This window comes from Candidatus Solirubrobacter pratensis (genome assembly GCF_000425945.1).
Lineage (GTDB): Bacteria > Actinomycetota > Thermoleophilia > Solirubrobacterales > Solirubrobacteraceae > Solirubrobacter > Solirubrobacter pratensis.
Genome location: NZ_AUEK01000006.1, coordinates 283,624 through 398,966 on the forward strand (window position 1 = coordinate 283,624; position 115,343 = coordinate 398,966).

A 115,343-nucleotide genomic window follows, 5' to 3' on the forward strand; every position below is an offset into this window, starting at 1 on the left:
CCACCAGCACGGGACTCTTCGGCGTGGTCCTGGCGATCGTGTTCGCGATCTGGTGGGGCGTCGAGCGCACGCTGTCGATCCACACGATCTTCACGACCCGCCGCGAGGCGTTCTATTGGCTCACGATCCTCTTCACGTTCGCGCTCGGCACCGCCGCCGGCGACCTCGTCGCCGAGAAGCTGAGCCTCGGCTACGGCGTCTCGATCGCCATCTTCGGTGGCATCATCGCCCTCATCACCGTCGCCCACTTCATGCTCGAGCTCAACGCCGTGCTGTCGTTCTGGCTCGTCTACATCCTGACGCGGCCGCTCGGGGCCTCGATCGGCGACTTCATGTCCCAGCACAGCAAGAAGTACGGCGGCCTGGGCCTCGGTACGACCGGCACGAGCTACATCTTCCTCGGCTGCATCCTCGCGCTCGTGGTGTACCTCACGGTGACCCGCCGCGACGCGACCGAGCTGCAACCTGAGCCGACCTGAGCGATGCCGCGGGCGCTGATCCTGTCGGCCGACATCGGCGCCGGGCACGACCTGCCGGCGGAGCTGCTCGCGCACGCCTTGCGCGAGCGCTCCGCCGAGGCGGTGATCGCGGACGGGCTGTCGGAGATGGGCCGCCTCACGCACGTGCTCGGGCGCCGGGGGGTCGAGACGATCCTGCGCGGCGCGCCGTGGGTGTTCGACGCCCAGTACTGGCTGATCCAGCGCTTCGCGCCGACACGGCGGCTTGCGGCCGCGGCGCTCGAGCGGATCGGCCGCGACGGCCTGCTGCGCCTGATCGCGCGCGAGCGGCCGGACGTGATCGTGTCGACCTACCCGGGCACGACCGAGGTGCTCGGCCGCCTGCGCGGGGCCGGGCGGGTGACGGTGCCGTGCGTCGCGGCGATCACCGACCTGGCGGCGCTGCGCTACTGGGCGCACCCGGGCATCGACATGCACCTGACGATCCACGCCGAGTCGCGCGCCGAGGTCCAGGCGATCGCCGGGCCGCACGCTGAGATCCGCCACGTGCGCGGGTTCTCGCGGCCCGAGTTCGACGACCCCCCGGCGCGGGCGCAGGCGCGGGCGGCGCTCGGCCTGGCGCCTGGCCCGCTGGCGCTGATCTCGGGCGGCGGCTGGGGCGTGGGCGACCTCCGCCGCGCGGCGCGGGCGGCGCTCGCGGCCGGCGCGACGCCGGTCTGCCTGTGCGGCACCAACGACGCGCTGCGCGCTCGGCTGCAGCGCGACGGCATCCGCACCGAGGGCTTCACCACGAGGATCTGCGAGTGGATCGCCGCCGCCGACGTGCTCGTGCACTCGACCGCCGGACTGACGGTCCTGGAGGCCGAGCTGTGCGGAACCTGGGCGATCTCCTACGGCTGGGGCTTCGGCCACATCCGCATCAACAACGAGGCCTACCGCCGCTTCGCGCTCGCCGCCGTCGCGACGACCCCGGAGCTGCTCGAGACCGAGCTGCGCCGCGCGCTCGCCTTCCCGCGCCGGCGACCGCAGAACGGCACGGCGCTGCCCACGGCCGCCGACGCGGTGCTCGAGCTGGTCAATGGGCGATGAGCCGGCGCACCGGCGCGGCGGCGCCGAGCTGCAGCGAGGCGCCCACCACGAGCGCGAGGCCGGCGATGATCGCCACCGGGTGGCTCCAGCGCTCGCCGGTGACCGTGGGGGCGAGCAGCACCGGCACGGCGGTCTGCAGCGCGAACGCGCCGGCGGCGACGCGCGCCGCGCCGCTGCGCTGGAGCGCCGCCATCTCGTCGGCGAGCGCGAGGCCCGCCACCGCGGCCGTCGGCAACGCCCAGACCAGGCCGCTCTCGGTCAGCAGCTTGCTCCCGAGCCCCGACGCCGCGTAGCCGCAGCCGGCGGCGGCGACAAGCGCCCAGCCCGGCAGCCGGCCGCCCCTCAGCCACGGCACGGCGGCGATCGCCGCCAGCCCGCCGACCGCGAGCGCCGCCGCGCCGGCGTCGGCGGAGCGCTCCGCGGGCGCCGTCCAAGCCAGCAGCGCCAGCCCGGCGACGATCGTCCCAACCGCCGCGAAGTCGCGCGCGCGGACCGGCTCATGGAGCAGCCGCGCGCCCAGCACGAGCAGGAGCACGAGCCCGATCGCCAGCGCGGGCTGCACGACGGTCAACGGGGCGATCGCCAGCGCGGCGATCTGCAGCGGCCAGCCGGCGATCGCGAGCCCGGTGGCCGCAAGCCAGCGCGGCCGCCGGAGCAGCTGCGTGAGCCGCGCCGGCGAGCTGTCCGGCAGCGCCCGCGCCTCCAGCGCCTGCAGCGCGACCGCGCCGTCGAAGCAGCACGCCGCCGCGGCGCCCAGTGCGATCCCACCCGCGACGGCGCCCGCGCTCATGGCGTCATGATCCCCGGATGCGGGCGATCCTGACGGCCGCCGCCGCGGGCTGGGCGCTCCCCGCGCTCGCGCCGGTGTCGCCGCGCCTCGCCGCGGCGCTCGCCATCCCGCGCCGGCTCGACGTCCCCGGCGTGGCGCTGACCTTCGACGACGGCCCGCATCCCGAGGGCACGCCGGCGATCCTGGACGTGCTCGACGCCGCCGGGGCGAAGGCGACCTTCTTCATGGTCGGCGAGCGTGTGCTCGCGGCGCCGGACGTCGCGGCGGAGGTCGCCGCGCGCGGCCACGCGATCGCGCTCCACGGCCACCGGCATCGCAACCTCCTGCGCCTCGCGCCCGCGGCGATCGCGCGCGACCTCGAAACCGGGCGGCAGGCGGTCGCGACCGCCACCGGCGTCGACCCGGTGCTGCACCGTCCGCCGTACGGCATCTACTCCTGGCCGGCGCTGCGGCTCGTCCGCGCGCGCGGCTGGACGCCGCTGCTGTGGTCGCGCTGGGGCCACGACTGGCGCCGCCGGACGACGGCGGCGAAGATCGCGGCCGAGGTCACCGAGGACCTGCGCGCGGGCGACGTGCTGCTGCTGCACGACGCCGACGACTACAGCGCCGCCGGGAGCTGGCGCCGCACGGCGGCCGCCCTGCCGCGCGTGCTGGAGGCGATCGCGGCAGCCGGCCTGGAGGTTCAGGGGCGGTAGTAGAGCGGCACGCACCAGTGGTTCTCGGCGACCCAGTCGGCGTTCGGCAGCACCGCGTGGGAGCCCATGATGCGATGGCACGGCACGTCGTAGACCTTGCCCGTGGAGCGCTCGACCGGGTCGAAGACGATGTACTTGTAGAGCCCGGAGACCATTCCTTCCGGCAGCTCGAGCCGTCCCGGGTGCGCCGGATCGAGATGGCGCCGTGCGGCGGCGTTCTTCCACGCGACGATCTCCTCCATCCGCTCGGTCTGGACGACGCCGAGCGCCGCCGTGAACTCGCTCAGGCGGAAGTTCAGGCCGGCGACCTCGTGCTCGGGCTTGCCGTAGTTGCGGAAGGCGCGCGCGAACGCGAGCAGCTCGGGGTCGCGCGCCACGAGCATCCCGCCCTCGCCCGTCGAGACCGTCTTGGTCGCGTAGAACGACCACGCGCCGGCGTCGCCATAGGTCCCCGGCCGGCGCCCGTTCCACGAGGCGCCGTGCGCATGCGCGCAGTCCTCGAGCAGGAAGATGCCCTCGGCGCGGCAGAGCTCGGCGATCCGCTCGGCGTCGAACGCGATGTGGCCGCCGATGTGCACGAGGATCACGGCGCGCGGGCGATGCTCGGCCACCGCCGCCTCCAGCGAGGCGAACGACATGCACAGGTCCTCGCGGTTGCAGTCGACGAACTCGACGCGCGCGCCCGCGTGCACCGCCGCCAGCGGCGTCGCCATGAAGGTGTTGGACGGCACGAGCACCGTTTCCCCCCGGACGCCCGCGAACTCCAGCGCCGCCAGCGCCGCGCCGGTCCAGCCCCCGAACGCGACCGATCCGATCCCGTTCCAGGCCGACCACGCCTCCTCGAAGCGCGCCGTCAGCGTCCCTTCCGACCAGCGCTGCGACGCGATCGCCTCGTCCCAGAGCGCGTGCAGGCGCTGGCGGTCGCGCTCGTCGAACCCGATCGCGAAGCGATCGAGCTCCGGCATCACTCGTTCAGCCATGCCGGCAGCGCGCGCGGGAGCGTCGTGAGGCGGGCGGCGACGCCCGCGGAGAGGGCGAGCAGCACCAGCAGCGTCGCGTGCCCGTGGCGCAGGTGGTGGAGCTCATCCGGCCATGGGAGGAGCGCGATCGCGAGGCACGCGCCCGCGGCCGTGGTCAACCCGGCGCTGATCTGCCGGCCCGCGGGTCCGTCCCACTCGAACCCGCCGGCCAGCACGAGCGGCAGCATCAGCAGCAGCGCGCCGACGAAGGTGCCGTAGATGTTCATGTCGGAGTCGATCGGCGCAAGCGTCGCGAGGCCGACGATCACGACCGCCGTCAGCAGCGCGCCGGCCAGCGACAGCGCCGCGCGGCGGGCGAGCGCGCCGATCACGCGCGGCGGCTCGGAGCGGACCGGCACGGCGGCGCGATGCCAGTCGACGTAGCGGCGCACGCCTTCGGCGAACGTCGTCGTCGCGGTCCATCCGAGCTCCTGCGCGGCGCGCGCGCCGCTCACCGGCGCGCCCGCGAAGTCGCCCGTCCGGCCGGGTCCGTGGACGATCTCGACCTCGCCGACGGCGTCGCGGACCGCCAGGGCGATCTCCTTGACCGTGGTGTCCTCGCTCCCCACGAGGTTGTACGTCCGGTTCGCCGCCACCGGCGCCAGCGCGCGCACGACGCCGTCGGCCAGGTCCTCGACATAGACGAATCGGCGCGACTGCAGGCCGTCGCCCGCGATCGTGAGCGGCTCACCGGCGAGCGCCCGCGCGGTGAACGCCGGGACGACGGCCGCCGGCCGCGCGCGCGGACCGTAGGGGATGCCGAAGCGCAGGATCGTGTGCTCGAGGCCATACAGCTGGCCGTACGAATGGCAGTAGAGCTCGCCTGCCAGCTTGGTCGCCGTGTAGAGGTGCGCCGGCGGGTGCAGCGGCAGCGACTCCTCGTGACACTCGGCGGGCGTGTCTGAGTAGGTCCAGATCGTCGAGGCGTAGACGACGCGCGAGACGCCCGTGCGCCGCGCCGCCTCCAGCACCTGCAGCGTGCCGCGCGCGTTGCGCCGCTCGGCCTCGACCGGATCGGCCAGCACCTCGTTGACGTCCGCCGCGGCGGCGAGGTGGATCACCGCCTCGCAGCCGGCCATCGCCTCGCTCAGGCGTTCGAGCTCGCTCAGGTCGCCGAGCACCGCATCCACGTCGGGATGCCATGGTGACGGCCGCAGGTCGTAGATCCGGGGCTGGTCTCGCGCGGCGAGCAGGCGGTCCACGACGTGCGACCCGATGAACCCCGAGCCGCCGGTGACGAGGACCCTCGTCACGTGCGACCCCGCGGCCGGCGAGGCCGGCCGCGCTCGACTACGCCCACGTCGGTCGTCATAGAGCCGTTGTACGCGCCGCTGCCTGACTGCTTCCTGAACGCCCGTCCGGAGCGCATGAAGCCGATCCTCCGTTTCGCGAGCATGCCGTGGCTTGAGGCTGCATCGTAGGGCGCGGCCAGCGTCTCGGCGGCGCGAGTGCGTCAGCGCGGCACTTCGGCGCGGTCACGCGTCAGCGCGGCGGGGTCGCCTGCACGGCAAGGCGCCGGGGCTCGGCATGGGCGGGCGCCGAAACGTGCGCGGTGGCGGCCGCCCGGGGCGCGACCGGACCGTGGTCGGCGAGCGCGACGGCGGCCGCGACGGCGACGGCGATCAGCAGCCCGGCCGCGGCGTCGCGCCCGGATCGTCGTGGCGACCGGGCGGCGGCGAGCTGGCGGGCGAACGCCTCGAAGAGTTCATCCAAGCGGGTCACGTACCGCCCCATCGGTTCCCTCTGCGCGTCGTCCGTGACACGGCCCGGGCGGCAGGCGCCGCCCGGGCCCGGCCGCGGGTCACTTCAGCGGGATGCCCAGCGACTCGCTGTAGACGTTCTGGTCATTGGCCTGCGCCGCGTTGGGCGCCCCGGCCGTGCAGGCGCTCGGGGGCTGCGTCACGTTGCCGGCCGAGTCGCGGCACACGAGCAGGTCCGGGTCGCGCGTGTCCATCCATGCGGGATGCGCGACGTCGCCGGCGCTCAGGCCGCTGTAGTCGCCGAAGAACGCGCCCTCGAACTGCGTCGCGGGCGGCATCGAGGACGTGGTGACGCGCGTCGTCCCGAAGCTCGAGCCGTCCTGCGTCCCGGACAGGCTGACGTCCGAGAAGCCGGTCTGCTCGTCGCTGCCGTAGGCGCGGTCGTAGAACGAGACCGCGAGCCTGCCGCGCGGGTCGAACGCGGCCCACTGCCAGAACTGGTCGGCCTGGCTGTCGCCGTCGCGCGCCGCCGGCAGTTCGCGGACGTCGCTCGAGCCGCCGCTGAACGTCCTGCCGCCGTCGGTGGAGCGGCTGATCAGGATGTCGTTGTTGCAGGCGCCCGCGGTCTTGACCCCGGTGTAGAGCGGCTGGAACGTGTCGGGGTTGTAGCCCTGCGGCACGCAGGGGTTGCGCAGGCGCTCGTTGGAGTGGCGGTTGATGTAGGAGCCGAACGTCACGTCGATCTCGCGCGGGTCGCGCGGGTTGGCGGCGGCCGACGGATAGTTCGTCGCGCGGAAGTACGAGTTGGCGGTCTCGCCCTTCTCCGGCACGCACGCGACGCCGGGATCCTGGCCCTGGTAGGTCTCGCAGTCGGGCAGGTCGTAGTAGTCGGCGACCTTCACCGGCGCCGAGAACGTGTTGCCGCCGTCGGTCGACTTCGCGAGCAGCACCTGCGCGCGGTTGTCGATGCCGGTGGGCGGTGCCGCGGACCGGTCGGCGCCGCCCTCGTCGTCGCCCTCGCCCGGACGCACGCCGGTCACGTTGTAGTTGTCCCACACGACGTAGAGCGCGCCGTCCGGACCGGTGAACGGCTGCGAGAACTGGTTCGCGTTGCACGTGCCCTGCGGCGTCGGGCCGCCGAGCGGGTTCGAGCACAGCGCGCTCGTGGTGCTGACCAGCTTCGGCGCGCTGAAGCTCTCGCCGTAGTCGCGCGAGTAGGCCTCGTAGATGTAGGCGGTGCCGTCGGGGGCGAACAACGTCCAGGTGACGTAGATGCGGTCCTGGAACGGGCTCCCGCGCTGGGCGTCGATCGTCATGTACTGCTTGTCCAGCAGCGCGTTCCCGGCTCCTACGACGTCGTTGAGCTCGACCACCGGCCGGGCCGGGAAGTTCCACGACGCGCCGCCGCTGCCGGTCGAGCGGAAGACGTAGAACGCGCTCGACTGATCGGGGTTGTTGGAGACCGCGGCGCCGCGCATGAACATCTGGCACGACAGGTACGCGTTGCCCTTGGTGTCCCACGCCACCGACGTATCCCCGCCGGCCTGCCAGTACTGGCGCGCGGCGCCGCCGAAGCTCGTCCCGCGCGTGAAGCCCATCGGCGGCGTCGAGTCCTGCCAGCTGCGGCCGCCGTCGCCGGAGTAGTACGAGTAGCAGTTGCCGTCGCCGCGGCGATAGTCGTTCGAGGACGCGACCACGCGGCGCGGCGCGTTCGGATCCTGCGCGATCGCGGTCTCGTTCTGCGCCTGGCCGCGTCCCTGCAGATCAGGGTCGGTCAGGTTCAGGCAGTTCTGGTTGACGCGCACGTTCGCGCCCCGGTCGACGGGACACCCCGTCTGGGCGCTCTTCTGCAGCGCCTGCGCCGGCTGCTTGCCGAGGGCGTTCGGCGCGAGGCCCGCGCGCCGCTCGATCGCCCCGCGCGCGAACCCCGAGACGAGACGCTGCTGGACCGGCGTCAGCGCGCTCAGCGGCGCGGCCTGCGCGGACGGTGCCGAGCCGCCGGACACCAGCCCGGCCTGAGCCGCCGCACCTCCGGCGATCGCCACGGCCAAGGCCGGGAACAGGAAACGCCGCATGCAGTCCTCCTCCGTAGAAACCGCGCCCACCGCCGGACCCCGGAGGCGGGCTACGACATGGCGAGCACAAGCTACGCCCCGCGCAGCCGGCGCGCGCCATTTCGAGAGGTCCGAGCACTGACCCTACGGTGAATGCACCACGTGTCCGGACCGGCGAACGCGTCATGGCCTGCCGGCCTGGCTGATCGCCGCGTCGTTCGCGGCGGCCACGCGATCATCGACCTGGGCGGTGCACGCGCGGATGTTGATGACGCCCTGGTTGGCGTCGCTCGTGCGGTCGCGCACCTTCAGCGCGAGATCGAACTCCGCCTGGATGTCGGCCGCGGTCACATACGTCCAGGCGCGCGTCCTTGAGGATGTCGAAGGACTGCTGGAGCGCCTGGCCGTCCACGTTGAGCCGGACCGCGTACGTGCCGAGCGGAGCCTTCGGCCCCGTGTTGCTGCCGGCCCAGTAGATCAGGCCGGGGAAGCTGACCGCGTTGTCGTCCGCGGAGGCGTAGCGCTGCGCGGCGACGTAAGCCGTCTGCGTGTCCTTGCCGTCACGGCCGTCACCGCCAGCGCGAGCAGCAGCACTCTCCGCCGTCGCTCGGACAACCAGCTCATTGCTTCCGTCCGTTCTCCCTCCGCCGGCGCGCCTGCGTGCCGGCGCTGCCTTGACCGCCTCAGCCGCCGAACCGCAGCGTCCTCATGACCGCGCTCGCGAGCCGGCGACGAATCGCGCCTCCACTTCCGCGACGGGCGCGGTCGTGACACGCGCGCCGTATCCCGCCGGATCGGTCAGCGCGCGGACGCCGGTGCCTGAGCCGCGTGCCGGTCAGGTTCTGACCCCCTGGCACGCTCATCCGGGCTCGATGGGTTAGCGTGACCGGACGAGGTCGGGGACAAGGATGAGGGACGGCGAGCAGGCATGGATCGAGCGTCCGGGGGAGCGCCCCGGATGATCTTCAAGCCGCCGCCGGACCCGGAGGAGCTCGGCGTCTCGCTCGAGCCGATCCCCGCGGAGCTCTCACCGGGGACCGTGATGGGTCCGGTGCATCTGACGGTGTCGAACCTGGAGCGGGCGCTGGTGTACTACGGCGGCTCCGTCGGCCTCACGGTCCTCGCCCAGGTCGACGGCGGCGCGACGCTGGGCACGCCCGAGCGCGAGCTCGTGGTCCTCGTCGAGGAGCGAGGCGCCCGGCCGGCGATCGGCTACACGGGCCTGTATCACTTCGCGCTGCTGGTCCCGGAGCGGCCGGACCTCGCGCGCTGGCTGGCGCACGCCGCCCGCGATCACGTGCGGCTGGTGGGGCTCTCCGACCACGTCGTCAGCGAGGCGCTGTACCTGAGCGACCCCGACGGGCACGGCATCGAGATCTATTGGGACCGGCCGCGGGAGACGTGGGACGGCCAGGTCGCCGCGAAGCTGACGACGCTGCCGCTCGATGCCGCCGACCTGCTCACCGAGCTCGAGGATCCGCGAACGGCGCCGTTCGACGGCCTGCCGGAGGGTACGCGCATGGGCCACGTGCACTTCAAGGTCGCCGCCATCCCCGAGACCGTCGAGTTCTATCGCGACGTGCTCGGCTTCGGCCTGATGGCCCGGCTCGGGTCCGACGCCGCGTTCCTGGCCGCCGGCGGCTACCACCACCACGTGGGCGCCAACGTGTGGGAGAGCGCGGGCGCGCCGCCGCCGCCGCCGGGATGCGCGGCGTTGCGACACGCCACGATCGTCCTCGAGGACGATGGCGAGCGCGACCGGCTGCTCGCGCGCGTCGAGCATGGGGGCGGCAGGGTGGACGACAGCCCGTTCGGCCCGCTGATCCGCGATCCCTCGGGCAACGCGCTGTCGCTCGCCTGACCGCTCCGGCGCCGGGCCGACGGGTCGTCACGCGGGGGCCGCGAGGCGCCCGAAAGCGCCTCGCAGCCCGCCCGGCGTGTCAGGACACCGCGCCGTCGTGGGCGAAGTGCGCACGTGACCGCGATCCGAGCGGGGAACGGGCGCTTTGCGGACCGGGACCGTACGCGCTCACGACGACCGCGCTTGGTCAGGGCGCGATACGCGGCGTTGATACGCGAACATCTAGTGCGACTCCGAGGCCGGGCGAACCGCGGCGGTCGGGATCAGGACCGCGGCGCGGCGGTGCTCGTCAGGGGCACGACACCGCGCCGTCCACAGCGACAACCGAGAAGAGAGCCCGATGACCGAGACCCAGCATGAGGACCCCCGCCAGACCGACCGCGACCACGTCGCCGGCCGGTCGCTGCCGGTTGTCACGGACGACGCGATGCGCGAGCGACTCGGCAAGTCCCGGCCGTACACGCTGGTGATGCTGCGCAGGACCGCCAGGTTCATCCGGCCCGATGTCGACGCCACGATCTGGGAGCACGGACGCCGCAACATGGCGCTCGCCGAGGACGGCGTCCTCGCGGTCGTGTGTCCGATCACCGATGAGAGCGAATGGTCCGGAGTCGGCATCTTCGCCGCCTCCGAGCAGGAGGCCGACGAGATCATGGCCCACGATCCGGGCGTGCTGGCCGGCATCTTCACGTACGAGATCCACCCGGTCCGCGGCTTCCCCGGCGCGAGCCTGCCCGCCTAGCGAGCGACGGCGCTACGCGGACGGCGGCAATGAGCGGCCGTCGCGTGCGGGCGGCTCCGGCGAGCGCGAGAGACCGTCGCGCGCGGGCACGGGCGGAGGCGCGGGCTCCGGCTGTGGCGAGACGCGTTCGGGCGCGGGCTCGGGCGGCGCGCACCACGGCGCCGTTCCCGCGCCGGAGCCGTTGCCGCCGCTGCGCCGACCAGCGGCCAGGAGGTTCGAACCGGCGGCCGATCGCCGCCGCAGCGCCGCGCGGGGGGCGAGGAGGCCGCCGTAGGGCACAGCGGCCGTCGCCAGGCGCGGCGGCCGCCCGCCCCAGATCAACATGGCGATCGCTCCCGCTGCGAACACGGCTCCCGCGAGCAGCAGCGCGATCGCGATGAGATCGCCGTCCGTCCCGCCGGCCTGCGCCGACGCGGCGATCGCTCCCGGCATCGCGAACCAGTACATCGGCGCGCGATGCGCCGCCGGGTCGTGACGAGCCACGGCGGACGAGGCGTCGCTCCGATCAGGCGCCGCCGTGGATGCCGGGACGGGGGTGAACGCGGCGGTCGCGAAGGGGCGTACCGCCTCGACCGCCGGAGCGCTGCGAGGCGCGAAGGTGCGCGTCGCCACGGTCCTCTCCTTCACCGGGGAGATGGGCGCAACCGGCGTGCCGGCCGGCGCCGGCCTGGCGGCCGCCGGGGGACTCTCGGCGCCTCCCGTGCCGTGGCGCCTTGCCGTCGCGCGCCGGTCACGATGGCCGCTGCCGCCCGGCTGAGTTGCGGGTTGGGGCCTGCCGCCGGAGCCGGTTGCCGGCGCGGCTCCGTCACGATGGCCGCCGCGCGCAGCGTGCCGGTCCGGCCAGGCGCGCCGGCTCGGCGCGGGCTGCTGAACCGGCTGCTGGGACCCGGCACCGCCATGCTTGTCAGGCTTCCCGCGCCCGCCCCCGTGCTGCCGGCCTCCACCACCCTGCCCGCCACCGGCACCATGCTTGTCAGGCGTTCCGCCCCCAGCACCCTGGCCGGCGCTCCCACCGTCGTTGCCGGCCGGCGCGGACCCGTCACCCTGACCGCCCGCCCCATCATGCTTGTTCCCTTGCGCCGACCCGTCGCCCGGGCCGCCCTGCTGCTGCCCCTGCCCTGATCCGTCGCCAGGGCCACCCGTCGACCCTTGTTGGTCCGGCGGCGGGGACCCGTCACCACCGTTGCCCGCGGACCCGTGACCGCGGCCGCCTCCCTGACCGCCCTGGTCCGGCGGCGGCGATCCGTCACCGCCCTTGCCCTTGCCGCCACCCTGCTGCGCCGCGCCCCACCCGTTGCCGTTCCCGCCGCCACCCTTGTGGTCCGCAGGCGCTGACCCGTCGGCCGCGGCAAGCATCGCGATCCGGTCGCCTCGGGTCGGCGTGCCGGTGGTCGATGCGGCGTCGGCGCGCGCCCATGCGACGGACACGAGCCCGAGGGCCGCGCAGATCGCTGCGACGCCGCCACTTCTCGTTGACGAGAACCTTCCCACGCGGAGCTGTGGCCCCGCTCCGCGCCCCGGTGGAGACGGGGTCCGACTCGACTTCCTGTCTGAGGCGCACGCCGACCATACGCCCGGATCTCGATCATCGAGATCGCCCGACGCGCGCAGAATGCGCCCACTGTCCCCACTTCTCGCAGCAGTCCGCGACACACCGGAATCCAGGTGCCCGCTGGCGGGGGCACTTTCGGGCTAGTCGCACGCCGTGAGGTCTCAAAACTGACCCGCCCGCGGTCACGGACCGGGCCGTCGGCCAGTGACGACCGACCGGCGGACCATCGCATTGCGCTCCGGGATCGCCGACCGTACCGGCCATGCTCCTGCGCACTCTGCTCGCCCCGACGACCGCCTTCCTCGGGGCGCTCGCCATCGCGGCGCCGGTCGCCGGCGCGACCGGCACCCCTGTCGCCGCCACCACCGCCGCTCCGCCGGCCGACGCGTGCGCCGCCGTGCGCAGCGCGGGTCCGATGGCCGTCCTCGGCCCGTACGGGCCGCTCGGCGACTACGGCCCGAACGGCGCGCTCGCCGGGCAGCCCAACCCCGGCGCGGGCTGCGGCGGGGCGATCAGCTTCGCGCTGCCCGGCTTCACGGTCGGTTCGTTCGTCAACGCGAACCTCTCGCTCGCCGGACAGGCTCCGATCGGGCAGTAGCACCACCGGCGGGGGGCGGGTCGCGGTGACCAGCCCCTCGATCGCGCGGCTCAGCTCGGGGAGGGTTGCCGACGCTCGTCAGAAGCCGGCCTGGGCCAACCGCTCGAACCGACGCGCGGTGAGGCGCACGTGGTCGAGGTAGTCCACGAGCACCGTGCGCCCGGGCCCCGCGCCGATCAGCACCGGGTAGCCGCCCTCGCCGGCACCGAGCCGACGCCGTCGGGCCGACGATCATCTGCGACACCGACAGGGCGGGCGCGAACACCAGCCCCTGCCGCCACTCCGCGTCGTCGCCCGGCCAGTATGGGCGGACGCCCGGGCGCGCGACGGCCGCCGTCGGCAGTGGGATCCGGGCCGCCGCCGCGACCTGCGGGCACATGGGTGCCCGCACTCCGTCGTGGAAGCCCGCGACGGCGACCGTGCCGCGCTCGTCGGTCAGCGACGCGATCGCGCGCATCAGCTCCAGCGGCGCCGCGCGCACGATCGGCGCGAACGCTGTGTGCTGGTCGGCCTGAAGCGGCTCCAGCGACAGCGTGAGCTCGAGCGAGCCGCGGCACCCGAATCCTGGCCGCTTCGCCGACGGCACGCTGACGCCGGAGCTGCAGGTCGTCTAGCTTGCCCCCGATGAACGACTTGAGGCCGTCCTCGCCGCCACCCGCCCTCGGCAGCGGGCTGCGGACGCTGCGGCGGGCACGCCGCCTGTCGCTCAGCGACGTCGCCGATGCCACGGGCATCTCGGCGTCGTTCCTGTCACTCGTCGAGACCGGCCGCAGCGACATCACGATCGGCCGGCTCACGCGGCTGGTCGACTTCTACGGCGTGACGATCAACGACCTGCTCCCGGCCGTCGGAGACGACGCGGACGTCGTGCGCCGGGCCGACGCTCGCCAGCTGCACTCGCCGGACGAAGGCATCGACGTGTACCTGCTCACCTCCGGCACCGACCGGACGATGATGCCGATGCTGCTCGTGTTCGAGCCCGGCGCCGGGCTCGCCGAGCTCGGGCGCCACCGCGGCGAGGAGTTCGTGCACGTGCTCGCAGGCGTCCTGCGGCTCGAGGTCGAGGGGAGCGACCCGCGGGTGCTGCAGTCCGGCGACAGCGCGTACTACCCCGGCGACCGGCCGCATCTCTTCCGCAACGGCAGCGATGAGCAGCGCCTGCGCCTCATCTGCGTCGACTCGCCGCCGCCGCTGTAGCCATCAGGCGGCGATCCGGTCCAGGGCGCCCGCGCGCGAATAGGACGCCAGCTTCTCGAACTTGCTGCTACTCCGTGCCCGCTTCGCCGCCATCCGTCCAGCATATTGAAGTCGCGTGCAAGATACTGCGCGACCACGAACGCGCGACCGGCGCTTCGCCTGCGGCAGCCGAGGTAGACGAGTAGCCTCGAGGTCCCGGCCGACGTGGAGAAGCGCACGATGCAAGGACGAACGAACCGGCAGCGTGCGGTCGTGCGGGCCGCGTGTGCGACCGCTGCCGCCCTGGCGTTGTCGGCGCCGATCGCGTCGGCGCAGCAGCCCGGTGGCGAGACGCAGCTCCGCTCGACGCTCGCGGCGCAGATGGCGCAGGGTCCGGCGGCCGCCGGGGCGTACGTCGTCGATCTCACGGACGGGCACGTGGTCTTCGACGATCGCAGCGGGGACAAGCGCCTCTCGGCGTCGGTCACGAAGCTCTACACGACGTCGACGGCGCTGATGGAGCTCGGCCCGCGCGCGCGCTTGGCGACGCGCGTCCTCGGCGCAGGCCGCCGCGCCGGAACCACCTGGGTCGGGGACCTCTACCTGCGGGGCGGCGGGGACTTCACCTTCGGCACCGCGGCGTTCGCCCGCAAGGCATACGGATCGAGCGCGAGCGTCGAGCGGCTCGCCACCGCGTTGCGCCGTTCCGGCCTGCGGCGGATCCACGGCTCCGTGTTCGGCGACACGTCGCTCTTCCGCGACAACGGCGGCACGCCGTTCGGCCTCGTCCTCTGCAGCGATCCGCTGTTCGGGCGGCGCTGTCCATACGGCCCGGCCGGAAAGCTGGAGCGGCCGATGCCGAACGGTCCGCGGACCCCGATCGGCTTCGACCGCGGGCTCAGGAACGCGACGGGCGCCGAGCCGCAGCGCCGACCGGCCAGGTTCGCGGCACGCGGGCTCGTGCGCGCGCTGCGTGAGGCGCGCATCACGGTGGACGGGCGCGCGGGCGCGGCTCGGACGCCGGCGAGCGCACGCACGCTCGCGGCGACGCGATCTCCCACGGTCGCTCGGCTCGTTCAGCTGATCAACCGGCCGTCGGACAACTACGCGGCCGACACCATGCTCCGGGTACTCGGTGCGCGGGTCGCCCGGGACGGGTCGCGCGCGGGCGGAGCGCGCGTCGTCTCGCGCACGATCGCGCGCCGCTTCGGGCTCGCGCCGGAGATTCGGACGGGCTCGGGCGAGACCATCCTCGACCGCACGTCGCCTCGCGAGCTCGTCCAGCTGCTGATCCGCATGCGGGCGCGCCCCGAGGGCCGCGCCTTCGCGCGGTCGCTCTCGCTCGCAGGGGAGAGCGGCACGCTCCTGCGCCTCCACGGAACCGTCGCGGACGGCCGCTGCCAGCTCAAGGACGGGACGCGCGTCGACCCCGATCAGCCGAACACGACGCTCAACATCACCGGCTACTGCCACAGCCTGGGCGGGAGGACGTTCGCCTTCGCCGTGATGATGAACGGGATGCCGCTGGAGTTCGTCCCGCCGGACCGGATCGTCTCGCCGGCGTACGCGCTCCAAGACGCGATCGTCGAGGCGCTCGCCGGCTATCCGGGCTGACGGACGATCCGCGGCGCCGTTCGACTCACGTCACGATCGCATCGCCGGGTGCGCGCAGCAACGTCGCACGCGTGGGCGCACCATTGCGCCGCGCGCCCGGCGGGAGCGATGCTGTAGTCGCGATCCGAAGAGGGAAGGCGGCGCCATGAGCGAGATGATGTACGTGTTGGCCGCGTCCTATGACGACGTCGACCGCGCGCTGGCGGACTACCAGGCGATCGATGCGGCATACCGCCACGTCGGCTCGACGCACGACTTCGACGCGACCGTGGTGGCGAGGGACTCGACCGGCGAGGTCCAGATCGTGCGAAGGCACGACGAGCCGACGCGTCACGCCACCGGCGCGGGCCTCGGATGGGGCCTTGCGGCCGGAGCGGTGGCGGCGCTGTTTCCCGCCGTGGGCATCCTCGGCGCGCTTGCCGCCGGCGGGGGCACGGGCGCTGCGCTCGGCGCCATGGCCGGGCATGCGGCGCGCGCGATGAGCCGCGACGATCTCAAGACGCTCGGCGAGGTCTTGGATCGCGGCGACGCGGGCCTTGTCGTCGTCTACGGTCCGGACATGGCGGACCGGATCGCGACGAGCCTGTCCGGTGCGAAGCACAAGGTGCAGACGACCACCAGCGTCTCGCCAGAGGCGTTCGCGGCGAGGATCCGGTCGGCACAAGCGGAGGAGAGCGCCTCGCCGGACCGCGCGTGATGCCGATCGGCATGCGCTCGGCGCTCTGCGTCGTGGCAGCCGGCGCGCTCGCCGCAGGCTGCGGCGGCGGCGACCGGCTCTCCAGCTCCGACCTGCCGCGAGCGCCCGCCGCGCTGCACGTGTCGAGCCCGGCGTTCATCGACGGCTCGCGCCTGCCACAGCAGTACACGTGCGACGGCGCCGGCGACGAGCCGCCCGTCCAGGCTGGGACGGGCCCGCCGAGCACGCGTGAGCTCGTGCTCGTCGTCTCTGACCCCGATGCGCCCGGCGGGACCTACGTGCACGTGACCCGCTACGGCCTCGATCCGCGCGGCGACGGCTCCGTCGACCACGGCGGCCGTGAGGGCCGCAACAGCGCCGGCAAGACCGGCTGGAGCGCGCCGTGCCCGCCGAAGGGCGACGACGCGCACCGGTACGTGTGGTCGGTCTATGCGCTGCGCGATCCGACGGGACTCCACGCCGGCGCCAAGCCCGGCGAGGTCGGCGACGCGGTGCATCAAGGCCTGCTCGCGAGCGGCACGATCACCGCGCGCTACGCGCGCTGACGCGGCGATGCCGCCCCTGGCGATGCCTCGACATCGCCGTCATCTATGGGTATCGCGGCGGCCAAGGATGCGGGCATCCTCGACGGGCTCACGCGCACACCATTGTGAGACCGGCGCGCTTGACGAATGCTGCGGTCGTGGCGAAGACGACTCCCGCCCGCGAGTCGGCGCGGATCGCCCTCGAGCCCGCCGTCCACACGGGCTGAGAAAGGACTGACATGGCCACCACCGCACCGCCTCCGACGACGACCGAGGCTCCGACCTGGCATGTGCTGTCCGCCGAGGGCGCCGTCGAGGAGTTGCACGTCAAGCCCGACCGGGGCCTGACGAGCCAGGAGGCGGCCGAGCGGCTCGCTCGCTACGGGCCCAACCGCTTCGCCGAGGCGAAGGCCGAGCCGCGCTGGCACGCGTTCCTGCGCCAGTACCAGGATCCGATGCAGATCGTGCTGGTGGTGGCGGGCGTGATCTCGATCTACCCCGTCAAGCAACCCGGCACGGGGATCGTGATCCTGCTGCTGACCCTGCTCAACGCGGTGCTCGGCCTCAACCAGGAGGGCAAGGCCGCGGCGGCGGTGGCGGCGCTCGCGAAGATGATGATCGTCAAGGCACGGGTGCGCCGCGACGGGGCGCTGGCGCAACTGCCCGCGGAGCAGCTCGTGCCCGGTGACGTCGTCGAGATCGAAGCCGGCGACGTGGTGCCGGCCGATGGGCGCGTCCTCGCAACGGCGACGCTGGAGGTCGCCGAGGCGGCGCTGACCGGGGAGAGCCTGCCGGTCGGCAAGGGCATCGACGCCGTCGCGGCGGCCGATGCCGCGCTCGGCGACCGGACCGACATGGTCTACATGAACACCAACGTGACACGCGGCACCGGCAGGTTCGTCGTCACCGCGACCGGGATGGCCACCGAGGTCGGCCACATCTCGGGGATGCTCCAGCGTCAGGCCGAGTCGAAGTCCCCGCTGACGGGGCAGCTCGAGAGGCTGACCAAGCAGCTCGTCACGATCGCCGGGCTGGCGCTGGTCGCCTCGGTCGTCCTGAACATGGCGCGCGGACAGAGCTTCACCGAGGTCTTCACCGTGGCCGTCGCGTTCTCGATCGCGGCGATTCCGACGGGGCTCCCTGCGGTCGTCACGACGATCCTGTCGCGCGGCACGCGCCTGCTGGCCGACGCCGACGCGATCGTCAAGCGCCTGCGCTCGACCGAGACGCTCGGCGCCACGTCCGCGATCTGCTCGGACAAGACGGGCACGCTGACGCTCAACCAGATGACGGCGGTCGAGCTGACCCTCCCCGGCCGCCGCTACAAGGTCTCGGGCAGCGGCTATTCGACGGACGGGCAGATCAAGCGCGCCGGCGGCGAGCCCGACATCCCGCTCGAGCAGTTCATGTTCCCGCTCGCGCTCGCGTGCGATGCCGTCCTCACCGACGCCGGCGAGATGATCGGCGATCCGACCGAGGGCGCGCTCGTCGTGCTGGCGGAGAAGGGCGGCCTGGACCTCGAGCTGACCCGCGAGCGCTATCCCCGCGTAGCCGAGCTTCCCTTCGACACCGCCTACAAGCTGATGGCCACGTTCCACCGCATGACCGACGACTCGGGCCGGGACGTCATCCGCTGCTTCGTCAAGGGCGCGCCCGACCAGCTGCTCGCGCGCGCGTCGTCGCATCTCGACCCGAGCCTGGCGACGGTCGCCGTGGACGAGGACTTCAAGGCGCGCTACCTGGCGGAGAACGAGCGGCTCGCCGAGCAGGGCCTGCGGGTCATGGCGACCGCGCGCAGGGACTTCGACCCGGCCGGCTTCGACCCCGGCGCAGACCTGCTGGAGCTGATGCGCGATCTCACGCTGCTGGCGCTCGTCGGCATCGTCGACCCGCCCCGGCCGGCGGCGAAGGCGGCGATCGCCACCGCGCACGCCGCAGGCATCCAGGTCCGCATGATCACCGGCGACCACGCGATCACGGCGGAGGCGATCGCGCGCGAGCTCGGGATCGAGGGCCAAGCGATCACCGGCGCGCAGTTCGCGGAGCTGAGCGACGAGCAGGCCGATGCCGAGATCGACGGGATCGGGGTGATCGCACGTGTGACTCCCGAGCAGAAGGTCCGCCTCGTCGACATCCTCAAGCGCAAGGGGCACGTCGTCGGCATGACGGGCGACGGCGTGAACGACGCCCCCGCGCTCAAGCGGTCCGACATCGGGATCGCGATGGGGATCACGGGGACCGAGGTCTCCAAGGAGGCCGCGGCGATGATCCTCACCGACGACAACTTCGCGACGATCGTGAAAGCCGTAGAGCTCGGGCGCGGGCTCTACGACAACCTCGTCAAGTACATCCGCTTCCAGATGGGCGCGCTGGCCGGCCTGATCATGACGTTCCTCGGCGCCAGTCTCCTCAACATCGTCTCCGGCATCCCGTTCCTGCCGCTGCAGACGCTGTGGCTCAACTTCACCACGCAGGTGTTCCAGTCGGTCGGACTGGGCTACGGACAGCCGAGCCATGGGCTGATGGAGCGCCGTCCGCGCAAGCCCGAGCAGCCGATCCTCAAGCGCGCAGACACGCGCTGGTTCGTCGTCGCCGGGCTCGTCATGGCGGTGGCCACGCTCGGCGTCGCGGCCGGGGCCGAGCACGCCGAAGGAGAAGCCCTCGCGCGCACGATGGCGCTGACGACGTTCGCGATCGCCAACCTGCTCTTCTCGTTCACGGCCCGCGACGAGCTCCGCTCCGTGTTCAGCCTCGACACGTTCAACGACCGGACGTTCCTCGTCGCGTCGCTGATGTCCGTCGGCGCGATCGTGTTCGCGACCGAGCTGCGGTTCTTCCAGCGGATCCTCCACACCGTGGAGCTCACCGGCAACCAGTGGCTGATCTGCATCGGCGCGGGCCTGACGATCATCGCCGCCTCGGAGATCCGCAAGCTCCTGCTGCGTCGCGGGCGCCGCCGGTGAATCCGTCCGGCGCCGGCGTCTCACCGCCTCCGGCGCTCGATCGCGCGCGTCGCCGTGGCCGAGCACACGGTCCCCATCAGCGATCCCACCACCACGTCGGCCGGGAAGTGAACGCCGGTGTGCACGCGGGAGTAGGCGACGAGCGCGGCGAGCACCCGCAGTGCCGCGCTTTCGCGATGGAGCGCGTGGCCCGCGCCGGTCGCAAACGCGAATGCGCTCGCGGCGTGGCCGGAGGGGAGCGACCGCGACGCCGGCATCGGCACGTGCCGCGCGACGGGGACCTGGAGCGCGATCCGATCGGGGCGGCGCCGGCGCGCCAATGGCTTCGCCACGAGGTTCACCGCCGCGCTGGTGACGGCGATCGAGGCGAGTCCGGCGCCGGCGGCGCGCCGGCCGCGCGGGCCCCTGGCCACGGCCAGCGCGGAGGCGGTCGCGATCCACAGGACGGACCCGTCCGCGGCATGCGAGAGCGCGATCATGAAGCGGTCCAGCGAGGGCGTCGGAGTCGCCGCGACGGCGGCGTAGATCGCGTGGTCGACGCGCTCGGCGTCGAGCAGCCACCGCGGCCGCCGGCGGGAAGTCATGAGCTCGGATCCTCTGTGGCCGTCACGTCGTCCCCGGGCCCGCGCCGGTGGCGCGGAGCGGGCGTCTCGGAGCCATGCTAATCGCGCCCGTCCCCGTCGAGGAGCTTGCGAGCCTGATCGAAAGGCGCTCACCGTGACGATCATCCCGCGCTGGGAGTGGCGGGCCTTCGGTGACAGCTTCGGGCCGGCGGAGCGCCGCTTCGAGTCGCTCTCACCGGAGCGGGTGGAGGAGAGCGACGAGGTCTACCTGCTCTCGCTCGAGAGCGACGCCTCCGTCAAGGTCCGCGCCGGGCTGATGGACGTCAAGCATCGGCTGGACACGAACGACGACGGGCTCGAGCAGTGGCGGCCGGTGCTGAAGGCGTCGTTCCCCCTCGCGGCTGCGGACGCCGGCTTCGTCCTCGAGACCCTACGCGCGGCCGCCCCGCGGCCCGATCGTCCCGCCGGCACGCTCGACGACCTGACGCGGGGGCGCGAGGACGTGCTGGCGCTCGAGGTCCACAAGCGCCGCGAGCGCTACACGATCGGCGGCTGCATGGCCGAGCGCACCGAGCTTCGGACCGCCAAGGGCGCGACACGCACGATCGCCGTCGAGGCGGAGGATCAGGATCGCGTCAGCGCGGTCGTGCGCGAGCTCGGCTTGAGCTCTCGCCGCGTCGTCTGCGTCGCGCGCGGGCTCAAGGCGCTCGTCGGCTTCGGCTCCCGGCGCTACGCGGTCATCGACGTCGGGACCAACTCGGTCAAGTATCACCTGGGCGAGCGCCGTGCCGACGGCGAGTGGCGCAAGATCGCCGACCGCGCCGAGGTGACCCGGCTCGGCGAAGGCCTCGACGAGACCGGGCGGCTGGGCGCGGCGCCGATCGAGCGGACGGTCGAGGCGATCGCCGGGATGGCCGGCGACGCGAGCCGGGACGGGGCCGAGGCGATCGCGGCGGTCGGGACCGCCGGGCTGCGCATCGCGCCCAACGCCGCGGAGCTCGTCGATGCCGTGCTCGCTCGCTGCGGCGTCCGGGTCGAGATCATCCCCGGCGAGGAGGAGGCACGCCTCGCGTACCTCGCGGCGACCGCGGGGCTGGGTCTCGCCGGCGGCTCGCTCGTGGTGTTCGACACCGGCGGCGGCAGCTCGCAGTTCACGTTCGGCGACGGCGAGCGCGTCGACGAGCGCTTCAGCGTGAACGTCGGCGCCGCGCGCTTCACCGAGCGCTACGGCCTCGACGGACTGGTCTCCGAGGACTCGCTGACGGCGGCGCTCGACGCGATCTCCGGCGAGCTTGCGCGGCTCGACGGCCGGTCGACGCCCGACGCCGTCGTCGCGATGGGCGGCGCCGTCACCAACCTCGCGGCGGTGAAGCACAGACTCGCGGCGTACGACCCGGACGTCGTGCAGGGCACCGTGCTCGACCGCGGCGAGATCGACCGGCAGATCGAGCTCTACCGCGCCCGCACGGCCGAGCAGCGCCGCGCGATCGTCGGCCTGCAACCCAACCGGGCCGAGGTCATCCTGGCCGGCGCCTGCATCGTCCGGACGGTGCTCACACAGCTCGGCCGGGAGTCGCTCACCGTGAGCGATCGCGGCCTGCGGCACGGCCTGCTCGCAGAGCGGTTCACGCCGTCGCGGCGCAATACCGGGTGACTGCTCGCCGGTGGGAGCGCGCCGGTGACCAACGACCTCTACCGGCACGACGACGCACCACCTTCGGGTGTGTTCTAGCCGTCGGCCAGTCGCCGTGCGGTGCGCAGCCGGTCGTCGGCCGCTGTCGCGGCGTGCTCGAGCTCATGGAGGCGGACGAGGCTGGTCGGATGCGATCCCTGCATGCGAGCGCGGTACAGCGCGAGCCGATCGCGGTGGTAGCGCGCCTGCGCTTCCAGAGCACTCAGGTCCGCGGCCGCAGCCGCTCGGGCCGGGGGATCGTGGCGCACCGTCCTCGCCGGTAGCTGAGGCGCCCTACGACGCCGGGGGATTCGCATCACATCCGAATCTAGTCCGTCTGGCCCGAACCCTTAGACGGTGATGACGAGCTTGCCGCGAGCGTGGCCTTGTTCCATGTATCGGATCGCCGCGGGAGCCTCGCCCAGCGGGTACGTCCGATCGATCGCCGGCGCGACCTTCCCGGCTTCGATGAGGTCCCGGAGGACGGTCAGGTCCTCGGCGTTCTCTCTCGCGACGAACGTCCCCAGCTTCTGGGTCACCAGCGGGGACAGCAGTTGCGCCCGCAACTGGCGGTCGACGCCTCCGAGCCAGCGTCCGCCGGTCTCGCCGCCGACGATGACGAGCCTTCCCCGAGGCGTGAGCGCCCGACGGAGATGTGACAGCCGGCGGTTGCCTCCGATGTCGAGGATCACGTCGTAGGGGTGGTTCCCCTCTGCGAAGTCCTCGTGCGTGTAGTCGACGACGTGGTCTGCGCCGAGGGCTCGCACCATGTCCGCCTTGCCCGCGCTGCACACGCCGGTGACTTCGGCTTCGAAGGCCTTGGCGATCTGCACCGCGAACGTCCCGACGCCCCCGGACGCACCCACCACCAGCAAGTTCTGACCCGCCTGGACCTGCCCGTGGTCGCGCACGGCCTGGAGCGCTGCCTGGGCGGAGACGGGGACGGCTGCCGCATGCTCGAAGGAGAGGTTCGCCGGCTTGATCGCGAGCCTGCCGGGTTCGGCGCGTGCGTACTCGGCGAAGGAGCCGGCGCAGGTGCCGAATACCTCATCGCCGACTCGGAACTCGGTCACGTCATCACCGATGGACTCGATCGTTCCTGCAACGCTCCTGCCCGGGTTGAGGGCCTTCGGCGCGCGGAGCCCGAAGCCTGCGAAGCGGATGGGGTACGGCAGACCGGTCATCAGATGCCACGTGCCGCGGTCCACGCTGGCCGCGGTCACGCGCACGAGGACGTCGCCGTCTCGGATCGTCGGCCTGCCGACCTCCTCGACCCGGAGCACACGTCCAGCGTCGGTGCCGTATTCGTCTTGGACGATCGCCTTCATCGAACTCACGCCCCGGGTCCCGCGCGCGGCGATCGATGCCGCATCGCGGGGCGCCATCGGAGAGGAGCTGGTCATCGTGGACCTCCGTGCTTTCGGCCAGGGCGTGCGCGCGATCTCCGCGCGTCAGGAGCACTGGCGCATGGCGGGCCGAGCGACAGGACGCGAGCGACCGCGCTCCGTCGGGCCCGAGAGATATGGACCGGCCCCGCAGGCGCAGCCAATGGGCCCTCGCTCCCGGCCTCGCGGCGCTGTGCGCCGTCGGCGGCATTCGGGCTTGGGCTGAGGATGCCGGCTGCAGGGCCGGCTCAACGTCCACACTACTCCGATCGCGACGCCGCGAGCGCGATCTGCGGCAAGGGTGCTACGCGCTCTCGCGCAGCGCCCGCGCCCACGTGCGGCGCCGCGCTCGGGCGTCCCGGCAAGGGGGCGATCCCGGCAGTCGGATAGGATCAGGGTTCCAGGCGTCTACGGAAGGGGTCGGGATGACCCACGTTTGCTGCCCAAGCTGCCGGCTGCGCTTCACGCGCGCCGCCGCGGCATACCTCGTGGCCTGCCCGACCTGCGGCGAGCCACCTCGACCAGTCGACACGGCAGACCGTGTCCTCGGATACCGCCTGCTCTCGGACGACGACCGCTCCGACACGCTGCCGCACGCGGTCGCCGTCGCGATGCCGATCGACCGGCCCGGCCCGAAGCCGTCCTAGGCATCAGTCCGGCGGGTCAGGATCGGCGCCCGACCGCGATCCGTTCCGCCGGCTGGATCTCGAAGCGGAAGTCGCATTCGCGCTCCCAGGCCTCCAGGACCCGTAGCTCGCCGCGACGGTCGATGTCGTCGAGCACCACGACGGCGTCAAGAGCGAGGCGCTCGGCGAGCGCCGGCAGCGCTGGATAGCGGCTGAGCTCGGTCTCGGGCTCGAACGCCGGCGGCCCGTCGACCAGAAGCAGGTCGATTCGCCGGGGAAGGAAACGCAGCGGGTGCTCGGCGTACCACGGCAGTCCGTCGCGGGCGAGCGGGTGCGGCTCCAAGGGTGCGAGCATGATCTGCGCGGTCTCGGCGAGTCCGGCGGCGGCGAGATTGCTGCGCACGCGCGTGGCCCACGTCTCGTCGTGCTCGAGCGAGACCAATCGTCCTCCACGCTGCTGTACGAGCTCGGCCAGCTTCAGCGTGCTGAAGCCCGATCCGCACTCGACGACCGACGGACGCTCACGCGAGGTCACCTCGGCGCAGACGACGGCAAACCCCGCTGCCGTCATCGCGCCTGTGGACCATGTCAGCGGCGCGTCGGGGTCGACCGTCGGCTCGGAGGTGATCTCGCCGGGGCTCACGCGACGATCTCCACAGCCGCCGGCTCGGGAGCGAGCAGGTCGCGGTAGGTGCTCTCGTAGACGTCGGCAACGCGAGTGGGCTCGTAGTGGTCGGTGAAGTCGCGCAGCCGCAGCGGCCGTGGCAGCTCGTCGTTCAGCACGAGGTCGAGCGCAGCGGCCAGGGCCTGCGGATCCTCGGGCGGTACGAGGATTCCGCGGCCGTCGCCGAGGGTGGCCGGGAAGCCGTCGACGTCCGTCCCGATCACGGGAACCCCGTGGGCCAGCCCGATGATCGCGGTCTGCGAGAACGACTCGTCGCGCGACGGGATCGCGAGCACGGTGGCGCCGGCGATGTATGAGCCGGGATCGGGGACCCAGCCGAGGAAGCTCACGCGCCCCCCGAGGCCGTACTCGCGGACCTGGTCCTCCAGGATCGGGCGCAGGTGGCCCTCGCCGAGGATGAGCGTCGGGGGCGGATCGTGCAGCAGCCGGAGGGCTTCGATCAGGATGTCGGGGCCCTTATCGGCATGCAGGCGGCCGGCGAACACGATGCGCGGGCTGGGCAGTCCGGCGAGCGGATGGGCGTGGGTCCCCACGACGGGAGAGATGCCCTCGCGCATCCGCTCGAGCGGAAGGCCGTGCGCGAGCACCGTGTCGCGGGCACTCGGCCCGTGCGCGAAGAACACGTCGACGCGCTCGAGCGCTTCGCGCATCTCGGCGGTGTAGGGCCGATCGGGCCAGAGGTACTGGTTATGCTCGCTGGCGACCAACGGAGTGCCCGCCGACGTCGCGAGCGCGGCCGCCCACCATGCGCCGAACATGTGCGCGTGGACCAGGTCCGCCGCAGCCAGCCTGGGTGCGAGCCAGGCGGCAAAGCCCAGCGCCGGCGTCCACTGCAGGTTCCCGTCGTGCCCCCAGATCGCAGGCTCCGCGCCATGCCGGCGCGCGAGCTCGATCCCCTCCGGGCTCGCCCAGCCACACAGCAGCTCAGACGTGATACCGCGACCGCGCAACTCGGCCATCACCCGCAGCATCGACAGCTGCGCCCCACCCGGTTCCAGCTTGGCCATGACTCGCGCGACGTTCACAATGTCGTAACCCATAGCACTCAGCCCACGAACATTTGTGAACGAGCAAGGACCACCGTCGTCGCGACTGCGCGGTGCGAGCCGTCCTGACCTGAGCAGTAGGCTCGCTCGCATGGATTCCAGATCCGTAGGGGACCTCGTGAGCGTCGCGACCGGTGGTCCGGACGTCGACGGCATCGTCTTTGACGCGCCGAGCGCCACGAAGGTCGTGGTCGCCGTCGTCGACCGCGCTCGCGGGCCGGTGTTCCGCACGGTGCACCCGGACACGCTCAGCGATCGCACCGAGGTGGGCGCCGACGACAAGGCGCTGCGTCTGCTGCTCCGGCGGACCCCACCACCGGTCCACGGCGCGGCTCGCGATGGGTCGAGCGCCGGACGCCGGCGCGCCGGCCACACGCGCGCCGCGACGCACCGGACGACCGGCCGCTAGTGATCGCCGGCGGCAGGCGGCCTTCACGCGGCTAAACTGTCGGTGAGACGCGCTGACACCCGACGCGCCCCAAATGAGAGCTTCCAGCGAAGGGCGAGCAAGGTGATCCGCATGAGTGTGACCTCTAGTGCACCGGAGTGCTCTTGACGTCTGCCGGCGTCCAGCGGCGCCCGCGGCGTGGAGCGCGAGAACTGGCGCGGGCAGTCGATGGTGGCCGCCACGTGGGCGAGGCGCTGCGGCACCTCGACACGTACGGCTCAGAACCCGATGCGGTCGTTCTCGCGGAGGCGCTCGCGCGCTTCCTCGTCGCGCGCTGCGAGTCCCACCACGCGGGCTGGCGCGTCGTTCGCCAGGTCGTCGTGGACTCCGCCGCCGACGCCCCGTGGGAGAAGTGTGCACGACGCGCGGTCCCGCAGGTGGCGGCGGACTTGCTGGACCTTTCCGCCCAGGAAGGGCGCACCCCGCTGCATCGCGCCCAGCACCTCGCGGCTCGCCGCCGCGCCGAGAAGATCGCCGGCCACCTCGACCACGCCGCGGTCCTCACCGACCTCGGGCTCGAGCCCGCCGTCGTGGACGAGGACCGCTGGCGCGAGGCCATCGGCGGTGCTGTCGTGGCGCGCTCGCGCGAGCAGGTCTCGCAAGCGATCGCGCGGTCCCTGGGCGCATGCTGACCCGCCGAGATGCCGGTACGCCGATGCCTCAGCCGATGATCACCGCACTCCTCGACGACGGTCCGCTCAAAGGAGATCGCGTCGAGGTCGAGATGCTCGAGGGGCGTCCGCCAAGGACCCTCGACCTCCCCGCCCGCGACGACCACGGCGCATGCCGCTACTGCCTCGACGGCTTGGTCCAGAGCGGAGCGTCAGCGGTCTACACCTTCCTCTACCGCGTCTGACGCCGAAGCGCTCGCCGGGCCGACCGACGGCCGTCCGCCGCGCGATCTTCAGCTCATGCGTCGCGTCGGCCCAGCGCTTGTCGCCACCGTCGCCAGACGTCCACGAGACGGTCCGCGAGGTCGTCGAGATCGGCTGCCGCCGGCGACCACGAGGCGTCTTCGACATCCGCCATGATCGTCTGCACGACGGCGCCGACGCGTGCGCTCGCCTCCAAGCTCGCCACCGCCTGAGCCACCTCATGCGGATCCACGCCCCCAGGCGTCAGCCGCTCCACCACACTCGCATCGGCTCCCCTGTCGAGCGCATCGTCGACGAGCGAAGCGTCGCCCCCGGTGAGCTCGACGAGCCGCTCGCGCGGCACGCCCGCCGCCGCCGCGCGAGTCAGCGTGAAGGCCAGCAGCTGCACGCCGCGAGCGAGCGCCGTCGCGGCGGCATGCCGGCCCTGATCGGGGCGGCCGGCGACGGCGACCGCAGCCACGAGCTCGCGGTGGCGCTCGGCCGCGGCGGCCAGCTGCCGCTCGGCCTCCCGCGCTGCTGCCTCGGGCTCGGCCATCCCGACATGCTGGCACCTCGGACGTCCAGCCGCTGCGATCGCGACCATCGTCGTGCCTTCGGGGACCATGCGGGCGTCAAGGGCTCAGAGCGATGCAGTAGGGTGGAGGTTGCCGTGGAACTCCCGCGGTGCTCCGCAGACGACCTCGCCCCGCCATAGCGATGCACGGCGCTGGCCGCTGCCCGACCAGGAGGGCACATGCCCACCAGCAGCTCGTGCGACACACGTCACTCCGAAGACGCCGTTCGCGCTGCGGTGATCCGCCTCTCGCGACCCGATGGTGACGGTGGCGCCGTCATCGAGCGAGCCGCGATCCTCGCCGAGGGCGCGCCGGCCGCCGCGATCGAGGCGTGGGTCGTCGGCCACGGCGGCCAGCCCGAGGCCCCGACGGTCGGCGCTCCCGCGCCCGGCCTGTACGCGCTCCGGCCGGACCGGGCGGCGACCGGCGGCGGACGCGCGCCACGGCGCTACGTGCTCCCTGTGACCGCCCTGGGGTCGAGCCGATGAAGGAAAAGGCGACAGAGCCACTGCGCGGCGACGCCGCCTGGCGCGCCGAAGTGCAGGAGATCGCGAAGCGCAACGACGCGGCGCGCGCCGCGGGCGCGCGCCGGCGCGCCGCAAAGGACGCGACGGTGGCCGACGAGGCCGCCCAGTCGGCCCGGCGCGAGATGCGAAGCCTGCGCGACCTACCCGGCGCCTGAGCGGTCCATAACCACCAACCTGCGCCCCTGGGCGTCCCCGCCGACGTCGCCTCGTCCACTCGGCTGGGTGCGCGGCCACGCCTCCACGCACAGCCGGCGCCATTTGCGACGACCCTGATTCCGGTCGCCCAGCGTATTCTGTCAAGAGGAATCGTCGATGCTCCGTACCCCATCACAGCCCCGGCCCGGGCGCTCCGGGGCCGATGGGGCGAGCGCCTCCGGCACGGTCCACGGCCGCCGGCTATCGCCCCTCGACGGCTCGTTTCTGCGCCTGGAGTCGCCGCACTCGCATATGCACGTCGGCTTCAGCGCGGTGTTCGCTGCGCCCTCCGGACGTGCCCGCCCGTCGGTGGAGGCGCTGCGCGAGCGGGCGGCGGGACGGCTGCACGAGGTGCCGTGGTGTCGCTGGCGGCTTGACCCGGCGCCCTTGGGGCTGTCCGAGCCGCGGTGGGTCGACGATGTCCGGTTCGACCTCACCGCACACATCGTGGCGCTCACGCCGCCGGACGACCGCGTCAGCTACGCCAGCTTCGAGGCGTTGCGCTCGACGGTCCTGTCCGCTCCGCTGGACCGAGCGCGGCCGTTGTGGCAGATCTTCCTCGTCCCCCAGCTCGAGGACGGGCGGGTCGGGATGATCGGCAAGATCCATCACGCGCTGGTCGACGGACTCGCCGCCCTACAGATCGTCAGCCTGATCCTCGACGCGGAGTCCGACGCGGCGTCGCAGCCCCCGCTCGCCTGGCAGCCACACGAGCGCCTCGGCTGGCCGCTGGACACCGTCTCGCGGACGTTCGCCGACGCCATCGGCGCGCTGCAGGCCGCGGCGACCGCGGCCGCGCACCCGCCGATGAGCGTCGCGAATGCCGCGCGTGCTGCCAAGCAGCTTCTCGGCGCGGCCGCCGAGGAAGTCCTGTCACCGGCACCGCCGAGTGCGCTCAACCGGCCGATCGGCGCGCGTCGCACGCTCGTCGGCTACCACGCCGGCCGCGACGAGCTGCGCGCGGCACGCCGCGCCGGCGGCACGCTCAACGATGTCGGCCTCGCCGCCGTCGCAGGAGCGGTACGGGCGCTCCTGCAGCACGACGGCGAGCGGCCGACGCAGCCGCTGAAGGCGATGGTTCCCGTGAGCATGCGCCGCCTCGGCGACACCGCCGCCGGCAACCAGATCTCCATGATCACCATCGCGCTGCCCGTCCATCTGGGTTCCGCGAGCGAGCGCCTGCGCTGGGTGCGCGAGCAGACCGGGCGCCTCAAGCAACAGGACCGGCCCGACGGCACGCACAAGCTCTACCAGGCCGCGGGTCTGCTGCCTGCGCCGCTTCGATCACCGGCGGCCAAGGCGATGGCCACAGCGCGACAGTTCAACCTCACCGTCTCCCAATCGCCCGCCCCGCGAGGGTCGCTCTTCCTCCTCGGATGCGAGCTCGAAGAGGTCTACTCCGTCGTCCCCATTACCGCGGGCCATCCGCTCGCGATCGGAATGGTCCGTTATCGCCAAGAGCTCTTCTTCGGCTGCTACGCCGATCCCGATGCGTTGCCGCAGGTCCATCGGCTCCCCGCGCTGATCGAGGCGGAGTTGCGGGAACTCGGCCGTGCGGCGACACGCGCTTGACACCATCCACCTGGATGGTGATAGGCTGGTGTGGAGATGGCGAAGGGAGCGACGGATGGCTAGGCCGAAGAAGGCGGCCGAGGTCGAGAAGAGCGAGAAGATCACCATCAACGTAGGGCTGGTCGACCTCGGCCAGATCGACCTGCTCGTCAACGAAGGCTTCTTCGCAAACCGCACCGACTTCATTCGTACGGCCATCCGGCGCCAGCTCGAAAGCCGGTCGGGCGCTGTGGACAGCACTGTGGCCCGCCGCGCGCTGACCCTCGGCAGCGAGCACTACAGCCGCCACGACCTCGAGGTGCTCCGGGACGCCGGTCGCATGATCGAGGTGCGCGTCCTCGGGCTGGCGAGCATCGCCGACGACGTCTCCCCCGAACTCGCCCTCGCGACCATCGCCGCGGTCGAGGTCCTGGGTGCCTTCCGGGCGCCTCGGGCGGTCAAGGCGGCGCTCGCACCACGCACGACCTGAGCGGTCCCGCGCGCTCGGCGTAGCCGAACGCGCGGTCTTGGCATCACCACGGCACGGAACGCCGGCGCTGGTCGCCGGCGCCCACACCCGACCCCTGAGAGGGACACGATGAACACCGACACGAACGCCACGATGATCGAGGCGCTGCGGCTCACCCGCGCCGGGCAGTTGACGGAGGCCGTTGCGCTCCTACAGGCCGGGCTTGCCGGCACCGGCAGCGCCTCGCCGGACGCGTCGACCTTCGCGCAGCCGGCCAACCGCCTGGGCCGCTTCGGCCGGCCGCTGCCGATCGGCAGCCACGGCGTGCTCCCCGAAGCGCCGCCCGCCTACGCCGGCCCAGCGCTCGACGGTCTCCTCGATCGCCTCAAGGGCACGCTGCCCGGCCTGGCCCACATTCCCTCGACCGGGCTGCCCGGACCTCTGCGGGCGCCCGGGTCTGACGCGGCGGCGGCCGCCGCCGCCGCCGCTCCCGGTGGGGAGATCCGCCACCTCGTCCACACCGAGGCCGGCGGGACGCGCAACTACGACGTCTACGTCCCCACCGGCTACACCGGCGACCCCGTCCCACTCGTCGTCATGCTCCACGCGGGCAAGCAGGACGCCACCGACTTCGCGGCCGGCACGCGCATGAACGATCTCGCCGAGCAGCACACCTTCCTCGTCGCCTACCCCGAGCAGTCGAGCGCGGCCAACCCAGGGGGCTACTGGAACTGGTTCTCCCCCGCCGACCAGCGCCCCGGCGCGGGGGAGCCGGCCATCATCGCCGGCATCACCCGCCAGGTCATGCGCGACCTCGCCGTCGACCCGACCCGCGTCTACATCGCCGGACTCTCCGCCGGCGGCGCGATGGCCGCGGTGATGGCCGCGACCTACCCCGACCTGTACGCCGCGGTCGGCGTGCACTCCGGGCTCGCCTACGGCGCCGCGCACGACCTCGGGTCCGCCTTCGCGGCCATGCAGACGGGGGGCACACCGACCTCCGCCAGCGCGACCCCGCTCATCGTCTTCCACGGCGACCGCGACGCGATCGTGGCCCCGATCAACGCGGACAAGCTCATCGCCTCGCGGCTCGCGGCGGGCGACATCACCGGCCAGGATCAGTCGCCGACGACAATCGGCAACGGAGGCCGCCCCTACACCCGCACCGTGCACAACAATCTCGACGGCACGCCCGTCGCCGAGTCCTGGACCGTCCACGGCGGCGGCCACGCCTGGTACGGCGGCAGCCCCGTCGGGTCTTACACCGACTCCCAAGGCCCCGACGCCTCCGCTGAGATGGTCCGGTTCTTCCTCCTGCATCAGTCGCCCGCGCGCTGAGACGGAGGCTCCGTGACATCGGCGCCCCGGCGCGGCGACTCGTCGCCGCGCCGGCTCGGCGGTTCGCCGGCTCTACCTCCGTCTCGCCCGCGCCGAGTTCGACCGGCTCACGGGCTGAGCTCGCCCAGGGACGTAGGCGAGCGAGGAACAGTCGATCGCGTGGATCGCGTGGATCGCTGGGCTTGTCCGGGCGATGCAGCCGGAGTACGGTTGGCGCGACCCGCAAGGGAAGACGACGGATGAGGTTCGACCCTCAGCAGGACGACCGAAGCGGTACGGGCTGCGTCACCCGACGCGGGTTCCTCCACAGCGGCGCGGTCGGAGTGGGCGGATTGGCGGGCATCGGGCTTCTCGGCCCGGGAGTGGTGTTCGCGAAGCGGCGCCACGGTCCGCGGCCCATCCCCGGCGGCTTCGACGAGAACTTCCAGCCGGTGCCCAAGCACCCGGTCATCCACCTGCTCGCGCCGGGCATCGGATCGGAGATGTCGACGATCACCGATCTCAACGGAATCGTCGGCGGCTCCGAGATCCGCGGCATCGCCCACGGCAGCGATGGCTCGACGTACGACTTCGACGCCGACATGCGCTTCATGCGCGGCACCTATGTCGGCCTCGACCGCCGCGTGCACCACGGCACGTTCGGCTTCATCTGAATAGATCTGTTCGACACGGGCGCCGTGGGCGACCCGACGCATCAGCAGCACGACTGGGAACCGGGCATCGCGCCTTCTGGCCTGGCCTGGACGATCGCGGTATCCCCCTCGGCGATCCGCTTCGACCTCAAGACGGGCGCGGCGCGCTTTCACGCACGCGACCTCGCGATCACGGACTTCCACGACTTCATCAGTGCGGTCAAGGGCGGCGGTCCTGCGCCGGTCCCCGGGCACGTGACCTTCGACGTGCGCTGGGCCGGCCACGGCAAGAAGCGCAAGATCCGCGACAAGACCTTCGGCTTCTCGGGCACGTACGTCACCGGGCCGGCGACGATCACCTTCAGTGCGTCGAACGACGGCACGGGCGTGACGTACACCTCGGATCCCAACGGGCAGTCCAACCCGGCGGTCGCCCAAGGCGGCGCCGGTCTCCCGGCAATCGGCCGCGAGCGCAACGGCGTCTTCTTCCACTGACCGGCGGCGACGAGCCACAGGACGCACCCTGGATGCGTGAGAAGCTCCGTCTCATCCCTCCGTCGCGGGGGCGGGGGAGGCAGCTTGCAGGCGAGTCATCGTGACGTACGCGACGGCGGACAGCCCGAAGGCCACGAACACGCCGTAGCGGTAGAGCTGATCGAGGAAGTTCGGATCGGCCACCACACCGCCTTCGGTCGTCGCGGCGTTGATGAACCCGGGCAGCACTGGGATCACGCCCACCGCGACGGCCCCCAGAGCAGGCCAGTTGAAGCCGTTCGAGAACCAGTACTCGCCGCCCTCGCCGTAGCGGTAGAGCTCCGCGACGTTCAGGCGCGTCCGCCGCCGCAGCCAGTAGTCGACGACCATCACCGCGAGGAAGCTGGCGAGCAGGCTCCCGTAGCCGACCAGCCAGGTGAAGATGTAGGCGCCGACGTTTTCGTAGAGCTGCCACGGGAACGAGATCACGCCGATCACCGCGGTGATCAGACCGCCGGTACGGAACGAGATCTGACGCGGCGACAGGTTCGAGAAGTCATTCGAGGGTGAGACGACGTTGGCGGCCATGTTCGTCGAGATCTGCGCGATCACGACGATCACCATTGCGAACACAAGCAGAACCGGCAGATCGTCGAGCAGCCGGGCGACCAGCACGACGGGGTCCCAGATCGGCTTGCCGTACTCGACGATCGTCGCCGAAGTGACGGCGATGCCGATGAACGAGAAGCCGGTCATCGTCAGTGGCATGGCGATGCTCTGGCCGACCACCTGCGAACGCTGGTCCTTCGCGTAGCGAGTGAAGTCGGGGATGTTCATCGAAAGCGTGATCCAGTAGCCGACGTTCGCCGCGAGGCCAGGCCCGAAGAGCGCCCAGAAGCTTTGATCGTCGGTGATCAGCCGAGACGATGCCGAGAAGACGTTGCCGCCGACGCCGAATGCCCAGATCAGCAGCGCGATGCTCGAGCCCAGCAGCAGCGGAGCGGTGGTGCTCTCGAGGAACTTGATGCCCTCGATGCCCCGCAGGATGATCGCGACCTGGATCAGCCAGAACACGGCGAACGCGATCGCCTTGTGGCCGTTCACGTCGGCCCAGCCCGAGGTGAGCGTCGTCATCAGCGTGTCGAGCGCGAGGGCCCCGATCCAGGTCTGGATGCCGAACCAACCGCAGGCCACGAGTGCCCGCGCCATCGCGGCGACGTTCGCGCCGCGGATCCCGAAGCTCGAGCGCACGAGCACCGGGAACGGGATGCCGTACTTGGTGCCGGGATGCGAGTTCAGCAGGATCGGGATCAGCACGATGGTGTTGCCGAGCGACACGGTCAACAGCCCCTGCCACCACGTCATGCCGGCGGCGATCAGCCCGGACGCCAACGTGTAGGTCGTGATGACGATCGAGAGCCCCACCCACAGCGCGGCGAGGTGATACGTCCCCCAGGTCCGCCGCTCCGCGCCGGTGGGCGCGAGGTCCTTGTTCGATAGGTGCGACTCGGCGAATGTGCTCATCCCTCGTCCTCCTCCCATGCGAGCATGGATTCGTGCGCCGCGGAGACCGAACGCGGCGCGTGTTCCTGTCTAGCCCGTCCCGCCACTCCGGAAGCTTCTCCCCACGATCAGCGATCAGCAACTTAAACCATCCTGCTCGCCCCAAGCCCGTTTCTCGTGGCGGTTAGCGTCCGTCACGGCTCCAGCGCGCGAGTCTCCGAGGCCTCACTGACCCTCCACGACCTCGCCGCGTCGTCCCGTGCTGCCGGCGGCGACGACGTTCGCTGGCGACGCCGTATGAGAGAGGAGTCGCACGGCCTCGTGAGGGTCTCCGGACGGATATTCGCGATCCCGCACGTTGTGCCCAGGCATCGGCATATGGGACGTGCAGACCGCTCAAAGCACGGAGGCTTCGTTTCGGTGGGGAGGCCTCTGGCGTTGACGTGTGCCTTCGCGGTGCTGGCACTCGCCGGCACGGCGACGGCGCGGTCGCTGATCGGGTCGGGCGACATCCGCGACAACAGCGTGCAGGGGCGCGACATCCGCAACGGCACCATCACCGCGGCCGACTTCAGCGCATCGCTACGCTCCTCGATCGCGCGGCCCGGCGCGCCGGGCACGCCCGGGCCTCCGGGCGTCGCCGGACCGGCCGGACCGAGCGGGGCGCCAGGGCCCGCCGGTGCTGCAGGCCCGGCCGGACCGAGCGGCTCTCAGGGTCCGCCAGGCCCTGCCGGTGAGACCGGCCCACGCGGTCCCGCGGGCGCGTCGCCGGCGGGACAGTGGATCGGCGGACGGCTGCTCGACAAGCTCGCCGGCGACGTCACAGACGCCTCGATCCTCGTACTCGGCGACTCGACCGGCAACGAGCCCGGCAAGTGGCCGGAGCTCGTGCTGCGCGGGCTCGCTGAGCGCTACCCGCGTTACACGGTCACCTACCTCCAGTTCAACCTCAACGGCTTCCAGGACGTCTACACGCTCCCCGGTACCGGAGCGCACACGTTGACTCTCTACAACGCGTCGTGGGGCGGCACGAGCCCGCGCTGGGACCTCGCCCCCTATGCCGACGAGTTCGCCGCGCTGCAGCCCGACCTGATCGTCATCAGCCACGGCCACAACGACGGCTACACGGTTTCCGCCGAGCCCTACTGGCGCGACGACCTCCTCGCGCTCAGCGAGACCGTCTCACAGCTTTCGCCCGCCTCGGAGATCGCTCTCATCGCCCAGAATCCCCGCACCGCGGACGACTCGATGGACGCGCGCCAGTACGCCACCGCGTCGGTCGCCGCGATGCGCGGCTACGGCTACGTCAACGTCTGGCGCGCCTTCGAGGACGCCAGCCATGGCGACCCCGCGACGCTGCTCGTCGCCGACGGCATCCACCCCAACGCGGCAGGCCAGCGGGTCTGGGCCGACGCCGTGCTCGCCCAACTGCGCAACGTCCCCGGCGCCATCGGCTCACAACAGCCCTCATCTCTCTCGGTTCCCGTCACCAACCTGCTCATCGACGGCGACTTCGCCCAGCTCGCGCCGCCCGACCTCCCCGGCTGGACCCGCGACGGCGCGACGCTCGACAAGGACACCGTCCACTACGAGAACCCCGCCGGCTACGCGCTGCGCATCCGTGCCGCCGGCAACACCGCCGCCAGCATCACGCAGGACGTCGACGGCATCGTCGCCCTGCGAGGTCGCTGGCTCACCGCCGGCATCCGCGTCCGCATCCCCGATGGTGCCCCCGACACGGCCGGCCGTCGCCGACCCGGACCGCGCGCTCAGCGACATGGTGGAGCAGTACACCGCCGCCGGCCAGGCGCGCGGCGCCGCCGAGGTGGCCTCCTCCGGCAACAACCGGGTGACCGCGCGACCTGGCGAGGATCCGTCGCGAGCGCAGGCCGAGCAGCGCACCGCGCTCACCCCTTCGAGTGAGCACGTGCAGCCCGCGGGCTCGCGCGGCGCGCCGGTGATCCTGCCGCTCGTCGCCGTCTTCGGGTCGCTCATCGTCGGGCTCGCGGTTGCGGTCGCGGAGGGCGGCATCGCCTGGCTCGGCGCGCTGCTGCTCGCCGGCGCCGCGGCCGGGTGGCTGCTGCTCGAGCGGCGCATGGTCCGCGGCGCGACAGGCCCGGACCGCCCGCCGGGTGACGCGAGCGCGGGACGCCGTAGCCGGTTCCTGCCGACGGCCGCGATCCTCGTCATCACGGTCGCGGCCGGCGTGATCATCGTCGGCGCGCTGGGCGGGTTCCTCTAGATCGCGGCTCTTGGCACCGGGGACGAGGGACCACGGCGCTCGCGGTGCGCACGAGAGCCGCCGGCTCCTCCAGTCAGAGCGAGCCCGTCGCCGTCGTGGTCATCCGGCGCGGATGCCCCGCGCCCGGGCTCGTCGCCGTCAGCCGCCGGACGCGCGAACGCCGGTTGTCATGTCACCGGATGCGTCGGCGCGGGGCCGGGTAGCGCTCGCGAGGAGCCCCCGCGCCGAACAGGAGGAGTCCACGATGCCGCCCTCGTCAAAGACAACGTTCTCCGCGATCGCCGCCGTGGCCTCAGCCGCCGACGCGTCGCTGACGCGCCACGCTCACGGCCGTGACCGCTGAGCGCCCATCCGCGAGCAGGGCCGAGACGATCGCGTCGTGGCGCGAGCTCGACGACGCCGTCGCGGAGGCCGGCGCGCAGCGCTCGCGCGCACACGTGTCGCTCGTGTTCCGCGGGCTTGCCCGGTGGTCGTATTCGAACCGGTCGAGCCTCGCCCGGCTCGGCGACGGCTTCCCCCGCGTGGAGCGTCACTTGATCCGCAACTTCCGCAAGTACGCGCATCGCGAGCGTCCCGGGCCCACCCTGTGGGATTGGCTCTCGCTCGCGCAGCACCATGGGCTGCCCACGCGGTTGCTGGACTGGACCTTCTCCCCCTTCGTCGCCGCGCACTTCGCGACGGCCAGTTCGCCCGGCAGCGACGCGATCATCTGGGCCGTCGACTGCGCGGCCGCCCACGAGCTGCTGCCGCCGGAGCTGCACCACGCACTCGCTGAAGAGGGCGCCACCGTGTTCACCACCGAACTGCTCGGCGAGTGCGCACCGACGCTCGAGCGCCTTGACCGGCTCGCCGCCGACGCGCCGTTCGCGGTGTTCTTCGAGCCGCCCTCGCTCGACGATCGAATCGTCAACCAGTCCGCCGTGCTCTCGGCGATGTCGAGTCCCGAGGCGAGCATGGACCAGTGGCTGGACGCCCACGGGGAGCTCTGGCACGCATGGCGCATCACCGCGGGCGCGAAGGAGGAGATCCGCGCCCGGCTCGACCAGGCCAACATCACCGAACGCGTCCTGCTGCCCGGCCTCGACGGCCTGGCGGCATGGTTGCGGCGCTACTACTCGCCGACTGCGGCAGCCGACGAAGGCGGCGCAGCCATGGCCCTGCCGGTGACCGTCGGTACCGACCAGGGTGAGCAGGCATGACCGCGGCCGAGCGTCTGCGGCCGGACCGCCGCGCGCCGCCGCGCCGCGATCGGGGAAGCGCCCAGGCATGGCGAATCCGAAGATCAGCGATCGACCCAGCCCGACCCGGCCCGCGGGCGAGGGGCGCTCCGCTTGGCGCAGGGTGCTGGGATGCCCACCACTATTGCCGCCAGGTCAACGAGGACCTGTTCCGGCGTCGCAGATGCGTCGCCGGAGATGAGCCCATGACGACGATCCCCCGCGTCGGGGGCACGGCAGCAGACGCCTACAGGACCTGGCCGTCGCCCTGCGCGCGGGCGCCGTCCCCGCTCGCGCCATCGCGTTCGAACAGGAAGTTCTCGAACACGATGTCCGTGACGACGTCGGTGCTACTGCTGAAGGCGCGCACCTTGCGGTTCACGATCTGCTCGATCGCACCGACGAACTCGGCGGCCGTCGCGACCTGGAATGCCATCCGCGTCTCGCGCACGCGCTGATGCTCGCCCATCTCGACCAGCTTGCGCTCCGCGGGAAGCAGCACGTCCTCGAGCACGCAGACGAGCGTGTCGGGACCGGCGAAGTGCGAGCGCGCGTTCGTCGGCCCGCGCCCGAACTGCTCCTTGTGCAACCGCACCATCGCGTTAGAGATCGCCGTCAACGGCGACGTGGCCTGCTCTGAGGCTCCGGACACCATCTCACCTCCAATCTCCCTCGCCGCTGCACACTCACGGGCGGAGGAAGCAAGGCCCGAAGATGCGATCCTGGTGCGACCACCCGGCTCCAGCGCCAGTCGAGTCTCTCTGCCCCTCCTCGCCCCTGATCGGCGCGGACGTCGAGGAGATGAAAGAAGGCTCAGGGCAACCCTGCGGCCGACGATGGACCGGGCGGACCTGAAAAGCCTACCGCGCCGCGCCTGCGCGGTGTCAGCGGATGCGACGTCTCCGGCACCTACAACTGCACCGACAGCGGGTCGGCTCGAGCGCCAACCTGCCACTGTGCAGTGGCACTGGCGCGGTCGGGGAAGATCGGCGGCCGCGGCCACCTGCCGCCTAGAGTCGCTGCTCGGTCGTGAGCACGTCCGTGAACAGGTCCCCGCGCTCGCCGACGCGCCGCAGGACGTCGTCCATCTCGAAGCTGAGCCGCGCGGGGTCGCCCGTCGCCACAGCCGCCTCGAGCTCCTCCCACAGCACCGGGGTGGAGACCGTCGGACGCGCCTTGGCGCGCACCGAGTACGCGCACACCATCGACTTGTGCTGGGTGTTCTGGCTCCAGTCGATCAGCACCTTGCCGGGCCGCAGCGCCTTGGCCATCCGCGAGACGATCCGCTCCGGCCAGCGGCGTTCCATCGCTTCCGCGATCGCTCGCGCGGCGGGCTTGGCGCGGGCGTACGTCACGTCGGCGTTGAGCGGCACGTAGACCTGCAGGCCCTTCGAGCCCGACGTCTTCACCCAACCGCGGAGGCCGATCCCGTCCAGCACCTCGCGCAGTCGCAGCGCGACCTGCGCGCAACCGGCGACGTCGACGCCCTCGCCGGGATCGAGGTCGAACGCGAGCGCCGTCGGGCGCTCCAGGTCCGCGTGCGTGTGCAGCGACGTGTGCAGCTCGAGCGAGCCGATGTTCACCGCCCACAGCAGTCCGGCCACGTCGTCGACGACACAGAACTCGATCGGCGCGCCCTTCGCCGCGCTCCACACCGGTACCGTCCGCAGCCACTGCGGGCGGTGCTCCGGACAGCCCTTCTGCCAGAACCGCGGCCCCTCGACACCCTCCGGGTAGCGGTGCATGTGCAGCAACCGGTCGCGCAGTGCGGCAGCATGACGTCGGCGATCCGGACGTAGTAATCGAGCAACTCCGCCTTGGTCGTGCCGGCGCGCGGGAACACGACCCGGTCGAGGTTGCGGATCGCCAGCCGCCGGCCACCCACCTCGACGTTGCCCGCGCTCGTGACGGCGTCCATGAGCCAGCTCTACCCGTCCGGCTAGCGAGACGCGGGTCCCTTGACCTCGGTGTCGCGATTCTCGGCTGGACGTACCTCGATCACAGTCATGCGAGAGGTGCTACCCCGACGCGCCCGCCGGACGACCCGGAGACGGGTTGCCGGCTGACCAGCCGTCGCCCGTCGCGGCCGGTGGGGCGCCTGGCGACGCAGCGTCGAGCCCGGGGTTAGGCTCGAGCGAGGCGGGGATATGCGCGGTGACGGCGGGAGACGTCGAAGGAGGTGCAGATGAAGGTGATCGGGGCGGGGCTCGGCCGGACCGGCACGATGTCGCTCAAGGCGGCGCTCGAGCGGCTCGGCGCCGGGCCGTGCTTTCACATGATCGACCTGATCCGCGAGCAGACGCGGGTCGCCATGTGGGAGGCGGCCGTGGAGGGCCGCGCGGTCGACTGGCATGAGGTCTTCGACGGCTACGAGGCGACCGTCGACTGGCCCGGCTGCAGCTTCTATCGGAGCCTGATGGAGGCGTTCCCGGACGCGAAGGTGCTGCTGACCGTCCGCGATCCGGAGGCCTGGTACGAGAGCACGCTGCGCACGATCCACGCGGCGCAGGGCGCGGCGCGCAGCGGCGAGCTCGAGGGCGGCACGCAGGCGCCGCCGTCGCCCGCGGTGATGCGAGTGATCGCGCCGCTGATCTGGGACGGCGAGTTCGAGGGCCGCTTCGAGGACCGCGACTTCGCGATCGGCGTCTTCAACCGCCACAACGAGGACGTCCGGCGGACCGTTCCCGCGGAGCGGCTGCTCGTGCACGAGATCTCCGACGGCTGGGAGCCGCTGGCGCAGCTCCTCGGCGTCGAGGCTCCCGACGAGGCGTTCCCGCGTCTGAACGACACGGCGTCCTTCCGCGCGATGGTCGGGATGCCCGCCCTGCCGGGCTAGCGATCGCCGCGGGGCGCGCCCGACGGCCTTGGTCGATGACGTCGGGCAGGCCATACGCGGCGCGCTCGAGTGCGCCGTGTTCCAGCGTCGTCAATCGGGCCGTCCGAAAGCACACCTGCGCAGCCCGCCATCATTGCGTGATGACCGGCAGCCGGCGACCCGCGATGGCGGCGATCCTCGTCGCCGTCTTGGCGGCATTGGCGGCGCTGGCGGCCCGGTCCATGACGCCGGCAACGGCCGATCCCGGCGGCGGCTGGCAGCGCGTGTTCGTGGACGACTTCGGGCACGGCCTGAGCAGTGCGCGCTGGGGACGGTACTCGGGACAGCCGCAGGGGGACCCCGGCGGCTGGTGGGATCCGTCGCATGTCGTCGTACGACGCGGCGTGCTGCGTCTCGAGACGTATCGCGACCCCCGCTTCGGAAACCGGTGGGTGTCGGGCGGCGTGTCGAGCGGACCCGCGCTGCAGCAGCGCTACGGCAAGTACGAAGTGCGCTTCCGCGTGGACGCGGGTAAGGGCGTAGCCGCGGTCCTGCTGCTCTTCCCAAGCGCCAACCACTGGCCGCCGGAGATCGACTTCGCGGAGCACGGCGGCGAGAATCGGCAGCGGAATCACATGGCCGCGACGCTGCACTACGGCGTCAGGCCGGACGACCGCCAGACGCAACGGATCGTGAAGGCGGACTTCACTCGCTGGCACACGATGGGCGTGGAATGGACTCCCGGGGAGCTCGCCTACACCCTCGACGGGCGGCGATGGGCAGTCGTGAGCAGTCCAGATGTTCCCAGCGAACCGATGGAGCTCGACATGCAGACCCAGGCGGGAACCTGCGGCGACCGCTACGCCCCCTGCCCCGACGCGAGCACGCCCGCGCGCGTGACGATGCAGATCGACCGCGTGGTCGCCTATGCCTGGCGCCCCGGCCAGGCAGCTCGCGATCACCCGCGATAGCGCTCGGGACCGACACCCGCGCGGGCGACCGACGCGTCCGCGCCAGCGTGTTGTTGCGATGCCGTGATTACGCGCAGCTTTCGCACGGCGTCACCGTTGATCTCGCGATGCGCACGCCGATGACCGTTCTCGCCGCCGGCGCGGCCCTCATGTTGCTGTTGGCACCGGCCGCGTACGCGACCGCAGCCCATCCGAGGTCCGGCCTGACGCGCGCCGCGCGCGACTGCGCTGCGCACGGCTTTCTCACGCACCGCTATTCCCGCACAACCCTGCGCGCGGCGATCCGCACGCCGCCGGCGGACGTCGTCGCGTACACGCCATGTCTGACGCGGCTCGAGTACGCGCTTCGGCACGGCGGCGACGGACGGGCTCCCGGTCGCGGCGGGACACGCGCGCTGCTGCGCGACTGCGCCGCCAACCGGCGGCTGGACCGCCGCTGGACGCTCAACACCGTGCGCCGCGCGTCGGCCGGGGGCCGAAGCTGCCGATATTGATCGTCGTCTGCGGCGGCGCGGCCGCGGGCCGAGGTTCGAGGACTCGCAGCCGGTCGGGACGTCGTCGGCGTCGCGGTACGCCACGTCGGCGCCGCTGCCGCATTGCGGCCCGATCAGGCCACGACGCGCAGTTCGGACAGCGACTGGTCGGCGCAGCCCTCGGCGTAGATGCCGTCGGCGGCACCGGTCTTGAGATAGTCGACGATCGCCTCGTTGATCCGCTCGCCGGGCACGACGAGCGGGATCCCGGGTGGGTACGGCGTGACGAACTCCGCGGCGATGCGGCCCCCGGCCCTGTCGATGGGGACCATCTCGACGTCGGCGTAGAAGGCGCGCTGCGGCGTCATGACCTGCTTCGTGCGCAGCTCGGTGGGGCTCGGGACGCTCGGGCTCGCGCGCGTGAACCGCGGCCCGCCGTGGGCGAGGGCCTCGAACGCGCTCAGTGCGCGGTCGATGCTGTCGTCGCTGTCGGCGTGCGTGACGCATGCCATCACGCGGCGGTGGTCGGCCAGCTCGACCGCCACCGCCTCGTGGCCGCGCAGCCAGTCGGCGGCCTTGTAGCCGGTGAGGCCGAGGTGCCGGACGTCGAGCGTCACGTGCAGCTCGTTGAAGGCCCACGCGCTCGCGCGGCGCAGGATGTCGTCCGGCTCGATCGTGGGATAGCCGAGCGCTTGCGCGCCGGCGCGCAGTCGCCGCGCGAGGCGCAGCGCCTCGCCGAGCAGCCGCTCGCCGTCCTGGACCATCTGCCGGCGCGCGGCGTCGATCGACGCGAGCAGCAGCGATGACCCGCTCGTCGTCTCGTAGGTCTCGAGCGCGAGGCTGAGCCGGACCGTGTCGATCCGGTCGCCCTTGACCGAGATGATCGACGTCTGCGAGAGGCCGCTGAGCGTCTTATGGACGCTGCCGATGGCGAGGTCGGCGCCGGCGTCGAGCGCGAATTCGGGCAGCTCGGGGTGGAACTTGTAGGCGAGCGCCCAGGCGTCGTCGGAGACCAGCGGGATGCCGTGGCCGTGCGCGATCTCGGCGATGTCGGGCACGCGTGAACAGACGCCGTAGTAGCTCGGCGAGACGATCATCACGGCCTTGCAGTCGGGGTGCTCGGCCAGCGCGCGGCGCACGGTGTCCGGCGTGACGCCGTGCGCGACGTCGAGATCCTCGTCGTACTCGGCCTCCAGCCACACCGGCACGGCGCCCGCGTGGATGAGTCCGGTGATCACCGACTTGTGCGCGTTGCGCGAGACGGCGAGCTTCTCCCCGGGGCCGACGACGGCGCTGATCGCGGAGTGCACGCTGGCGGTGCTGCCGTTGGTGGAGAATAGGCACTGATCGGCGCCCAGCGCCTCGGCCGCGAGCTCCTGTGCGGCGGTCTGGACCTGCCACGACTCGTGGCGGTTGTCGACGCCGTTGAGCATCGTCTGATCGGCACGGAACGCGGCTTCCCCGAGCAGCTCGAGCACGTCGTCCGGCGCGCCCGCGCCGCTCTTGTGCGCCGGGATCGCGAGGCTGAGCGTGTCCTCGGCGTGGAAGCGCCGCAGCGCGTCCAGCAGCGGCGCATCCTCCTGCGAATGGCCCGCCGGACCGCGGTGCTCCTCCGCCTTGGCCTTCACCTCGTTCACCTTGCGTCGCAGCGTCCGCGTGTCCATCGAGCTCTCCTGGTCGTCGTTGCCGCGGCCCTTCCCGTCGCCGCGGCCCGCGATGCGTGGCGCGTCGCCTTCGGGACCGCACGGCGGCGGCGCCTTCATGCGGGTGTCACTCCTGCGAGCCGATGGTGCGCGCGATCGCGAGGGCGGCGCGCGTCTGGAACTCGAGGTCGTCGACGAGCACGCGCTCGTCGGCGCCGTGCTTGGTCTCGAGGTTGACGACGGCGTCCCCGTAGCGAAACGGGATGAAGCCGTAGGCGATGCAGCCGTATGCCTCGCGCAGCACGTGGCAGTCGCTGTAGCCGTAGCCGAGCGTGGGGATCAGGCGCGCCTGGGGGTCCTCGGCGCCGAGGAACTCCTCGATCGCGTCGCGCAGCGGGCTGTCCTCGTCGGAGATCGAGCCGCCCTTGGGCGGCGTGGTGAGCTCGATCTCGTACTCGCCGTCGCCGAGCGCCTCGCGCAACTCGGCCTCGAGCTGCTCGCCGGTCGTGCCGGGCAGCGGGCCGCAGGCGATCGTCAGCGTGGCGGTGGCGGGGACGACGTTCTGCGGCGCCGGCGCCTCGAGGACGCTCGGCTGGAACGTCGTGCCGACCAGCGCGCCGAAGACCCGGTCGATCGCCGGGTGCGTCACGCGCGCGGCGGCGAGCCGCTCGTGCGGCGGGGCGTCTCCGGGCGCGAGCGCGTCGATCAGCGGCTCGACCTGCGCCGGGATGCGCACCGGCGATCGGTAGGCCTCCAGCCGGGCGAGCAGCCGCCCGACCTCGTAGAGCGCGTTCGGACCGGCGTCCGACAGCGAGGCGTCGCCGGGCCGCCCGCGCACCGTCACCGTGGCGGTCGCGGTCGCCTTGACGCCGTGATCGAGCAGGTAGACCGGACCGGCCGTGGTGTCGTAGCGCTCGCCGGCGCCTTCGCCGACGACGAAGTCCGGGCACAGGTCCGGCCGCTGCTCGACGAAGTACGGCGCGCCGACCTCGGCTTCGCCGACCTCCTCGTCGGCCATCACCAGCAGCATCAGATCGCCCGCCGGCCGGAAGCCCTCGCGCGCGAGCGCCGCCAGCGCAACGGCGGACGCCGCGACCTGGCCCTTCATGTCGACCGTTCCCCGGCCCCAGATCGCGCCGTCGCGCTCGACGGCTGCGAACGGCTCCACCGACCACTCCTCGCGCCGCGCGACGACCACGTCGAAGTGTCCGAGGAACGCGAGCGACGGTCCGCTGCCGCGACCGGGCAGGCGGGCGATCAGATTCGCGCGCTCGGGGTCCTTCGCCACGCGCTCGCACTCGAGGCCCGCGGCCGCCAGGTAGTCCTCGAGGATCGCGACCGCCTGTGTCTCGCGGCCGGGTGGATTGGATGTGTCGCAGGCCACGAGGCGGCGCAGCAGCGCGCTCGCCTCCTCGCGCAGGTCCGTGTCGATGGCGACTGGATCGAGCATGGTGTCCTTTCGTTTCAGGCTCGGGCGGTGCGCCCGAGCTCGAGTGCTTCCTCGTTCACCGGCTCCGGCACCGTCTCGCCGGCCAGGCGCCGCAGGACGAGGCGCATGCCGCCCTGCGCGTGATCGCGGCGCTGGCGCTGGGCGCCGTTCCCGCGCTCGAGGATCCGGTGCACGAGCATCAGCTCGTCCCAGCACCCGAGGTCGGCGGCGTACGCGCCGGCCAACGCGATCGCGTGGCACGCGACTTCGCGCGCGGGGCGCAGCTGCCCGTCGAGGCGCAGGCGCGCGTCGAGGCCGTCGCGGGCGGCGCGAAAGGCCAGCTCGCGCAGCGCCTCGGGCGACGAGCCGCCGCGCGCCGGCGCGGCCGCCTCGTGCACCGCCAGGCACTGGACCAGCGCGATCAGCCCGGTGAGATCCTCGATGGACGCCTGCGCGTCGAGCGCGCGGACCTCGAGCGTGCCGAGCCGCGGGTGCGGGCGCACGTCCCACCACAGGAACGTGTAGTCCGGGCACTCCCCCAGCGCGCACAGCTCCGCGGCCGTCGCGGCGAAGTCGTCGTAGTCGGCGAAGGCGCGCGGGATGCCGGAGCGCGGGAACGAGTGGCAGATGATCGAGCGCGTGCTGTCCAGGCCTGAGTCGCGGCCGTACCAGAACGGCGAGTTCGCGCCCAGCGCCTGCAGGACGGGAATCCACTCGCGCATGCGGTTGCACGCGCGGATCGCCGTCTCGGCGTCGGGCATTCCGACGTGGACGTGAACGCCGCAGTGCGGCGTCTGGCGCATGAGCGACCGCATCGTCTCGTCGATCAGCGCATATCGCTCGCCGTCGTTAAGCCGCACGTCGCCGAAGCGCGCCAGCGGGTGCACGCCCGCGCCGAGCAGCGGAGCATGGGCGCCCGCGGCGGCCCGCAGGCTCCGCAGCGCCCCGGCGGACTCGGAGACCGTGCGGCACACCGGCGTGCGCAGCTCGATCACGGCGTCGTTGATCTCGCCGGCGACGGACCCGTCGTAGGCCTCCAGCGCGGCAAGCAGCGCCTCCGCGCCGGACGACGGCCACAAGGAGCCGGGGGTGGCGAGCAGCAGCTCCTCTTCGGCGCCGACGCTGAAGACAGGCGATCGATTGAAGGCAATCTGAGAGCAGGTGATGGACATAGGCAACCGGGACGGGATCGGCAGAAGTTGTGGCGTCCGCCGATCGCGCACCGAGGGCCCGGTGCCGTATCGCCTCACGCTCAGGCATCGAGATGCGCGCCTCCAACACGGCCACGCCCATCCCGGTTAGCGTGTACCCATCGACCGGGCGCCGGCCACCGTCGCATGTCGCCGAGCTGACGCAACGGTCCACTTCACCGCCGGGAGCGCAGCAGGGACGCGCCGCCACGTGGGACCGCGCGGCGGAACGGAAACGCTTCGGGCGCGCCGTGCCCCGCTCGATGCCGCCGGATCATCGCCCCCGAGGCCGACGTCTGCGATCGCGGCGCCGGTCAAGGCAGCGATTGACGCCGGCGTGGCCGAGCCCTGCCGTCAACCCGCTCCGCCGCACGGTTGGGCGGCCGACAGAGCGCTCGCTGCAGCTCCCGTCCGTCCGGGTGCAGGTGCCGGCGTGATCCCGTGCCGCGGCGTGACCATCCGCGCCGACACCATGGTCGGGGCCGGCGCTGTTCACACCGGACGTGCCCGCCGGCGTTCTCGCCGCCGGCATGCCTGCCCGCGTCCTCTGCGAGATCGGCGAGCAGGACCGCATCGAGGTGCCGCAGCGCTCGACGTCACGGGCGACCGCCCTTCGTCTATTGCGATAGTGGGAGCTGATCGGCTCGCGCTGTCGCGCGGGCCTCGGTGCGATAGCGAGCGCCGCGGCTGGAATCCTCGAGGTCGCTCCAGCAGGTCGCGAGCCGGACCGGCGAAAGTGCCCAGAATCCACAATCTCGACAACTTTCGGCTTCATGGCGATGCTGTTCTCTCCATGCGCTCGGCAGGCGAGCTGCGGTCGGCGCGACTGTTGACCGGTGAGGTTTACGTTCCGCGCGCGAGTCGACCTCGACCACCGTCGGGCCGGGGAAGTCGCGGACCCACAGCCGGTCGCGTGTGGCTCGCGGTCTCGGATATCTCGTCGCTTCCGAGCTCTTCGAGCAGTCGTTCGCGCGCCACGACGCGATTGGCGCTCATCAGCAGGACGGCGAGCAGCGCCCGTTGTCGCGGTCCGCCGGCCGCGAGCGTCCGGCCGTGCGGTCGTGCCTCGAGCGGCCCGAGGATGAGGAATTCCACCGCTCGGCGAGCATCGCATGCGCCGGAAACGGTCGCGGCAAGGGGGCGAACTCTCGTTTGGTGCCTATGCCTCCGACGACCCAGTTCGTCGGAGGCCTTCATGCCTCGCCGTAGCAAGTGCTCAGCCGACGCGACGCCCGTCGACTGTCCCGGTGACGCGCGTGGTAGCCCCGGCCAAGCGCACCGTGAGCCGTGCGCGCGGCAGCCCGGGGCCGTGCAGGCGCAGCCGGGCGGTGGTGCTGTGCGCGTCGATGCGGATCGTGCCGTCCGCGGTTGCGTCGGTGACGACGCGCGCGCTCACGACGCGCACGCGGTCCGCGCTCACGACGTAGCTGCCGCCGCGGAGCGCGTCGGCGCGGCCGGGCACGCCGCTCGCGGCGACGCTGCGCGCGTCCTCCACGGTCGCTCGCGCGACCGCGACGGCCCGCCGCACGGCGGTCGCTCCGAGCTCGGCGGCGTGCCGCGCCGGGCGCGCCGCCACGGTGGGCGGCCGGCCGACGTGCCGGCAGCGATCCGGATTGGTCGTGAGGTGCTCGATGAAGTCGATCGCCATCGCGACGCCGCACGGCTGCAGGTCCGGGGTGTGGCCGGCGTTGGCGACGACGCCGTAGATCGGGTGGGCGAACTGCGCGGCGGCTGCGCGGCCCGCCTCCACCGGCGTGTTGGTGTCCAGGTCGCCGGACTGGACGAGCACGGGGACGTCCGGCAGCGGGAGGCCTTGCAGCGGGGAGCCGGCGGTCGGGTCGACCGGCGCGTCCAGGCACTTCGGGCCCGGCTCGATGTTGGTGCTCAGCCACGCGTCGGGCGAGAACGGCTTGAACTCGGCTGGGTCCACCTTCGCGAGCGCACGGCGATACTCTGCCCGCCGCGCCGCGGGCGGATCGGCGAGGCTGAACGCGCGCGGGTAGTCGTGGCACGTCGTGGCGGCCTGGCCGGCGAAGCTGATCACGCTCGGATCGGCTGGGTCATACCCGACGTGCAGCAGCTTGGACGCCACGACGAGGCGCTTGAGCGGCGCGTAGTCGCGATCGAGCGCGGCGTCGACCGCGGCGGGAAGGCGGCCGTACACCTCGGGGTCGCCGTCGCTGTAGGTGACCTCGGCGAGTTCGCGCTCCCCGAGGCGCAGGGCGACGCGCCCGTTCGGGCCCTGCGCGCTGAAGGCTACGGGGTGCCGGCGCAGGCGGCCGGCCAGCTGCTCGATCTGGCGCAGGACGCGCGGGCCCGAGCAGCGCTGCGTGCGCGTGCAGACGAGCCGGATGGCGCGCCGCACGCCGCGGACGAGGTCCCGGCCCCAGACGTCGAAGTCGATCGGGTAGGCGCCGTCGAGCACCATCGAGCGCACGTGCTCGGGGTGCCGCGCGGCGTAGACCGGCATCAGGAACGTGCCGTACGAGTCGCCCCACAGGTCGAGCTCGTCGATGTTCAGCGCGGCGCGCACGGCCTCGATGTCGTCCGCGACGGCGGCCGAGCCGTAGAGGGCGGCGCGCGGCCCGAGGTCGCGACCGCACGCGCTCAGCAGGCCCGCGTAGTCGAGGCCCAGCGGGTCCCGGCCGGCCAGGCTCGAGCAGCTCAGCGCACCCGACCGCCCGGTCCCGCGCGGATCGATCAGCAGCAGGTCGCGGCGCTCGCGCAGTGGCGCCAGCGCGCCGACGTACAGGCCCGCGCTGGCGATCGTCGACTGTCCGGGGCCGCCGGGGTTCGGGGCGATGGTGCCGAGCGCTGGGCGGCTCGTGTCCGTCCGCGGCACGAGCGCGTAGGCGACGTCGAGCGTGCCGGCCGCGGGGTCTGTCCGGTCCAGCGGCACCGTGACGGTGCCGCAGCGGACCCCGTCGGGGCACGGGCTGTCCGCGTGTGCGGTGGCGGCGCAGGCGAGGCCGCCGAGCACGAGCACGGCCAGTGCCCTGGCGATTTCGAGGGGGGAGCGGGGCATGGGGAGGGGAGGCCTTTCGGGACTGGAAGGGATCAGACGAGGTCGCGGTGGCGCAGCCGCAGTGCGGCCGCGGCGAACGCGACCGCGGCCCAGGCGATGAGCACCGCGAGGGCGACGCCCGGTGCCAGCACGCCCGGATCGGGGCTTGCGAGTACGCCGGAGGGCGCGCCGGCCAGCGGGCCGAAGCGACCGACGTCCGGGGCGACCTGGAAGACGGCCGGCTCGAGGACCGCCGCGAGGGCGATCAGGCCGACGACGGTGACGATCTGATTGCGGATGAGGGCACCGAACGCGACGCCGAGCGGCCCGAGCAGCGCGGCCACGGCCAGGTTCCGCCAGAGGACGTCGGCGAGGCCGCCGAGGCCGAGCGTCGCCTCACCGCGGATCTCAAGGATCACGGTGCCGACCACCATCGTGGCGACCGTCACCAGCAGCGAGAGCACGACGCCCGCCAGCGCGTATGACGTGGCCTTGGCGGCGAGCAGCCGTAGCCGGTCCGGCGCGGCGAGGACGCTGCCGGTGATCGTGCGGTGGCGCCACTCGCCGGTCATTCCGATCGCGCCGAGCAGCACGATGATGTAGGTGATGGCGTTGTTTGTGAACAACTCCTGTGGGTCCTTGTCGACGGCCAGGACCGTCGCGAGGACGACAAGGACCATCGACAGGGCGGCCGCCGTGCAGACGACTACGGCGAACGTGCGGGTGGTGCGGAGCTTCAACAGCTCGGCGTGCAGCAATGCGGTCATGCCCGTGCTCCGGTCAGTGAGAGGAAGGCTTCTTCCAGCGAGCGCGCGCGGGGCGCGAGCCCCAGCACCGCCACCTGCTCGCGGCCGGCGATCTCGCCGACCTGCTCCGGCGTCGCGCCGAGGACGTGCAGCACGTCGCCGTTGCGCTCCACGCGGTGGCCGCAGCGCCGGAGCGCCTCGCCCAGCCGCACCGGGTCGTGCGCGCGGACCTCCGTCGCGGGCCCGTCGTCGCCGCCGAGCACCTGATCGAGCGGACCCTGCGCACGCAGCTCGCCGTCGGCGATCACGATCACGTCGTCGACCGTCTGCGCCACCTCGGCGAGGACGTGGCTGGAGACGAGCACCGCGCGGCCAGCGGCCGCCTGCTCGCGCAGCAGGCCGCGCAGCCAGCTGATGCCCGGCGGGTCGAGGCCATTGGCCGGCTCGTCGAGGATCAGCACCGGCGGGTCGCCGAGCAGCGCGGCGGCGATTGCCAGTCGCTGGCGCATCCCCATCGAGTAGCCCTTGATGCGCCGGTCCGCGGCGTCGGTGAGGCCGACGGTGGCCAACACCGCCTCGACGCGCCCCGCGGGATGGCCGGCTGTGGCGGCCAGGACCCGGAGATGGTTACGGGCGCTGCGGCCGGGATGGAAGGAGGCGTCCTCGAGCACCGCGCCGACGCGGGTGCCGGGGCGCTCGAGCTCCTCGTAGCGCATCCCACCGAACGTGGCGGAGCCCGACGAGGGCCGGACGAGCCCGAGCAGCGCGCGCAGCGTGGTGCTCTTGCCGGCGCCGTTGGGACCGAGGAAGCCGGTAACGCGGCCCGCCTCGATGTCGAACGAGAGCGACTTGACGGCGGCGAAGTCGCCGAAGCGCTTGGAGAGGTCACGGACCTCGACGGGGGCCATGGCGTCAGCCCTCCGGTCCGGAGACGAAGACGACGTGCGATGGGCGTGCGTTCATGGCGTCAGTCTCCGGTCTGGAGCCGCGCCTGTCGTCGTCCTCAGGATGCGACCGGGGTCCGCCCGAGCGCAGGTCTTTGGGCGCGCCGGTCTCTGTCGAACGACAGAGACGGGGCTACCGGCCGGGCTTTACGAGCCCACTCTCGTAGGCCAGCACGACGGCCTGCACGCGGTCGCGCAGCCCGAGCTTGGCCAGCAGGCTTGAGAGGTGCGTCTTGATCGTGCCCTCGGTGACGAACAGCTCGGCCGCGAGCTCGCTGTTGCTCATCCCGCGCGCGAGCATCACGAGCACCTCCCGCTCGCGCTGGGTCAGGGAGTCCAGCCGCGCGCGGACGTCGGCTTCGACGGGGCGGCGCGCGAACTGCTCGATGACCCGGCGCGTCACCGATGGGGCGAGCAGCGCCTCGCCCGACGCGACCAGCCGGACTGCGTCGACGAGCTGCTCGGGTGGGGCGTTCTTGAGTAGGAAACCGCTGGCGCCGGCGTGCAGTGCCTCGAACACGTACTCGTCGCGCTCGAACGTGGTGAGGATGATCACCCGGCTGTGCGGGTCGGGATCCTCGGCGATCCGCCGAGTGGCCGCCAGCCCGTCCCCGTCGGGCATCTGTATGTCCATCATCACGACGTCGGGCCGCAGGCGGCGAGTCGCCTCGGCGGCCTGCTCGCCGTTGGCGGCCTCGCCGATGACCTCGATGTCGGGCTGGGACTCGAGAATCATCCGGAACCCCGCCCGGATCAGCGACTGGTCATCGGCCAGCAGGACACGGATGCTCACGGCGTGGGCAGCCTGACCTTGACCGCGAACCCGCCGCCCGCCGCGGGCCCCGCGCTCAGCTGCCCGCCGTGCAGCGCCGCGCGCTCGCGCATGCCGATCAGCCCGAGGCCGCCCGACGGGGACGGCGGCATGCCGGTGGGCCGGCCGTCGTCGACGACCTCGAGCTCGAGCTCGTCGGGCCAGTAGCGCAGGTGCACGTCGGCGCGCGACGCCACCGAGTGTTTGAGCGTATTGGTCAGCGCCTCCTGCACGATCCGATACGCCGACACGTCGACGGTGGGCGGCAGCGACCGCTGCTCGCCCTCGATGCTGACCTCGACGGCGAGCGCCGACTCGCTCAGGCTCGCCGCCAGCCGGCCAAGCTCGCCGAGCCCGAGCTGCGGCGCCAGGTCGTCGGTGTCGCCCGCCTGGCGCAGAAACCCGAGCAGGCGGTGCAGCTCTGCCACCGCTTCCCGGCTCGAGCTCTCGATCGCCGCCAGCGCCTGCTTGGCCCCGACGGGATCACCGTCGATCACCAGGCGCGCGGCGCCGGCCTGCACGCCCATCATGCTCACGTGGTGGGCGACGACGTCGTGCAGCTCGCGCGCGATCCGCACCCGCTCCTCGAAAACCGCATGCTCGCGCTCGCCCTCGGCGTGGCGGGCGCGGCCCTCGGCCGCCACGACCTGCGCGGCACGCTCGCGCAGCGCGAAGCCCGCCAACCAGGCCGTCGCGAACAGGCCGGGGACGAACAGGAACTCCGCGGGCCCACGCTCGGGGTCGTTGGCGACGACAATCGCCGCCGCGGCCAGCAGGCCGGCCAGCCCAAGCCGTCCGCGCACGCCGTCCGCGACCTGACCGAGCATGAACGACGCCGCCACGCCCGCGATGTACACCGACGCGGTGTCGGTGACCAGCCGCCCGTCGGCGAAGGAGAGGGCCGCGGCCAGCACCCACAGCGCGGCGGGTGCCGCGAACGGCCAGCGCCGGCGCCCCAACAGCGCCAGGACGACGAGCGCGACCGCGGACGCCGCGAACCACCGCGGCGCCGGCGTCCCACGGGCGACTTCGAGCGCGCCCTCGAGTGCCGCAATCACAATCAGCGTGTCCAAGCCGCGGCGGCGCGCAAAGACGGGCAGACGGCTCACACACCGAACCTACTCCACGGCCAGACCGGCCGCTGATGCATCCTCTTCCACATCGCTCGCCCCAGCGGGCCGCTGCTGTGGTGGCCCGAATCGGCGGGGGCGATCACGACGAGCACCTGGGGCGGATCGTGGCGGAAGAACATGCCGCAGCGACGGGCGAGCGACCCGACCGGTTGCCCCGCGAGGGATGCGGCGACGTGACGCATCCGCGACGCGCCGAGCCGTACGCGCTCGGCATCGCGCTGTTCGCAGGCGCGTCGCGGATTACGTGGTCATGCCGGTCGGCGGGGGCGGCACTTCGGCGATCTCGACCGTCCGCACGGGCTCGCATCCCGCCGGCGGCCACGTGCCGTGGTCGAACACGCAGACGATCTGCGCTCCGGGCCGTGCCGCGCTCGGGGCGCGCAGCCCGAACCAGCCGGCGCGACAGAGCGCATCGCCCACATCCTGGAACGCCGACCAGGTCCGCCGCCACGGCCGCGGCAGCGGCAGGCCGACCGCGGCCAGCCGTTCGCGGCTGCTGAGGTCGGCCAGCTCGAGCGCGATCCGCCAGATGTGATGGTCGTGCGGGATCGCGCGCGCCGGCGGCAGCCCGCGCTCGGCCAGGAAGCGGTACCACTCGGCAGTCGCGGTCGCCGCGCGGTCGGCGAGATAGAGACCGCGCACGACGGTACCGTGCTGCCAGCGCCCGTCGGTCGGTTCAGCGGCGCGACCCAGCAGCGAGGAGCTGTGCGGGGCGTGACGGATCCACTCGCCGGCGAGGAGCGTCGCCTCGACGTCGAGCGCCACCGGCTCTACGTGACGCCGGGATACTCGAGCTCGGCGATCAGCTGCGCGACGCGGCGATATTCGCCGCGCGCGAGCAACTCAACGGGCTTGTCGTCGTCGAGCGCCTCCAGCGGCCGGTTGAGCCAGACCGGGATGTAGCCGGGTTCCATCACGCGCGCCAGCCGGTCGGTCATCTCCGCCAACTCGATCAAGCGATCCGCGCGCGCGCCGGTCGGCGCGCTGCGCCCGTTCAGCCAATCGCGGACTGTGCTCGGCCGGGCACCGGTTGCGGCGGCGATCTGCCGGTCGCTGAGGTGCGCGGTGTCCCTGACGCGCCGGGCTTCGAGGGCGAGAGCGGTCACCTGCTTACCGTAACGCTCCGTCAGAATTCCGTCAAGATTTCGCGCCGACGACGGATCGCAAAATCGCGGCCGCCAGCCGAACTGCTCATGCCGTATCGATGCCGTACTCCGTGCGAGAGTATCCCTACGCACCGCCCGGTCGAACGCCGCGAGTTGCGGGGAACTTCGCGAGAGCGAGTAGGCCACGTTCACACGCAGTGAAGCGGTCGGGGAGTCAATCCACCGCAACACGTTCATGCGATTTGCAGGGATTTCAAGCCGACGCCCGGACTCGAACCGGGGACCCCTTCATTACGAGGCGCTACGCCTACCGATGCCGTAAATGTGCGATTTGCAGGGTTTTTCGGCTGGTGACGTAGCATCGCCAGGCCGTGCATGCCGTATCCATGCCGTAGTTCGGGCGCCACTTCGGACGTTTCCGTCCGCGAGTCGGTCGACGATCAAATCCGGAGGCTACGGCTGGCTGGAATCGTCGAGGCCGCTACAGCGGGTCGCGCGCCGGACCGGCGAGAGTGTCCTGGATCCACAATCTGGGCGCTTCCGGCCCGGCGCGGCGCCGCTTCTTTCATGTCGAGCATTCGCCGCCCCGTCGCGAGAACGCGAGCGAGCGACGAGCCTCGACCAGCGTGGCCTTACTCCGCCTGCCGTTTGCGACGGAACGTACCGGCGTTGAAGGGCACCGCCGCGTGCGTCTGCCGCGCGTGCAGGTCCAGACCGACAAGGCAATGGGCTTCATCGCCACCGTCGGGCTCCCCTTATGCGGTTGCGGCCGCCGTGCGGGTGCCAGCCGCGCGGCTATGAACCCCCGACCGCGTCGGGGGCCGGCCATCTCTGCCGCCAATGCCGGACGCAACCCTGCATGGGTCTAATGGCTCACGATCTAGAACGCTCCTGCTCTGTGGCGGCCGGCGCCCATGCTTCCTCTGGGATCGCCGCCTCCAGTTCAGCCCGCGCCGCTCGGAGGCGCTCCGCCAAGGCGACCTCCGTGCCGAGGGCTCGGTGGAGCGAGGCCTCGGTTTCGGACGCCCGTGCGGCGTTGGCGGATACCGATTCGGCGCGATACCTCGCAAGTGCCTGATTCCAGCCGGAGATCACCCGATCGGCGCGTTCGTTGAGCCGCGACCGGCTCTCCCGCTTGAGCTCGTCCGCCTGCGCCAGCCGCTGCGTGACGTCCTGCTCCTCCTTCAAGGAGAAGACGAGGTCGACCAGCGACTGTCCCAAATCGGCCACCGACGCGAATGGCGACTCAAGACCCTCCACGTCCAGGAAGACATCCGCGGTTTTCCCTATGCCATCGATCACTGACTTGAGCGTGTCGGCGTATCCAGGGCGCCGCCACCGCTGGTCGATGTGCCCTGGGGACGACCCGTGATCCTGGCCCTCCTCTTCGACGAGGACCGGTAGGCGAGACCGCAACTCCTGCGCGAGAAGGCTCTGGTTCAGGTGATCGCATTCGGTTGCGGCATCGGCAACGACCGTAGCGATGTCGGTGGCAAACTCGTCGCTGAGCGCGGAGATCGCGTCATTGAACTCTTGCCAGCGCCCACGCCACGCGACCTCGATCTCGTCGTTCAGCGAAACGGTCGACGCCCCGATCAGCTCTGCCAGGTCGTAACCGAACTGCGCCGACACGTCTGCGCCACGCATCCGCAGTTCGTTCCTGTACCGATCGGCGATCCGCCCGACCTTCTTGTCCGCCTCCACGAGCAGACGGTGCAAACGCTGCTGGAGCTCAATCGCAAGCCTGAGTTCTGGCTGCCGCTCGTCGACAAGCGCTGGAAGAGCCCGATCGATGAGGTCGAGCGCGCGGATTGCGCCCCTGATCCGCATGCGCTCCTGGGCAGAACCGGTCGCGAGCTGGACGATTCGGGAATCGAGCATCTCGATTCCGGCGCCTCGCGCGGTTTCGGCGCTGGCGCCGCCGCCGACAACCTGCTTGGCCGAGGTCCAGACGGGCTCGATTGCGCTGGGGGGTACTGGGGCGAGAGCCTGACGAAGTTCCTCGAGCGCCTCATCCCGATCAACCGCCTCCCTGTCGGACTTCGTCATGACGAAGAGGGTGACGCCGAGCTTCCGGCCTACGACGACGAGATGCCGCAACTGCTCGCGCGCCAGATCGTCCAGCAGTTCGGTGGTAACGGCCACCACGACCGCGTCCGCCCGAGTGATTCGGTCACGGACGTCGGCGTCGTGTTCCCACCGTTCGGTGCCCAGCCCCGGGGTATCCCAGATCTCGATCTCCAAGCCCGACCGGATGGTGATGTACCGTCGCGAGCGGTCGGTCTTGATCACCGGGGCGATGTCCGCGTGCGCATCCGGGTCTCCTGTCAGGGCGGCGATCAGGGTGGTCTTGCCCACGTTGTGTTCGCCGATCACGGCCACTGCCACGGAATCGGGGACGTTGAGGAGGTACCTGGCAACCTCATCCACATCGGAGGCGCTCACGCCAGCGGCCCGGAGGTCGGCGTGGAGGCGATCAACCATGTCCTTCTCAAACTCAGTCGGCATCTGATTCCTCCATCGCGGACATCAGCGACTCCAGACGAGCCGCCTCCTCTGTCACAGGTCGTGCGTCGCTGCCGCGTTCTGACCTATGCGGTCCACGAGGCCGGCGACGTGGAGATCCGTTCTGCGCACCCGGGTCGTCGAGTGAGACCAGGAGACCAGCACATCCTGCCAGCAGCTCCTCCAGAGGAGCCCCGTCGTTGCGCAGCGCGATCGCGCGTCGGAGCTCACGGACGTGCGACTCGACCAGTGCTGCACGCGGGGACACCGGCAGCACGATGCCCTGCGGAGTCGCGAAGCGCTGCGCCGCGACTTTCCGCGCTACGCGTGCGCCGGTCGCTCGCGCTCGGGCCAATCGAGCCTCGGACGTCTTCAAGTCGTCGATCTGCCGACGATGCTGCCCCAGCACTCCCTCATCCAGGTCGCGGAGTAGACCCCCTACCGCCTGATCCCACGCCTCGCCGAAGTCGTCCCGGAGGGCATCCATATAGGCGCCAAGGTCGCTCTGCAATCGCTTGATGGCTTCCTCTCGCCGCGCCTCAGCCTTCTTCTTCTGGCGCATTGCGAGCGACCCCAGCGCCTTGCTCACGATGGCTCCCACCCTGCCGCCGGCCCCGGTGATCAACGAAAGAACGGTGAGCGCGCCCGCCACGACGTCTGCAACGGTGGCCAGTCGCTGAGTGAATCGCTCGCGCTTGGCGGCTCGTCGAATCTGCGCCCAGCTCTCGTCCACGTCTAGGCGCCCGTGGAGCGACGCGACGAGTTTCCTGTCGCCCTCGAGTTCCTCGAGCTTCGTCCGCGCCCTCTGCCATATCTCATCAAGCTCCGACTCCAGTTCGACCCTGATGCCGTCGAGGTCCAGCGCTCCCAGAAGATCGGCCTCGAGCTGCGCCGCCGAGGGGCGCTCCGCAGCGCGTACCGCGACGCCAATTGCGCGTTCATGGCTGGCAGCGAGCATCTCACCAATTCGCGAGCGTCGTGCACGAGCGTCCGCCTCGGTCTCCTCGAGGATGGCCTCGATCGAAGGCAAGGCAGCCACGATTTCCGCGCGCACACGGCGGAGTCTCTGAACTACGGCGAACAGCTCACGGTCGAAGCGCGCGTGGCAAGCCAGGGCCACGTCGAGCGCGGCGTCCCTCCGGTACTCAGCAGCATCCGGAGCACAGTCCTCGATCGCTCGCAGGACCTCCTCGATCTTGCTCTGCTCCCAGAGCGCCCGGCGATGAAAGGTTCGCCAGCGATCCCCGTGAGGAAACCGCGCAGAGTGAGCCGACAGGGCGTGAATCAGGACGATCGGCGGGTCGACGTGCCCCGCCCGCTTCAGAAGACTTGCCGCCGAGGAGCGGTACTCCTCGAGTTCGCTTGGATCGAAGACGAGGCTTTCGTCGCGGACGAAATCCTGCAGCGGCACCTCGGCCTGCTTCACGTTGATGACGCACACGAGGGGCACGCTGAGATCGGCGAGCCGCCGCATGTGCTCCTGGTCGACTTCGAGGAGCTTGTCCTCGGTGAGCACGAAGAGGATCAAATCGGCGTCCGTAGTTCCTTCCCACGCCAGCTTCTCCAGGTCGGGACGACGGGCTCCGGCCACTCCCGGCTGGTCAATGAAACGCAAGCCGTGTCGCTCCCACGCCCGCGATTCCTCGGTCGTGTTTTGCCGGCCCGAGCTCAACGCCGCCGGCTCGCCGGTGACGGCCGACCATACGGTGCTCTTGCCCGCCTTCGTGCGACCGAACAGCGACACGCGGAGGGCGGCGGGACGCGCGCGGAGGGCGTCCAGTTCGCGCTCTGCTAGGTCGACGTGAACGAGCGCATTACGTCTGACGTCCTGCAGCGCGCCGACGCTCCCAGGGGAGTGCTCGTGAGCGCACAGGGTCTCTAGGGCGCCGCGTAGACCTCTGAGTCCCTCTTTCGCCGTTTCGCAGGCTCCGACCTCGTCGTGAGTGTGGCCGCTGAATGCGTGGTGCGCCCGTTGCGCCCACCCCGGACGCGGCAGGAGCATCCGCCGCAGCCCGACGGCGAGCGCAACGGCCAGGGTCAACGCCACGACGACAAGAACGGCTGTCGTCACGACATGTGACTCCGTGCGAAGAACGCGATCTCTACGTCTGACGCTGTGCGAATGGTCGCGCTCGTAAGCTCGTCGCCTCGAGCCCTATCACGGAGGCGCCGCATGATCGTTGTGAACAGCTCGAACGCGGCCGTCCAACCTCCTCGTCCCGGAGACGTGCCCCGCACCATCCGCCCTGGGGGAATCGGCACCGACGGATTTCCGTCCCGCACGAGATCCTAGATCCCGTCCGCGACGCGGCTGTCGTATACACCAAACCGTTCCTGATCCCAGAGGGCCAGAACCTTCGACGCCCGGCTGGTCCCCCAGCTCGGCAGCCTGAGTAGTGGTTGGCACGCCCCCCGAAGGTCGTAGCGGTCCAGGACCGGAACGACTAGTGCCGTGGCCGCGTGAAGGGCGGACTCTGGCGGAACCGCCCGAGATCCGAAGCCCCACAGCATGATTGGAGCGATGCACTGCGCTCCCAAGGACCCATTGGCCCTGAAATCCTCGGCGAGCAGGCTCGCGAGCTCCGCTCGCCGACGCAGGGCCTCGTCCAACGGCACCCCTTGGGGCCACTCGTAGCGCGATCGCCATTCGGGCAACTGACCCGCGACCAAGTCGAAGCAGGAGTCCACGACTGCCAGCGGATCGCCGCTGTCGACCGCCTCGCTCTTGCGCCAGCGCGGCTTCACCTCTCGGACGCGGATGTCTCTGACTCGTATCTTCAACACAGGCCCCTAATACGCCTCAACCATGAGTGTGCTCACCTCGCCGCCGGCTTGTCGTCACGTGCCCAGTCGAGCGCGGCACGGCATTTCTGACGTCGGGTGGTTCCTCGCCGGTCTTGAGCGCCTGTTGGCCGAGGCCGAATCGGAGGCTCCGAGTCTCCGCAGGTTCCGACTAGCGAACGACGCCCATCGCCCCTGTGGCGTCGACGAGGAGTCATGGCTGACGCGACCCTGGCTCCCGCCTCGGACGACGAACGGAAGCGCCGCTCCGGCCCGACGCGTGGCACCCGGTGCATAGGCCCTCAGGCAGAAGCGAAAGCCGCGCTTCTCGACGATGGCGGCACATTGCCGAGCTGCGTGCCGGGACCCAGGCGCAGTCACGACGTGCTGCACCAGCCGACGGACAGGGGAAGCCTCCGCCCGCCGGTGAGACGGGACGGTCCGAGCCTGAGGCGTCGATGCCCATCTCATGCAGCTCAAGGGCCGCTCCCATTCGCCCCCTCGGGGACCCATCGACCGCGTGCCGGGCCGCACACGCTCTACACCGCCACGGGAGCGCCGTCATCGTCGATGGCGGCAAACCGATCGTGGAATGTGTCGATCCACGCGTTCGCGTGTACCAGCGCCGGGTGGCGAGCCTCGCGGTCGCGGAAGTCTCGATCGTGCGGGCTGTGGACGGCTCCGGTCCGTGGGTTGGTCTTGCCTTCCAGCACGTCCTGGTGATGGAGCAACTCGTGATAGACGAGGAACTCGATGATGCTCGCTTCGACAGCAGGGCTGTCGAGCAGCACGTTGACCCGGATCTTCGGGAAATTGTGGGCCGGGGAGTCCGTCTGCCACTGGTAGTCGGCCCATATGGAGCCCAGCGCACGCGTCGTCCACTCGATACCGCCGGCGGGCGCGGCCAACGGCTCCGGGAACAGCGCTGGATCGGTCCGGACACGTTCGAGGATCGTTTGGAGATCGTGCGTGCCGGTTGCGAACATATGATCGATGCGGTCCGCTCCACGAGTGGGTGGCACACGGAGTTCGTCGAAGCTTTCGGGCTCGCCGACGTCGAGATGTGAGAACTGCTCGAGGACCTGCCGTCGGAGCCCTTCCCGACCGCCGTAATAGGCGTCGACAAGCGCGGGATTGGCGTCGTACGCCGCAGCGATGGTCGCCTCACGCTCGTCCCGGCGCGCGTCCGCGTCGAAGAGTCGCCGGGCGATGCGGCGGGGGTCGACCGCGTCGCGGTTCTCCAGCGCGATGAAGGGGGGCATCTCGCCTTCGGCAGCGACATAGCGTGCCAGCATGTAGAGCCGCGACAAGGCAGGACGCGGTTCCGGCGTCTCCGCGAAGAAGCGATCGTGCCAGAGTTCGGGGTCCGGGCCGACCTCTCCGGCGGCAACGGCGGCCGCGAGCTCGTCGAAGCCTACGGCGTCGTGGTCGTACACGAACAGATCGACGTGGCGGGCTTCGAGTTCCTCATCCTCGCCGGATTCGTCGTCGATCGGCAGCTCGACCTCAAACGCGAAGAGGCCGATGGGCACTGCGGTCCATGGCGCTCCCTCCGTGGCGGGAAGTCGCTCTCGCACTTCGTCAGCTGCGGCCATGAGCACGCGGCGCCAGGTGTCCAGGTCGATCCGCACGCCCGGGGTGGCCGCGGCCGTGGGTGCTGGCTCCTCGACCACCGGACTATCGACCAGGCCGGAGAGGCGAATGGGATCGATCCAGTCGGGGAAGCGGTGCCAATGGTCGCGAAACGAGACCAGGTAGGCGTGCGGCGTGCCGCCGACCTTCTCGCCCCGCAGCGCCCGGCCGACCATCTGGCTCATCAGCACCTCACTGCTCGTGGGGCGAGCGAGGAACGCCGTCTTGACGGCCGGGAGGTCGACGCCCTCTGTGAGCACCTGCACGTTGACCAAGACTGGGAACGCTCCGCTCCGATAGCGCTCCAGCAGCTCAGCTCGCGGTACATCCTCGGCGCTCGCGCCGTTCCCGGGCTCAGGCAGGTAGAGCGTGCTGATGGATGCGGTCAGTGCGCCGGCAGGTACTCCTGCGACCGCGAAATCGCGCGCGAGCACGTGCGCGTGGTCCACGTCGACCGCGAACACGATCGTCTGGCCATAACTGAAGTCGCGGCCGTCGGTTGGTCCGCGGCGATACGTGTCGACGATCGTCCGATTGCGCGACACGTTGCCCGCCAGCCGCGACGCCAGCCGGGAGGAAAGCTCGCCGTACTGCATCAGGTGCATGAGGTCGTCGTCATCGGCGAGCGCTTCGGCGTCGACCTCGGTGGGGACCGATGCGATCCGGGCCTCGGCCAGATATCCACCCGCGGTCAACTCGGCCAGCGTGACCTCGGCGAGCGTGTGCTCGAACAGCCGCCCGAGCATCCGCCGCTCGTCGGGTCTCATCCGCGTGGGCGTGGCGGTCAGGCCGACAACCGCGTCATCTGTCGCCTCGCGGGCGAGCTGCAGTATCTCGCGCCACGTCCGCGCGACTGCGTGGTGCGCCTCGTCGAACACGACGACGCAGGGATGCGCGGCCAGGAAGCCGCGCACGGCCAACGGGTGTCGTGCGAGCGACCCGATGGTCGCGACGACGACGTCGTGCGCTACGTCCGGCAGCGTCGTCGCGGAACCGAAGCCGCTGCCGATCAGCCGCATCGCGAGCCGCTCGTGCGAGCCGCCCAACAAACTCGCCGATCGCACGAAAGTCCCCGCTGTCTGCCGCAGCAACTCCTCTCGATGTGTGACCCAGAGGACCTTCACGCCGCGGCGGACCGGATCGTCGAGCAGCCAGTGCACCCGCGGTCACCGTCTTCCCCGCGCCCGTCGGCATCACAACTACACCCACCAGGCCGTTGCCGTGCCGGCGATAGGCGTCATGCAGGCGTGAGACCACCCGCTCCTGGTGCTCGTGCAGGGCCGGCGGCGCCATCCCGCGCGTGCTGACGACGTTGAATGGCCGAAGCTCCGGCTCGGTATCCGCCGGTGCGAGGGCGCCACCCGACGCCCTCAGGGCTTCTGCGAGTACCTCGCGGACAACATCGCTCTGACGACGGCCCACCGGCGGGTCGGCGACGCGGCGGACTGCGGCTAGCTTGCTGCGCGGCGAGATGATCTGGCCGCGAAGGCCGGACGAGATGACTCGGCCCTGGAGCACCGCGTGGACGTGGTCGAGAGCGGCCGGATCGTTGCGCAACCACGCGTTGACGGTCACCGTGCGCACACCGAAATCCCGAAAGAAGTCGGGACGCGGAAGGGGCCACTCCTCCCGCAACAGACCAATCGCCAGCGCGGTGTCCGGTCGCCCGCCGCCGACCGCGCGCGCGAACGCTCGAACAAGATCGGGCCGGCAGGTTCGCCCAATCGAAACTCGCGTCGTCGCGCATTCATCCGCCTCAGCCGTCTAGCCGAAGCACCCACTGCTGTCGTTGGTGGACACGTTCCGCACATGAGCGCTAGTACGCAGGAGCTCAGTGTTCGGCATGCGGCGATGCTAAGGGAACGGGCGCCCCTTCGCGAGGAGCTCGGCCGCAATCGACGCGACGCGCATTGCGCCATGCCGCCGCGACCGCCGCAGCTACTAGCTGCAGCTGAGCATCGCGAGCCGCGGCTACCGATACGCGTCACAGGGTTCGCATCGCGGTCATGATGGCGAGCGTGCTCCGCGCTCGCGCCCGGCTCGACGCAACCGGACCTTGGCGCCACCTAGCTAGAACCGCGATTTACCGAGAAGCGGTTGCTGCGATTTGCGGGATTTCAAGCCGACGGGGGACTCGAACCCCCGACCTCTTCATACGACGCGGTACGCCTACTAGCATCAGAAATACGGTTGCAGCGAATTCCCAACGCTCGCCGTGCGTCGCAGCCTCGTCCGTGCCGTATCCGTGCCTATTCTGCGCCGCAACTGCGGCGTGCCAACCGGCGCAGTGCGGGGCGCGCATAAGCCTGGGTTCGCCGTCTTCCCGCCCAGGCGGATCTGTCGGCCCAGCCTGAGACCCTGAGCGATCGTGCCGGAGGGTATGGAAGACGCTGACGTCCTGGGCGGCATCGTGCGCAGGCAGCAAGGGCCCGACGCGGTTCTCCTCCTCGGGGCGGGCGCGTCAGTCAAGTCCGGCGTTCCTCTCGCACGCGACATGGTGGCGATGGCCGCCATGTGGGGCTGGTGCCGGCGCAACAACCGCTCGTTCCGGGATCCGCGGCTAACGCGAAGCGACTGGTACCCGTGGCTTTCCGATCAAGGCTGGTTCGACGCGGACATACCGTGGGCGGATCAGTATCCAACGGCGGTCGAGCGCCTGCTTACGCCGCGTGAGAGTCGTCGCGAATTCTTCCTGAACGTGCTCGACCGGGCGGTGACGCCCAGCGCCGGCTACGAGGCCCTCGCCGGGCTCGTCGGGGCAGGCGCGGTCAACCATCTGCTGACAACGAACTTCGATGCGCTCGCGATCCAAGCCTGCCGGGCCGACCGCGGTGTGTCGCGTGTCGAGCTGATCCGTCGCCCCGCCGATCTTCACCTGTTCTCCCTGGCCCCGCGCTACCCGCAGGTCGTCCAGTTGCACGGCTCGGTGGAGCATTATGAGGACCGCAATCTGGAGACCGAGACCCGGACTCTCGATCCGCTGATGCGCGACGCCGTGCTGCCGTTGCTGCGTGATCACCCGCTCGTCGTCATCGGCTATCGCGGGGCGGAGCCCTCCGTCATGGAGGATCTGTTGTTGCGAGGCGTCGACCAGGTCAACGGCTACCGCCACGGCATCTACTGGTGCATGCTGCCGGGAGAGACTCCCAGTCCGCTGGTGGAGAAGCTTGCGCAACGCGTCGGAGCCAACTTCGCCTTCGTCGAGATCCCGGGGTTCGACGAGGCGATGACCGAGTGGGCGAGGGATCTGCGTCCGGCGCGTGTCCCGCGCGTGTCCTCCTCAGATCCGGAACCGGTGTCCGATCTGCGGCCGGTCGAGTTGAGCGTCGATGAACTCGATCAGGTGCTGCTCGTAGAGCGGCTCGATGTCTACGCCGAGCGCATGGACCTGCCCCCGGCCGAGGACGACAGTGCACGCGAGCAGCGTCTAGAGGAAATGCGGCTAGTGCGTCGCCGCGACGACGGCGGCGCCGTGCTGACGAGGGCGGCGATGCTGCTGTTCTCGGCCGAGGACGTCGTCCGCGTCGAGATCACCGCAGGTGAGGTCTTCCTGCCCGTCGCCGGCAACGCGCTAGTCGTCCTCGACCGGGTGTTGGATGCCCTTGACGAGCTCAACGAGACCTACCGATTGAAGGGCGCCACGTCCGAGGATGTCCGCCGTTTCGACCCGCGTGCCATCAAGGAAGTGGTCGTCAACGCGCTCGCCCACCGTGACTACGACGTCGATGCGCCCGTACGCATCCGCATGTCGTCCCGCGAGCTGACCATCGTCTCTCCCGGCGGCGTCGTTGAGGGACTGCGGCCCGAACTGCTCGGTGAGCGCGGACAGCGCGCGTATCGCAACCCAGTGCTGGCCGACCTGCTCTACGGGATCGGGGCCATGGACAAACGAGGCTCGGGCCTGCCGGATGTCCTGCGGTGGGCACGGCAAGCGGGCGGCGAGGCGACATTCGGCGTCACCCACGATGCCCGGTCATTCGTCGCGTCTCTGATCGCACGTGACCTCGATCCTGACCCGGTGACCGGCACCGCTTCCCCCGAGCACGTGGAGCGGTTCACCGTCAACGCCCTTCCGGTCGAACTTCGCGGCGCGCTGTTTCGGACGCGCTCGTCGATCACCGATCGGACGATGGTGTTCGACGCGGCCGGCGACGGTGCCCCAGTTCCCGGCTTCGCCTTCGACGCGGGTGAGCTGTACACGTTCGACGACCCATCGAGCGACGGCTCACCGTTCGCCGCGTTCCTTCTCGGCGAGCCCGCGACGGTGCCGGCCGGCGACCTCCTAGGGAGGCCGGAGTCCGAGCGAGTGCTCGTACAGTTGCTGAACTCGTGTCTTCTCGCTTGGTCGCGCGATCGGCAGCTGCGCAGCGACGCGGGCGCCATGCGGTTTTGGTTTCCTCGGGACGAGGATGGCGAGCGTGCCGTGACCTATCGCGCGCGCGTGCGAGAGTCGCGCCGCGCCGTCACTCGGCCGAAGGTCTCTAATGCGAGCGGTGCGGTGCGCTACTGGGAGCACGAGGCGGTGCGAGTGCGCTTCCGTCGCTACGGCGATCAGTGGGTCGTGCACCTCGTGCCGACGATGGTCTTCACCACCGACGGCGAAGCCGACTTGCTCGTTGGGCCGCGCGTCGGGCCGCTTGCGACTCGGCGCCTAGCCCGGGACTTCAACCCGCAAGTCCAGAACGACATCTATTTCTGGCGTTGGGTGTTGGTTGGCGGCGATGAGCACGTGGATCTCGGCGCGGGGTCGGTCCGGGTCGGGTCGCGGTTGCTGGTCCGCGATGTCATCGACGCGCCGCCTGCGACCGGCGGCCTGGGCGCCGAACCCGAGGAGGACGTTGTCGAGCGCGACGTCGCCTCCGAGCTCGCCGAGATCGCCGCCGAGCAGGCCGAGGAGCGCGAGTGAGCCTGACTCTCGACATCATTCACGAGACCGAGCCGCTTCTTCAGTTCGGCGACGGGCACGACGCCCGCACCCCGAAGGAGGGTCTGCTCGCGGGCGGTCCCTATGACCTGCGTCTCGGGCGCGCGCATCGCTCCGCGTTGCGGCTCGCTCTTATCGGCCCTCCAGAGGCGGTGCGCGGCATGCGTTCGTTCGTGCGCCGCATGCAGCGAGGCATCAGCGCCCAGAAGACCAACATCAGCCTGTTCCCGGCATTCCCAGCGTTCCAGGAGATCTTCCGGTCGTCGCTGGACAGCCGCGCGGACTCCGACGTGATCCTTGATTCAAGCGCCTATCGGGCAGCGCTTGGCTTGCCGCCCGCTGACGCGTTTGTCCGCATGGTCGACCTGTACGGCAGCGCGATCGAGGATCTTGCGCGCCGCGACCTCGCGGCCGACGTCGCCATTTGTTGCCTACCCAGGGAGCTGCGCGACAAGTGCGCGATCGTTGATTCGCGGCTGCCGCGCGGGCAACTGCGCGCGCTCCGCGAGCAGCAGCGCATTCGCGACTCCGGCCAGGACTCCTTGTTCGACGCCCTGGGTCCACGCGGCGAGCCATTGACCGTCGAGGACGCGGCCGACCCGGTGCCCGAGGACCTGCTGCGCCGCAACTTTCGAGCGGCACTCAAGGCGCGGGCTATGGAGGCCAAGCTGCCGATCCAACTCGTCACCGAGCATCTCTGGGATGATCGCCGCGACAACGAGGACGCCGCCACGCGCGCGTGGAACCTCGCTGTCGCCCTGTACTACAAAGCAGGCGGCATCCCGTGGCGGGCGGACATGCGAGTCGACGAGGCATGCTTCGTCGGCGTCTCCTTCCATCACCTCCGTACGCAGCGAAGCCACGTCGTGTACTCCAGCCTTGCGCAGGCGTTCTCCTCAGACGGCGAGGGCTTCGCGCTGCGGGGAGAGGCGGTGCCGTACGACGCACAGACCCGCCGGCCTTACCTCTCGGCCGAGAAAGCCAACGGACTACTGAGCACTGTCCTTGACGCCTACCGGGAGCGCGCCGGACGCGACCCGGTCCGAATCGTCGTCCACAAGACCACTCTGTTCACGAACGAAGAGCGCGAGGGGATCGCCGCTGCCCTGACGTCTGTGCCCAACGTGCAGCTTGTGACGATCCGGTCGCGCCACGACTTCCGGATGCTTCGCCAGGGCACCTACCCACCTCACCGCGGGACGCTCTGCCGGCTAGCCGACGCCTCGTACCTCTTCACCGTCGGCTACCAGCCTCAGCACCTCACTTATCCGGGCCCGCACATCCCCGTGCCGCTTGAAATCGTCGGCGTCGAGTTCGCCGACGTCGAACAGGTCGCCGACGACCTGCTCTGTCTGACGAAGATGAACTGGAACTCGGCGCGGTCGGCAGCGGGTCTGCCGATCACGCTGTCGTTCGCACGCAAGGTCGGCGGGATCATGGCCGAGTTGCCGCCCGGCGTCAGCCCGCACCCGTCGTTCCGCTACTACATGTGAACGCACGCATCGGGGTGGCTGCCGAGCTGGGAAGGGAGGCCGGTGCACAACCCCATTGATGTGCGGGACTGCGCTCGCCAGCTCGTTCGCGACCTCGCGAGGGAAGGCGCCACGCCTGCTCGACTTGCCTGAGTCAGGCCGCGTCGGCTTCGCGCAGCTCGCGGAAGGCCTGTTCGGCGTCGCGTTCGAAGGTCTCTTCGACCTTGCGGAACGCTTCCTCGACCTCCGGGCGCGTGCGGGTCGAGTCCTGAATCAGGACATCACCGTTGGGAAGCGGATGCTCGATCTTGTCGTGCTCGGTCATGCCGTAGTCGTTATTAGAGCATCGCTCGGACGGAACATCAGCGGAAGGGCTGGTCGAGCAACGCCAGCACGTTCGTCGTCAGCGCCTGATTGAAGCGGGCCTCGACGATGTCGTCCATTGCGTTGAGCATCGTCTCCTCGCGACCCTTCATTGAGGCGGTCGTTAGACAGCCAACGGGAATACGTCCGTGGCGGTCGCTGTCGATGACCAGCGGCGTGCCGCGGATGAAGTGCCACCGCGAGGCGTAGATGTCGCGGGTCTCGGCGAGCGGCAGCCCGCGGCAGAACGAGCGCACGGCGACCCAGCGGGCATGCTCGTCGATCGCGACCGGTTCGACCGTCTCTTGGTCGATGTGGACGCGATCAGTGGTGACGCGGTTGATGAGGTGCGCGGCGTTGGCGTCGATCAGCCACAGCGTGAGCGCGAGCTTCTCCTGCCAGCGGCGACCCTCGAGCTCCTCGGCGGCGGCGACCGCGCTCTCGAGCGCCGAGCGGAGCCGAGCGCCGACGACCAGCTGTGCGCGGACGAACGCGTCGTCGTCGCCGATCCCGAGCAACTGCCGCTCGACGGCGTCGACCCATGTACGGGCACGCTCCGGCAACGGCAGATAGTTGTCCTCGAGTTGCTTCGCGCGCGCGACCTCGTACAGGAGCTGCGCCACATCGACGTAGTGATCGACGAAGACGGCGGTGACGCCGACTGCCGCCCACCTGGCCGCGATCGCCTTCTCGCGCGCCGCGGGCACGCCGGCGGGCACCTTCCGCTCGTAGCTGTCCTGGCGGACGAAGATCGCGTAGCGCGGCGGCGTGGCAGCGCCGACATCGCCGTAGAGGTAGCGGATTAGGTTGGGGTCGGCGAGGCTGGTGCCGACGAAGACGAACATGCCCTGGCCGAGGGCAGTCCGCACGCGCGCCTCTTGCCACGGCATGCCCTGCTGCATGCGCTGATAGTCAGACTCGCTCAGCACGAGCCGGCCAGCGCGCCCGTCGCGTCCCGCGTAGCCATGCAGATGGACCACCTGCACCGCGCCGCGCGGCACCTCTCGGTGCTCGCCCACGTACGGCACGGCCACGCGCGGCTGCAGCGGATCATCGCGCAGGCCCTGCTCGGCCAGGTCGTCGTAGTTCGTGGTCATCAGCTCGAAGCCAGCACCGAAGGCGTCGATCAGGCGTGGCAGCTGGCGGCAGATCGGGCCCGGGAAGAATTCCGCGGCACTACGGCCCTCGCCGTAGAGGGCCTGCGGGATCCATGCCTCCAGCGTGTCGTGATCGCTGAGGGCATCGACGATCGCGGCTGCGCCGAGGTAGCCGTCGCGGCGGACCGCCTCGGCGACCCATCGCCGCCGGCCCGTCTCGTCGGTCTCTTCGAGCAGCCCGCTCTCGATGCCTACCCGGACGAGCAGGCGCTCGATCAGCGCCGGCCAGCTCGGCAGACCGGCTTCGATCGAGGCGCCCGCGCCAAGCAGCACCGTCAGGCGTGGCGCCGCGGCGGCGTCGGCGATCAGCCGGTCAAGCGGCGGCTGTGCGAAGGTGTCGAAGCTCACGAGAACATGATCGCCGCCCGGTCGGCGGGTCTACGCGGCGGCGGTCGTCGGACGAGCGTTCGCTGCTGCGTCTCGCCCGCGCGGGCGCCGGATCGCATGGAATGTCATGAAGGAGGGCGCCTCGGGGACGGGCCTCCCCGCAGACTGAGGGTGTCTGCTTCTCAACCCGCGAAGGGGAGGCCCTGTCGTGTGTCGGCAGCGGTTGACTTCTGACCCACCTCCAGCGGTTGAGAATTGACCCACCCCGGCCGGGGTGGCGGAGACTCTGGCTTGGTTGTGGAGGTCTGAGCCGGGGAGGAAGGGACGGTGTTGGAGGTGGAGCGCTGGGCCGAGTTGCGGCGTGAGCACTTCGTGCGCGGCGTGTCGATCCGGGCGTTGGCTGAGCGAACCGGGCTTTCGCGCAACACGGTGCGCCGCGCGCTGCGGTCGGAGCGGCCGCCGCGGTTCGTGTGTCCGCCGCGGCCGTCGAGGTTGGACCCGTTCCGGGAGGAGATCCGCCAGCTGTTGCGTGAGCAGCCGCGGTTGCCGGCGGTGGTGGTTCGGGAGCGGATCGCGGCGTTGGGGTTCGACGGCGCGCAGACGATCGTGAACGCGTACGTGCGTGAGGTGCGGCCGTTGTTCTTGCCGGCCAGGACGTTTCAGCGCACGGTCTATCGACCTGGCGAGATCTGTCAGTTCGATCTCTGGCGCCCCTCGCGCGAGGTCCCGGTCGGGTTCGGGCAGACGCGCGTCGGTCATGTCGTGATCGCGTGCCTGGGCTACTCGCGGGCCGGCGCCGGCGCGCTGATCTTCAGCCGCGATGCGCCCAACATCTTGTGGGGCATCGGCCGCTGCCTCTGGGCGCTCGGGGGTTTGCCCGCGACGCTGGTCTGGGATCGCGAGGGCGCGCTGCACGCCGGCGACGGCCGCCCGACCCCGCCGTTTGCCGCCTTCTGCGGGCAGCTGCGGGTCGGCTGGCACTTCTGCGGGCCGGGCGATCCGCAGGCCAAGGGCGTGGTCGAGCGCCTGCAGGGCTACGCGGAGACCAACTTCGAGCCCGGCCGGCGCTTTGCCAACGAACGCGACTTCCAGCTCCAGCTCGACGGCTGGTTCGCGAAGGCCAACGCGCGCACGCACCGGACGCTGCGCTGTCGCCCGATCGACCGCCTGCGCGAAGAACAAGCGGCGATGATGGCGCTGCCAGCAGTCGCACCGGATGTCGATCGGCGCTGGGTCACGCGCGTGCTGGCGGACCCGTACCTGCGCGTCGACACCAACGACTACTCGCTTGACCCCGGACTCGTCGGTCGCCGCGTCGAGGTTCGCGTCTCCCAGACGGCGGTGCTGGCCGCCTGCTTGGACAGCGGCGAGCTCGCCTGCCGCCACCCGCGGTCCTTCGCGCGCCATCGCACGATCACCGCACTCGAGCACGCCCGCGCGCTGCGCCAGCGCCGGGGCGATCCGCCCGAGCCGGTGGTCGAGACGCGTTCGCTGGCACGCTACGACGAGCTGATCGCGTGAGCACCAGCAGCGAGCTCGCGCATCTGTTCCGGGCGCTGAAGGCACCCGCCGCGGCGCGCGCGTTGCCCAAGCTCGCCGAGCGCGCTCGCACCGAAGAGTGGAGCTATGAGCGCTTCGCCGAAGCGCTGCTCGAGACCGAGCACGCGTCGCGCGAGGCGCACGGCGGCGACGGGCGGATCAAGGCCGCGCGATTCCCGGCGCGCAAGACGCTGGAGGAGTTTGACTTCAGCTTCCAGCGCTCGGTCAAGAAGACCCTGATCCAGCATCTCGGCCAGCTCGACTTCCTTCACGGCAAGGAGAACGTCGTCCTGCTCGGGCCGCCCGGCACCGGCAAGACGCATCTCGCGATCGCACTCGCGATCCGCGCGTGCCTGGCCGGGCACCGCGTCGCGTTTCGCACCGCGACCGAATGGGTCGCGCTGCTCGCCGACGCGCAACGCGCGGGCCGCCTCGACGACGAACTCGCGCGCCTGCAGCGCTACCCGCTGCTGGTCGTCGACGAAGTCGGCTACATCCCGTTCGACCCGCAGGCCGCCAACCTGATGTTCATGCTCGTCAGCCGCCGCTACGAACGCGCCTCGATGATCGTCACGTCCAACAAGCCCTTCTCGGGCTGGGGCGAGATCTTCGGCGACGACGTCGTCGCTGCCGCAATGATCGACCGACTCGTCCACCACGCCGAGATCGTCGCGCTCAAAGGCGACAGCTACCGCCTCAAAGACCGCGACCTCGCCCGCCCAACCAACGACTGAACTACACGCTCCACGGCTCCTAGCGCCGGGACGGGCTACGCCCGCCCGGCACCCACTCCCCGATCATCAACAACCGCAACACCGCCAACCGCAAGCCGGGTCAATTCTCAACCGCTGCCACCGGGTCAGATCTCAGCCGTTGACAACATCGTGGAGTACTCGGGATCGATTGGTCCTATCGCCGGGCGGCGTGGTGTGCGCTCAGCGACGCCGGCGTGGTCGTCGGCGAGGGGGCGGTGCCGGCCGATCGCTGCGCCGTTCCCGTCGCCCGACGGCACGGTCAGCGACTCGCGGGCGGACGCCGGTCGACTAGGGCCACGGCTTCGGCGAGTTGCTGCTCGAATGGCGCCAGACGATGCCCGGACTCGGCCGCGTCGATGGCGACGAAGTAGTGTCGGTAGATCGTCGCCGGCGAGGTCCCGCAGCTGCGGGCGATGACTTCGACCGGCTCTCCGGCGAGGATGCGGCAAGTGATATGACCCCGGCGCGCGGAATACGGCGTGGCGCCGGTGAGGTGCGCAAGCTTCGGGTGCCCTTGCGCGACCGACTTGGCTGCCGGGCGGAAGTACTTGGCGCCCCACTTCTTGTGCTGGTTCAGGCTGAAGTGGCCATCACCGACGCCGGGGATGATGAAGTCGCAGTCCTCGACCGCCAGTCCGTAGGACGCGGCAACTTGACGCCAGGCCGTGAGCCACTGGTACACGATGCCCGGTACGCGCTTGGAACGCTCGATGGTCTTGACGCCGGCAATGCGACCGTGCGAGAGCGCGTCCTCGATCGCGAGCATCCAGTCGCCCTCGACGGTCGGCTTCATCAGCGCCTGCCAGCGCGCCGCTGCGACCTCTTCCGGGCGCATGCCGAGCGCGAACAGGCAGCGCAGCAGGATCGCGTCTCGATGCGGCTCCCACGTCCGCTGCTCCGTTCGCGCGAGGAGGGCGCGCGCGATGTGTTCCGCGGCTTCTGCGGTCAGCGCTCGCTCGGGTCGGTTGCTTGGCGATGCGACGTGCAAACGTCCCGAGCGCCGCCGCCGGCGCGTGGTGACCAGCTTGCAACCGTTCGCCGCGATCAGGTCCCCGCGATGCTCGACGCCCCACGTCAACGCCGACGACAGGATCTTGCGGACCCGGTCGGCGGTCGGGGGACGTGCAGTGTCGATATCACCGGTCGATCTGCCGGCCGCGTCAAGCCGGGCGACGCCGCGAAGTTGCGCGTGTCTGAGGAGCTCGTTGACGGCCCGCGGCTTCTCAAAAGCCCGTAGTGGCCACGTACCGGCGATCGGCCGGATCCACTTGTTCGCAACCTGCAGATAGTTCTTCAGCGTCGCCTCAGCAAGGTGCGGCGCCGCGTCCTCGGTGAACCACAGCCGCATGAACTCCCACAGCGTGAGATCCGCATCGGACCCCTCGAGCAACCCAGCGGCATACTCGTCCAAGCGGCCGTCACGCTTCGCGCGCTCGGCTCGCGCCTTCTCGGCGAGGGCGAGGTCGAGGTCGTCGAACGTCCCGGCAAGCTTTTCCTCCCCGCGGTGCCGGAACAGGACGCGATACCGCTCTCCACGGCGTCCGTCCGGGGTCTTCACGCTGTGGCGTCTGATCCATGCCATGGCCGTCAAAGCGATCGACGGCGGAAAGCGGCCCCCGCTAATGACGCCCTTGGATCTCGTCGATCGAGATCGGGCTCGGCGTGCCGCGCGGCGTAGGCCGGCGCGCTCGCGACACGCGCGTCGCGTCGGTGAGCGACTTCCCGGAAGCGGTCCGACCGAACAGCCACCGCTCGAGCTCCGCGACGCCGATGAGCAGCTTCCCGCCGCGACCTGCGGGTTGGCTAGCGCGCAGGCGACCCGCCTGAAGTGCCCGCCGAAGGGTGCGCGTCGAGCATCGTGCGCGGGCGGCAGCTTCGGTGACGGTGAGGAGTCGCCCTCCTCCGCTGAGCCTGGCCGGGTCCGCCGTCGTCAGGAGCTCGACGACCTGGACCGCGATCGCGTCGACCACATCGTCGGCCCCGATGTCCTGTCCGCGCAGCGCCATGCCCGTCAGGCCGAGTTGCGGACGCCGCGGGCAAGCCGATCTCGCATCGCGGCTACTCGTGTGAGGCTGGCCGCACGCCCAGGCCGCAGCGCCGAGGTTGCGCGTCGGGCGGCTACGTTGCACGAGCCGCGAGGCCGCCCGGTCGCACCCTCCCTCTCCCGCGGAGGAACGCGATAGCGGCATACGCCGATGGACAGGAGACGTGCGACCAGCGGCCGCGCTACCGCCCCATGCCGGAGAGCGTGCGCCCAACGGACAACTCGCGTCGATAGCGGTCGAGCAAACGCCTCTGAATCTCGACGAAGTCGCGTCCGCGAGTCTGCAATCCCCAGACCGCCGCGGCCAGGTCGTAAATCGTTCCCCCACGCCGACAGGAGAAGCAGAACCAGCCGCGTGTGCCGGTCGGGTAGGCGTGCAGGCTCGCGTGCTCGTCGGTGTGGAATGGGCACTGGACCTTCCCGTCGCGCCCGGGGCGCCGGCCGAGGAGGTCGCCGACGTACACGCGCGGCGGCACCGAGAGCAACGGATCGTTGCGGAGCCCACGTGTTTCGGCGTCCCAGCGGCGTTGAAGAATCTCATCGTCGATCGTCGGCAGGTGCGCGACGACCTCTTCAGAAGTGAATCGGAGCTCGGCGTGCAGCCGTAAGACGCCGACGGGATGGGGCGGATGATGCTTGTGATTCCAGGTCCCGGGTGGGCGGAGGATCCGGCTTGCGTCGAAGCAGTTCGGATCGGCTCCCATGGCGTGGACCAACCGGAGGTTCGCCGCCTCTGCGCGTCGCGGAGAGAGTGGAGCGACGAGCGGCCAGTAGGCGTGGCAGTTCGAGCCCGAGCCCGAGGCCACCACCAGTGCCGGCTGCGGACGGAAGCGTCGCAGCCGATGCGCCGCCTCTTCTCCATCGCACTCCGCCCAGAGGGTCCAGACTTGCGATACGGCGTCCTTGGTTCCGGCGCGCCTGCTTCGGGGCGCGCATCCGAGGTAGACGTCTGTACGCGAACCACGGCTGCGGATCGCCTCGACCAGCGTGTCGCGATCGTGCGCCGGGTGAAACTCGCTCACGAGTAATTGCTCGCGTACTCGGAAGCGGATTTCCAAGAAGTGCGCCGAGGGCGCGCCACCGGCGATTAGCGCGAGGTATGAACGCAACGCGTAGTCGACGCCGTCCCGCGCCGACGGTTGACGAACGGTCTGCATGCCCGTCAGGCCGACACGCGGTGATCAAGGGCAGGCGGATCCTGGTCGTTGCGGATGTCTTGCGCGCGAAGGACACTTCCGGATGCGAGAGGACAGCTCGATGCGCGCCGAAATTCGTCTGCCCGGGAGGAGTGCTCGTCGGCCTGATGGTCATATGGCCGAGTTCGGTAACGGACGGCCTCGACGCAGAGGCAGCGCACGCACGCGCTACTCGTCCAACGAGATCGCCTCGTTGCTCATGCCCTGTCGCGATCGGCTCGTCGACCAGGTCCCGGTCGAGCTTGCGGTCGCCCGCGGGATGTCGCGAGACCACTGGGAACTCGCCGTCGACGACGCCATCGGCTATCTGACGACCGAGTACGACGTGCCGATTCGCAGCGACGCGGAACTCGAGCGCGCGTTCTGGTGGTCAACGAGCCTCCGGGTGAAGCAGTTGCGCGACGGACGGGCCGCGACGGTCCGCGGCCGCTGGACGCGCGTCGACATCGACAGCGTCGAGGTGGCCGGCGATGACGCGGAACCCGAGAGCGTCGTCATCGAGCGCAGCGAGCGCGCGGTGCTGCGCGAGTTCATCGCCACGTTGACCGAGCGCGAGCGCCGAGTCATGGCCTGCAAGTACGGCGGGCAGCGTGAGCGGGGACGCATCCTGATCGCTCGTCAGCTGGACCTCGGTATTGGCGAGGTCCGCTCAGCCGAGGCCGCGATCAAGCAGAAGCTGGAGCGCTTCGTGACCATCATCGCCGCGGGCCGGCTTTGCGCGCATCGAGCGCCGGCCCTCGTCGCGCTCGGGACCGGCGACCTCAGCGAAGAAGCCGAACGAGTCGCGCAGATCCACCTCGAGAGCTGCCCGGCGTGTCGCGTCGAACACGCCGCACGGCTTCGAGCACTCCGCAGCGGCAAGCTGCCGCGCGAGATCGCGAACCTGTTGCCGCTCCCGCCGAGCGCCGAGACGTTCCGCAGTCCGCGGGCCGTGTGGGACACGCTCACCGACTGGGCCAGCCGCGTCCTGCCACACGACACGGCGATCACTGGAACGCAGATCGGAATCGTGAGCCGCGGGCTCGGCACCCTGGCCGCGACCAAGCTCGCCGCTCTCTGCATCGGCGGGATCACCGTGGTCGGCGGCACCCTGTATTGCCTCGAAACGCCACTGGGTCTCAAGCCCCACGAGGCGCACCGGCGCGAGCAGCTCGCCCGGCATCGGAAAGAACCACCGCATCGCCCCGCCGAGCCTCCGGCCGCGGCACAGGCCAAGTGGCTCAGGGCAAGCGCGGCGATCACGCCGACCCCCACACCGAAGCCTCGACGTACACCTCAGCCTCCGACACGGCGGCCGAAGAGTCCGACGGCGCACGAGCACGACCAGGCGATGTCACCCGCGCCCGCAGGCTCCGCCCCCAACGGCGCGAGTGAGTTCGGTCCCGTCTCGACTAGCTCGGCTACGCAGCCTGCGAAAGCCGTCACGAGTGGGGGGCCAGAGTTTCCCTGACTGGCCTATGAGCTGAGATGAGCAAGCAGCGAAGCCGGAGGTGCGGGATGCGGCAAGTCTCGAAACGAGCGATCGCGATGCGAGCGGCGCTCTTGGTCGCGGCGGTGCTGATGTGTCCCTCGGCAGCTAGCGCCGGCAACTACACGGTCTCGGGGAGCTGCAGCCTCTGGCAGCCATACAACAACACGCCGCGGTACGTGGCGGTTTTCCCCTCGTGCCCAGAGCTCGTGACTCGGAACGTCGGCTTCCCGTCGGAGCGGGCGCTCACGACGTCCGAGGGCGGCTGGGTCTACTACGCGCCTGCGGGAACCACAGTGGCATCGTTCGCGCTGCAGGGCGGGCTCATGGGACTCAACGGTTGGCAGGCTGCGGTGATTCCATCCGCCGGAATTCCCGTGGAGAACTGCCCTGGCTCCACGTGCCCTGGCGCTTCGAAAGGCCTCGGCATCCAGGCGTGGTATCCCGGCTACAACTCGCCCGCCATCTACCTACGGCTCCGGTGCGGCGCGAGCGGGAGCTGCGCGAATAACACGACGTACGGCTACGCGGGAATCACCGGGTCGAACATCACCCTCACGGATTGGGCCGCGCCTGGGGTAGCGATCAACGGCGGAGCGATCCTCAGCGGCTGGCGGCGCGGAACCGCGGCCGTGACCTACGACGCGGGCGACAACGCCGGCATCAAGATCGTCCGTGGGTACCTCGACGGACGGCCGCGGGCCGAGGTTCTGCGCCCGTGTAACTACGTGGTCTCGGTCCCCTGCCCAAACGGCGGCGGGAGCCTCGATCTGGACACCACCGGACTCGCCGATGGGGCGCACCAGATGACGGTCCAGGTCGTCGATGCGGGCGACAATGCCGCGTCAGACAACCGGACCGTCTACAGCGACAACACGCCGCCGGCGTCTCCTGGGTCGCTGAGTCTCGAGGACGGCGACGGATGGCGCGCAACCAACAAGTTCGCGCTCCGCTGGTCGAACCCGGCACAGTCTGCGAGTCCCATCGTCGCCGTGGGGTACGTCCTTTGCCCGACATCGAACGCCGCGGGAAACTGGAAGGGCTGCACGAACGGCTCGCGGAACGGGAGCGACATCAAGACGATTCGCGATCTCGCGGTTCCGAGCTCCGGAGAGTGGAAGGCATGGATCTACCTCGTCGACGCGGCCGGCAATGCCGACCTCGGCACCGCGGCGACGCTGCCCCGCCTCCGCTTTGACCCGGACCCACCCTCCGGAAGCTTCCTGCCGTTCAGCGCCGACGACCCGACCCGCGTCCGAGTGGCCGCAACTGACGCGATCTCCGGTGTGAGTTCGGAATCTCTCGAGATCCGGCGCGACGGCACCGACACATGGACCGAGATTCCCGTGACGCCCGACGCATCCGGCTTCTCTGCGGCGCTCGACGACGGCGCACTTCCGCAGGGCGTCTACCACCTTCGCGCGCGAATCGTCGATGCCGCGGGCAACGACCGGACGATCGAGAACTTCGACGGTGGGCAGCCGGCTGCCCTTGGACTGCCCATCAGGCTCAAGACGCGCCTGGCGGTCGGACGCGTGAAGCATGTGCTCGCACGTTCGAGCCGCCACGGCAAGAAGCGCTACCGCCGCGTCCTGGTCGACAAGCCGCGCTCGCGGTACGGACGCACCGTCCGTCTGAGCGGTCGCCTCACGACGCCGGGCGCGAACCCGGTCGCCGGGATGCCGGTCGAAGTGTGGGAGCAGGTCGAACTACCTGGCTCCCAATGGGCCCAGATCGCCACCGTCCAGACCTCGCGGACCGGCCGCTTCACGTTCAAGGCCCTACGGGGCCCGAGCCGGCTCCTTCAGTTCCGGTATCACGGGACCGGAACGATCCGATCGCGGATCTCAACGGTTGATCTACGTGTGAAGGCGACCTCGAGCCTGCGCGTGAATCGTCACCACGTGAACAACGGCGATTTCGTTTCGTTCCATGGCCGACTGAAGGGCAGGCCGATCCCTCCAGGCGGCAAGCTCGTCGAGTTGCAGGTCTTCACGCGCGGCCAGTGGCGGACCTTCGCCCAAGCCCGAGCCAACTCAGCGTCCGGGTTGTGGGGTTATCGCTACCGGTTCGAGGCCATCAACGGTCGCGTGAGGTTCCGCTTCCGGGCACGCGTCCGCAAGGAGGCGACGTATCCGTATGACCTGGGAACGTCGCGGCAGGTGCGCGTCACCGTACGAGGAGGCTGACGCCATGGCGTTGCAGGCAGAATCCGGAAGCGAGAGGTCGGATCAGACCGAGGGAGGAAGCGCCCACATGCTGGCCAGGCTGCGATCGAGGTTGTCGTTCGCGAACGTGATCTCGCTCACCGCGCTCTTCGTGGCGCTGGGGGGCACGGGGTATGCGGCGGTGACGCTGCCGCACAACAGCGTCGGGTCGGCACAGCTCCGCCGAAACGCCGTGGGGCAGACCGAGCTGAAGACCGGTGCCGTCACGTCGCGGGCCCTGCACAACCGCTCCGTGACGCTCAGCGACATCTCGATCCCGGCGCGAACGTCCCTTCGCGGGACGACGGGACCCCAGGGTCCTGCCGGTCCTGCCGGACCTGCCGGACCGACGTTCCGCGCCGCCGTGCCATCCGGCGGATCCGTGCAGCGGGGAAACGCCGTTGGCGCCGAACACCAGGGCGGCACGAACGAGTACCGAGTGACGTTCGCGCGCGACGTGAGCAGTTGCGTTGCCACCGCGACTCTGGCCGCGGTGCCGGCGGGGGCGGGCATGGATCAACCGGTGCCGGGACGAGTCACGGTCACGCAGGACCAGCCGACGTCGGTGCTCGTGCGTACGTTCGCGGCCGATGCGAGCCCGACCGAGCAGCCGTTCAACGTGATCCTGGCCTGCTGACCGAAGCGCGGCGAGAGACCGTCACTCGGTCGGAGGTCGCGCCGTAGCTTGCCAACGGCGGTCTAGCGTAGGCTCGTCCGCCGAAATGTCGCTCGAAGCGGCTAGCGAAGGGTGCACGACGGCCATCCGGCGCCGCTTCGCGGGAAGACGATCAGGAGCCGTCCCAGCGCGGGACTGCTGCCTGGCGTCACCGCATGCAGCACGGCTGCATGCGGTGAGGCTCGTCGCCGCGCCGCCGCCAATCGTCCCAACAAGTAGCGCGATCGCAGGTCGTTCGGATAGTCCGCGTTTCCACGGGGCTGTCGCATACGGTCGGTCCCTCGTTCACCAGCCAACGATAGCTAAGCGGTTAGGGGCGAGAGGGCCTTCGGCGCGCCGCCCGATGCCAGTTGTCCGAGACAATGCGTGCGTGAAGGGCGGATTTCTTGGCATTGACTCCGGACCGCTGGCCGACGCGCTTGCGATTCGCGGGACTTTCACGCTGATGCGCGACTATGGGACCTGGGGCCTAAGGCAGGCCGTGCTCGTTGTCCGCGACACCGATGTAGTCGACGCCGGCACGCTCGCCGACGCGCGCATGCAAGTCACGGGGCAGCGCGGACTGAGATACCTGAGCCACGTCGAGTTCGATCCGCCGCTTGCGATCCGCGATCTTCGCCAAGGGATTGCTGCCCGATTCCGTTCGGCGTTCGATCGAGCCATCGCATCTGAAGGAAACCTCGCGTCCGGCACATGGGACGAGGTGAAGCGCGTGCTCCTCGAACTCGCTTCGTCCGACGCCGACGCGCTTCGCGATCTCTTCGAGGGTGCCGTCCCGGACTCGCCGCCACGTCGCTTGCTTGCACTGGAGAAGGATGCAACGTCGCTGGCCGCTGAGATATTCGACGCGCGCCGAGAAGATCGACTCCTGCTGCGACGAACGTCCGCGCGTGGTGACTCGCCGTTCGTCACGGCACTGACCGGCGGGCGAGCGTATGAGGACCCAGTCGTTGACTTCGATGCCCGTCGCGTTCCGGGGATGGAGGGAATCGAGAATCCGAACGGCGTCGCGAAGTTCCAGCGCGGTAACGAGCTGCTCGTCGTCTGCAACGTGAACAAGAAGCCCCTCGAGGCGACGCTCGGTGCCGACCTCATCTACTACAACGAGCCGTTGGAGTCCTTCGTACTAGTCCAGTACAAGATGCTCCAGGAAAGCGGGAGCGGGGAGCCGATGTATCGACCTGACGCGCAGCTGAGGGACGAGATCGACCGCATGCTGAAGGTCCCGATCGGAGCATTCAACGGTGATCCGCTCTCGTGGCGTCTGCACCCGTCGGCGTGCTTCTTGAAGCTCTGCGATCCGCCGAAGCAGAACACATCGCCCGAGCAGCTGTTGCGCGGAATGTACCTCCCGCTCGCCTACCTCGACGTGATCGAGAAGTCGAAGCATCAAGGAAAAGGGCCACGAAAAGGCACGGTCCTCGGAACAGACACCGTGACGCGATTCCTGACCAATGGTCTCTTCGTAAAACTCGTGCGAGGAGGATGGATCGGTTCCTACGCCGCTACGTCGGCAGATCTTCGGAATATCGTCCACGCGCAGTACGACGCTGACCACTCGGTCACCGTGGCCGCCCAACGCACCATTTCGGCGTGGGGATTGCCCGAGCTGCGAGCTCGACCTTCAAAGCGAGTCTGACCGCTCTACCGCCGGCTCGGCGTTGGGGGGATCGACACGTCTCGGCGCTCGCGGGCGTCACCGAGGACGGCATCGTCGGTAGGAAGTGTGCGGCCGAGGCACGCGAACGTCGCGACGCGGCCGCTCGAGGCCGTACGTTGGGACGCTTCTCGCACACCGAGTAGAGCCGATCTCGACCGCTCGGGCGAGCAGGACGCCGAGCACAGGGGTCCGCGGGTCGCGGCGATCACTGCCTTCAGCGATCCGGGGCGTCATGCGGCTCGCCGAGCGCCAGCCCAGACTCCGACGGCTCGACTGCCAGCAGCACGTCGTGCCCGGTGCGCTGGCTCTGCAGATACACGGTCCTGACCGGCAAGTAGGCCATCGCGGCGAGAATCAGCTGCAGCCCGGGAGGCGTCTGGGAGTCGGACATCTCGTGCGCCTCGTAGTGCGAAAGCGGCAACGGGTCGAACGATGCGACTAGGACCTCAAGGCTGGCCGCGAGGAACGCGAACGCCTGAGCAGCCCGTCGGCGCGTGCCGTAGCCGAGCACGCGCCCATGGAGCACCCCGTGCCTGCTGGGGAGATCGTCGAGGGTGGTCGCGTCGACTGGCTCGGTCATCAACTCGCGCACGACGAGGAAGAACGCTTCCTCGGTCGCCACCATCGTCTTGGACTGGGTGACTATGTCGACGAACTGCCGCACCGCGGCACCGTCATTGCTTTCCCGCACCGGTCGCCGGCTGAATAGCCGCTTGAACGCCACCTCCCCCGCGGCGGCACGGTCCTGATAGAGCCCGTCGAGCTGGGAGTAAACGAGCAGCACCGCTTCCTCATAGGACCCCTCGGAGAAGCGGTCGCTAGCGCGCTCCAGCAGTTCCTTGCGGCGCCAGCCGATGTCGCGCTGATCCGGCGCGTAGAGCCATGGCACGACAGAGCAGATCGCCTTTCGCATCGCGGCATCGCTCCAGGCGTCCTCGAGGATCGCCGCCGCGCCGACGCGGTCCGGGAGCGCCTCGGCGGCTGCCTTGTGCTGCTCGGGGGCGAGCATGATCCCGTACGTGGAGATTGCCCAACCGCCGGCCCCCAACGGGATCAGGCGGCGGAACACCTTCGCTGTCTCAGCGAGCCGGTCGAAGTAAGTGGCCATCGCGGCGAGCACGCCGCCGAAGACCTCGCCCGCGCGCCGCAACCATTCTCCCGAAAGGGACATAGGTGAAGCATCGTGGCACGCCCGGCGCGCGCTCGGACCGGAGCGTCCGGGAACACGCGACGGGCCGTGAGGTTCGAGTCCCGCGCGGACCAGCGGCGCAGCTAATGACCGAATCGAGGTGTTCCGGGCAGACTCAAGCCCGGCGGTGGCGACCCTTCGCCTCGGTGCATGTCGCGGGTCGAGCGCGCTTCGAGGAACTTCGCGAGCCCTTCGTAGGGTGCCGGACCGGCGTCGGGCGCGTAGTGGGGACGATGTGTTCGGAACGACAAATCCTCCATGAAAGGACCCGAGGTCAACGTGTTCACGCCGTCGCGAATCCGGAATGAGGGGTCGAGCGTCCGTCGGACGACATCGCAGACGAGATTCACGGCGCGAGTCAACTCGTATGCAAGGTCTTCGACGAGCGCGGACCAATAGTCGTACATCTCGTCGAGAGCCGCGAAATCCGGCTCACCTTGTCCCCAATAAGACGGGTCGTTGTAGAAACGAGCGATCCCGACGAGCCCGGTCTCGCGTAGGTGCGCGTGTGGGTAGCGGTCCAGGACGTTAAGCAGGTCCTGAACAACGACTCGAAGGTTTTCGAACGCGCGCTCGAGGTCTGGGTTGGTGCGCGGCCATACTCGTGTGAAAAGCCAGTGGCCAGCGCTACGCAGGTCGTCGAAGTGCTTGATATCCATGCGCGGGTGGCCGTCCGCCACCAGCGGGCCAACCCGCCGCTCCCAATCGTCGAGGCCGATTCGGTCTTCCCACTCGTCGACGATAGCCGCATAGGCCAACTCGGCAGCCGCGTCTCGACGGTCCTGAGGTGAGCGGCGCTCGTTCATCGCTGCCTCGTGAGCCCGCTTGATCTCAACTACCCGAGCGACCCCATGCCCCTGTTTTGGGTCGTCGATGATCCGCGAGTGCCTGAGGCACATCAACACGAGATTCGAGAATCCATGACGATTCTCGATCAGCTCCCGGAACTGTTCGCGTTCCTCCACGGTAAGCGACGAGACAGATCTGGCGACCTGAGGATCATCGTTTCGGGCAATGATGTGGCATTCGTGTCCTACGTCGGTGAAGTCCTGCTCATCACCTGTTGCCTCCATCAGGATCTCCCCACAATCGGGAAAGGCGCAGATTCCGAGCGAGGCGAACCACAATCGCCGACGCGTACGGATCGATATATCCGCTGGCATGCAGCCAATAATGACGTCGTCGAAGCCACTCGGAAGACGCTGAAGCCGCCCGGGACTCCCAGCGGCAGCGGAAGCAATCGCTGGGAGCGATCGCGCTGATCCGCCTATCTCGCTCGCTGACGTCGAACTGGTGGTCGCGGAGCCCGTCCGCTGCGTCGCTCGCTAGCTATCTCCCCGGCCGTCGAACATAGTGCGATCGAAGGCGTTCCTGTTCGACGGACCGGGCGCAGTAGCGCGTCCAATCTCCCGCGACATGTGCAGCAATGCCGAAGGCAACCGCAGGCAACGAATCGGATCCCGGTCTCGCCCTGATCAGGCTTCGTAGCCGTCTCCCTCAAGAGGATTCGGCCGGCGGGCGGGATCGTGTGCCGTCCGACGTTGGTGCGAACCTGTAGTGGTGTCGAAATCTCGCTTCGACGACGAGCCCGATGAGCGGCCGGGCCGCGACCGCACCAGACGCCGCCGTTCCGCAGGACTCCGTCGCGAGATCGCGGCGTTCGATCCCGCGCTTGTGTTGGACGACGCGCGTCGCGACCGAGTTAGGCACAGCACGTCGCGCCCGCGGGCCGACGCGCCGCGAAACGCCTACGTGGAACGAGCACTGACGCAGCGGCTCGAAGGTGCCGAGTACCACGTTGAGTTCCGCGACGACGATCTGTACGTGGACGGCGTACCCGTCGGCACCGACACCCGGCTCAAGCTGGCTCGCCTCCGCGGGCGCGCCGACTGGGCCCGCGACGACGCGGCCTTCGCTCGTCTCGTCGAGGCGATGTTGCCCGATATCCTGCTGCGACAGGTGCGCAATCACGCTCGCGCGTGGGACGCCGCCGCGGTGGTCGAATCACCGGAGAACGGAGACGGCTTTTCGATCCGGCGCCGTGGCCTTGCGGTCGCCCAGGTCAGAGCCGGGAGCTTCATCACTGCTGACGGCCGCCGTCACAACGGCCAATACTGGGCGTGTGGCAAGCACTGGAATGCCGCGCTTAGCCTGTTGCCTCCTGGAGTTGCTCGCCCACAGACCCCACCGTTGGCGCCGCAGACGCCGACGCCTCCGGCGGAGCGAGTCGCGCGGACGCCGCGACCAGTTCCAAGGCCGGCCGCCCGGCGAGTGGCCACGCCGAGCGTGCCCCCGCCTCAGCGTCGGATTGATCCCGAGCCTGCGCGCTGGGAGCGTTGGCCCGGCGACGCAAGCCCGAAGCTAACTGCGATCGCAGTTGCGGCGTCCGGGTCGCTGCGCGACGAGCGTGTCCGGGTCGACGAATTCGCGGCAGTCATCGACTGCCGGGACGGGCACGTTCTCACGTTCGAGCCGCTGCGGCGGCGCAGGCGATCCGGAGTCCTGGAGCTCCCGTACGACCTCCGAACGCCAGGCGGCACAATGTGGGGGCACGTCTACCTGAAGAGCTCGGCTACGCCGTTGGCCATCCACGTCGCGCACCGCGACGAGGCCGTTCAGTTGATCGACGCCTGGGCGCTCATGCTCCAGGTAGCCGAAGCGCGTTACTGCAGCGACCCTGACGTGCCTCCGCACGAGAACCCCGGCGGATTCATTCCCGACGGGTCGACGCGCGAGCTCCGCCGGCACTGGGTATCGGCCCACCGCGTACGGCTTCCGGCGGGGCGGCGCCCGGGCGTTGATGCGATCAAGGCGGCGGAGGCGTTCGACATCGACCTACCGGACGGCTTCACGTGGCGCTCCGGCCACTTCCGGGGCCTCGAAGGGTCCGATGCTGAGCCGATGATGAGGTACGCATGGCATCGCCCGCCGGTCGATCCCGAGGCGCAGTAGACGGTTAGGTGCCCCTAATGGCGCCTCGCATCCCCGCACTTACGCCCGAGGTCGTCCACGCGATCGAACCCTTGGCGAGTCAGCACAGCCCAGTCAGCCACGACCAGCTAGGTCGTCTGATCGCTGATGTCAACTTGTCCAACTCGGATCCCGGGCCATCAGATGGCAAGGTCAAACGGATTCGGAGTGTCATGCATTACGCGCTTGAGAACGACCGGACGGCGGGCGCCAAACTGGCGAGTCGTCTCATCGCAGCAGTTCGTGCCTCCGGCGGGTTCCGATCAGCGAGCACGACCTACATCGGCGCGACAGCGTTTGAGAACCTCCGTGACGCGTATCGCGTCAGCAACTACGAACTCGATGAAGACGGAGAATTGAGGCCGAGGCTTCTTGAGCACGTGCCCTCTACTGAACAGCAGGCCGTGCTCAAGAACTACGTGCGTCGCATCCAGCAGGGCGCGACCGACGCTGCTCTCGTCACCGGCACGGGCAAGGATCTTTTGGAAGCGACGGCCCGCCATGTGCTGCACGAGAGAGGCCACTCGTATGGAGGACATGACTTTCCGGGCACGCTCTTTCATGCGTTCGCTGCGAAGAACCTGAGCACGCCACCAAAGTCTGTGATCGACGCCGTCAACGCCGAACTAAGCAAGGACGCGAGAGAGCGCCTCCAGCAAATGCTCTACCTCCTAGGGTGCGCCGTAAATCGCCTGCGGAACGACCAAGGAACGGGACACGGCCGAGCGTTCAAACCGACCGTTACGGACGAGGAGGCGAGACTCGCCGCGCAGGCGATGGCGCTTATCAGCGAGGCTCTCTTGTCTCGGTGACCGGCGTCAGTCGGCGAGCGGCGCTGCCAGCTCGCCGTTTCAGGCCGGCGAGCGCGCCCCTTGTCGACGATGCCAGCACCCTCGCCGGATGGCCCGCGCGTTGCTCCTGTTCGCGCAGGGCCAAGAGTGGATCACGCCGGTCTTCTCGAGCGGGTTGCCAATGGCGACGAGTAGCGCCGCGCACGCCGACGAGACGCAGCGAGCGCGGCTTCCCATCTGCCCAGCGGTGACGTAGGGGTCATCTTTCCGATTCGCCTCGCTATGGCGGGCGATGGGAGAGACAACCTCACTCGCCGAGCCTCGCGACCGGGCGCTGTTCGTCGCAATCGCGGCCCTTCCCGAGCCAACGGTCGCGCACTCGCCCTCTGACCGCCGGCCGCGGCGAACGGTCAGCGCCGCGCTGATCGCGGTCGCCGTTCTGTGGTTCGCATTCGCGACGTTTCCGAGCGGTTCCCGCGAACTGCCGACACCGCACCGCGCGGCGAAGTCGCGTCTCTCCGCACAGCCCGGAGCGACTCCACGCCCTGCTGTGACGCGCGCCCGTGCGCGACGCCCCGCGCGAGTCAGGCGAGTCCGACACACCCGTCGTGGTCCCGCGCGCAAGAACCAGCGACCGCAGCTTCGTCGAGTCGTCCCGGGGCCTGCGGCGGCGACACCGGCAGCGCCTCCCGCACCGATGCCTCGTCCGCGTCCGGTGGCCACGCCGACTCCCGGGATGCAGGCGGAGTTCTTCTGATGTCACGCGCGCACGGACCGTCCGCCCCGCGGTTGCTGCTTCCTGCCGCGGTCCTCCTTCTCCTCGCCGCTGCCTCCATCGGCGCGGGACTCCTGGGTGCCGTCACCAGTTCAGCGACCGACTCGGGACCAACGACAGTGCCCGACATTCCGGCGGACTATCTGAACGCCTACAAGACGGCCGCCGTGCGCTACGAGCTCGGTGAACACGGATGGTCGTACCTCGCAGCGATCGGCAAGATCGAGAGCGATCACGGCCGCTCGACGGCTCCGGGCGTCCACGCGGGCCAGAACGCGTACGGGTGCTGCGCGGGCCCGATGCAGATCCACAACGGGTTCGGCAGCGGCGGTGGCACCTGGGGCGCGTATCGCGTGGATGGAAACGACGACGGTCGCGAGGACATCTACGACCCGGCAGACGCGGTCGCCACGGCCGCGCGTTACCTCGTGGCGTCAGGAGCGCCGAACGATTGGCGGCGTGCGATCTTCGCCTACAACCACGCCGACTGGTACGTCGACCAGGTCCTCCAGCAGGCCGCCGTGTACCGCGATTCGAGCGGACCGAGCACGATGCCCGTCGTCGCCGGCGAGGGCTGGCTCGTCGCCGTTCCGGGAAGCAACGGCGAGCGGTGCGATGCGCGGATCGTCCCCGACGTGCTCGCGCTGCTGAGCAGGTTCGGACTTCGCCTGAGCGCCTGTTACGGCGGCGCGCCTCACGCCACCGACGGCGAGCATCCTCTGGGTCTCGCCACCGACCTCGTGCCGGTCGATGGCGACTGGGGCCGCACGCTGACCGCTGCGCGCGCATTCGGATGGTCGCCGGAGTGCGCGGCAGCAGGCTGCCCGGGTCGTGGGCCATTCCGCGTCGTTCTCTACAACGGCTATCCCGGCCACGGAGACCCGGCGCACACGTCGACGCCACACCTTCACCTCTCCTGGCAGCACGCCCTAGCCGAGCCGTTCACGCGGGCGCGCTGGGTCCGCGTGCTCATCCCACCCGACTCACCCCGATGACCCCCGCTCGAGGAGGACCGTCTGTGTTCCTGAACTTCATCGCCGACACCAAGGTCCACGTCACGCCGGACCCGTCGGGCCTGCCCGGCAGCAGCGTCCTGCAGAGCCTCGTCAACGGGCTCGCGTTCTGGATGCTGCTGGCGGCGCTCGCCGGTGTGCTGATCGGGGCGGGCGTCTGGGCGCTTGCGTCGCACGGCAACAACCACCACTGGGCGTCGCGCGGTCGCTCGGGCGCGTTGGTCTCGGCGGCCGCCGCATTGGTCATCGGCGCCGCGGGCGCGATCGTGAACTTCTTCGTCGAAGCCGGAGGGAAGGTCAAATGAGCGTGGACCCGTCCCGCCGTCGACGTGAGGCCCAGCCCTGGAAACCGCTCGCTCCCGAGCGCCTTAGGCCCTTGGCGCCTGTATACGACAACGGCTGCTTTGTCATTAGCGAGGCCGGCGAGGCAACGACCTGGGCGGTCCACCACAACGGGCGCTGGGGAATCGTGTACGAGTGCTCAGGCGTCCAGATCCTGTCCGCGTGGGTCACCGAGCAGGATCTGCCGCTGCACGTGCTCGCTGAGGCGCTGCATGGAGACGAGCAGTGACCGTCGTCGCGCGATCCGCGCCCACACCGCGGCGACGGCGTCGGTCGGTCGTCATCGCGGCTCTCGCTCTCGCGCTGCTCGTCGGCGCGGCAATCACGACAGCACGTCTCGGAGCTGGAGGCCCCGCGCCGGCGGCTCCGCCCCACTCGACCGTGTCTCGCCCCACAGAAGAAGGCGCGGTCCGCATGGCGATCACGGCGCTCTACGCGCTCAGCGTCCCCGCCATCCTGGACCGCAAGCGGTTCGACGCCGCGGTGGTCCGCCTCGCCGCCCCTGGCTTTGATCGCAAGGTGAGCGACGCCTTCGGTAGCACTGGGGCGGAGCTCGCTGTCTCGTTCCGACAAGCGCCGCGCGTCCTACGCGCGGCGCCGCTCGGTTATCGAGTCGTCCGGTACACGCCTCGAGCGGCCGCCGTTGCGGTCTGGACCGTGGCGATCGCCGCGAGTCGCGGTTTCGAGGCCGGCGCTCAATGGCGGACCGTCGTAATCGACGTCGTGTGGACGCGGGCCGGTTGGAAGGTCAGCGGCGGTTCGGGGACCGCAGGTCCCGACCCGACCACGCCGCTCGACGAGCTTGCGCTGGAGGTCTCGAGCTTCAGGAGCCTGAGTCATGTGCCGTAGCGTGCTCTTCCTCGCGCTCGCCGCCGTCTGCCTTACGGCGCCGCCAAGCGCGACCGCCGGCACATCGCCTCACCGTCGCGCGGGGATCATCGCGCCGCAGCACGCGTCGCAGAAGTCCGAACAACCGCGCCGCCTCATGTGTGTCGCGCCGCTGCTCGTCTGCCCAGGTGGTCCGATCGGCGGCGCGGTCGTCCAAGGCGCGGGCGACGTCATCAAGGCCGGCACGGGCGCCGCGTCAAATGCGGTGATGGGAGGGGTCGTGAGCTGGGCGGCAGACGGCGCCGCGTGGCTCATCACCGAAGTCAGCAAGCAGATCGAGCGCTCCACGCGCCCCGCGCTCGACAGCAGATGGTTCGCGCAGCGGTACGCGGGCATGGTCCAGCTCGCGGCCGCGCTGGCAGCGATCTTCCTCCTGCTCGCCGTAGGACAAGCAATCGTCGCGCAGGACCTCGGCCGCCTATTGCGCGCCGCGTTCATCGCGCTCCCCTCGGCTCTGCTCTTGACGTTCGCCGCGGTGACGCTCGTCGAGATCGGTCTCGCAGTCACCGACTGGATGACGACGTGGATCCTCAGCGGGACGGACACGCAGGTGAGCTCGGCGTTCCACGGGCTCGGGAACATCCTCTCGGCGACGAACGGTTCGGCGCTCGCGCCGTTCGTGCTCTTCCTCAGCTCGCTGGTCGTCTCGCTCCTGGCGTTGCTGGTCTGGCTCGAGCTCGTCATGCGCGAGGCCGCGGTCTATGTCGCGGTCGCGTTCCTGCCACTCACGCTCGTCGCGGCGGTGTGGGAACGAACTGCGCATTGGAGCCGCCGGCTTGCCGAGTGGCTCGTCGCGATCATCCTCTCGAAGTTCACGATCGCCGCGGCGTTCGCCCTCGCCGCGTCCGCGATCGTCGAAGCGCCCTCGTCGGGCGGCGGGCTTAGCGCGCTGTTGGCCGGGTGCTCGGTGCTGCTCGTCGCGGCGCTGACTCCGTGGGCGCTGCTGCAGATCCTCCCGTTCGCGGAGGCCGCCGCAGGCCGGACACTCACACGACGCAGCGTCTCCGGCGCGGCGGGCGCGGTGCCTGGCGCGGGAAGTACAACCGCTGCCACACGACTGCTGCTACTGAAGAACCTCGGCGGGGCCGGCGCAGCCCGCGTTGACGCCGCCTCCGCGAACCAGCCGCAGCCAGCGCAACCGACGTCGATAATCCGCGACGGCGGACCGGCGTCACCATCGCTCCCGACGCTCCCGCGCGAGCGCCCGACCCCGCAACGAGGTGCACGCAAGTGATGACGGAACACGGGCGCAGCTATCGGTTCGGCCCTCTGGAGCGACGTGGCTTCGCCGGTGGGCTTCAACCCGGGCAGGTCGCATGCCTCGCCGCCACGTGCATCGCCGCGGTGGTGGTGTTCCGGCTCTCGCCGTCCGGCCTGGGCTTCGTGACCGGCGTCGGGCTCGTCGTCGCCGGAGCGGCCCTCGCGTTCGTGCCGATCCATCGCCGCCCGCTGATCGCCTGGCTTCCGGTCATCGCAGCCTCCGTGCGTGGGCGCTCATATCGATCTCCGGCGGTGAGCGCCGGCATTACAAGCGGTCTGGCCGGCGAGCGGCCGCGACGCCCGGCGTCGCTCCCCCGTTGCCTCGATGGCTGCGAGCTTGTCGCGCAGCCGGTCGGCGATCAGGACGTCGGCATGCTTCGCGACCGTCGAGCCGCGACGCTCACAGCCGTCGTCGCGGTCCGAGTGCGCGCCTTCGGCCTGCTCCCGACCGACGAGCACGAAGCGCGACTCGCGCGTTGGGGACAGCTGCTCGCCGGACTCGCGCGGACGCGAAGCCCGGTGCGCCGGCTGCAGATCCTGCAGCGCGCGCTGCCGGCCGAAGGCGACGGGCTGTGGCGCCACTTCTTCGAGGCCCGCGATCCGTCGATCCCCGACGACGCTCCGGCGAGCGGGTCCTACCGCTCGCTACTCGACGACGCTCAACAGGTCACGCAAGATCGCGAGATCCTGCTGGCGCTTCAGATCGATGAGCGCAGAGCCTGGAGTCGCGCCGCCCACGACGCCCAAGTCCAGCATCTGGATCGCGACGAGCAGGCGCAGGCGATCTTGCTGCGCGAGCTGCGTGGCTTCGTGGCCCGGTTCCAGCCGATGGACGCCGAGGTGGCCGGCGTGCTGACTTCGGAGCAATACGTCACCGCGATTCGCAACGCGTACGACCCCTATCGGCGCCGGCGGCTCTCCGCCGATCCGGCCGATGTCGTGCCCGGGCCCTTGGACGTCGGACCTAGCGCCGCGGAGCGCCGATGGCGAAGCTACGTCGCTGAGGGCGGATGCCATCGGACGTACTGGATCGCTCAATGGCCGCGGCTCCCCGTAGGCCCGTTGTTCCTGACGCCTCTGCTGCTCGGCGCGCATGCCGTTCACAGCGTCGCCGTCGTCTTCGAGCCGGTCCGGCCAGAGCGCGCGCGGCGCGGCGCGGAAGCGGCGATCACGAGTGACGAGGCGGACGAAGAACTCCGCAGCCGCCGTGGGTTCAGGACGTCAGCCGTCCAGCGTCGCAAGCAGGAGGCGGCGATCCGACGTGAGGAGGAGCTCGCCTCGGGCCACGAGGAAGTGCGCTTCGCCGGGTTCGTCACCGTGTCGGCTTCGTCCGAGGCCAAGCTCGAGGACGCATCCGCGCAGGTCGAGCACGCCGCGGAGCAAGCTCGCCTCGACCTGCTCCCGCTCTGGGGAGAGCAGGACGCCGGATTCGTCCACGGCGCGCTTCCGGTCGCGCGCGGGTTGGCATCGACCCGCGGTTTCGGTGTGCTGTGAGATCAAGGCTCGCGGAACGGCCCGGTCATCGGGCGACGACCGCCAACGCGCAGGCGATCTATCCGTTCTTCGCCGAGAACGGGCTCGGTGAGGGCGGCGTGTTCATCGGCACCGACGTTCACGGATCGGCGTTCACATACGACCCTTTCGTCCTCTATGAGCGGCGCCTGGTCAGCAACCCGAACCTCTTCATCGCCGGCGAAGTCGGTGCGGGCAAGTCGTCGCTGGTTAAGAGCTACCTCTACCGGCAGGCGCTGTTCGGGCGCGTGCCCTGGATCGCTGACCCCAAGGGCGAGTACACCGTCCTCGCTCACGCGCTCGGCGTGGCTCCGATCAAGCTCGTACCGGGTGGCGACGTCCGACTCAACCCGGTCGCGCGCGAGGCAGGCCCCGCCGGCCAGCTGAGCCTGCTTCGCGCGTTGGCCGCCGGGCTCCTGCGAAGACGACTCGACCCAGAGGAGGAGGGCACGCTTCGCGAGGCACTTCACGTGGTGAACGCGGACGAGCTCGACGAGCCCACGCTGCCCGCGATCGTCGAGTTGCTCTTCGAGCCGACGGACGCCATGGCGAAGGGCCTCCACACGACCGTACGGGGCCTCACCCAGCGCTCGCGGAACGTTGCCCTGGGCGTGCAACGCCTTTGCGAGGACCTGCGCGGCATGTTCGACGGCCCGACCACGCCCGGCCTCCGGCTTGACGGGCGCGCAGTCGTGATCGACCTCTCCGCGTTCTACGACTCAGCCGTGCTGGGCCTCGTGATGACCTGCGCGTCAGCTTGGCAGCGAGGCATGATCGCGCGGTTGCACGCTGAAGCCGACGCGGAGGAGCGTCCTCCGCGAAAGATGATCAACGTCTTCGACGAGGCCTGGCGCGCCCTCGCCGTCCTCGGCGTCGGTGAGTGGCTGCAGGCGTCCTTCAAGCTCTCCCGCCGCGACGGCGTCCAGAACGTCGTCGTGATGCACCGCCTCTCGGATCTCTCGGCCGCGGGCGCCGCCGGGAGCCGGGAGCGAGAGCTGGCCGAAGGTCTCCTCCACGACGCCCAGACGCGAGTGATCTACCGCCAGGCACCAGACAACGTCGCGCTCACGCGCGAGCTCCTCGGACTCAGCTCCGTCGAGGCCGAGCTCCTTCCTGAACTGGCGGACGGCGTCGCTCTCTGGAAGGTCGGCCCTCGCGCGTTCTTGGTCCAGCACCGGTTCTCGGACGTCGAGGCGACGATCATCGATACGGACGGGCGGATGCTCGACCACGACGCGAGGTCGGCGTGAACGTCCCGCGTGACGACGGGCTCCACCCGGTCGAGCTCGCCGTCGGGGTGATTGCCGTCGGAGCGGCACTCGCCGCTGCGCTGACGTGGCTGGTTGCCTGCGTCGCCGCTCTCGTGTTCACCGGCCGCTGGCCGCACTTGCAACTCGTCGACGCCCTGCAGGCACTCGCACGGATGCCTGACCACCTCGATTCCCCGCGGGACGCCTGGCCGTTGAGAGCTCGAGAGCAGCTTCCTGGCGCCGTGGCGATCTACGCGTCCGCGGCGGTTGTGTTCGGCGGTGTTCTCGCGTTTGCGTGGCGACTCGGGCTCGCCCGAGCTTTACGTGGTCCCGACACATCGCAGGGCGCGCGCTGGGCGACGACGCGACAGCTCCGCCGCCTCCTCGTTCGTCGACCCGCACCACGACGGGTGACGCTCGGACGTCGCGGCCGGCGGCTCGTCTGCTGCGAGCCGCTGCACTCGACGCTCGTGATCGGTCCGACGCAAACCGGCAAGACGACAGGACTCGCCGTGCCGGCGATTCTCGAGTGGGACGGACCAGTGCTCGCGACCAGCGTCAAGACGGACCTGCTGCGCGACACGATCGACGCCCGGGCCGACCGCGGCAACGTCCAGCTCTTCGATCCTGCGGGCAGCACCGGCCTGGAGAGCGCCAGCTGGACTCCGCTCGTCAGCTGCCACACCTGGGCCGGCGCGCGCCGCACGGCGGCCTGGCTCGCCGAGGGGGCCTCCGCGAGCAAACGCGGCCTGGCCGACGGCGACTTCTGGTACGCCGCGGCGGCCAAGCTCCTCGCTCCGCTCCTGTTCGCCGCTGCCCGTTCAAAGCGCACGATGGCTGACGTCGTGACCTGGGTCGACACGCAGGAGGAGTTCGGCGTCCGGAACGCTCTCGCGGGCACTCACGAGCGCGACGCCATCAACGCCTTCGAAGCATCGACCGGCCGCGATGAGCGCCAGCGGTCATCGATCTACACCACCGCCGAGACCGTACTCGAGGCGTACGCAGACCCTGACGTCCTCGCTCGGTCACGGACCGCCGGCATCCGCGCCGACGAGCTGCTCAGCGGCGGCCGCCACACGCTCTACCTCAGCGCCACGGTGCGCGAGCAGCGCCGCCTGCGACCCGTGTTCGTCGCGCTGATCGAGTCGATTGTGGAGGAGGCCTACCGCCGTTCCGCGGCGACAGGTCGGCCGCTCGACCCACCGCTACTCGTAGTGCTGGACGAGGCCGCCAACGTCGCGCCGCTTCCCGACATCGACGTGATCGCCGCCACCGGGGCCGGCCACGGCGTCCAGCTCCTCACCGTGCTCCAGGACTTGGCTCAGGCACACGATCGTTGGGGCCGGGATCGCGCCGACACGATCGTCAACAACCACCGCGCGCGAGTCATCGCGACGGGCACCGCTGACGAGCGCACGCTGCAGTACGTCAACCGCGTGCTCGGTGACACCGAGATCCGCCACGAGTCCTCGACGATCGGCGAGCCCGGACGGCGCTCCACGACGGTGTCGTCGAGCTTCCGCCCGCTCGCGCCGGCGAATATCGTGCGCGAGGCCGCGCCCGGCTCCGCGCTGCTCCTCTACGGGAGCCTTCCGCCCGCCTGGATCAAGTTCCGGCCGTGGTTCCGCGAGCGGTCGCTGTCGCGAGCGGCTCGGCCGTCGTGAGGTTCATCGCTCGAGCGAATTGCGCGCGATGCCTCGCTCCTGGTCGCGCGCAGGTGGATCGGGCTCTGCCGTGAACTCGCGGAGCTGAGCCGCCTCGATGTCCAACTCGCGGAGGCGGTTCTCCTGCAGCACACGAATGCCGCGACCACGGTCCTTGCTGCGCCGCCAGAGCCGGCGCCGAGGCTTGCGATCGCTGAGCTGCGACTCGATCCGCGCGCGTTCTTCTTCCAGCTCGCGTAGCGGGTCCTTGTTGCCGCCCGGCGAACCGACGTCGTTCGCCATCAGTTGCGCTCGACTGCGGCGGAGGCCGGCGAGCAGTTCCTCCTCAGGCGTCCGGCGCGAGCCGGGCGCGATCTCGTCGCGAGCGCGATCCGCCGCGCCGACCATGTAGAGGCGGTTAGCGTGGCGACCGCGGCTCATCGCCGTGTACGCCCACTCTCGGTACATCATGTCCGACGCCAGCACGAACGCCCGCTCCGCCGTCAGGCCCTGCGCCACATGCCCGGTAACGGCGTAACCGTGCGCCACGACCGGATCGCCGTGGGTGGTCGCCTGGTCCACATAGTCACGGCCGAGCGCGACGTCGCGGCCGGCGAGCTCGACCACGAGCCCTTCGTCCGTCGACCTACGCACCACCCCGCGATCGCCGTTGGCCACTCCGAGCCGGCTGTCGTTCTGACGCAGGACGACCGAGTCGCCGACGCTGAACGGCTCCCCGGCGATGACCAGTTCGCCTCCGCCGGCGATGCGCCCCCGCTCGATCATCAACTCGCGCGCGAGGCGGTTGAGTGACCGGACGTCGCTGCGTCGCAGCGCGATCATGATCCCACCCGCCGGGCCGCCGGCAGACCACCAGTCGCCGACGAGCTGACGCTGCACGGAGGCCGAATCTTCGGCTATGGCGAGGCGTCCGTGACGCTGATACTCCTGTAGCGCCGCCCCGACCTCACCGTCGCGAAGCTCCCGCAACGCACGGCGCTCCCACGCGGCATGCTGGCGACGGTTGTCGTCGAGCGTGATGGCCGGCAGGCGGCGCGCCAGCCCGCGGAAGGAACCGCCGGCCTCGAGCTCGGGCAGCTGGCGGTGGTCGCCGGCCAGGACCAGCTTGCCGTTGACGGCCACGACGTGCCGGAGTACCTCCGCCAGCGCACGGGTCGGCACCATCGAGGCCTCGTCGAGCACGAGCACGGACCCCTCGGGCAGGGGATCGAGACCGAGCTTCAAGCGACGCTGTAGCGCGGCGATGCTTGTCGACTCGATGCCGGCGCCATCGCTCAGCTCTCGCGCAGCACGTCGTGCGACCGCGGCTCCGAGCACCGTGGTGCCGTTGGCTTCCCACGCCTCGCGCGCCGCATCCAACGCGTAGGTCTTGCCAGTACCAGCCTCGCCGATCACGACTGCGACCCGGTCACCCTCACAGGTCAGCCGCTCCACCATGCGCCGCTGCTCATCGGCGAGCGCAGGTCGTCGCGACAGCGCCCGCCTAAGGGTGTTCGCGGTCACCACACCGGCCCCGCAGCCGCGGCCGGCGAGCGCGGTTTCGATCACCTCGCGCTCGCGCGCGAGCAGCTCCGGCGTCGAGTAGCGCCCGTCGAGGCGCGAGTACACGATCCGTCCGTCGCGCCGGCGGATCACCGGTGTCGCCTCGCCGGGCTCCAGCACCGGCACGGCCCTGCCGGACGCGATGTACCGGTCCGCCGCCTTCTCCAGTCCATCGATCCCGATGCCCGCTTCGGCAGGCACCGCCGCGGCGAGAGCCTGTAACACGTTGCGGCGCGTGAACGTCGACACCCGACGCGTCAACCCCGAAGGTCCTGCCAGTCGCGCGAACACCCGCTCCCACTCGACCGGCAGCGGTCGTTCTAGCGGCCGCCCGAGCACGGCTCGGAGCGCACGGCGATCGAACCCGAGCCGCGCAGCGCGATGTCGCCACTCGCCGACCAACTCGTCCGGCACGACGCCGTAGTCCTTGCGACGTCGTGTCGCAAGCGTCGCCATCCGAGCCGCGGCCGCGCTCGACTCCCCGCGACGGCGCAACTCTGCCTCGACCTCGGCGCGCCGCCGGCTGAACGCGCGCAGAACGCCGGGGGGCACGCCGTCGATGTCGGCGATCCCGTTGCGCGGCGGCGTCCATTGGACCCCGAGCCGGCGCGTCAGCCGCTCACGCAGCGCGGCCTCGTAGAGGTAGCCCGCGGTCTTGGCATGCTGGTAGATCCCGCGGCCGTCCAGCGCGGACCAGCGACCATCGTGCCCTTCGACGAGGTTGGCGACCAAGACGTGCGTATGCAGCTGCGGATCGCCGGCGCGCGACGTGCGATGGCGAAACGCGGCAGCGACGAAGCCCTCGCCCTCGATCAGCGCGGTCCCGCCCCGGCCGCGCCGGCCGCGAGCGGCGACTCGCTCCATGTAGCCGACCGCGTCTGCGACGGCGGCCTCGTGCTCAGAGCGGATGGCCCGCCGCAACGGCTCGTCGCCGAGCCCGAACAGCACGCTCACGCTCTTGGGCGCGGAGAACGTGAGGTCGAAGCCGGGCACCCGGCGCGCGTGGTCTGCGACGATCTCTGCCCCGGTCGCCGGGTGCGCGCCGGCGAGGACGCGCGTAAGTCCCTCGCGGTCGACGGGCCCCCCAGCACCGAGCCGCCGACTGCCGGCGCCGAGCCAGTACCCAGGCGCCTCGTTGCCGGCGACGTAGTAGTCCTCCACGCCGCTGCCGACGCTCGCCGCCCGACTGACCCGCCCGGCGGCCTGGTCGAGGTAGTAGTCCGCCTGCCCGGCGGCGAGCTTGCCGATCGAGAGCACCGCATGGGCTCAGGCCGACAAGCAGCGCCTACAGGCAGGCGAGTTGAAGCGCGCACCCGCGGGTGCAACTGCGTGCCCGGTTTCCTGCAGCGAGCGGTGAGCGCGCCACGACCGGGCTGGCATGTCTCGTTGTTCGCCGGGTCGTGCAGCTACCGCTCAATGCGCTTCTGACCTTTCCACCCGCAGTCTCATCTGGTCGGCACCACCGCCTCCGGACGGTTGACATTCACTGGCGGTCGACCCGCGGCGCACGCCGAAGCGTGCTCGGCGACTTCTTCGGAGAAGTCGCGTCGCTAACTGTTGACGATTCGGGATCGGGACGGACTCGATCGCGTCATGGTCGAAGTCTGAGACGACGATGATCCGCGTCCGTTGGCCCGGCGGCTCGGCGACGAGCTCGCGTGCCGCCGCCGCGTCCGTGCGGTTCCCCCCGCTCACCTGCCCCGTCCTCGCGCCGACGTCCCGTTGCTATCGCGAGGCATGGGTGGCGCGGCATTCACGGCGATCGTTGCACACCAGCGACGGGCCGGCTCCGACGGTTGGGGCGACGCGCGATCATCAGCGGTCGAGCATGTGATCGCAGCTCGCCGCACGCTTTCCAGGCGCGGACGCGACTCTCCCGATGGAGCCCGAGCGCACGCTGGCGCTGGGCTCGTGTTCAGACGGGTGCACCGATTGTCCGCCGATCGAAGGACGACACGGCGTGCTCCTCGCCGCCCAGGGTGCTAGTCCGCCTATACGAGTGCCAGTCGAAGGTCTGTCGTCTGACCATCGGATCTTCCGACGATCGCTCGTGCACGCCTCCGGGTGAGTTCGGTCGAGTCCTGCCCGCCTGCATGGATTGACTAGCGCAGATCGGCCAACACGCTCGCCTGCGCGCGTCGGCCCGCGTCAGAGAAGCGGACCCGTCGCCGACCTACCGAGAGATGAATAGAGGGGACGACGACCGCAGCTCGCGATCGGCAAGGGCACGATGCGCCGACCGGGAAGCGTGGCGTCCAGCTGCAGCGTCCTGGCGCACGGAGGTACATGCTCGGAGGAGTGGCCGGAGCTATGAGCCGGTCAGCGGACCCACATTGCCCGTGTGTTCGTCGACGAAGCGTCGGAATTCCAGAATAGGATCGCTGCGTACATGGATGTCTTCTCGCTCCGGGACCATCTGGTCAAGGACTATCAGCACTACGTCGAGAGCTTCATCGAGATTCGCGATCCCCGAATCGCGGATCACGTCGCCCAGGAGCTCAAACGTGGACTTCTCTGGCCCGACCCGCGGCTTCAGATCAACCCCGCCTTCGCCAAGGGTGGCCTGATCGACGAACTGGCCGACGAGAGCGTGCTGCATGAGGAGTGCAAACGGATCTTCCGGGTGGGCAAGGACGACTCGCCATCCTCTACGGGACAGTCGCTGATGCTGCACCGCCACCAAGAGGAGGCGATCCGCGTGGCGAGCCGGGGTCGCAGCTACGTCCTCACGACCGGCACCGGCTCGGGCAAGTCGCTCGCGTACATCGTGCCGATCGTGGACCACGTCCTGAAAGCGGGACCGGGCGATGGACGGATCAAGGCGATCGTCGTGTATCCGATGAACGCGCTGGCCAACAGTCAGGCGCACGAGCTCGAGAAGTTCATCCGCTACGGCTACCCGACGTCGTCGGCGCCGCTGACGTTCGCCCGTTACACCGGCCAGGAGAACGAGGAGCAGCGCGAGCGGATCCGCAACCATCCGCCGGACATCGTGCTCACGAACTACGTGATGCTCGAGTACATCCTCACGCGCCCTGAGGATCGCAAGCTGATCAAGGCCGCCGGGGATCTCGCGTTCTTGGTGCTCGACGAGCTGCACACCTACCGCGGCCGCCAGGGCGCCGATGTGGCACTGCTCCTCCGACGCGTACGTGAGGCCACCGGCGCCCAGCACTTGCGGTTCGTCGGCACGTCGGCCACGCTGGCCGGGCCGGGCAGTTGGAGCGATCAGCGCAAGGCGGTCGCCTCAGTCGCCACGCGCCTCTTCGGCCTGCCTGTGGACGACGACGCAGTGATCGGCGAGACGCTTGAGCCCGCGACGCTGCCGATCGACCTCGACGACCCGGCGACGGTCCAGGCCCTCCGTGCGCGGGTGGAGGCCGGGTCGCCACCGTCGCGGCGGGCGGATGTCGCCGGCGACCTGCTCGCACAATGGATCGAGCGACACCTAGGCGTTCGCCCTAGCGGATTCGAGGACCGGCTGGTGCGCAGCACGCCGCGGCCGCTGACCGGCGCCGACGGGGCCGACGACGCGCTCGCGACGATCACCGGGCTCCCGAGAACAAGCTGCCTTGAGGCGCTGCGCGCCACGTTGCTTGCTCGTGACGAGGACGACCGTCCCGTCTTCGCATTCCGGCTGCACCAGTTCCTCAGCGGGGGCAGCAAGGTCGCAGCGTCGGTGGACGCGCCGGACGTGCGCGAGATTTCCACCGGCGGGCAGCGCTACGTACCCGAGTCCGACCGGACCCGCATCCTGCTCCCCCTGTGCTTCTGCCGTGAGTGCGGGCAGGAGTACTACAGCGTCCGCCTACGTGAGGGCGCCCTGGAGCCGCGCGAGGTGTCCGAGCGAGACGGCGCCGAGAACGGTTATCTCTACGTCTCGGTCGACGCGCCGTGGCGCGAGGAGGACGTCCTGGACCGCATCCCGCAGGACTGGCTGCGTCCGGACGGGACAGGCGTCAAGCCCTCGCGCCAGAAGGACTTGCCGCGCGCGCTCGAGGTCGATGCCGCCGGCAACGTGGCGCCGGGCGGACTGCCGGCGACCTTCGTGCCGGCCCCGTTTCGCTTTTGCCTCCGCTGCGGCGTCGCCTACGGGCTGCGCCAGCAGGCCGATTACGGCAAGCTCGCGACGCTGGGCGGCGGGGGCCGGAGCACGTCGACCTCGATCCTTGGGCTTTCCACCGTTCGCCGTCTGCGCGCCGAGTCGGACCTCGACGAGGACCAGCGCAAGGTCCTGAGCTTCACGGACAACCGACAGGACGCCTCGCTGCAGGCTGGCCACTTCAACGACTTCGTGGAGATCGGCCTGCTGCGCTCGGCGCTGTACCGGGCGGTCGAACAGGCGGGAGCAAGCGGCATCGGCTACGACGAGCTCGGTCGTGCCGTGCTCCAGCAGCTTGCGTTGCCACTCACCGCGTACGCGGCGAACCCGACGGCCAAGCCGGGGCCACTGAACGAGACCAAGCGCGCGATGGCGGACGTCATCGTCTACCGGCTGTTCCTCGACCAGCAGCGGCTTCGGCTCACGTCACCGAACCTCGAGCAGGTGGGGCTGCTGCGTATCGGCTACCCCTGGCTTGAGGAGTGCGCCACCGGATGGTCCTCCGAGCTGCCCGAGTGGTTCGAGGGAGCTGAGCCCGAGTCCGAGGTTTTGTCCCTCCTCGACGGCCTCAGCTCCTCGAAGCGGCAGCGCATTATCGGCGTACTGCTCGACCACCTGCGCCGCGAGCTCGCGATCAAAGCCGACCAACTCGACCCGCTCAGCCAGGACGCGCTGCGCTCGCGGGCGAACCAGCGACTCATCCCGCCATGGGCCGTCGAGCAGGACCGGCTGGAGTTCAGTGGGATCGTGCTCCCGCGCCCGCGTGCGGCCGACGACCCGCGTAGCGCCGCGTATCTGTCACCGCGCGGAGCGTTCGGGACGTTCCTGCGACGCTGCTTCGAGCACCCGCTTACGCTCCAGGACACTGCGGCGATCATCGCCCAGTTGTTGCATGGTCTCGAAGACCATGGGCTGCTGGACCGCGTCGCCGAAGGCGATCCTCCGGCGTTCCAGCTGCCGGCTAGCGCGATGCGCTGGCTGCCGGGCGATGGGCGCACGTACCACGACGTGCTGCGCGTGCCGCAGGCGTCAAGCGAGGGTCGGCGGCCGAACCCGTACTTCGAGGAGCTCTACCGTCACGTCGCGCAGGACGCTGGCGGAATCAAGGCCGCCGAGCACACGGCGCAGGTCAACCCGGAGAAGCGCCAGGACCGCGAGCAGGCCTTCCGCGACGGAGATCTGCCGGTGCTCTTCTGCTCGCCGACGATGGAGCTCGGCGTCGACATCTCGTCGCTGAACGTGGTGAACCTCCGCAACGTCCCACCGACGCCCGCCAACTATGCCCAGCGCTCCGGCCGCGCCGGGCGCAACGGCCAGCCCGCGCTCGTCTACACGTTCTGTTCGAGTTGGAACAACCACGACCAGTGGTACTTCCGGCGCCAGGAACGGATGGTCGCCGGGCAGGTCGCCCCGCCGCGGCTCGACCTCGCCAACGAGGACCTCGTTCGCGCCCATGTGCACGCCGTCTGGCTCGCCGAGACGCGGGCCAAGCTGGGCAGCGCCCTGACCGAGCTGCTAGACGTCGACGGGCAGTCGCCATCGCTCACGATCCGTCATGACAAGGCGACGCAGCTCGGAGACCCCCAAGCGCGCGAACGCGCGCGCGAACGCGCCCGCCGGATCCTCGGGCTGCTCGGGCCGGAGGTCCAGGCCGCGGACTGGTTCGACGCCCACTGGGTCGACCGCGCGATTGACCACGCCTACCAGCGCCTGGATCGCGCGTGCAACCGCTGGCGCGAGCTCTACCGATCGGCGCTGGCCTCGATCGAGGCGCAGACACGCGCCATGACCGACCACACGCTGAGCACGCCCGCCAAGGAGGCCGCTAAGCGGCGCCTGCTCGAAGCCCACAGCCAGCTCTCGCTGTTGCAGGCGGGTGCGAGTGGCAGCCAGCAGTCGGACTTCTACTCGTACCGCTACCTCGCCAGCGAGGGGTTCCTGCCGGGCTACAGCTTCCCCCGGCTGCCGCTCTCGGCCTACATCCCCGGCCGCAACGTCAAGGGCACCGACGACTACCTGTCGCGGCCACGGTTCCTCGCAATCACGGAGTTCGGCCCCCGCAGCTTCATCTACCACGAGGGCGCGCGCTACATCGTCGACAAGGTGATCCTCCCCCCGGCGCAGTCCGACGGCGCCCTTCCGCTCGCCGAGGCAAAGCTCTGTGAGCGCTGCGGCTTCCTGCACGAGGGCACCGACGCCGACGTGTGCGCCCGCTGCGGCACAGACCTACCGGCGGCGCTCACGAAGCTTCTGCGCCTGCAGAACGTCTCCACGAGCCGGCGCGACCGGATCACGTCTGACGAGGAGGAACGCCAGCGGACCGGCTATGAGGTCCGGACGAGCGTGCGCTTCGACGAAATGCAGGGCCACGCCGCCCGAAGGTCGGGGACAGCGCGCGACGGCGACGGCGCCTCAGTCGCGGTGTTGGACTACGGCCCCGCCGCGACGGTGTGGCGTGTCAACCTCGGGTGGCTACGCCGCGCCGAGCCCGGCCGCACGGGCTTCGCCCTCGACATCGACTCCGGACGCTGGGAGCGCAACGAGGCCGTCGCGGACGACGAGCCGAATCCCCTCGCGAACGCGCCCAGGGTCAAGCGCGTGGTGCCCTACGTGGCCGACCGCCGCAACTGTCTGCTGCTCGACCCGACCGCCGACCTTCCGGTCGAGGCGATGGCGTCGTTGCAGGCAGCGCTCAAGCGCGGGATCCAGAACGCGTTCAATCTCGAGGACCAGGAACTGGCCGTCGAGCCGCTGCCGACCCCCTCGACCCGCAATCTGATCCTGTTGTACGAGTCCGCCGAGGGCGGCGCCGGCGTACTGCGTCGCCTGCTCGACGAGCCGGCCGCGCTCGCCGAAGCCGCGACCGAAGCCCTCAAGCTGTGCCATTTCGACCCGGTCACGGGCGAGGATCTCGGCCGCGCCGAGCACGCCACGGAACGTTGCGAGGCCGCGTGCTACGACTGCCTGCTCTCCTACGGTAACCAGCGTGATCACGGGCTGCTCGACCGCCACCTCGTGGCCGGCGTCCTCAAGGCCCTCGCCGGCGGAACCGTCCAGGCCGCACCAGGGAGCGGGGCCCCAGACCAGCATCTGCAGGATCTCCTCGCCGCGACCGAAAGCGAACTGGAGCGCCGCTTCCTGCATCTGCTGGCCCAACAAGGTCGCCGGCTGCCAACCAACGCCGGTCGCCTGCTCGCGCAGGCCCGCTGCCGCCCCGACTTCCTCTACGCCGACGAGTATGTCGCCGTCTTCATCGACGGCCCGCACCACGACGCACCGGAGCAGCAACAGGACGACGCGGACGCCGATGCCCGTCTGCGCGACCTCGGCTGGGAGGCCGTCCGTTTCCACCACGCGGCGGAGTGGGAGCAGCTGCTCGACGACCTGCCGAGCGTGTTCGGCGCTGGACGGGCACTGGCGTGAGCTACGCCGCCGGAACCCTCGTCCGCGCCCGCGGACGCGAGTGGGTCGTGCTCCCCGAGTCCGACGAGGACCTGCTCGTGCTGCGCCCGCTGGGCGGGACGGACGCCGAGGTCGCGGGCATCCTTCGTGCCCTCGAGGCGGTCGAGCCCGCGAGTTTCAGCCCGCCTGACGCCGCTGCGGCCGGGGACGCCACGCGCGCGCGACTGCTGCGAGACGCGCTGCGCCTCGGCTTCCGCTCCAGCGCGGGACCGTTCCGCTCATTCGGGCGGATCGGCGTCGAGCCGCGGCCGTACCAGCTCGTCCCGCTTCTCATGGCGCTCAAGCTCGACCCGGTGCGGCTGCTGATCGCCGACGACGTCGGCATCGGCAAGACCATCGAGGCGTCGCTGATCGCGCGTGAGCTGATGGCCCAGGGCACGATCGAGCGCTTCGCCGTGCTCTGCCCGCCGCACCTCGCCGAGCAGTGGCGCGACGAGCTGCGCGCGAAGTTCGGGCTCGAGGCGACGCTCGTGCTCGCCTCGACGGCGCGCCGGCTCGAGCGCGCGCTCCCGGCGCATGAATCGCTGTTCGAGCACCATGACCACGTCGTCGTGTCGACCGACTTCATCAAGTCGCCGGCGCGGCGCGAGGAGTTCGTCCGCACCTGCCCGGAGCTTGTGATCGTCGACGAAGCGCACACGTTTGCCTCCGCGGGCGATCGCGCCCGTCAGCTCCGTCACGAGCTCCTGCTGAGGCTCGGCAGCGATTCCGGCCGTCATCTGATCCTGGTGACGGCGACGCCCCATAGCGGCAAGGAGAATGCGTTCTCGTCGCTGCTCGGCACGCTCTCACCGGAGCTGGGCGCCCTGCCCGCCGATCTCAGCGGCGGCGCGGGCGAGGCCGGCCGACGCCTGCTCGCGCGCCATCTGGTGCAGCGCCGGCGCGGCGACATCACGGCGTACGCGGATACCGAAACGCCGTTCCCGCGGCGCGAGCAACCTGAGCGTGATCCGACGTACCGGCTCTCCCCGGAGCACCGGGAGCTGTTCCAGCGCGCGATCGCTTATGCGCGCGACGCGGCCGGCGCCGATGGGGACGAACGCCGCGTCCGCGTCCGCTGGTGGTCTGCGCTGGCGCTGCTGCGCGCGATCGGCTCGAGCCCCGCGGCCGCCGCGGCAACGCTGCGCTCCCGCGCCGCGAGCGCCGATGCCGCGACGCCGGAGGAGGCGGAGGAGCTCGGGCGCCGGACCGTGCTCGATCTGTCGGACGAAGACGAAGAGAGCCCGGACGTCGCACCTGGCGCCCAGGAGGAGGGTGCCGACGCGGCACTGCGCTCGTCCTCGTGGTTCAACCAGATGGCGCGCGATGCCGAGGCGCTGGCCGGCGCCGGCGACCCGAAGCTTCAGGGTGCGGTGAAGCTGATCAAAGATCTGCTCCGCGACGGCTTCAACCCGATCGTGTTCTGCCGCTTCATCCCGACGGCGGAGTACCTCGCGGAGCACCTGCACACCGCGGTGGGACGTCGGGCGTCGGTGGCGTGCGTGACCGGGCGCCTGGCACCGGCGGAGCGCGAGCAGCGCATCGACGAGCTGTCGGGTGCGGCACGGCGCGTGCTCGTGTGCACGGATTGCCTGAGCGAGGGCATCAACCTCCAGGACGCCTTCGACGCCGTGGTGCACTACGACCTGTCGTGGAATCCAACCCGCCACGAGCAGCGCGAGGGACGCGTCGACCGCTACGGACAGCCCAGTCCCGCGGTCCGGGTTCTGCCGTACTACGGCGAGGACTCGCCGATCGACGGCCTCGTGCTCGACGTGCTGCTGCGCAAGCACCGCGCGATCCGCGACCGCCTCGGCGTCTCGATCCCGGTTCCGGTGGACTCGGGGGCGGTGATGAGCGCCGTGCTCGAGGGCGTCCTGCGCCGCCGAAGCCCGGACACCCGCGCCGACCAGCTCATGCTGGAGGGGTTCGAGTCTCCCGCGCGCGACGCGCTGCACGCCGACTGGGAGACGGCTGCGACCCAGGAGGAGCGCTCGCGGACGGGCTACGCGCAGCGGACGATCCAGGTCGAGGATGTCGTCCGCGAGGTGCGCGCGATGGAGGCCGCCGTCGGCGCCGGGACGGACGTGCTGCGGTTCGCCGAGCAGTCGCTTGCGGCGCACGGCGCCGTGGTCCGCCGCGACGAGGACGGGGCCATCGAGGCGCTGGTCGACGAGGTGCCGCGCGCACTGCGCGAGGCGCTCGGCGACGCCGTCCACGCCGATCGCTTCGACATCGCCCGCCGCGGCGGCGCGCTCGCGCTCACGCGGACGCACCCGGCCGTCGAGGCGCTCGCGCAGCACGTCCTCGATGCGGCGCTCGACGGCGATCCTGCCGCGGTCGCGACGCGCTGCGGTGTGTTGCGAACCGGGGCCGTCGACACGCTGACGACGATCTTGCTCGTCCGCTTGCGCTTCACGCTCACGCTCGGGCGTGGCGAGCGGGCGCGAGATTCGGTCGCCGAGGATGCCTTGACGCTCGCGTTCACCGGCGACCTGGCCGCGCCGTCGTGGCGCTCGCAGGAAGAGGTCGAGCGACTGCTCGACGCTAGTCCGGCGGGCAGCATCCCACCCGACCTGCGTGCGCGCGTGCTCACCCGGGCGCTCGCCGGGCTCGATGCGATGGCCGGCGCGCTGGCCGACCGCGCCGCGCAGCAGGCGCAGGAGATCGAGGACGCGCACCAGCGCGTGCGCGCCGGCGCGCGCGCCTCCGGCGCCCTCCGGGTCACGCCGCAGGGCACGCCGGACGTGCTCGGCCTTTACGTCTATCTCCCCGCCGGGACGCTCTGATGCGGGTCCGCTCGCCCGACCTGTTCGCCACCGTCCGCAGCGAGGGCGGGCTGCTGCCCGTCGACCTGCTCGCACGCGTGGCCGATGCGCGTGACCTGCCCGGGCTCGAGACAGCGTCGTACGGGCTCTTCGGCGAACGCTTCGGCGAGGCCATCACGCGATCGTGGAACCGACTGCTCGGCGCGTGGGCCGCGTTCGATGACGCGCGGGGGAACCTGCGAGCCGACGACGCCGGCGGAGCGCTGACCCGTGACCGCTGGCTCGCGGTGCTGCTGGAGGAGCTGCGTTTCGGGCGGCCGGGCCGCGGGAGCACCGTCCATGCCGACGGGCGCGAGTTCCCCGTGTACACGGTCTGGCAGGAGCGCATGCCGCTGCATCTCGTCGGCTGCAACGTCCCGCTCGATCGGCGCACCCGCGGCGTCCCCGGCGCCGCTGGGCAGAGCCCGCACTCGCTGGTGCAGGAACTGCTGAACCGGTCGGACGCGTTCCTGTGGGGGATCGCCAGCAACGGCCTGCAGCTGCGGCTGCTGCGTGACAACGTGTCGCTGACACGGCAGGCATTCGTCGAGTTCGACCTCGAGGCGATGTTCGCGTCGGAGGCCTACGCCGACTTCGTGGTGCTGTGGCTCGTCTGTCACGCCACGCGCTTCGAAGGCAAGCGGCCCGCCGACTGCTGGCTCGAGCGCTGGACCCACCTCGCCGCCGAGGACGGCACGCGGGCCCTCGAGCGCCTGCGGGACGGCGTCCAGGACGCGATGGAGATCCTCGGGTCCGGGTTCATCGCGCACCCAGCGAACGACACGCTGCGGGCCGCGCTGCACGGCGGAGAGGTGAGCGACGAAGCGCTGCGCCGCTACCTCCTGCGGCTCGTGTACCGGATGCTGTTCCTCTTCGTGGCTGAGGACCGCGACGCGCTGCTGGTCGGCGGTGACGCGAGCGCCCGCGCGCGGTACACGCGCCACTACTCGACGCGGCGGCTGCGCGAGCTCGCGGGCCGCCGCCGCGGCGGCCGCCATTCCGACCTCTACGAGCAGGTCAAGGTCGTCAGCGGGCTGCTCTTCGAGAACGGGTTCGCCGCGCTCGCGCTGCCCGCCCTCGGGTCGTGGTTGTGGTCGCCCGGCGCCGTAGGGCCGCTGGGCACCGCGCAGCTCGACAACCGCAGCCTGCTGGACGCGATGCTCGCGCTGGCCTACGTCGAGCAGGACGCGATCCGGCGGCCGGTCGACTTCCGGCATATGGGCGCAGAGGAGCTCGGCTCGGTCTATGAAGCGCTGCTCGAGCTGCGGCCGCGGGTGCATCTCGGCGCGCAGCGCTTCGAGCTCGTTACCGCTGCCGGCTCCGAACGCAAATCCACCGGGAGCTACTACACGCCGGCCGGACTGATCGGGGCGCTTCTCGACTCCGCGCTCGAGCCCGTCCTCGACCGCGCGGCACGCGCTGACGAGCCGGAGGCTGCACTGCTCGCGCTCCGGGTGATGGACCCGGCGTGCGGCTCCGGGCACTTCCTGATCGCCGCCGCGAACCGCATCGCCCGCCGTCTCGCCCAGGTGCGCACCGGCGAGCTCGAGCCGGCGCCGGACGCGCTGCGGCATGCCGTACGTGACGTGATCGGCTCATGCGTCTACGGCGTCGACGTGAGCCCGATGGCCGTCGAGTTGTGCAAGGTGTCGCTGTGGCTCGAGGCGCTCGAGCCCGGCCGCCCGCTCTCATTTCTTGACCACCGGATCGTCGCCGGCAACAGCCTGCTCGGGACGACGCCCGAGCTGCTCGCGGGCGGCGTGCCCGACGAGGCGTTCAAGAAGCTGCTGGGCGACAACGCGTCCGTCGTGCGCGCACTCAAGGTGCGGAATAAGGTCGAGCAGCGCCAGATGGCGTTGGAGCACTTCGCCGAGGCGCTCGAGTCCGACGAAGACGCGATCTCGCGTAGCGCGGCCGCGATCGGCGCGGTCGACGACCCGCGCGAGCAGGAGCACCGCCACGCGCAACTGCTCGAGTCCAGCGAGCACGAGCGCGCACGCTGGGCGGCGGACGCGTGGTGCGCCGCGTTCGTCGCGCCGAAGATCGAAGGCGTGGTCGCGATCACACAGGATGTCGTGTCGCGCGCCGCCATCGGCGGGCCGGCCGCGCTCAGCGCCGAGGAGCGCGAGGTGATTACCGCCGAGGCCCGCTCGCACCGCTTCTTCCACTGGCATGTCGCGTTCCCGGACGCGTACGCGGCGGGCGGCTTTGACGCCGTGCTCGGCAACCCGCCGTGGGAGCGCGTGAAGCTGCAGGAGAAGGAGTGGTTTGCCACCCGCTCGCCGGAGATCGCGACCGCATCGACCAAGGCCGCGCGCGAGAAGCTGATTGAGAAGCTGCCGGAGACCGACGAGCCGTTGTGGGAGGCTTGGCAGGCCGCGAAACGGCGCGCTGAGGCGGCGTCGTTCCTGCTGCGTGCGTCAGGGCGCTACCCGCTCTGCGGACGCGGAGACGTGAACACGTACTCCGTGTTCGCCGAGGCGATGCGCGGGATGATCGGGCCGGCGGGCCGGCTTGGCGTGATCGTCCCGACAGGGATCGCGACGGACGATACGACGAAGCACTTCTTCCGCGACCTCGTGAGCACGAGGTCGCTCGTATCGCTATGGGGTTTCGAGAACGAGGATCGTGTCTTCCCGGGGGTGCACCACGACACGAAGTTCTGCCTGCTAGCGATCCGACCCCCAACGCCGAACGCGTCGGACCCAAAGTTCGCGTTCTATGCGCGCCAGACAGCCGACATCACCGACGAGTGGCGACGTTTCACGCTGTCGCCGGGCGACATTGCGCTGCTGAATCCAAACACCGGCACGTGCCCGAGCTTCCGCAGTGGCCAGGACGCTGAGGTGACCAAGAAGATCTACCTCCATGTGCCGCCCCTCGTCGCCGAAGGCACGGCGGGCGGGGACGCCTGGGGAGTTCGCTACCGCCGCATGTTCGACATGGCAAACGACTCGGGCCTATTCGATGAAGACCCCGAACACGGCGTACCTCTGTATGAGGGCAAGATGTTCTGGCACTTCGATCATCGCTTTGGAACGTACGAAGGGCAGACCGAGGCCCAGGCCAACTTGGGCTCCCTCCCGACCGTCGGCGAGGCTCAGCACCGCGATCCGCACTACCGAACGAGACCGCGGTACTGGGTAGCGAATCGCCACGTCGTAGCCGCGACTGGCGACGGACCGCCCTGGCTGATCGCGTTTCGCGGGATCTCGCGCGGTGGCGCCAACCGTACACTGATCTGCTCCGCGCTAGCGCCCGTCGCGGTCGGACACAGCGCGCCCTTGCTCGGCCTCGCAGCGAGATCGGCGCGTGAGCGGCTGGCGTTTCTCGCATGCGCCAACGCGCTCGTGGCCGACTACTGCGTCCGGCAGAAGACGACGGGCCAGAACCTCACACTGTTCGTACTCAAGCAGGTCCCCTTTCCCACGCCCGCGATGCTCGCCGAGCCGTGCCCATGGGACCGCGACGTCTCGCAGGTCGACTGGCTCTCCGACCGCGCGCTCGAACTCGTCTACACCGCCCACGATCTCGATGCGATCGCCGAGGAGGACCCGTCGCTGCCGGGCCCGTTCGTTTGGGACCCGGCGCGCCGCGAGGCGATCCGCGCGGAACTCGACGGCGCGCTCGTGCACCTCTATGGCCTTGACCGCGAGGACGCCGAGCACGTGCTTGACTCGTTCGCGGTCGCTCGCAAGTACGACGAGGCCGAGCACCGCGAGTTCCGGACGAAGCGACTCGTGCTCGAGCGCTATGACGCGCTCGCCGCAGCGATTGATGCCAGCGAGCCTTACACAACGCCCCTCGACCCACCGCCGGGCGACCCGCGCGCGACGCACGCCGCGCTCGCCGGCACCCCGCGATGAGCGCACCCGCCGCGCACCTGCTCGTGATCGGCGAACGCACCGCGCTCGCCTGGGTCCTCGGCGAACAGCGGATGGCATTCACGGCGAACCGCCGGACGGAGGCGTCGCGACTGCGCAGGGGCGACGCACTGCTGCTCTACACGACGCGCGGCACCTACCACAACCCGACGCGCGACCGCGGGCGGGTGATCGGCGAGGCGACTGTGCTCGCGCCGGTCGCTCCGCTGACCGAGCCGGTCGCGTTCGAGGGCCGCGAGTTCCCGATCGGCTGCCCGCTGCGCGTCGAGCGGCTCGCGCCGCTGCGCACGGGCGTCGAACTCGGCCCACTCGTGCCGGAGCTCGAAAGCTTCCCTGATCCGGCGACCTGGAGCGCGCGGATGCGGCGGCCGCTCGTCCCGCTCACCGCCGCCGACGCTGAGCGGCTGCGACGGGCGCTCGACGCCATCGCCGGGCCACCGGAAGCGGTCCTGGACTCGTACCTCGCGCTCGCGTGACGGTCGCGCTCGCCAAGCGCGCGCTGCCGCGCCACCTCATGGGCCAGATGCCGGGCGAGCTCGCCGAGGCGATTGAGCGCCTGCCCGAGGCGTTCGGCCAGCAGGGGCTCGGCACCAACCTCGACATCAAGGCGCTCCAGGGCCAGCCCGGCCTCTACCGGCTGCGCGTCGGGGGTTGGCGGGCGGTCTTCCTCCGGGGCGCCGAGGGCTTCCTCGTCGGCGCGATCGGCCCGCGCCGCGACATCTACGAGCGCGTCGCGCGGATGCGGCTCGCGCGCAAGGGCACGGGCCTGCGTCTGCTCGAGGCGCGTGCGCCCGCGGAGCCCGAAGACGGGGCACGTGCCCGCGCCGCAGGGACCACCCGGGCACGCGCGCCGCGGCCAGTCGAGCACAATCCCCTGTCGCCGTTCTCCGACGCGGAGCTGCGCAAGATCGGCGGCGTCGACGACGAGTTGCTCGCGTTCCTGCGCGCACTCCCGGAGAGCGTCGATGTCGCGGCCGCGCTCGGCGAGCGCCTCGAGGACGCGGATCTCGCGCTGCTCCTGACCGATCTGTGGGAACGCCCGCGAGTCCACATTTCCACGTTTTCCGACGGCGACGTGCCGAGCGTCGAAGCGCTGCTGATGGGCGCTGACGAGCTCGAGGAGCGCCTCAGCGCGTCGGACAGCGCGACCGAGTTGGTCGCCACGTCAGGTACTTCCCAGATCCAACGACTCCTCGACGGAAGCATCGAGGAATGGATGGTCTACCTGCACCCGACACAGCGATCGATCGTCCAGGCCGCCTTCAACGGCCCGGCCCGCGTGCGTGGCGGGCCGGGCACGGGCAAGACCGTGGTTGCGCTTCACCGCGCGCGGCGGCTGGCCCGCACCGCGCCGGGAGAGCAGCGGATCCTCCTGACCACGTTCCTGCGCACGCTGCCGAAGGTCTGGCACGGGCTGATGGGGCTGATGGACGCCACGGCGCTCGCCCGGCTCGACGTGGTCAACCTCGACGCGCTCGTCGCCCGCATCTTGCGCGACGCCGGCGAGCGCGTGAGCTACATGGAGGACGAGCAGCGCCGCTCGCTGGCAACGGCGCTGGTGCGCCGCCACGGTCTCGAATCCGCCCTCGGCGGCAACCCGACGCTGCTGCTGGAGGAGCTCGACGCATTCGTCATCGGGCGCGGAATGCGTGATCCCGAGGAGTACTTCGCGCTGCGCCGACGCGGCGGCGGGAGCCCGCTCGCCCGCCCGGAGCGGGAGCGTGTATGGGCGGCGGGCGAGGACTACCGCCGCCAGCTCGCGCGCCAGCGCAAGCTCGACTACGGCCTCGCGCGCCTGCGTGCCCTCGAACTGGTGCGAGAGGGCGCGGGCGAGCGGTACGCCGGTGTGGTCGTCGACGAAGCACAGGACCTCAGCGAGATCAGCGTCCGTCTCCTCCACGGGCTCGATGCGAGCCCGGGCCACTCGGGGTTGATGATTGTCGGCGACGGTCAGCAGTCGATCTATCCGGGCGGGTTCTCGCTTCGCTCGCTCGACATCGACGTGCGCGGCCGCGGACGCGTGCTGACCGAGAACTGGCGCAACACCTGGTCGGTCTGGACCGCGGCGCGGGCGATCGTGGAAGGCGAGGCGTTCGATGATCTCGACGAGGACGTCGGACTGCGACCCACCGGCGAGGAGCCGGCGCCGCTGACCGTCGGTGAGCCGGCCGAGCTGCACGTTCTGCGCTCCCCCGCGGAGGAGCTCGAACTGCTCGGCGCCCTCGTCGCCGAGCGGGTCGAGGCCGGCATCGATGCAGGCGACATCGCAGTCCTGGTCGATGTCCGCCGCAAGGGTGCAGACGCCGAGCGCGCGTTGAAGGCCGCGGGCGTTCCGACGGAGCGGCTCGACCAATATGAGGGCGAACACGCGAACGGCGTGCTCGTGGGGACGTTCCGGAGGGCCAAGGGCCTCGAGTTCAAGGAGGTCTTCGTCCCCGGTCTCGCCGCCGCCGAGTGGCCCTCGCGCTGGTTCGTCCCGCCGGATCTGCCGCGGGAGCAGCGCGAGGAGCGCCTCGCGCTGCAGCGGCGGACGCTGTTCGTCGGCCTGACCCGAGCCCGTGACCGCCTGGCGCTGCTGACGGGCGGCGCACCCGCGGCGCCGGTCGAGCGCGCGCGCTGGGCGTTCGACGTGCGCGAGTACTAGGAGGAGACCGCCGTGCCCACCACGATCCAGCACCTGTCCATCCGCGTTCCCTGGCACGACCACGGGTGGGAGGGAACCGTCTGCGACGCGCCGTCGCGCAACGACGCCTGTCTCGTGCTCCCACGCATCAACGAGGAGCGCGTGGACGCGGTCGAGGACGGGCTGCACGGGCGCGACTGGGAGCAGGTGCGGCAGGCCCAGTGGCCGCCGTGCGTGCGTGAGAAGGCGGGCTTCATGCGCGCGAGCGAACTGCACGTCCCGATCACCCACCCGTATCGCGAGTACTCGCCGGCACATGAAGGGCTCAACCCGCTGCTCCTGCGCATCCCTGCCTACTCGGCACCGTGCGTCCCGTTCCGCTGGATGAGCCGTGACACGGCGGAGGAACTCGCCGCGGCGGAGGCCGTCGACTACCAGCCGGAGCTCGAGGAGGCCGCGAACGAGCAGATCGGCTTCAACACGAGCTGGGTCCAGGACGGCGGCAACCAGCGGCGGCTCCTGAACGCATTCTTCGAACGGATTGGCACGGGTTCGCTGTGCTTCTTCTACGCCCGCCGCGTGCCTCACTCCGACGAGGATCGCAAGACCCTGATCGGCGTCGGACGCGCGCTGCACACCGGCGATCCCTCGGTGTTCAAGGGCGACAACCCGCTCGACACCGTCGCGTGGGAGTGCATGGTGCAGCACTCGATCCGGCCTGACCACGCCGACGGCTTCCTCTTGCCGTATCACGCCGCGCTGGTCGCGGCCGAGGCCGACCCGTCGATCGACCCGGCGAGCGTCCTCGCGTACGTGCCGGACGAGGGCTGGGATGAGTTCGCCTACGGCACCGAGCATGTGACACACGACACGGCGATCAGCGCGCTTGTCGCCTGCGAACGGGCCTTGCGAGAGGCCGAGCGGGTGCTGCCCGGCGCACGCTCGCGCGAGCTGCAGTGGATCTCCGACCGGCTCGGCGAGCTGTGGCGGATGCGTGGCCCGAGCCCCGGCATCGGCTCGGCGCTCGAGGCTTTCGGCGTGCTCAGTGGGACGCTCGTGCTGCGCCGGCTCGAACCGCACGTGCCGGAGGGCGGCGATCCCTGGGACGTCGTCGAGGCGGCACTCGCGGACCCGTCGCGCTACGACGTCGCCGACGCGTTCACGCCGAGCCTGGCGAAAAAGTGGTCAGGGCTCGGCACCCAGCGCCGCGAGCTGCTGAAGCTGCTCTCGCGCTTCGACCTCACGCAGGACCAGGCCAGGCGTTGGTATGACCCGGACGACCGGGCGCTGGCGGGCATCTCCCTGCACGACGGTGAGATCGTCGCCAATCCCTACGTCCTCTATGAGGCCGACCGTGACCAGCTGGATCCGATCGTCGTCTCGGTCGTCGACCACGGCGCGTTCCCGGCCCCGGTGATCGCGGAGCGTCACCCCCTGCCCGAGCCCAGCCGCGTGACGGACAACCAAGACATCCGGCGCAGTCGCGCGCTGCTGATCGAGCAGCTAGAACGCGCAGCCGATGCCGGTGACACGCTACGCGGCACGGGGCGGCTGGCGCGCGGCGTGCGGGAGATGGAGCTGACGCCGCCGTGCCCGCTCGACGCCGACATGGTCGCCGCCTACGGCGAGGCGCTCGAGCCGCCGATCCGCCGCGTCGAGCTGCACGGCGGCGCGCCCGCGCTGCAGCTCGATCGCTACGTCGACGGCGGCCGAGTCATCCGCGACTTCGTCCTCAAGCGCCGCGGCGGGAAGCGCCACCCGGCCGTGGACGACTGGCGCGCGCGCCTGGACATGGCGCTCGGCGGGCCGGCCGCCCCGGATGACCCGGACGAGGAGCGGGCGCGTCAGGAGAAGACCTCGGCGCTCGCGGAGCTGCACGAGAGCCGCATGTCGGTGCTCGTCGGCCCGGCCGGCACGGGCAAGACGACACTGCTGCGTACGCTCTGCGACCACCCGTCCGTCGACACCGGCAGCGTGCTCCTGCTCGCGCCGACGGGCAAGGCGCGCGTGCGCATGGCGCAGGCGCTGGAGCGCGAGAGCCAGACGATCGCGCAGTTCCTACTCAAGATTGGCCGCTACGACGCCGAGACGGCCCGCTACCACCGCTCGAGCGGGCCCGCCGAGGGCGGCTACGGCACCGTGATCGTGGACGAGGCGAGCATGCTGACCGAAGATCAGCTGACGGCAGTGATCGACGGTCTGCGAGGCGTCAAGCGCTTCATCCTCGTCGGCGATTACCGGCAGCTGCCGCCGATCGGCGCAGGACGCCCGTTCGTGGACATCGTGCACCTGCTCGAGCCCGACCGGGTGGAGGCGCGCTTCCCGCGGGTCGGCCCGAGCTACGCCGAGCTGACCGTGCCGCGCCGGCCGACGACGATCGCCGGCAAGGTCACGAGCGCCGCGCAGAAGCGCGCCGACCTGATGCTGGCCGAGTGGTTCAGCGGCCGCGCGCCGAGCCCGGGCGCCGACGTCGTCTGGGACGAACTACGCAAGGGCGAGGTGGACGGCACGCTCCGCGTGCTGCGCTGGGAGGGCCCGGACGATCTGCGTGCGCAGCTGCTCGCCGTGCTCGTCAAGGAGCTCGACCTCGACGGACAGGATGACGTGACCGGCTTCGAGGTCAACTGCGGCGGGTCGGTCTACAACGACAGCGTCTACTTTCACCGCGGGCGCAAAGCGGGTGAGGGTGCCGCGCTGGCGGCGGACGCGTGGCAGATCCTCGCGCCCGTGCGTGGGCGCCCGCACGGCGTCCGCGAGCTCAACCGCGCCCTGCACAAGCGCT

93 protein-coding genes (2 of these 93 only partly in view) are annotated in these 115,343 nt (G+C 70.8%); 56 read left to right on the forward strand and 37 right to left on the reverse strand.

Features of this window, described 5'->3' with window-relative positions:
* Positions 1 to 479, forward strand: partial view of a COG4705 family protein gene (locus tag H958_RS47360; protein ID WP_196807217.1) — the 3' end only. The gene continues 763 nt to the left of window position 1, outside the view; only the last 479 of its 1,242 coding nucleotides appear in the window; its start codon lies beyond the left edge, outside the window; it ends in the stop codon at positions 477 to 479.
* Between the two features lie 3 nt (positions 480 to 482).
* Complete coding sequence (locus H958_RS42790; protein WP_028057875.1) at positions 483 to 1,547, forward strand: MGDG synthase family glycosyltransferase; 1,065 nt, start codon at positions 483 to 485, stop codon at positions 1,545 to 1,547.
* Here H958_RS42790 and H958_RS42795 read toward each other — a convergent pair.
* Positions 1,534 to 2,337 (reverse strand): hypothetical protein, encoded by an 804-nt coding sequence (locus H958_RS42795; protein WP_051323845.1) that lies wholly within the window; start codon positions 2,335 to 2,337, stop codon positions 1,534 to 1,536. The genes H958_RS42790 and H958_RS42795 overlap by 14 nt on opposite strands.
* A gap of 17 nt (positions 2,338 to 2,354) precedes the next feature.
* Here H958_RS42795 and H958_RS35155 point away from each other — a divergent pair, with 17 nt between their 5' ends.
* Positions 2,355 to 3,032, forward strand: coding sequence for a polysaccharide deacetylase family protein (locus H958_RS35155; protein WP_037409290.1), 678 nt, complete (start codon positions 2,355 to 2,357; stop codon positions 3,030 to 3,032).
* Here H958_RS35155 and H958_RS0105145 read toward each other — a convergent pair.
* The 5 genes from H958_RS0105145 to H958_RS45890 all read right to left on the reverse strand — a co-directional run bounded on the left by H958_RS0105145 (position 3,020) and on the right by H958_RS45890 (position 8,156).
* Positions 3,020 to 4,012, reverse strand: a complete 993-nt coding sequence (locus H958_RS0105145; RefSeq protein ID WP_051323846.1) for a DegT/DnrJ/EryC1/StrS family aminotransferase — start codon at positions 4,010 to 4,012, stop codon at positions 3,020 to 3,022. The genes H958_RS35155 and H958_RS0105145 overlap by 13 nt on opposite strands.
* On the reverse strand, positions 3,997 to 5,304 hold the full coding sequence (locus H958_RS35160; protein WP_081685617.1) for an NAD-dependent epimerase/dehydratase family protein: 1,308 nt from the start codon (positions 5,302 to 5,304) through the stop codon (positions 3,997 to 3,999). The genes H958_RS0105145 and H958_RS35160 overlap by 16 nt, the downstream gene beginning before the upstream one ends.
* A gap of 229 nt (positions 5,305 to 5,533) precedes the next feature.
* Positions 5,534 to 5,764, reverse strand: a complete 231-nt coding sequence (locus tag H958_RS0105155) for a hypothetical protein (RefSeq protein WP_028057877.1) — start codon at positions 5,762 to 5,764, stop codon at positions 5,534 to 5,536.
* An 88-nt stretch (positions 5,765 to 5,852) separates the two neighbouring features.
* Complete coding sequence (locus H958_RS0105160; RefSeq protein WP_028057878.1) at positions 5,853 to 7,826, reverse strand: sialidase family protein; 1,974 nt, start codon at positions 7,824 to 7,826, stop codon at positions 5,853 to 5,855.
* Between the two features lie 162 nt (positions 7,827 to 7,988).
* Positions 7,989 to 8,156, reverse strand: coding sequence for a hypothetical protein (locus tag H958_RS45890; protein ID WP_156027694.1), 168 nt, complete (start codon positions 8,154 to 8,156; stop codon positions 7,989 to 7,991).
* Between the two features lie 607 nt (positions 8,157 to 8,763).
* Between H958_RS45890 and H958_RS0105170 the strand changes: the two genes are divergently transcribed.
* Positions 8,764 to 9,666, forward strand: a complete 903-nt coding sequence (locus H958_RS0105170; protein ID WP_051323847.1) for a VOC family protein — start codon at positions 8,764 to 8,766, stop codon at positions 9,664 to 9,666.
* A 340-nt stretch (positions 9,667 to 10,006) separates the two neighbouring features.
* Complete coding sequence (locus H958_RS0105175) at positions 10,007 to 10,408, forward strand: YciI family protein (RefSeq protein WP_196807218.1); 402 nt, start codon at positions 10,007 to 10,009, stop codon at positions 10,406 to 10,408.
* Positions 10,409 to 10,420: 12 nt separating this feature from the next.
* Here H958_RS0105175 and H958_RS0105180 read toward each other — a convergent pair whose 3' ends face one another.
* On the reverse strand, positions 10,421 to 10,840 hold the full coding sequence (locus tag H958_RS0105180; protein ID WP_156027695.1) for a hypothetical protein: 420 nt from the start codon (positions 10,838 to 10,840) through the stop codon (positions 10,421 to 10,423).
* Positions 10,841 to 10,925: 85 nt separating this feature from the next.
* Here H958_RS0105180 and H958_RS0105185 point away from each other — a divergent pair, with 85 nt between their 5' ends.
* The 9 genes from H958_RS0105185 (at position 10,926) to H958_RS0105240 (ending at position 19,532) form a co-directional block, all read left to right on the forward strand.
* A complete protein-coding gene (locus tag H958_RS0105185) occupies positions 10,926 to 11,165 on the forward strand; it encodes a hypothetical protein (protein ID WP_156027696.1) in 240 nt (79 codons plus the stop codon).
* 53 nt (positions 11,166 to 11,218) lie between these two features.
* Positions 11,219 to 11,530, forward strand: coding sequence for a hypothetical protein (locus tag H958_RS0105190; protein WP_156027697.1), 312 nt, complete (start codon positions 11,219 to 11,221; stop codon positions 11,528 to 11,530).
* 692 nt (positions 11,531 to 12,222) lie between these two features.
* Positions 12,223 to 12,558 carry a hypothetical protein gene (locus H958_RS35165; RefSeq protein WP_037409292.1) on the forward strand — a complete coding sequence of 112 codons (336 nt, stop codon included), beginning with the start codon at positions 12,223 to 12,225 and terminating at the stop codon, positions 12,556 to 12,558.
* Positions 12,559 to 12,935: 377 nt separating this feature from the next.
* Positions 12,936 to 13,073, forward strand: a complete 138-nt coding sequence (locus H958_RS48100; RefSeq protein WP_156027698.1) for a hypothetical protein — start codon at positions 12,936 to 12,938, stop codon at positions 13,071 to 13,073.
* A gap of 109 nt (positions 13,074 to 13,182) precedes the next feature.
* The gene (locus tag H958_RS0105215) at positions 13,183 to 13,755 is read left to right on the forward strand and encodes an XRE family transcriptional regulator (protein WP_028057884.1); all 573 of its coding nucleotides are present in this window, start codon (positions 13,183 to 13,185) and stop codon (positions 13,753 to 13,755) included.
* Positions 13,756 to 13,974: 219 nt separating this feature from the next.
* A complete protein-coding gene (locus tag H958_RS0105225; RefSeq protein WP_156027699.1) occupies positions 13,975 to 15,348 on the forward strand; it encodes a D-alanyl-D-alanine carboxypeptidase/D-alanyl-D-alanine-endopeptidase in 1,374 nt (457 codons plus the stop codon).
* A 145-nt stretch (positions 15,349 to 15,493) separates the two neighbouring features.
* Positions 15,494 to 16,045, forward strand: a complete 552-nt coding sequence (locus H958_RS0105230) for a DUF1269 domain-containing protein (RefSeq protein ID WP_028057886.1) — start codon at positions 15,494 to 15,496, stop codon at positions 16,043 to 16,045.
* A complete protein-coding gene (locus H958_RS0105235; RefSeq protein WP_081685619.1) occupies positions 16,045 to 16,590 on the forward strand; it encodes a YbhB/YbcL family Raf kinase inhibitor-like protein in 546 nt (181 codons plus the stop codon). The genes H958_RS0105230 and H958_RS0105235 overlap by 1 nt, the downstream gene beginning before the upstream one ends.
* A gap of 218 nt (positions 16,591 to 16,808) precedes the next feature.
* Positions 16,809 to 19,532 (forward strand): cation-translocating P-type ATPase, encoded by a 2,724-nt coding sequence (locus H958_RS0105240; protein ID WP_028057888.1) that lies wholly within the window; start codon positions 16,809 to 16,811, stop codon positions 19,530 to 19,532.
* 20 nt (positions 19,533 to 19,552) lie between these two features.
* On the opposite strand, the gene H958_RS0105245 is transcribed toward H958_RS0105240, so the two are convergent.
* Positions 19,553 to 20,116: a phosphatase PAP2 family protein gene (locus H958_RS0105245; protein ID WP_028057889.1), complete on the reverse strand. Its 564-nt coding sequence runs from the start codon at positions 20,114 to 20,116 to the stop codon at positions 19,553 to 19,555.
* Positions 20,117 to 20,249: 133 nt separating this feature from the next.
* On the opposite strand from H958_RS0105245, the gene H958_RS42800 reads away from it, so the two are divergent.
* Complete coding sequence (locus H958_RS42800) at positions 20,250 to 21,749, forward strand: Ppx/GppA phosphatase family protein (RefSeq protein WP_051323848.1); 1,500 nt, start codon at positions 20,250 to 20,252, stop codon at positions 21,747 to 21,749.
* A 368-nt stretch (positions 21,750 to 22,117) separates the two neighbouring features.
* Here the strand turns inward: H958_RS42800 and H958_RS0105260 are convergent, their stop codons facing one another.
* On the reverse strand, positions 22,118 to 23,095 hold the full coding sequence (locus tag H958_RS0105260; protein ID WP_028057892.1) for an NAD(P)-dependent alcohol dehydrogenase: 978 nt from the start codon (positions 23,093 to 23,095) through the stop codon (positions 22,118 to 22,120).
* A 482-nt stretch (positions 23,096 to 23,577) separates the two neighbouring features.
* Here H958_RS0105260 and H958_RS45900 point away from each other — a divergent pair, with 482 nt between their 5' ends.
* Positions 23,578 to 23,799, forward strand: coding sequence for a hypothetical protein (locus H958_RS45900; protein WP_156027700.1), 222 nt, complete (start codon positions 23,578 to 23,580; stop codon positions 23,797 to 23,799).
* Between the two features lie 16 nt (positions 23,800 to 23,815).
* Here H958_RS45900 and H958_RS35170 read toward each other — a convergent pair whose 3' ends face one another.
* Positions 23,816 to 24,421, reverse strand: a complete 606-nt coding sequence (locus H958_RS35170) for an O-methyltransferase (protein ID WP_051323849.1) — start codon at positions 24,419 to 24,421, stop codon at positions 23,816 to 23,818.
* Positions 24,418 to 25,470, reverse strand: a complete 1,053-nt coding sequence (locus tag H958_RS42805) for a glycosyltransferase (protein WP_051323850.1) — start codon at positions 25,468 to 25,470, stop codon at positions 24,418 to 24,420. The genes H958_RS35170 and H958_RS42805 overlap by 4 nt, the downstream gene beginning before the upstream one ends.
* A gap of 130 nt (positions 25,471 to 25,600) precedes the next feature.
* On the opposite strand from H958_RS42805, the gene H958_RS0105280 reads away from it, so the two are divergent.
* The 3 genes from H958_RS0105280 (at position 25,601) to H958_RS0105295 (ending at position 26,813) form a co-directional block, all read left to right on the forward strand.
* Complete coding sequence (locus H958_RS0105280) at positions 25,601 to 25,918, forward strand: hypothetical protein (protein WP_196807219.1); 318 nt, start codon at positions 25,601 to 25,603, stop codon at positions 25,916 to 25,918.
* 221 nt (positions 25,919 to 26,139) lie between these two features.
* Positions 26,140 to 26,589, forward strand: coding sequence for a hypothetical protein (locus H958_RS0105290; RefSeq protein WP_028057895.1), 450 nt, complete (start codon positions 26,140 to 26,142; stop codon positions 26,587 to 26,589).
* Positions 26,590 to 26,624: 35 nt separating this feature from the next.
* Entirely contained in the window at positions 26,625 to 26,813 is a 189-nt protein-coding gene (locus H958_RS0105295) for a hypothetical protein (protein WP_156027701.1), read from the forward strand.
* 53 nt (positions 26,814 to 26,866) lie between these two features.
* Here H958_RS0105295 and H958_RS0105300 read toward each other — a convergent pair whose 3' ends face one another.
* Entirely contained in the window at positions 26,867 to 27,367 is a 501-nt protein-coding gene (locus tag H958_RS0105300; RefSeq protein WP_028057897.1) for a TroA family protein, read from the reverse strand.
* A 255-nt stretch (positions 27,368 to 27,622) separates the two neighbouring features.
* On the opposite strand from H958_RS0105300, the gene H958_RS0105305 reads away from it, so the two are divergent.
* The 7 genes from H958_RS0105305 to H958_RS0105335 all read left to right on the forward strand — a co-directional run bounded on the left by H958_RS0105305 (position 27,623) and on the right by H958_RS0105335 (position 32,593).
* Positions 27,623 to 27,874, forward strand: a complete 252-nt coding sequence (locus H958_RS0105305; RefSeq protein WP_028057898.1) for a hypothetical protein — start codon at positions 27,623 to 27,625, stop codon at positions 27,872 to 27,874.
* Complete coding sequence (locus H958_RS0105310) at positions 27,871 to 28,068, forward strand: hypothetical protein (RefSeq protein ID WP_028057899.1); 198 nt, start codon at positions 27,871 to 27,873, stop codon at positions 28,066 to 28,068. The genes H958_RS0105305 and H958_RS0105310 overlap by 4 nt, the downstream gene beginning before the upstream one ends.
* A gap of 157 nt (positions 28,069 to 28,225) precedes the next feature.
* Complete coding sequence (locus tag H958_RS0105315) at positions 28,226 to 29,680, forward strand: wax ester/triacylglycerol synthase family O-acyltransferase (RefSeq protein WP_081685622.1); 1,455 nt, start codon at positions 28,226 to 28,228, stop codon at positions 29,678 to 29,680.
* Positions 29,681 to 29,735: 55 nt separating this feature from the next.
* Positions 29,736 to 30,149 carry a CopG family transcriptional regulator gene (locus tag H958_RS0105320; protein WP_028057901.1) on the forward strand — a complete coding sequence of 138 codons (414 nt, stop codon included), beginning with the start codon at positions 29,736 to 29,738 and terminating at the stop codon, positions 30,147 to 30,149.
* Positions 30,150 to 30,257: 108 nt separating this feature from the next.
* Positions 30,258 to 31,466 (forward strand): extracellular catalytic domain type 1 short-chain-length polyhydroxyalkanoate depolymerase, encoded by a 1,209-nt coding sequence (locus tag H958_RS0105325; RefSeq protein WP_028057902.1) that lies wholly within the window; start codon positions 30,258 to 30,260, stop codon positions 31,464 to 31,466.
* Positions 31,467 to 31,798: 332 nt separating this feature from the next.
* Positions 31,799 to 32,119, forward strand: coding sequence for a hypothetical protein (locus H958_RS0105330; protein WP_231379173.1), 321 nt, complete (start codon positions 31,799 to 31,801; stop codon positions 32,117 to 32,119).
* A gap of 24 nt (positions 32,120 to 32,143) precedes the next feature.
* Positions 32,144 to 32,593: a hypothetical protein gene (locus tag H958_RS0105335; RefSeq protein WP_028057904.1), complete on the forward strand. Its 450-nt coding sequence runs from the start codon at positions 32,144 to 32,146 to the stop codon at positions 32,591 to 32,593.
* 51 nt (positions 32,594 to 32,644) lie between these two features.
* Here the strand turns inward: H958_RS0105335 and H958_RS35180 are convergent, their stop codons facing one another.
* The gene (locus tag H958_RS35180) at positions 32,645 to 34,096 is read right to left on the reverse strand and encodes an NCS1 family nucleobase:cation symporter-1 (protein ID WP_037409293.1); all 1,452 of its coding nucleotides are present in this window, start codon (positions 34,094 to 34,096) and stop codon (positions 32,645 to 32,647) included.
* Positions 34,097 to 34,513: 417 nt separating this feature from the next.
* On the opposite strand from H958_RS35180, the gene H958_RS0105345 reads away from it, so the two are divergent.
* The 3 genes from H958_RS0105345 (at position 34,514) to H958_RS35185 (ending at position 37,516) form a co-directional block, all read left to right on the forward strand.
* Positions 34,514 to 35,998, forward strand: coding sequence for an SGNH/GDSL hydrolase family protein (locus tag H958_RS0105345; RefSeq protein ID WP_028057905.1), 1,485 nt, complete (start codon positions 34,514 to 34,516; stop codon positions 35,996 to 35,998).
* 4 nt (positions 35,999 to 36,002) lie between these two features.
* A complete protein-coding gene (locus tag H958_RS0105350; RefSeq protein ID WP_028057906.1) occupies positions 36,003 to 36,317 on the forward strand; it encodes a hypothetical protein in 315 nt (104 codons plus the stop codon).
* Between the two features lie 437 nt (positions 36,318 to 36,754).
* On the forward strand, positions 36,755 to 37,516 hold the full coding sequence (locus H958_RS35185) for an FRG domain-containing protein (protein ID WP_196807222.1): 762 nt from the start codon (positions 36,755 to 36,757) through the stop codon (positions 37,514 to 37,516).
* A gap of 265 nt (positions 37,517 to 37,781) precedes the next feature.
* Here the strand turns inward: H958_RS35185 and H958_RS0105360 are convergent, their stop codons facing one another.
* Both H958_RS0105360 and H958_RS35190 read right to left on the reverse strand, forming a co-directional pair.
* On the reverse strand, positions 37,782 to 38,186 hold the full coding sequence (locus tag H958_RS0105360) for a Na-translocating system protein MpsC family protein (protein WP_196807223.1): 405 nt from the start codon (positions 38,184 to 38,186) through the stop codon (positions 37,782 to 37,784).
* Between the two features lie 358 nt (positions 38,187 to 38,544).
* The gene (locus H958_RS35190; protein WP_196807224.1) at positions 38,545 to 39,279 is read right to left on the reverse strand and encodes a DNA polymerase domain-containing protein; all 735 of its coding nucleotides are present in this window, start codon (positions 39,277 to 39,279) and stop codon (positions 38,545 to 38,547) included.
* A 440-nt stretch (positions 39,280 to 39,719) separates the two neighbouring features.
* On the opposite strand from H958_RS35190, the gene H958_RS35195 reads away from it, so the two are divergent.
* From H958_RS35195 to H958_RS0105380, 3 genes are all read left to right on the forward strand, one after another.
* Positions 39,720 to 40,370, forward strand: coding sequence for a sulfotransferase family protein (locus H958_RS35195; protein WP_037409295.1), 651 nt, complete (start codon positions 39,720 to 39,722; stop codon positions 40,368 to 40,370).
* 140 nt (positions 40,371 to 40,510) lie between these two features.
* Positions 40,511 to 41,320 (forward strand): glycoside hydrolase family 16 protein, encoded by an 810-nt coding sequence (locus H958_RS35200; RefSeq protein WP_156027705.1) that lies wholly within the window; start codon positions 40,511 to 40,513, stop codon positions 41,318 to 41,320.
* Between the two features lie 119 nt (positions 41,321 to 41,439).
* Entirely contained in the window at positions 41,440 to 41,814 is a 375-nt protein-coding gene (locus H958_RS0105380; RefSeq protein WP_156027706.1) for a hypothetical protein, read from the forward strand.
* Positions 41,815 to 41,927: 113 nt separating this feature from the next.
* Here H958_RS0105380 and H958_RS48860 read toward each other — a convergent pair whose 3' ends face one another.
* The 14 genes from H958_RS48860 to H958_RS0105460 all read right to left on the reverse strand — a co-directional run bounded on the left by H958_RS48860 (position 41,928) and on the right by H958_RS0105460 (position 61,877).
* Positions 41,928 to 43,556, reverse strand: a complete 1,629-nt coding sequence (locus tag H958_RS48860) for an aminotransferase class I/II-fold pyridoxal phosphate-dependent enzyme (RefSeq protein ID WP_081685626.1) — start codon at positions 43,554 to 43,556, stop codon at positions 41,928 to 41,930.
* 7 nt (positions 43,557 to 43,563) lie between these two features.
* Positions 43,564 to 44,886 carry a M20/M25/M40 family metallo-hydrolase gene (locus H958_RS0105390; RefSeq protein ID WP_028057910.1) on the reverse strand — a complete coding sequence of 441 codons (1,323 nt, stop codon included), beginning with the start codon at positions 44,884 to 44,886 and terminating at the stop codon, positions 43,564 to 43,566.
* 14 nt (positions 44,887 to 44,900) lie between these two features.
* Positions 44,901 to 46,037: a carboxylate-amine ligase gene (locus tag H958_RS0105395; RefSeq protein ID WP_028057911.1), complete on the reverse strand. Its 1,137-nt coding sequence runs from the start codon at positions 46,035 to 46,037 to the stop codon at positions 44,901 to 44,903.
* Between the two features lie 1,234 nt (positions 46,038 to 47,271).
* Entirely contained in the window at positions 47,272 to 49,080 is a 1,809-nt protein-coding gene (locus H958_RS0105405; protein WP_081685627.1) for an alpha/beta fold hydrolase, read from the reverse strand.
* 32 nt (positions 49,081 to 49,112) lie between these two features.
* The gene (locus tag H958_RS42810) at positions 49,113 to 49,826 is read right to left on the reverse strand and encodes an ABC transporter permease (protein ID WP_051323852.1); all 714 of its coding nucleotides are present in this window, start codon (positions 49,824 to 49,826) and stop codon (positions 49,113 to 49,115) included.
* Positions 49,823 to 50,713 carry an ABC transporter ATP-binding protein gene (locus H958_RS0105415; RefSeq protein WP_028057914.1) on the reverse strand — a complete coding sequence of 297 codons (891 nt, stop codon included), beginning with the start codon at positions 50,711 to 50,713 and terminating at the stop codon, positions 49,823 to 49,825. Before H958_RS0105415 ends, H958_RS42810 begins: the two co-directional genes overlap by 4 nt.
* 169 nt (positions 50,714 to 50,882) lie before the next feature.
* Complete coding sequence (locus H958_RS0105420; RefSeq protein ID WP_028057915.1) at positions 50,883 to 51,542, reverse strand: response regulator; 660 nt, start codon at positions 51,540 to 51,542, stop codon at positions 50,883 to 50,885.
* Positions 51,539 to 52,669 carry a sensor histidine kinase gene (locus H958_RS0105425; protein ID WP_196807225.1) on the reverse strand — a complete coding sequence of 377 codons (1,131 nt, stop codon included), beginning with the start codon at positions 52,667 to 52,669 and terminating at the stop codon, positions 51,539 to 51,541. The genes H958_RS0105420 and H958_RS0105425 overlap by 4 nt, the downstream gene beginning before the upstream one ends.
* A gap of 264 nt (positions 52,670 to 52,933) precedes the next feature.
* Positions 52,934 to 53,458: an RES domain-containing protein gene (locus H958_RS0105435; protein ID WP_028057917.1), complete on the reverse strand. Its 525-nt coding sequence runs from the start codon at positions 53,456 to 53,458 to the stop codon at positions 52,934 to 52,936.
* A gap of 5 nt (positions 53,459 to 53,463) precedes the next feature.
* Positions 53,464 to 53,985, reverse strand: coding sequence for a helix-turn-helix domain-containing protein (locus H958_RS45910; RefSeq protein ID WP_196807226.1), 522 nt, complete (start codon positions 53,983 to 53,985; stop codon positions 53,464 to 53,466).
* A gap of 687 nt (positions 53,986 to 54,672) precedes the next feature.
* Entirely contained in the window at positions 54,673 to 56,307 is a 1,635-nt protein-coding gene (locus H958_RS0105445; RefSeq protein ID WP_028057918.1) for a Rab family GTPase, read from the reverse strand.
* Positions 56,297 to 58,375 (reverse strand): GTPase, encoded by a 2,079-nt coding sequence (locus H958_RS0105450; RefSeq protein WP_028057919.1) that lies wholly within the window; start codon positions 58,373 to 58,375, stop codon positions 56,297 to 56,299. The genes H958_RS0105445 and H958_RS0105450 overlap by 11 nt, the downstream gene beginning before the upstream one ends.
* A 218-nt stretch (positions 58,376 to 58,593) precedes the next feature.
* Complete coding sequence (locus H958_RS0105455) at positions 58,594 to 59,085, reverse strand: hypothetical protein (protein WP_196807227.1); 492 nt, start codon at positions 59,083 to 59,085, stop codon at positions 58,594 to 58,596.
* Between the two features lie 539 nt (positions 59,086 to 59,624).
* Positions 59,625 to 61,877 carry a DEAD/DEAH box helicase gene (locus tag H958_RS0105460; RefSeq protein WP_081685629.1) on the reverse strand — a complete coding sequence of 751 codons (2,253 nt, stop codon included), beginning with the start codon at positions 61,875 to 61,877 and terminating at the stop codon, positions 59,625 to 59,627.
* Between the two features lie 1,220 nt (positions 61,878 to 63,097).
* On the opposite strand from H958_RS0105460, the gene H958_RS0105470 reads away from it, so the two are divergent.
* Together H958_RS0105470 and H958_RS0105475 are read left to right on the forward strand one after the other, a co-directional pair.
* Entirely contained in the window at positions 63,098 to 65,623 is a 2,526-nt protein-coding gene (locus tag H958_RS0105470; protein WP_028057923.1) for an ATP-binding protein, read from the forward strand.
* On the forward strand, positions 65,620 to 67,134 hold the full coding sequence (locus tag H958_RS0105475) for an argonaute/piwi family protein (RefSeq protein WP_028057924.1): 1,515 nt from the start codon (positions 65,620 to 65,622) through the stop codon (positions 67,132 to 67,134). The genes H958_RS0105470 and H958_RS0105475 overlap by 4 nt, the downstream gene beginning before the upstream one ends.
* A gap of 133 nt (positions 67,135 to 67,267) precedes the next feature.
* Here the strand turns inward: H958_RS0105475 and H958_RS45915 are convergent, their stop codons facing one another.
* Together H958_RS45915 and H958_RS0105485 are read right to left on the reverse strand one after the other, a co-directional pair.
* Positions 67,268 to 67,438 carry a hypothetical protein gene (locus H958_RS45915; RefSeq protein ID WP_156027710.1) on the reverse strand — a complete coding sequence of 57 codons (171 nt, stop codon included), beginning with the start codon at positions 67,436 to 67,438 and terminating at the stop codon, positions 67,268 to 67,270.
* Positions 67,439 to 67,475: 37 nt separating this feature from the next.
* Positions 67,476 to 68,981 carry an SIR2 family protein gene (locus H958_RS0105485; protein WP_028057925.1) on the reverse strand — a complete coding sequence of 502 codons (1,506 nt, stop codon included), beginning with the start codon at positions 68,979 to 68,981 and terminating at the stop codon, positions 67,476 to 67,478.
* A 306-nt stretch (positions 68,982 to 69,287) separates the two neighbouring features.
* Here H958_RS0105485 and istA point away from each other — a divergent pair, with 306 nt between their 5' ends.
* Entirely contained in the window at positions 69,288 to 70,481 is a 1,194-nt protein-coding gene (gene istA / locus H958_RS35215) for an IS21 family transposase (protein ID WP_081685630.1), read from the forward strand.
* Positions 70,478 to 71,233 carry an IS21-like element helper ATPase IstB gene (istB, locus tag H958_RS0105495; RefSeq protein WP_028057926.1) on the forward strand — a complete coding sequence of 252 codons (756 nt, stop codon included), beginning with the start codon at positions 70,478 to 70,480 and terminating at the stop codon, positions 71,231 to 71,233. Before istA ends, istB begins: the two co-directional genes overlap by 4 nt.
* Before the next feature lie 280 nt (positions 71,234 to 71,513).
* Here istB and H958_RS0105500 read toward each other — a convergent pair whose 3' ends face one another.
* The 3 genes from H958_RS0105500 to H958_RS44825 form a co-directional block, all read right to left on the reverse strand.
* A complete protein-coding gene (locus H958_RS0105500; RefSeq protein WP_028057927.1) occupies positions 71,514 to 72,812 on the reverse strand; it encodes a site-specific integrase in 1,299 nt (432 codons plus the stop codon).
* Positions 72,813 to 72,873: 61 nt separating this feature from the next.
* Complete coding sequence (locus H958_RS48995; RefSeq protein ID WP_407641128.1) at positions 72,874 to 73,443, reverse strand: helix-turn-helix domain-containing protein; 570 nt, start codon at positions 73,441 to 73,443, stop codon at positions 72,874 to 72,876.
* Between the two features lie 37 nt (positions 73,444 to 73,480).
* On the reverse strand, positions 73,481 to 74,455 hold the full coding sequence (locus tag H958_RS44825; protein WP_081685631.1) for a CHC2 zinc finger domain-containing protein: 975 nt from the start codon (positions 74,453 to 74,455) through the stop codon (positions 73,481 to 73,483).
* A 154-nt stretch (positions 74,456 to 74,609) separates the two neighbouring features.
* On the opposite strand from H958_RS44825, the gene H958_RS0105520 reads away from it, so the two are divergent.
* The 4 genes from H958_RS0105520 (at position 74,610) to H958_RS45920 (ending at position 80,484) form a co-directional block, all read left to right on the forward strand.
* Entirely contained in the window at positions 74,610 to 75,944 is a 1,335-nt protein-coding gene (locus H958_RS0105520; protein ID WP_156027712.1) for a sigma-70 RNA polymerase sigma factor region 4 domain-containing protein, read from the forward strand.
* Positions 75,945 to 75,961: 17 nt separating this feature from the next.
* Positions 75,962 to 78,151, forward strand: a complete 2,190-nt coding sequence (locus H958_RS0105525) for an Ig-like domain-containing protein (protein ID WP_156027713.1) — start codon at positions 75,962 to 75,964, stop codon at positions 78,149 to 78,151.
* 4 nt (positions 78,152 to 78,155) lie between these two features.
* Positions 78,156 to 78,806: a hypothetical protein gene (locus H958_RS0105530; RefSeq protein ID WP_231379174.1), complete on the forward strand. Its 651-nt coding sequence runs from the start codon at positions 78,156 to 78,158 to the stop codon at positions 78,804 to 78,806.
* A gap of 409 nt (positions 78,807 to 79,215) precedes the next feature.
* On the forward strand, positions 79,216 to 80,484 hold the full coding sequence (locus H958_RS45920) for a hypothetical protein (RefSeq protein ID WP_156027715.1): 1,269 nt from the start codon (positions 79,216 to 79,218) through the stop codon (positions 80,482 to 80,484).
* A 235-nt stretch (positions 80,485 to 80,719) separates the two neighbouring features.
* Here the strand turns inward: H958_RS45920 and H958_RS0105540 are convergent, their stop codons facing one another.
* Together H958_RS0105540 and H958_RS0105545 are read right to left on the reverse strand one after the other, a co-directional pair.
* Positions 80,720 to 81,676: a hypothetical protein gene (locus H958_RS0105540; protein ID WP_028057934.1), complete on the reverse strand. Its 957-nt coding sequence runs from the start codon at positions 81,674 to 81,676 to the stop codon at positions 80,720 to 80,722.
* A gap of 101 nt (positions 81,677 to 81,777) precedes the next feature.
* Entirely contained in the window at positions 81,778 to 82,821 is a 1,044-nt protein-coding gene (locus H958_RS0105545; protein WP_028057935.1) for a hypothetical protein, read from the reverse strand.
* A 433-nt stretch (positions 82,822 to 83,254) separates the two neighbouring features.
* Here H958_RS0105545 and H958_RS45925 point away from each other — a divergent pair, with 433 nt between their 5' ends.
* The 10 genes from H958_RS45925 (at position 83,255) to H958_RS0105605 (ending at position 94,162) form a co-directional block, all read left to right on the forward strand.
* A complete protein-coding gene (locus tag H958_RS45925; protein ID WP_156027716.1) occupies positions 83,255 to 84,646 on the forward strand; it encodes a hypothetical protein in 1,392 nt (463 codons plus the stop codon).
* Between the two features lie 17 nt (positions 84,647 to 84,663).
* Positions 84,664 to 85,476 (forward strand): abortive infection family protein, encoded by an 813-nt coding sequence (locus tag H958_RS35225; RefSeq protein WP_081685632.1) that lies wholly within the window; start codon positions 84,664 to 84,666, stop codon positions 85,474 to 85,476.
* 873 nt (positions 85,477 to 86,349) lie between these two features.
* A complete protein-coding gene (locus tag H958_RS42820) occupies positions 86,350 to 87,225 on the forward strand; it encodes a lytic transglycosylase domain-containing protein (RefSeq protein ID WP_051323856.1) in 876 nt (291 codons plus the stop codon).
* A gap of 23 nt (positions 87,226 to 87,248) precedes the next feature.
* Entirely contained in the window at positions 87,249 to 87,548 is a 300-nt protein-coding gene (locus tag H958_RS0105575) for a DUF6112 family protein (RefSeq protein WP_051323857.1), read from the forward strand.
* A gap of 71 nt (positions 87,549 to 87,619) precedes the next feature.
* Entirely contained in the window at positions 87,620 to 87,814 is a 195-nt protein-coding gene (locus H958_RS0105580) for a hypothetical protein (protein ID WP_028057939.1), read from the forward strand.
* Between the two features lie 185 nt (positions 87,815 to 87,999).
* Positions 88,000 to 88,434, forward strand: coding sequence for a hypothetical protein (locus H958_RS0105585; RefSeq protein WP_028057940.1), 435 nt, complete (start codon positions 88,000 to 88,002; stop codon positions 88,432 to 88,434).
* 136 nt (positions 88,435 to 88,570) lie between these two features.
* Entirely contained in the window at positions 88,571 to 89,707 is a 1,137-nt protein-coding gene (locus tag H958_RS0105590) for a hypothetical protein (RefSeq protein WP_156027717.1), read from the forward strand.
* A complete protein-coding gene (locus H958_RS0105595; RefSeq protein ID WP_322090761.1) occupies positions 89,707 to 91,227 on the forward strand; it encodes an SCO6880 family protein in 1,521 nt (506 codons plus the stop codon). Before H958_RS0105590 ends, H958_RS0105595 begins: the two co-directional genes overlap by 1 nt.
* Positions 91,224 to 92,495: a hypothetical protein gene (locus tag H958_RS35235; RefSeq protein WP_051323858.1), complete on the forward strand. Its 1,272-nt coding sequence runs from the start codon at positions 91,224 to 91,226 to the stop codon at positions 92,493 to 92,495. The genes H958_RS0105595 and H958_RS35235 overlap by 4 nt, the downstream gene beginning before the upstream one ends.
* Positions 92,496 to 92,905: 410 nt before the next feature.
* Positions 92,906 to 94,162 carry a type IV secretory system conjugative DNA transfer family protein gene (locus tag H958_RS0105605; RefSeq protein ID WP_028057943.1) on the forward strand — a complete coding sequence of 419 codons (1,257 nt, stop codon included), beginning with the start codon at positions 92,906 to 92,908 and terminating at the stop codon, positions 94,160 to 94,162.
* A gap of 3 nt (positions 94,163 to 94,165) precedes the next feature.
* Here the strand turns inward: H958_RS0105605 and mobF are convergent, their stop codons facing one another.
* Positions 94,166 to 96,961: a MobF family relaxase gene (gene mobF, locus H958_RS0105610; protein ID WP_028057944.1), complete on the reverse strand. Its 2,796-nt coding sequence runs from the start codon at positions 96,959 to 96,961 to the stop codon at positions 94,166 to 94,168.
* A 1,132-nt stretch (positions 96,962 to 98,093) separates the two neighbouring features.
* On the opposite strand from mobF, the gene H958_RS0105615 reads away from it, so the two are divergent.
* The 6 genes in view from H958_RS0105615 to H958_RS0105640 are tightly spaced (at most 12 nt apart) and all read left to right on the forward strand, a layout consistent with a single transcriptional unit that may run on beyond the window.
* Positions 98,094 to 103,229 carry a DEAD/DEAH box helicase gene (locus H958_RS0105615; RefSeq protein ID WP_028057945.1) on the forward strand — a complete coding sequence of 1,712 codons (5,136 nt, stop codon included), beginning with the start codon at positions 98,094 to 98,096 and terminating at the stop codon, positions 103,227 to 103,229.
* Positions 103,226 to 106,036 carry a helicase-related protein gene (locus H958_RS0105620; RefSeq protein WP_028057946.1) on the forward strand — a complete coding sequence of 937 codons (2,811 nt, stop codon included), beginning with the start codon at positions 103,226 to 103,228 and terminating at the stop codon, positions 106,034 to 106,036. The genes H958_RS0105615 and H958_RS0105620 overlap by 4 nt, the downstream gene beginning before the upstream one ends.
* The gene (locus H958_RS35240; protein ID WP_037409303.1) at positions 106,036 to 109,920 is read left to right on the forward strand and encodes an Eco57I restriction-modification methylase domain-containing protein; all 3,885 of its coding nucleotides are present in this window, start codon (positions 106,036 to 106,038) and stop codon (positions 109,918 to 109,920) included. Before H958_RS0105620 ends, H958_RS35240 begins: the two co-directional genes overlap by 1 nt.
* A complete protein-coding gene (locus tag H958_RS0105630) occupies positions 109,917 to 110,414 on the forward strand; it encodes an EVE domain-containing protein (RefSeq protein ID WP_028057947.1) in 498 nt (165 codons plus the stop codon). The genes H958_RS35240 and H958_RS0105630 overlap by 4 nt, the downstream gene beginning before the upstream one ends.
* Positions 110,411 to 112,582, forward strand: a complete 2,172-nt coding sequence (locus tag H958_RS0105635; protein ID WP_028057948.1) for a UvrD-helicase domain-containing protein — start codon at positions 110,411 to 110,413, stop codon at positions 112,580 to 112,582. The genes H958_RS0105630 and H958_RS0105635 overlap by 4 nt, the downstream gene beginning before the upstream one ends.
* Before the next feature lie 12 nt (positions 112,583 to 112,594).
* Positions 112,595 to 115,343 carry the 5' portion of an AAA family ATPase gene (locus tag H958_RS0105640; RefSeq protein WP_028057949.1) on the forward strand. It continues 980 nt past the right edge of the window, so the window shows 2,749 of its 3,729 coding nt (coding positions 1-2,749); its start codon is at positions 112,595 to 112,597; its stop codon lies off the right edge, out of view.

Bases quoted from the DNA above. Each gene is read 5' to 3' on its own strand.
- H958_RS42790 (WP_028057875.1), top strand. From the start codon at position 483: ATGCCGCGGGCGCTGATCCTGTCGGCCGACATCGGCGCCGGGCACGAC.
- H958_RS42795 (WP_051323845.1), bottom strand. From the start codon at position 2,337: ATGAGCGCGGGCGCCGTCGCGGGTGGGATCGCACTGGGCGCCGCGGCG.
- H958_RS35155 (WP_037409290.1), top strand. From the start codon at position 2,355: ATGCGGGCGATCCTGACGGCCGCCGCCGCGGGCTGGGCGCTCCCCGCG.
- H958_RS0105145 (WP_051323846.1), bottom strand. From the start codon at position 4,012: ATGGCTGAACGAGTGATGCCGGAGCTCGATCGCTTCGCGATCGGGTTC.
- H958_RS0105160 (WP_028057878.1), bottom strand. From the start codon at position 7,826: ATGCGGCGTTTCCTGTTCCCGGCCTTGGCCGTGGCGATCGCCGGAGGT.
- H958_RS0105170 (WP_051323847.1), top strand. From the start codon at position 8,764: ATGATCTTCAAGCCGCCGCCGGACCCGGAGGAGCTCGGCGTCTCGCTC.
- H958_RS0105175 (WP_196807218.1), top strand. From the start codon at position 10,007: ATGACCGAGACCCAGCATGAGGACCCCCGCCAGACCGACCGCGACCAC.
- H958_RS0105180 (WP_156027695.1), bottom strand. From the start codon at position 10,840: ATGCCGGGAGCGATCGCCGCGTCGGCGCAGGCCGGCGGGACGGACGGC.
- H958_RS0105190 (WP_156027697.1), top strand. From the start codon at position 11,219: ATGGCCGCCGCGCGCAGCGTGCCGGTCCGGCCAGGCGCGCCGGCTCGG.
- H958_RS35165 (WP_037409292.1), top strand. From the start codon at position 12,223: ATGCTCCTGCGCACTCTGCTCGCCCCGACGACCGCCTTCCTCGGGGCG.
- H958_RS48100 (WP_156027698.1), top strand. From the start codon at position 12,936: ATGGGTGCCCGCACTCCGTCGTGGAAGCCCGCGACGGCGACCGTGCCG.
- H958_RS0105215 (WP_028057884.1), top strand. From the start codon at position 13,183: ATGAACGACTTGAGGCCGTCCTCGCCGCCACCCGCCCTCGGCAGCGGG.
- H958_RS0105225 (WP_156027699.1), top strand. From the start codon at position 13,975: ATGCAAGGACGAACGAACCGGCAGCGTGCGGTCGTGCGGGCCGCGTGT.
- H958_RS0105230 (WP_028057886.1), top strand. From the start codon at position 15,494: ATGAGCGAGATGATGTACGTGTTGGCCGCGTCCTATGACGACGTCGAC.
- H958_RS0105235 (WP_081685619.1), top strand. From the start codon at position 16,045: ATGCCGATCGGCATGCGCTCGGCGCTCTGCGTCGTGGCAGCCGGCGCG.
- H958_RS0105240 (WP_028057888.1), top strand. From the start codon at position 16,809: ATGGCCACCACCGCACCGCCTCCGACGACGACCGAGGCTCCGACCTGG.
- H958_RS0105245 (WP_028057889.1), bottom strand. From the start codon at position 20,116: ATGACTTCCCGCCGGCGGCCGCGGTGGCTGCTCGACGCCGAGCGCGTC.
- H958_RS0105260 (WP_028057892.1), bottom strand. From the start codon at position 23,095: ATGAAGGCGATCGTCCAAGACGAATACGGCACCGACGCTGGACGTGTG.
- H958_RS45900 (WP_156027700.1), top strand. From the start codon at position 23,578: ATGACCCACGTTTGCTGCCCAAGCTGCCGGCTGCGCTTCACGCGCGCC.
- H958_RS42805 (WP_051323850.1), bottom strand. From the start codon at position 25,470: ATGGCCAAGCTGGAACCGGGTGGGGCGCAGCTGTCGATGCTGCGGGTG.
- H958_RS0105280 (WP_196807219.1), top strand. From the start codon at position 25,601: ATGGATTCCAGATCCGTAGGGGACCTCGTGAGCGTCGCGACCGGTGGT.
- H958_RS0105295 (WP_156027701.1), top strand. From the start codon at position 26,625: ATGATCACCGCACTCCTCGACGACGGTCCGCTCAAAGGAGATCGCGTC.
- H958_RS0105300 (WP_028057897.1), bottom strand. From the start codon at position 27,367: ATGGCCGAGCCCGAGGCAGCAGCGCGGGAGGCCGAGCGGCAGCTGGCC.
- H958_RS0105310 (WP_028057899.1), top strand. From the start codon at position 27,871: ATGAAGGAAAAGGCGACAGAGCCACTGCGCGGCGACGCCGCCTGGCGC.
- H958_RS0105315 (WP_081685622.1), top strand. From the start codon at position 28,226: ATGCTCCGTACCCCATCACAGCCCCGGCCCGGGCGCTCCGGGGCCGAT.
- H958_RS0105320 (WP_028057901.1), top strand. From the start codon at position 29,736: ATGGCTAGGCCGAAGAAGGCGGCCGAGGTCGAGAAGAGCGAGAAGATC.
- H958_RS0105325 (WP_028057902.1), top strand. From the start codon at position 30,258: ATGAACACCGACACGAACGCCACGATGATCGAGGCGCTGCGGCTCACC.
- H958_RS35180 (WP_037409293.1), bottom strand. From the start codon at position 34,096: ATGAGCACATTCGCCGAGTCGCACCTATCGAACAAGGACCTCGCGCCC.
- H958_RS35190 (WP_196807224.1), bottom strand. From the start codon at position 39,279: ATGCACCGCTACCCGGAGGGTGTCGAGGGGCCGCGGTTCTGGCAGAAG.
- H958_RS35195 (WP_037409295.1), top strand. From the start codon at position 39,720: ATGAAGGTGATCGGGGCGGGGCTCGGCCGGACCGGCACGATGTCGCTC.
- H958_RS35200 (WP_156027705.1), top strand. From the start codon at position 40,511: ATGACCGGCAGCCGGCGACCCGCGATGGCGGCGATCCTCGTCGCCGTC.
- H958_RS0105380 (WP_156027706.1), top strand. From the start codon at position 41,440: ATGACCGTTCTCGCCGCCGGCGCGGCCCTCATGTTGCTGTTGGCACCG.
- H958_RS48860 (WP_081685626.1), bottom strand. From the start codon at position 43,556: ATGAAGGCGCCGCCGCCGTGCGGTCCCGAAGGCGACGCGCCACGCATC.
- H958_RS0105390 (WP_028057910.1), bottom strand. From the start codon at position 44,886: ATGCTCGATCCAGTCGCCATCGACACGGACCTGCGCGAGGAGGCGAGC.
- H958_RS0105395 (WP_028057911.1), bottom strand. From the start codon at position 46,037: ATGTCCATCACCTGCTCTCAGATTGCCTTCAATCGATCGCCTGTCTTC.
- H958_RS0105405 (WP_081685627.1), bottom strand. From the start codon at position 49,080: ATGCCCCGCTCCCCCCTCGAAATCGCCAGGGCACTGGCCGTGCTCGTG.
- H958_RS42810 (WP_051323852.1), bottom strand. From the start codon at position 49,826: ATGACCGCATTGCTGCACGCCGAGCTGTTGAAGCTCCGCACCACCCGC.
- H958_RS0105415 (WP_028057914.1), bottom strand. From the start codon at position 50,713: ATGGCCCCCGTCGAGGTCCGTGACCTCTCCAAGCGCTTCGGCGACTTC.
- H958_RS0105445 (WP_028057918.1), bottom strand. From the start codon at position 56,307: ATGCCGACTGAGTTTGAGAAGGACATGGTTGATCGCCTCCACGCCGAC.
- H958_RS0105470 (WP_028057923.1), top strand. From the start codon at position 63,098: ATGGAAGACGCTGACGTCCTGGGCGGCATCGTGCGCAGGCAGCAAGGG.
- H958_RS45915 (WP_156027710.1), bottom strand. From the start codon at position 67,438: ATGACCGAGCACGACAAGATCGAGCATCCGCTTCCCAACGGTGATGTC.
- H958_RS48995 (WP_407641128.1), bottom strand. From the start codon at position 73,443: ATGCCGCTATCGCGTTCCTCCGCGGGAGAGGGAGGGTGCGACCGGGCG.
- H958_RS44825 (WP_081685631.1), bottom strand. From the start codon at position 74,455: ATGCAGACCGTTCGTCAACCGTCGGCGCGGGACGGCGTCGACTACGCG.
- H958_RS0105520 (WP_156027712.1), top strand. From the start codon at position 74,610: ATGGCCGAGTTCGGTAACGGACGGCCTCGACGCAGAGGCAGCGCACGC.
- H958_RS0105525 (WP_156027713.1), top strand. From the start codon at position 75,962: ATGAGCAAGCAGCGAAGCCGGAGGTGCGGGATGCGGCAAGTCTCGAAA.
- H958_RS0105530 (WP_231379174.1), top strand. From the start codon at position 78,156: ATGGCGTTGCAGGCAGAATCCGGAAGCGAGAGGTCGGATCAGACCGAG.
- H958_RS0105540 (WP_028057934.1), bottom strand. From the start codon at position 81,676: ATGTCCCTTTCGGGAGAATGGTTGCGGCGCGCGGGCGAGGTCTTCGGC.
- H958_RS35225 (WP_081685632.1), top strand. From the start codon at position 84,664: ATGGCGCCTCGCATCCCCGCACTTACGCCCGAGGTCGTCCACGCGATC.
- H958_RS0105585 (WP_028057940.1), top strand. From the start codon at position 88,000: ATGGCGATCACGGCGCTCTACGCGCTCAGCGTCCCCGCCATCCTGGAC.
- H958_RS0105590 (WP_156027717.1), top strand. From the start codon at position 88,571: ATGTGTGTCGCGCCGCTGCTCGTCTGCCCAGGTGGTCCGATCGGCGGC.
- H958_RS0105595 (WP_322090761.1), top strand. From the start codon at position 89,707: ATGACGGAACACGGGCGCAGCTATCGGTTCGGCCCTCTGGAGCGACGT.
- H958_RS0105615 (WP_028057945.1), top strand. From the start codon at position 98,094: ATGGATGTCTTCTCGCTCCGGGACCATCTGGTCAAGGACTATCAGCAC.
- H958_RS35240 (WP_037409303.1), top strand. From the start codon at position 106,036: ATGCGGGTCCGCTCGCCCGACCTGTTCGCCACCGTCCGCAGCGAGGGC.
- H958_RS0105630 (WP_028057947.1), top strand. From the start codon at position 109,917: ATGAGCGCACCCGCCGCGCACCTGCTCGTGATCGGCGAACGCACCGCG.